The following is a 114347-nucleotide window of genomic DNA, read 5'->3' as shown; positions in this document are numbered from 1 at the left end:
GACGCCCAGGCCGACATCGTCCAGCCAGCGCTCGGGGTCGTGGGGTGGCTGCGGTGGGGGTGGCGTCAGCTGACCTCGATGCGCACGGCGCTCGTCCTCCTGCTGCTGCTGGCGATCGCCGCGGTGCCCGGCTCGCTCGTGCCGCAGCGCAGCGCCGACCCCAACGGCGTCACGCAGTACTACGCCGACAACCCCGACCTCGCCCCGGTGCTCGACGGGATGAGCCTGTTCGACGTGTACACGTCCCCGTGGTTCTCGGCCATCTACATCCTGCTGTTCATCTCGCTCATCGGCTGCGTGATCCCGCGCACCACCCACCACTACAAGGCGCTGCGCGCGCGGCCGCCCCGCACGCCCGCACGTCTGGAGCGCCTGTCGGCCTACCGGACGACGACCGTGGTGGCGGCATCCGATGACGACGCGACGGATGCCGCAGCCGCCGCCGTGGATCGGGCGCAGGCGCAGCTGCGCAGAGCCGGCTACCGCGTGGAGCGCTACGACGGCCGCGGCGCCTTCTCGGTGTCGGCCGAGCGGGGCTACCTGCGCGAGACCGGGAACCTCGTCTTCCACGGCGCGCTCGTCGGCGTGCTGCTGGCGGTCGGCATCGGCGGGGGACTCACCTACACCGGCCAGAGCGTGATCATCGAGGGGCGCACGTTCGTCAACGCGATGCTCGACTACTCCTCGTTCAATCCCGGCCGCTTCGTCGACGAGGAAGAGCTCGAGCCCTATGCGCTCACCCTCGACGAGTTCTCGGTCAGCTACGTGCCGCTGGGGCAGCAGGGGGCCGGTCAAGCCGGCGACTTCGTCGCGCACCTCACCACGCAGCGTGCGGGTGAGCAGCCGCAGCAGGGAGAGGTGCGGGTCAACCACCCGCTCGAGCTCGCCGGCGATCGGATCTACCTCATGGGCAACGGCTACGCGCCGACCATCACCATCCGCGACCCCGAGGGCGAGGTCGTGTTCTCGGAGTCGGTGCCCTTCCTGCCGCAGGACAGCAACATGACCTCGCTCGGTGTGGTCAAGGTGCCCGACGGGCTCGCGGACCAGCTCGGGATCGTCGGGTTCTTCTATCCGACGCAGGCGCAGCTGACCACCGGCGCCTTCACCTCGTCCTACCCCGATCTGATCCTGCCGGTGCTCTCGCTCGACGTGTACTCCGGCGATCTCGGCATCGACGACGGCACCCCCCGGTCGGTGTACACGCTCGACCCCACGGGGATGACGCGACTGAGCGGAGGTGACACCGACGTCGACTCCCTGCAGCTCGCCCCGGGGGACACGCTCGACCTGCCGGGCGGTTTCGGCACCATCACCTTCGAGGACGAGTCGCCCGAGGGCGCGCAGGGCTACGAGGATGCCGTCAAGCGCTATGTGTCGCTGTCGATCCACCGCGACGCGGCCGCCGTCTGGGTGCTCGTGTTCGCGATGCTGGCGACGGCGGGGCTGCTCGCGGCCCTTTTCGTGCCGCGCCGTCGCATGTGGGTCAAGGCCACCGCACACGGGAACGCCGTGCGGATCGAGTACGCGGGGCTCGCCCGCGGCGAGGACCCGACGCTGGATGACGCCGTCGAGCAGTTCGCGCGTCGCCACCGCGAGGGCGGCGGAGACGGTCATGCGGGCGTCGGCATCGAGGGCCGGCCGCAGAGCCGCGACGTAAACTGAACCCATGCCCGAAACCGCTCCGATGACCCTCGACACCGTGTCGGTGCTGCTCGTGTGGACGGCGATCGCGATCTACGCGCTCGCGTTCGTCGCGTACGCCGTCGACCTCGCCCGTCGGGGGGCTGTCGCAGCCGATCAGCGGGTGGTCCGCGAGCGCGAGCTCGTCGGCGCGACGGTGGGCTCATCCGCTGCGGCGGGCGGGCGCGACGCCGGCGTCGAGACCGCGCCGCCGCGCGACGACCGCCCGCGACTGCTGTGGGCGCGGATCGGGACGTCGCTGACGGTCCTCGCGTTCCTGTTCCACCTGGCCGGCACCATCCTGCGCGGGATCGCCGCGGAGCGGGTGCCGTGGGCGAACATGTACGAGTTCGCGCTGACCGGCACGGTCCTGATCGTGGCCGTCTACCTGCTGGTGCTGCGCCGCTACGACGTCCGCTTCCTCGGTGCGTTCCTGATCGGCATGGTGGTGCTGCTGCTGGGTGGCGCGACGATCTCGTTCTACGTCGAGGTCGTTCCGCTGATGGATCCGCTCAAGAGCGTGTGGCTGGTCATCCACGTCTTCGTCGCCTCCCTGGCCACCGCCCTGTTCGCGCTGGCGTTCGGGCTTTCCGTACTTCAGTTGATGCAGGCGCGCCGTGAGCGCCGGATGCTCGCCGTAGCGGCATCCGACCCCACGCCGACCGGGCGCACCTCGACCGGGCCCAGCTCGACCGGGCCGCGCTTCCTGCGCACCCTGCCGAACGCCGACGCCCTCGAGTCGCTGGCGTACCGCTTCGCGATCATCGGCTTCATCTTCTGGACCTTCACCCTCATCGCCGGATCCATCTGGGCCAACGACGCCTGGGGCCGCTACTGGGGCTTCGACACGAAGGAAGTCTGGACCTTCGTCATCTGGGTGCTGTACGCCGGGTACATCCACGCGCGCGCGACACGCGGCTGGCGCGGCGCGCGTTCGGCGTGGCTGTCGATCATCGGGTTCACCGCGGTCCTGTTCAACTTCACGATCGTGAACATGTTCTTCAAGGGCCTGCACGCGTACTCCGGGCTCAGCTGACGCGCTGTCAACCCCGTTGGCGGGAGGGCCGGGCGCCGGAAGAGTGGCGGTGTCGAAAGGAGCTCCCATGAGCGACACCACACCCCACTCCCGTCACTCCGACGACGCGCGCCCCGACGACGGCCCGCCCACCGACGCGCTCACCGACGAGGTCCGCGAGGACGCCGCCGAGGCCGGGACGAATCCGGAGCCCGGAACGGACGCCGAGCCCGATCCCCGGTGACCTCGGCCTCCCGTCCAGATCACGTGCTGTGACCGAGTGCACCCGTTACGCCCGCGCGTGACGTGTGCACTCGGCGAGATCACGTGATCTGGACGATGCGTGGACGATGCGTGGCCGATGCGGGGAAGGGGCGAGGAGGTCAGGCGGCGAGGAGCGACCGGGCGGTGACGGTGCGGCGGCGGGTGACGGCCACGACGGTCGCGGCGAACGCGAGCAGCGCCCACACGGTGAGTCCGACGAGTCCGGCCGCGACGCCGTCCGCAGACGTCAGCGCGGCGACCATGCCGTTGTACGCGGGCGAGGTCGGCGCGAGCGCGGCCACCGCGGACAGGGCGCCCGGCACGGTCGACACCACGCCCGTGGCGACCGCCAGCACGCCGATCATCGCCGACACCCAGCGGCCCGCGCCGCCGAAGACCGCCACCAGCGCCTGGTTCACCGCCGCGAAGGCCACTCCTGCCACCACGCACACCAGCGCGAACACCGTCCACGCTCCCGGATCGTAGGATGCCGCGAGCTGCACGACACCGGCGACGAGCAGGCCCTGCACCGCGCCCAGGCCGGCGGCCGGCGCGAGCGCCCGCAGTGCGAGCACCGGCGACGACGCCCGCGCCGAGAGCGAACGTCGCGTGACAGCCTGCAGGGCGACGAAGCTGCCGAGTCCGCCGAACCACAGCGCGAGCGTCGTCAGCAGCGGAACGGCCGAGGCGCCGAACAGCTCCGAGCCGACACCCTGCGCCGTCACCGGGTCGGCGACGACCCCGGCGAGTTCGGCGGCTTCGGCATCGCTGTACGAGGGGATCTCGTCGGTCGCGGTCTGCAGCCCGGTGGCCAGCTCGCCCGTGCCGTCGGCGATGAGTCCGAGGCCGTCGGCGAGGTCGTCGGCGCCGGCTGCGGCATCCGTCGCTCCGGTCGCCCACGTCGAGGCGCCGCCGGCCCACGTGCTCGCACCGCTCGCGGCCTGATCGGCGCCCGCAGCCCACGTGCGCGCACCCGACGCCCACGTCGAGGCGCCGTCGGCGAGTTCATCGGCACCGCTCGCGAGCGAGGACATGCCGCCCGAGAGCTCGTCCAGGCCTCCCGCGGCGTCGGCGGCACCGTCGGCGAGTTCGTCCATCCCGCCCGCCAGCGCCGACGCGCCACCGGCGGCTTCGCGCAGCGCGGCCACCAGCCGAGGCTCGAATTCGGCCAGGTCGGCGACGCCGGCGGCGATCGTGTCGGCGTCGCCGAGGGTGGCGGTGACGGTCGGGAGGGCGTCGTCGACCCGCGCCGAGATGTCGGTGAGCGTCGCGCACAGCTCGGCCGAGCCGCCCTGGGCGAGGCAGTCCGCCGACAATGCCGCGAGCTCGGCCGCGGCATCCGTCACCGCGGTCCTGATCTGCTCGCTGTCGGCGGCGAGTGCGCCGGCGGCGTCGACGACCTCGACGGGCACGTCGGGCAGCTGCGAGACCTCGTCGGCCATGAGCGTCAGGCCGCCGGCCAGTTCGCTGCCACCGGCGGCGATGTCGCGGGCCCCGCCCGCCCACGTGTCGAGTCCGTCCGCAGCAGCCGCGGTGCCGGCGGCGAGCTGCCCGGCACCCCCGGCGATCTCGGCGGTGCCGCCGGCGATGCCGTCCGCGCCCGCGGCGAGCTCCCGTGCGCCGCCGGCGAGTTCGCCGACGCCCGACGCGATGCCTCCGGCACCGCCGGCGAGCTGGTCGGCGCCTCCCGAGAGCTGCGCGACGCCGTCGGCGAGGCTCACCGTGCCGCCGGCGGCCTCGCTCGTCCCGTCGGCGAGCTCACCCGCTCCGTCGGCGGCGTCGCCGAGCTGGTCGCCGAGCGTGGTGAAGCCCAGCAGGACGTTCTCGAGATAGAGGCTCGACAGCTCGTCGCCCATGAGGGATGCCGCAGCCTGCGCGACCTGGGCGGTGATGGCGTCGTCGACGATCAGGCTGTCGGGGGGTGTGGTGACGTCGATGACGGCCTTCTCGGGGGTCGCCCCGGGCTGGGTCGACGTCGCGGCGGCCGAGAAGTCCGCCGGAATCGTGATGACGGCGTTGTAGGTGCCCTCGGCGAGGCCGTCCGCAGCGTCGTCGGCGTTCGAGATCGTCCATGTGAGGTTGCTGTCGAGCTCGTCCGAGCCCTCGACGAGCCCTGCGGTCAGCTGACGCCCGAGGGGCACGAGCTGGTCGCCGATCGTGACGGGCTCGTCCTCGTTCACGATCGCGGCGTTGATGTTCTCGAGGCGCTCGGTGGGGTTGTAGAGCGCGGCGATGAGGATGCCGCCGATGATGACGGGCAGCAGCACGATCCCGACCAGGGTGAGCCACGTGACGGGTCGGCGCGGGCGCGAGCGTTCGATGGGAAGGGTCATGCGTTCACCTCGGGGGCGGGGGAGGAAGCGGAGTGCACCCGCAGGGCGAGTGCGTCGATGCGGGGGCGGTGCGCCTCGGCGAGGAGGGCGAGGGCCGCGCCCTCGCTGCGGGCGGTCGCGACGATCGTGAGCGTGTCGTCGGTGGCGGCCAGACGCGCCGAGGCGTCGCGCAGGAGCGCGGCCGCCTGATCCCGGCGGGGAGCGTCCAGCGCGTCGACGCCGTCGATCACGATGAGCGACGGGCGGCCGTCCAGCGCGCTGCGGATCTCGCGGACGGGGTCGTCGGCGTCGCCGAGCAGAGCCAGGCCGACGTGGCCACGCACCCACGCGGCACGACCCGGCAGCAGGTGCCCTGCCACACGGATCCGGCCCTCGTCGGGAGCGAGCCGGCCGGCCACGACGAGCGCGAAGGCGCGCGTCGCGCGCGCGTCGCCGGTCACCACCAGCGTGCCGCCGGGCTCCACGCTCGTGCGGGCGCCGTCGAAGATCGTCACCGCCCCGCCGCGGCCGGTGTCGGCGGTGACAGCGAGGTCCTCGACGACGATGGCCGACCTCGAGCCCGGCGCGGGCCAGTCCCGCAGGGCGATCTCGCGTTCGACGGCTTCGCCCTCGATGTCGAAGTGAGGGAGGATCCGGTCGAGCCAGCGCGGCATCCACCACGCCTTCTCGCCCAGCAGGGCCATCACGGCCGGCACGAGGGTCATCCGCACGACGAAGGCGTCGACGGCGATGCCGACGGCGAGCCCCAGGGCGATCGGCTTGATCGACGAGTCGCCTTCGGGGACGAACGCGGCGAAGACGGCGAACATGATCACGGCGGCGGCGGTGACGACCCGGGCCGAGGCGGTGAAGCCCGACCGCACGGCGGCGATCGCGGTGGCGCGGTCGGCGCGGCCGCCCCGGGCCCGCCGGGCGTGAACGTAGTCCTCGCGCATCCGCGAGACCAGGAACACCTCGTAGTCCATCGCCAGCCCGAACAGGACGCCCATGAGGATGATGGGCATGAAGCTGATGACCGGGCCGGTGCGGGTGACGTGCAGGGCGTCGGCGAACCAGCCCCACTCGAACACCGCCGCGACCACGCCGAACGATGCGGCGACCGAGAGCAGATAGCCGGCGGCGGCTTTCAGGGGCACCCAGATGGAGCGGAAGACGATCGTCAGCAGGATGAGCGAGAGCCCGACGACGAAGATGCCGAAGGGGATGAGGGCCGCGCCGAGCCGGTCGGAGATGTCGATCCCGACTGCGGTGAAGCCGGTGACCTTCAGGTCGACGCCGTACTCCTCGAGCAGCCGGTCGTGCTGTGCGCGGAGGTCGCGCACGAGCTCGGCGGTGGCCGGATCGTCGGGCGCGGTCTCGGGGACGACCTGGATGAGGCCGGTGTCGGCGGTCTCATTGGGGGTGGACAGCGCCACCTCCTTCACACCGGGGATCTGCTCGATCTCTTCGGCGAGGTCGGCCATGAGGCCGAGCGGGTCGGTCGAGGTGACGATCGTCCCGGCCAGGATGAGCGGTCCGTTGGAGCCCGGACCGAAGCGCTCCGCGGTGAGGTCGTAGGCCTGACGCGCCTGACTCGACGGGGGCTGCACGCCCGCGTTCGGCAGGGCGAGGGTGAGGCTGGCGGCCGGGATGGCCGCGATTCCGAGGCCGACGACGACGGCGACGGTCGTGATGAGCGGATGCCGCGTCACGAGCATCACCCAGCGGTTGGGCCGGGGGGTCCGCACCGGCCGGTCGCGTCGTGCGCGGGGCTGCCAGCCCGCGACGCGGCCCTTCGCGAAGCCGAGGAGGGCGGGGGTGAGCGTGAGGGCGACGACGACCGCGATCGCCACGGCCACCGCGGCGGCGATCCCCATCGTGGTGAGGAAGGGGATGTTCGCGAACGACAGTCCGATGAGGGCGATGAGCACGGTGACGCCGGCGAACACGACGGCCGAACCCGCCGTTCCCGTCGCGCGCGCGGCGGATTCGTCGGGAGCCATGCCCGCGCGGACCTGATCCTGGTGGCGGGCGACGATGAAGAGGGCGTAGTCGATCCCGACCGCCAGGCCCAGCATGATCGCGAGCATCGGGGTGGTCGACGAGATCGAGGCGAAGGCCGTCGAGACGTAGATGAGCGCGATCGCCAGGCCGACGCCGATGATGGCGCTGATGAGCGGGAACCACGCCACGGCGATCGAGCGGAAGGTCACGATGAGCACGAACAGCGCGATGAGCACGCCGACCGCTTCGATCAGCGACAGCGCGGGGACGGACGTCGAGAACAGGTCTCCGCCCATGGCCGCCTGCGATCCCGCGGGGAGGGTCGTGAGGAGGTCGTCGGCCACGCCCTCGAGGGTGGCCTTGGTCTCGTCCGAGATGTCGGTGGCCTGACCGTCGAACTGCAGCCGGATGATCGCGGCGGTGTCGTCCTCGGAGACCAGGCCGCTCACCATCTCGTCGAAGGGATCGGTCACGGCCAGGACGCCGTCGAGGTCTTCGAGGTCCTGCAGCGTGTCGCCGATCGCGCCGGCGTACGGCTCGTCCGCCACCCGGTCGCCGTCGGCGGCCACCACGACCAGCTGCGCGCTCGTGCCGCTGGCCTGGGGGAAGGTGCGGTCGAGCATCTGGATGCCCTCCTGCGCCTCGGTGCCGGGGATCGAGAAGGAGTTGTCGGTGCCCTTCATGAACACCGCCGCGCCGCCGCCGGCGAGTGCCAACAGCAGCAGCCAGGCGAGAAGGACGCGCCACGGACGGTGATACGCCCAGCGTCCGAGTGAGTACAGCAGGGTGGACAACAGCGCCTCCGGGATCCGCGGCTACGAGAAATCGATACAGCGCTGTATCGGATACACCTGTGTATCGTAGGCCGGATCGCGCATCGAAGACTGAGTGCTGCGTGTGAAGATGAGCCCGGAGGTGATTGCATGGCGGATCCGTCGGCGACCCCGTCGAGACGACGCGAGGCGACGCGGCAGAAGCTCTTGGACGCCGCCGCCCTCGTCTTCGCCGAGGTCGGCCTGGCCGCCGCGTCGGTCGAGGCGGTGTGCGAGCGCGCGGGGTTCACGCGCGGTGCCTTCTACTCCAACTTCGAGACGAAGGAGGAGCTGTTCCTCGAGCTCGCCGCCCAGGTCGCCCGCTCCCGCGTGGCGACGGTGCGGGAGCGGGTCGCCGATCTCGAGCGCGACGGCGCGTTCAGCCGTGTTCCCCCGCATCCGCTCGAGATCATCCAGCAGGCGATCGACGTCTCCGCGGACGATCGGCTGGGCGTCCTGCTCATGAGCGAGATCCGCATCCACGCGCTGCGCACCCCCGCGGTCGCCGCGGCCTTCCTCGCCCAGGATGACGAGATGCGGCACAGCGTCGCGCAGATCATCGACGACATCGCCCGTGCGAAGGTCATCTCGTTCCGCCTGCCGGCCGCCGAGGCCGCCGCCCTCATGCTCACCGTGTGGGAGGGGGCGTCCGTGCGCGGCGTGATGGCGGGACTCGACGACGCCGAGCTGCGTCAGCGCACCGATGAGGAGCTGGCGCGCGTCGCCGAGCTCCTCATCGATGCCCCGTCTGCGTGAGTCCTCAGCCGACGCGGCCGTCGCCCGGGCGCCGCACCCGCAGCCACAGGTGGCCGTAGGCGGGCACGTCGAACGAGACCCGGCCCTTGCCGTCAAGGTCGAAGCTGCCGGTGCTGAGCAGGTCGGAGAGCACCGCCCCCTCGGGCTCGTCGCCGAGCGTGAGCGTGATGGTCGTGGGGACGTCGGTGAAGTTGTGCACCGCGACGAACCGCCCCACATCGGCGCTCAGGGAGTGGGCGAGGACCCCGGGTGCCTCGTGCTCGAGCAGCGAGAACCGGCCCCATCCGATCTCGGGCGAGATCCGGTAGCGCGCGGTGAGGGTCCGGATGAACTGCAGCAGCGACTCGTCGTCCTCGAGCTGCGAGGCGACATTGACGTGCTGGGGGGCGTATCCGTCGCCGGGCGGGGCCGCGGCCAGGCGCGAGGGGGCGGCATCCGAGAATCCGCCGTTGCGCTCGTCGCTCCACTGCATGGGCGTGCGGACCGCCATCCGTGCGTGGAGGTCGCCGTTCTCGCCCATGCCGATCTCTTCGCCGTAGAACAGCACGGGCACCCCGGGGAGCGAGAACAGCAGGCTGTAGACCATGCGGATGCGCCGGGGATCTCCGCCGAGCATCGGGGGGAGCCTGCGGACGATCCCGCGGCCGTAGACGCGCTGGCTCTCTTCGGGAGCGAAGGCCTCGAAGACCTCATCGCGCTCGGCATCGCTCAGCTTGTCGAGCGTGAGCTCGTCGTGGTTGCGCACGAAGTTGGCCCACTGCGCCTCGTCGGGGATCGCCGGACGCGCGGTGAGCGCCTTCGCCAGGGGCGCCGGATCGGAGCGGGCGAGCGAGAGGTAGAGCGACTGCATGCCGACGAAGTCGAACTGCATGGTCAGCTCGTAGCCCGCCCCGGTCCCGAAGTACTCCAGCTGCTCTCGGTAGGGAAGATTCACCTCGCCCAGGAGGACGGCCTCGCTGGAGCGGCGCTGGAGGAACCTGCGGAGGTCTCGAAGGAACTCGTGCGGATCACCGATGTCCTCCCCTTCCTGCACCTCGAGCAGGAAGGGGACCGCATCCACCCGGAAGCCCGAGATGCCCAGCTGAAGCCAGAACCCGATCGTCTTGGCGATCTCGTCCCGCACGCGCGGGTTGACGATGTTGAGGTCGGGCTGGTGCGAGTAGAAGCTGTGCAGGTAGTACTGCCCGCTCTTCTCGTCCTTCTCCCAGAGCGTCGCCTCTTCGCCGGGGAAGACGGCGTTGACGTTGTTCGCCGGCGGCTCGTCCCGCCAGACGTAGAAGTCCCGGTAGGGCGAGGTGCGGGAACGGGTCGCCGAGACGAACCACGGATGCTTGTCGGAGGTGTGGTTCACCACGAGGTCGACGATCACGCGCATACCGCGGTCCTTCGCGGTGCGGATCACCTCCACCAGATCGCCGTGGGTGCCCAGGCGCGGGTCCACACCGTAGAAGTCCGTGACGTCGTACCCGTCGTCGCGGTCCATGGTCGGGTAGAACGGCATGAGCCACAGGCAGGTCACGCCGAGGTCGGCGAGGTAGTCGATGCGCTTTCCGAGCCCGGCCAGATCGCCGGTGCCGTCGCCGTTCGAGTCGAGGTACGTCTCGACGTCGAGGCAGTAGACGACGGCGGTCTTCCACCACAGGTCGCTGGTGTCGGTGATCTTCACAGCGCGGCCCTCAATGCGGGCAGCAGCGCGGATCCGGCGGCATCCAGGAAGGGCTGCTGCTCCTTGCCGACGTGGTGCAGGAACACGCGGTCGAACCCGAGCGCGACCCGCTCGGCGATCCGCTCCGCGAGCGCCGTCGGGTCGTGGTCGACCAGCACCGCCTCGCGCAGCTGCTTCTCGTCGGGGTCGGCGGTGGCGGCGTCGAAGTCCTCGGGCTGCTCGAAGTCCCACGCGCGCGGCGGGCCGATGAGGCCGTTGCGCCACTGATCGCGTGTGACGGCGAAGGCCTCGGCGTCCGTCTCGCCGAGGCTGACGTGCACCTGCAGGACGCAGGGTCCGGTGCCGCCGGCGTCGCGGTAGGCGCCGACCACCTTGCGCAGCGCCTCGACCGGCTGGGCGACCGTGGCCAGGCCGTCGACCTTGCCGGCGAGCCATCCCGCGGTCTCGGAGCTGACCGCCGTGCCCAGCAGGGGCGGCGGCGTCTCGGGGCGCGACCACACGCGGGCGCGGTGGACCCGCACGGTCCCGTCGAAGTCGACCTCCTCACCGGCCAGGAGCCGGCGGATGATCGTCAGGGAGTCCTCGAGTCGGGCGTTGCGCTCGCTCTTGGGCGGCCAGGGGTCGCCGGTGATGTGCTCGTTCATCGCCTCGCCGCTGCCGAGCGCCGCCCAGAACCGTCCCGGGAACATCTCCTCGAGCGTCGCGATCGCCTGCGCGATGATCACGGGGTGATATCGCTGCCCGGGCGCGTTGACGACGCCGATCGGGAACGAGGTGCGGGCGAGGGCGGCGCCGAGCCACGACCAGGCGAACCCGGACTCGCCCTGTCGCACCCCCCACGGGGCCAGGTGGTCGGAGCACATCGCGCCGTCGAAGCCGGCGCGCTCTGCGCCGGTGACGCAGCGCAGCAGCGTGCTGGGCGGAAGTTGCTCGTGCGAGGCGTGGTATCCGATGAAGACCATGCCCCGAGTGTGGTTCGCGCGCGCGTCCGCGGCAAGCACTTGCGCGCCGCTGGGGGGTGGCCTATGTACGCGTGTGCTCGAGGTGCGCCAGGCATCGCCGGATGCGCGCCAGCCACCAGTCCCGGCGCTCCGCGCCGGCCGCATGCGCGTGCAGCAGCGAGGGATCGGCGTCCACGCGCCCGACGGTGAGCGTGCCGCCGCGAGGGGCGAGGGGGGATGCCGCGACGTCGGCCGTGAAGAGGGCGGCCGTGCCCAGCCCGCAGTCGTAGTCGAGATCGGGCAGCGCCGCGGCGAGCGCGACACCCATCGCGAGGCCGACCGAGGTGTCGAGGGCGCTCGAGACGACGGCGGGCAGGCCGCTGGCCGCGACGATCTCGAGTGCGCGGCGCACGCCGCCGAGCGGCTGGACCTTGACGACGATGAGGTCCGCCGCGCCCGCGCGCGCCACCGCGAGCGGGTCGGCGGCCTTGCGGATGCTCTCGTCGGCGGCGATGGGGATGCCCAGGTGCGCGATCCGCGATCGCAGCTGGGCCATCTCGTCGATGTCGGCGCAGGGCTGCTCCACGTACTCGAGGTCGTACTCCTCCATCGCGCGGACGGCGTGCTCGGCCTCATCGAGGTTCCACGCGCCGTTGGCGTCGATGCGCACCCGACCTTCGGCGCCCATGGCCTCCCGCACCGCCCGGACGCGCGCGACGTCGTCCGCGAGCGTCTGCCCGGGCTCGGCGACCTTCACCTTCGCCGTGCGGCAGCCGTCGAACCGGGCGAGGACGTCGGCGACCGCCGAGGCGGGCACCGCGGGCACCGTCGCGTTGACCCCCACCGTGTCGCGCAGCGGCGCCGGCTGCGGCATCCACCCGTAGTCGAGGGCTGCGGCCAGCCACGTGGCCGCCTCGGGGTCGTCGTACTCGAGGAAGGGTGAGAACTCCGTCCAGCCGGCCGGACCCTCGATGATCGCGGCCTCTCGCACCTCGATCCCGCGGAACCGGGTCGCCAGCGGGAGCGAGACCACGTGGACGCGGTCGCGCAGGTCGTCGAAGGAGGGGAGCGGGACGGACGTGTCGGTGTGCACGGCTCCATCCTGTCGCGTGGAGTGTGACGGCACCATCGATGTGTGGTTGCCAATAGTGTGTGACGCACAGTACAGTGTTACGCATGAGCGAGACGGAAGCGCTGGACACGCACCTCCAGGAGCTGAGGCGGGGGACCGTCGTCCTGGCCTGCCTGCGCCTGCTGGAGGCGCCCGGCTACGGGTACGGGCTGCTGGAAGACCTGCAGTCCCGCGGCTTCGACACCGACGCCAACACGCTGTATCCCCTGCTGCGGCGCCTCGAGAAGCAGGGACACCTCACGAGCGAGTGGAACACCGACGAGGCGCGACCTCGCAAGTTCTACCGCACGAGTGCCGCCGGACGACGGCTGGCGGCCGCCCTCACCATCGACTTCCAGGCGATCGCGGCAGCGGTCGCCGACCTTCCCGACGGGAGCTGACATGACCTCCACCACCCTCACCGATCGCTACGTCGACGCCGCCATGCGGACCGTGCCCGAGTCCCAGCGGCCCGATCTCGCCGCCGAGCTGCGGGGTTCCATCGACGATCAGATCGACGCACGCGTCGCCGCCGGGGAGGACCGCTCCGCGGCGGAGCGCGCGGTGCTCACCGAGCTGGGCGACCCCGACGCCCTGGCGGCGCAGTACACCGGGCGCCCCCTCTACCTCGTCGGCCCGCAGCACTACCTGGACTGGTGGCGGCTGGTGACGCTGCTGCTCGGAATCGTCGTGCCGCTGGCCGCCTTCGCGATCGCGCTCGGCCAGGCGCTGTCGGGAGCCGACCTCGGCGGCATCATCGGATCCGCCGTCGCCGGCGCCTTCGGCGTCGCGGTGAACATCGTCTTCTGGGTCACGCTCGTCTTCGCGATCGTCGAGCGCGCCGGCGCCGCGACGGCGGACGGGAAGACCCGCGGGCTGAAGCTGCGCTCCGGGTGGACCCCCGATCAGCTGCCCGAGCCCCGCCAGCAGGGCACGGGGGTCTCTGAGGTCGTCGGCGGTGTCCTCGCCGTCTTCGCCGCGGCCGCCGTGCTGCTGTGGGATCGTTTCGTCGGGTTCGCTCCCGGGATCCCCGTCTCGTTCTTCGACCCCGGCATCTGGCCGGCGGGGGTGGCCTACGCCCTCATCGTGCTCGCGATCGACGCCGTCCTGCTCGTGATCGTCCACGTGATGCGTCGATGGACGGTGGCGCTGGCCGTGACGGACGTCATCCTCACGGTTGCTCTCGTGGTACCGGTGCTGGTGCTGCTGTCGCAGGGCCGCCTGATCAACACCGCGTTCTTCCCCGCCGTGCTCCCCTCCGGGGGTGAGGACATCACCCAGATCGTCACCGTGGCGTTCGGGTTCGTCTTCGCCGCGATCGCGGTGTGGGAGATCGTCGACGCGATCCGCAGGGCGCGACACGGGGCCCGGCGGTGACGACCCTCGCCCCTCCGGCTCCTCCCTAGGCTGGGTGCCATGCTTCTCGACACTCCCGTACGCCTCGGCGTGCAGATCCAGCCCCAGCACGTGACCTACCCCCAGATCCGCGACGCGGTGCTCACCCTCGAAGACCTCGGTGTGGACATCCTCTTGAACTGGGACCACTTCTTCCCCCTCACCGGCGACCCCGAGGGTCTGCACTTCGAGTCGTGGACGATGCTCGGGGCCTGGGCGGAGCAGACCGAGCGGGTGGAGTTCGGCGCTCTGGTGAACTGCAACAGCTACCGCAACGCCGACCTGCAGGCCGACATGGCCCGCACCATCGACCACATCTCGGCGCGCGGCGGCGACACGGGCCGGTTCATCTTCGGCACCGGCTCGGGCTGGTTCGAGCGCGACTACGACGCGTACGGCTACGAGTTCGGCACCGCCGGCTCGCGGCTCGACGACCTGGCCGAGGGCCTCAAGCGCATCGAGGCGCGATGGGAGGCGCTCAACCCGGCGCCGACCCGGCGCATCCCCGTCATGATCGGCGGCAAGGGCGAGAAGAAGACGCTCCGCCTGGTCGCCCGGCACGCCGACATCTGGCACAGCTTCGTCATGCCCGACGAGCTGCCCGCCAAGCTCGAGGTCATCCAGCGCTGGGCCGAGACCGAGCAGCGCGACACCGCGAACCTCGTGATCTCGAACGAGCTGCACCGCCGGGACGAGGAGATCGCCGATGGTCTCTACGCCGGCGGGACGCGGATGTTCACCCTCGGCTTCCCGGGGCCCGACTTCGACTACGACCTCGTGCGCCGCTGGCTGGCCTGGCGGGACGCCAAGAACGGATCGTGAACCGCGTCGCCGCATGACGACGCCCGACAGGGCCGGACACCCGCGCGACTAGAATCGCGCAGGTGCCCGGCCCTGTCTCCGCCCCCCGGTTCGCCCTCGACATCGAGGGCGTTCCGCGCCCTGCGCGCTCGCAGGCGCTGCTGGACGCCGTCAACACGCGCGTCGTCATCGCCGACGGTGCCATGGGCACGATGCTGCAGCGCCACGAGCCGACGCTGGAGGACTACCAGCAGCTCGAGGGCTGCAACGAGATCCTCAACGTCAGCCGCCCCGACATGATCGCGGCGATCCACGACGCCTACCTCGAGGTGGGGATCGACGCCGTCGAGACGAACACGTTCGGCGCCAACTGGTCGAACCTGTCGGACTACGACATCGACGATCGGATCCACGAGCTCGCCGCCGCCGGTGCCCGCATCGCCCGCGAGCGGGTCGAGGCGGCCGAAGCCGCCGACGGGCGCATGCGGTGGGTGCTCGGCTCGATGGGCCCCGGCACGAAACTCCCGAGCCTCGGCCACACCACCTACGACCACCTCAAGCAGACCTTCGCGCTGCAGGCCGAAGGCCTCATCGACGGGGGCGCCGATGCGTTCCTCGTCGAGACCTCGCAGGATCTGCTGCAGACCAAGGCCGCCGTCAACGGCTGCAAGCAGGCGATCGTGGCCCGCGGCATCCGGCTGCCCATCTTCGTCGAGGTCACCGTCGAGACCACCGGCACGATGCTCATGGGAAGCGAGATCGGCGCCGCCCTCACGACGCTCGAGCCCCTCGGCGTCGATGCGATCGGGCTCAACTGCGCGACCGGACCGGCCGAGATGAGCGAGCACCTGCGGCACCTCTCCAAGCACTCCTCGGTGGCGATCGCCTGCATGCCCAACGCGGGGCTGCCCGTTCTGACCGCCGACGGCGCCCACTATCCGCTGTCGCCGGCCGAGCTCGCCACGGCGCACGAGCAGTTCGTCCGCGAGTTCGGGCTGGGACTCATCGGCGGATGCTGCGGCACCACGCCCGAGCACCTGGCGGCCGTGGTCGAGCGACTGGGCGGCAGCGGCCGGACGGGCACGCCCCGGCATCCGGTCACCGAGCCGGGCGTCGCGAGCCTCTACCAGCACGTGCCGTTCGACCAGGACACCGCTTACCTCGCGATCGGGGAGCGCACCAACGCCAACGGGTCGAAGGCGTTCCGCGAGGCCATGCTCGAGGGGCGCTGGGACGACTGCGTCGAGATCGCCCGGGGCCAGATCCGCGTCGGCGCGCACCTGCTCGACGTGTGCGTCGACTACGTCGGGCGGGACGGCGTGGCCGACATCCGCGAGGTCGTCTCGCGTTTCGCGAGCGCGTCGACACTGCCGCTGGTGATCGACTCCACCGAGCCGGCCGTCATCCAGGCCGGGCTCGAGCTCATCGGCGGGCGCCCGGTGGTCAACTCCGTCAACTTCGAGGACGGCGACGGCCCCGACAGCCGGTACGGCCGCATCATGCCCCTGGTGAAGGAGCACGGTGCCGCCGTCATCGCCCTGACGATCGACGAGCAGGGGCAGGCCCGCACCGGTGACGACAAGGTGCGGATCGCCTCGCGGCTCGTGGATGCGCTCGTGGGGGACTGGGGCATGCGGGTCGAGGACATCATCGTCGACGCGCTCACCTTCCCCATCGCGACCGGCCAGGAGGAGACCCGCCGCGACGCCATCGAGACGATCGATGCGATCCGGCGTCTCAACGAGAAGTACCCGGGCATCCACACCACCCTCGGCGTCTCGAACGTCTCGTTCGGGCTCAACCCCGCAGCCCGGAGCGTGCTGAACTCGGTCTTCCTGCACGAGGCGACCCAGGCGGGACTGGATTCCGGCATCATCGACGCGGCCAAGATCGTGCCGCTGGCCTCGATCCCCGACGAACAGCGTCAGGTCGCCCTCGATCTCGTGTGGGATCGACGCGCCTACGACGATGAAGGCAACCTCACCTACGACCCGCTGGCCCGGATGCTGGACATCTTCGCCGGCGTCGACACCGCGGCCCTGCGCGACCAGCGCGCCGCCGAGCTCGCGGCCCTTCCTGTCGGCGAGCGACTCGAGCGGCGCATCATCGACGGCGAGTCCAAAGGTCTCGAGGCCGATCTCGACCTCGCCCGCGAGGGCGGTCTCACGGCGCTCGCGATCATCAACGACCATCTGCTCGAGGGCATGAAGGTCGTCGGCGAGCGGTTCGGATCGGGGCAGATGCAGCTGCCGTTCGTGCTGCAGTCCGCCGAGGTCATGAAGACCGCCGTCGCCCTGCTCGAGCCGTACATGGAGAAGACGAGCGCGTCGGGCAAGGGCACGATCGTGCTGGCCACCGTGCGCGGCGACGTGCACGACATCGGCAAGAACCTGGTCGACATCATCCTCACCAACAACGGCTACGACGTGATCAACCTCGGGATCAAGCAGCCGATCACCGACATCATCGCCGCCGCGGAGGAGCACGATGCCGACGTGATCGGCATGTCGGGGCTGCTGGTGAAGTCGACCGTCGTGATGAAGGAGAATCTGCAGGAGCTCACCTCACGGGGCCTCGGCACGCGCTGGCCGGTGATCCTCGGAGGCGCGGCCCTCACCCGCGCCTACGTCGAGGACGACCTCGCGAGCCTGTTCGACGGCGAGGTGCGCTACGCCCGCGACGCCTTCGAGGGACTCGCGCTCATGGAGCCGCTGGTCAAGATCGCCCGCGGCGCCGATCCGGTCTCGGTGGGACTGCCCGAACTGAAGAAGCGTCGGCACGCGACGGGCTCCAAGCTCACCCTCACCGAACCCGAGGCGATGCCCGCACGCTCGGACGCGGCATCCGACAACCCGATTCCGGCGCCCCCGTTCTGGGGCACCCGGATCGTGAGGGGGATCGCCCTGGCGGACTACGCCGCCTTCCTCGACGAGCGCGCGACGTTCATGGGGCAGTGGGGTCTCAAGCCCGGACGCGGCGAGGACGGCGCCACCTACGAGCAGCTCGTCGAGCGCGAGGGTCGGCCGCGGCTGCGGTACTGGCTCGACCGCATCCTGTCCGAGGGGATGCTGGACGCATCCGTCGCGTACGGCTACTTCCCGGTGGTGAGCGAGGGCGACGACGTCGTGGTGCTGCACCACGGCGACGACCCGGCCGGTGCGCTGGGCACGACGGGCCTCCTCGCCCCCGACGGCGGATCCGGCGGAGCCGTCGGATCGGACCGGCTGCGCTTCCACTTCCCGCGGCAGCGACGCGACCGTCACCTGTGCCTGGCGGACTTCGTACGCTCCCGCGAGTCCGGACAGGTCGATGTGATGCCGGTGCAGCTGGTCACCGCGGGTGCCCGTATCGACGGCGTCACCGCGAAGCTCTTCGCGGAGGACCGCTACCGCGACTACTACGAGCTCAACGGGCTCGTGATGCAGCTGACCGAGGCTCTCGCGGAGTTCTGGCACGCCCGCATCCGCGCCGAGCTCGGCTTCGCCGACGAGGACCCGCGCGATGTCGCCGGGCTGTTCAAGCTCGAGTACCGGGGCGCGAGGTTCTCCCTCGGCTACCCGGCATGCCCCGACATGGAGGACCGTCGCAAGGTCGTCGAACTGCTGCGCCCGGAGCGGATGGGCGTCGAGCTCAGCGACGAGCTGCAGCTGCACCCGGAGCAGTCCACCGACGCGTTCGTCTTCCACCACCCCGAGGCGAAGTACTTCTCGGTCTGAGACGGGAGCGTCAGCCGACGCGCTCGCCGCACATGCCGCAGATGCCGGTGGAGGGCACCTCGACGAAGCACGTCGGGCACACCGCCCGGGGGCGGTCTGCGGAGGGAGTCGGCCGGGGCGTCCGGGTCGTGGCGGCGCGCGCCGTCGGAGACCGTCGAGCGCGGGGTGCGTCACCGGGGCGTACGACGGACTCGGGCTCGCGGGCGGGCGCGGGCCGATGCTCCAGGCAGTAGAACCGCACGAAACCCGCGGGATTCTTCGGGTGCGGATGCTTGACCGCCCACAGGTCGGTGCGCTCCAGCACGGGTGCGTCGGACGGGCACGAGGCGCAGCGCGTCGGCTCACCCGGCATCACCTCGGACACCAGCACCGGGGTGCCGAAGGGCAGTCCGTCGCGCCAGTCCGAGGACGTGGTGATCTTCATCCCCTCAAGCTTGTCACGTCCTGGTCGCGTGCGGCACCGCACCGTGGGCGGAGGCGGCGGTGGCGGCATCCGCTCCCGGGGGCGCGGGGAGGACGGGCTTCGCACGGCGCAGGGCGGCGAGCACGGCGCGACCGACCAGAGCGAGCCCGATGATCGTCGTGAGCGCCCGCAAGGCGTCCCACGACGCCGTCGATGTGACGAGGGAGTAGATCAGGAAGCTCGCGAGGTTCTGCCCGAGCGGAGCGCCCGGCTCGTACGAGATGGCGGTTCCGCTCCCGACCGCGAACGGCCAGAACCAGAGGTTCATCACCAGGCCGAAGGCGAACGCGGCGACCAGGCCGTACCCGGCGAGCATCGCGACCTCGCCGCGGCCCGTCACCCGTCGGGGGAGGAGTCCGGCGCCGGCGCCCACCCACGCGCACGCGAACATCTGGAAGGGCGTCCAGGGGCCGATTCCGCCCCACACCATCGACGACAGGGCGATCGTCAGGAGCCCGAGCAGCAGGCCGAAACGGGCGCCGAAGGCCCGGCCGGCGAGGATCAGCAGGATGAACACGGCCTCCACCCCGCCGACCCCCGTGCCGACGATGCGGACGGCGGCGCCGATCGCGGCGAGGGTGCCCAGCAGCGCGAGGGTGTGGGCGGACCGGACGCTGCCGTCGAGGGCGGCGAGCACGACCAGCGCCGCGAGCGGTGCGAGCGCGAGCGAGGCGGCGGGGACGGCGGCCTGCGCCTGATCCGGGACTGCGGTGGCCACCAGTGGCCACGCGAACGCCGCCAGCGCCACGAGGTTGGCTGCGGCGAGCGCAAGGAGGGTCGTGCGACCGAGCTGGGTTGCCCCTGCCCGGGTGAGCGGATGCCCGCGCCGCAGTCGTTCGTGATGCGGAGCCGCGGTCGCGGGCCGGGAAGGGATCGCGGGCCGGCGGGCGGTCGCGGCGGGTGCGGCCTCTGGCCGTGGCCCGGGGGCCTCCTGTGCCAGCACGCCCGCGACCATCGTCAGCACGCGGGCGCCGAGACCGGCGGCGAAATCCCGGTCGTGAGTGGCGAGCACCACCGCCACCCCCTCCGCCGCGAGCCCGCGGAGGGTGTCCGCCACGAGCGCCCGTGCGGCGGGGTCGAGACCGCGCGTGGGCTCGTCGATCATCAGCACGCGGGGCCCGCCCGCCAGCTGCAGGGCGATCGCGAGGCACCGTCGCTCGCCGACCGAGAGGTCGCGCGGATGCCGCTCCGTGGCCGTCGCCGGGTGCTCGCCCGATCCGCCGAGGAACTCCCGCCAGCGGCGCGCGGTCGTTCCGCGGACGAGTCCGTGCCGACGGTCGGCGCGGGCGCACTCGGCCGCAACGGTGTCGCACACGAACAGGTCGTCCGACGCGTCGGGAACGAGGGCGATGCGTCGAGCCTTACGCCGCGGCGACCCGCCGACCACGACCGCTGCCCCCTTCGCCGGGAGCGCCATCGCCGTCAGCAGGCTCGACTTGCCCGCTCCGTTCGGCCCGACGACCGCCACGACCTCGCCGCGAGCGACCGAGAGCGAGGCCCCGCGGACGGCGGGGCGCGACCCGTGCGAAACCGAGAGGGCGGTGACGTGCAGGGCGGGCGGGTCTGCGACCGGCCGCACCTCGGGCTCCGGCTCGACGGCCTGCCCGGGGTCGGCGGGCCCGGTGTCGGAGGCGTGCGTGAGCGTGCCGTCACGGAGCACCCCGTCGCCGATCTCGACGACGCGGTCGGCGACCGCCGCCAGCTCGGCGACGCGGTGCTCGGCCGCGACCACGCACACGCCGGCGTCATGGGCGAGCGCGTCCAGCAGGCCCACGATGCGCGCCCGCATGTCGGGATCGAGGTCGGCCAGCGGCTCGTCGACCAGCAGCAGGATCGGATGGTCCACGACCGCCGCGGCGACGGCCACGAGGAGCGCCTCGCCCGCCGACAGCGTCGCGGTGCCGCGCTCCAGCAGATGTCGGATGCCCACGCGCTCCGCGACCTCCGCCACGCGCGCGGCGACGATCACCGGGGCGACGCCCCGCAGCTCGAGCGTCAGCCCGATCTCGTCGCCGACGCGTGCGGCGGCGAACCCGTCCCGCGGATGCTGCAGCACCACCCCCACCAGCCGAGCGGTGTCGCGCGGCGGGACCGCGCCCCGGTCGTGGCCCACCACGCGGAGCGTGCCGGTCGCCGTTCCGCCGTCGAGGTGCTGGTGGAGGCCCGCGAGCGCGCGCAGCAGCGTCGACTTGCCCGAGCCGGTCGCGCCGGCGACGACCGTGAGCGTGCCGGGAGCCAGAACGAGGTCCGCCACGCGCAGCGTGGGCGGCGCCCGGTGGGCGTGCTGCAGCGCGACGCCCCGCAGCTCGACCGGCGACAGGCACGCCCCGTCCACGGGGCGGCCGCCCATGCCCCGCAGCTCGAGCGCCGCGGCGAGGGCGGTCGCCTTCTCGAGCGTGCGCTCCAGCACGGGCGACAGCAGCCGTGCCGAGCCGCGCTCGCCGCGCAGCCGCTGCGCTCGCCGCACCGCGCGCACCGCATCGGCGAGGGCGGGCAGCGCCGCCCACGCGACGGCGAGCGTCCGCGCCGCTCCGCGAAGCGGTCCGCGCCTGCCGCCGCGAGCCAACAGCCTGGGCAGGTCGACGACGACGTTCAGCAGTCCGAACACGAGGATGGTCGCGGCGATCGGCACAGCGCTCGTCGCGGCATCCGCAAGACCGTCGGCGGTGACCCGACCGAAGAGCACGACATGCGCGAACGGCGCGGGCAGGCGCAGCTCCGGCAGCGTCCACAGGGGGGTCCCCGAGCCGTCTGCGCCGTGGAAGACCACCCGGTAGACGACGCGGACCGCCACGAACCCGGCGGCCAGAGCCACCGCGGCGCGAAGCGGTCCGAGCCGGGAGGTCATCGGATCACGAGGTGGGCGCGGCGGGTTCGCCGTTCAGGGTGAACAGCAGCTCCACCGCGTCGCCCGGCTCGAGCTGCAGCGTCGACAGGCCCTCCTGCGCGTAGTCCCACTCGCCCTCGGCGGGCTTGACCCACAGCGACCAGTACGCGAACGCCGCGGGCATCGATTCGCACGTCTCGAAGTAGTCCGATCCGTCTTCGGCCTCGATGGCCTCGTCCTCGGCGGGGACGCCGTTCACCCGGCAGACGACCTGGTCGCCGTACTCGTCGGTTCCCTCGGTGGTGATGCCGGCGGCCTCGAACGCGTCGGCGGCGGCGATGGGGGAGGAGGTCTCGATGCAGGACTGACCGGCGGGCGAGTCGTCGACGGCGAGGTCGCCGGTCTCGACGATCACGGTCACACCGGTGCACTCGGCGGGCGCCGTCGCCGAGGCGGAGGGAGTCGGAGACGCGGTCGTGGGCGCCGCGGTGGTCGAGGTCGAACAGGCGGTCAGAGCGAGCAGGGCGGCGGCGGCCGAGGCGGCCGCGAAGATGCGCAGAGTCGAAGTCACCGATCCAGGGTAAGGCGAGCGCCCCTGGGGCCCCGTCCGCATGACGCTCCGCGTCAGTGTCCTCGAACGCTCCGCGTCAGTGTCCTCGAACGCTCCGCGGGCGGGGCACGCGCCGTAGGCTGAGCGGGTGAGCGTCTCCGAGCTGTTCGACCCCGAGATGTGGATGCCGGCGCCCGGCGCCGAGGGCTACACCGACATCACGGCCCACTACTCCCGGGACGGGCGCATCGCCCGCATCGCGTTCGACCGACCCGAGGTGCGCAACGCCTTCCGTCCGCACACCGTGGACGAGCTGTACCGCGCCCTCGACGACGCTCGGCAGAACCCCCGCATCGGCGTCGTGCTGCTCACCGGCAACGGCCCGAGCCCGAAGGACGGCGGCTGGGCGTTCTGCTCCGGCGGCGACCAGCGCATCCGCGGACGGGATGGCTACAAGTACTCCGACAGCGACGTCGTGACGGATCCGGCGCGTGCCGGCCGGCTCCACATCCTCGAGGTGCAGCGGCTCATCCGGTTCATGCCCAAGGTGGTCATCGCCGTCATCCCCGGATGGGCGGCGGGGGGCGGGCACTCGCTGCACGTGGTGTGCGACCTGTCGATCGCGAGCGCCGAGCACGGGCGGTTCAAGCAGACCGACGCCGACGTCGGGTCGTTCGACGCCGGGTACGGCTCCGCCTACATGGCCAGGCAGGTGGGCCAGAAGCTCGCCCGCGAGGTGTTCTTCCTCGCCGAGGAGTACTCCGCCGAGCGCGCCCGCGAGATGGGCGCGGTCAACCGCGTCGTGCCGCACGCCGACCTCGAGCGCGAGGCCGTCGCGATGGCCCGCACCATCCTGACGAAGTCGCCGACCGCGATCCGCATGCTGAAGTTCGCCTTCAACGCCGTCGACGACGGGCTCGTCGGGCAGCAGGTCTTCGCCGGCGAGGCCACGCGCCTGGCCTACGGGACCGACGAGGCCGTCGAGGGTCGCGACGCGTTCCTCGGCAAACGCGACCCGGACTGGTCGCCCTACCCCTGGCACTACTGACCGGGAGGCGCGCATGAGAGTTCGGCCCGTCACCGGCGACGACCCCCGCGAGATCCTGCGCGGCCTGCGCCGGGCGCTGGACGGCGCGGGCCCGTCGCTGGGTCTCGGCGTCGTCCCGGGTGTCGCCGGGGACGTGCCCGAGGGCACCGCGGTCGTCGTCACGACGTCCGGCTCCACCGGCGTGCCCAAGAGCGTCATCCTCGGCGGCGACGCCCTCGCCGCCAGCGCCCGCGCCACGGCCGACCGCATCGGGTCGGGCGCGTGGCTGCTCGCCCTCCCCGCCGCCTACGTCGCGGGACTGCAGGTGCTGGTCCGGTCGGTGGTCGCCGGCCACGAGCCCGGCTTCATCGACGGGTCGTTCACCCCCCGAGGGTTCGCCGAGGCGGCATCCGCCCTGTCGTCCGATGCCGGGGCGGGAACGCCCACGTTCACCTCTCTCGTGCCCGCTCAGCTGACACGGCTGCTGGATGCCGCAGAGCGCGACGAGGCCGTGGCCGACGCGCTCCGCTCGTTCGCCCGCATCCTGGTGGGCGGGCAGGCCCTCGCACCGGCCGTGCTCGAGCGGGCGGAGGCGGCGGGCGCGCGGATCGTCCGCACCTACGGCTCCACCGAGACCAGCGGCGGCTGCGTCTACGACGGCATCCCCCTGGACCCCGTGTCGGTGCGCATCCACCGCGGAGAGGTGCAGGTGGCCGGGCCCACGCTGGCGACGGGGTACCTCGGCGCCCCCGAACTCACCGCCCACGCCTTCGTGCGCGATCGCGACGGGACGCGCTGGTACCGCACCGGCGACGCCGGCATCCTCGACGAGGACGGCGTGCTGCGGGTGCGCGGCCGGCTCGACAACGTCATCGTCTCGGGTGGGGTGAACATCTCGCTCGATCGCGTCGAGCGGATCGTCCGCGATGTGCCCGGTCTGGGTGAGGCGGTCGTGATCGGCGTTCCCGACGACCGCTGGGGCGAGGCCTCGGTCGTCGTCGCGGCGCGCGGCGAGGCGCTGCGGCGCAGTGAAGCGGTGCAGCTCGAGGAGGCCCGGGGGGCGGTCGCGGCCGAGATCGGCCCGCACGCGCGTCCGGCGCGGCTCATCCTCGTCGACCACCTCGACACCCTGCCGTCGGGAAAGCCCGACCGCGAGGCGATCCGCCGGACGGTGCTCGCCCTGCACTGATTAGGATGGCGACTCGTGGCAGGCACCTCCAGCAAGAAGCGCAAACGTCCGGCATCCGGCTCCCGCGGCTCCCGCGGCAACCCGCAGCGCAAGGATCAGCCCGCGCCCCGGCGCGTGGAGCCGGCGACGGCCCGCGACTGGATCGGCGCCGCGCGGCTGCGGACCCTGCCGCTGGCGGTCACCCCGATCCTCATCGGAACGGGCGCCGCCATCCTCGTCTCGGACGTCTTCCACTGGGTGATCGCTCTGGCATGTCTCGTGGTGGCGGTCTCGCTGCAGGTCGGCGTCAACTACGCCAACGACTACAGCGACGGCATCCGGGGCACCGATGACCACCGCGTCGGGCCCGCCCGCCTCACCGGCGCCGGCAAGGCGCGGCCGCGCACGGTCCTCATCGTCGCGCTCGTCTTCTTCGGCATCGCGGCGGTCGCGGGACTGGCGATCACGATCCGGACGCAGCAGTGGTGGCTGATCGCCGTCGGCGCGGTGTGCATCATCGCGGCGTGGTTCTACACCGGGGGCAAGCGGCCCTACGGGTACGCGGGACTCGGCGAGGTCGTCGTCTTCGTCTTCTTCGGTCTCGTGGCCACGCTCGGCACCACGTGGGTGCAGGCCTTCGCACTGCCGCAGGAGGCATGGTTCGGCGGGGTCGGGGCCGGACTGCTGGCCTGCGCGGTGCTGCTGGCCAACAACCTGCGCGACATCGACCAGGACCGCGCCGCGGGCAAGCGCACACTCACGGTCGTCATCGGCAAGACCGCGACCCGATGGCTGTTCACCGCGTTCGTGCTGCTGCCGTTCGCGATCGCGGCCTACCTGGCGCTGTTCTACCCGATCGCCTGGCTGTCGCTGCTGGCCCTGCTGGCGGCGCTGCCCGCCATCCTCATCGTGTGGACGTACCGACTTCCGCGCGAACTCGTGGTCGCCCTGGCGCTCACGTCGCTGACCTCGGTCGCGTACGGCGCGTTCCTGTGCTGGGCGTTCGTGGGCTGATCAGGCCCGACGGTCGTCCTGCGGCGATCCCGTCCCGGCTTCGCCCGGGCCGGGCAGGGCGTCGGCTGCGGCATCCTCGGCGGCTTCGTCGCTCGCGGCGGCCCTCGCCGCCGCCCGGCGCTCGGCGATGCCCATCGACACCTCGTCTAGCGGGCGGCGCAGGAACAGCAGCGACAGGCTGAGGCCGATGAGGGCCGCGAAGATCGCGGACAGCCAGTAGAACTGACGGCCGATCTCGAACAGCATCATGATGCCGAACGGCACGAGGAACGCCAGCAGCCGCAGCGCCGAATAGAGCAGGACGGGGCGGGCTTTCACCCGTCCATCGTAAACGGCGTCCCGGCGACGGTTCGGTCACGACCGGACCGAAGCGGCGCCCACGCGCCTAGGATGGTGCTGTGCCTCGGGTGCTGTTGATACTGGCCTTGGTGGCGACCGCGTTCTGGGTCTTCACCATCGTCGACTGCGCCGTCCAGCCCGCCACCCGTCACCGCGGCGTCAGCAAGCCCATCTGGCTGCTGATCGTCATCCTGCTCCCCGTGCTCGGCGGCATCCTGTGGTTCCTCGTCGGGCGCACCCGCGCGTCGGTGCAGGCGCGACGTCGTGCCCCCGACGACGACCCGGAGTTCCTGGGTCAGATCGGGACGATCAGCGACCAGGACGAGCGCATCCGCCGCCTCGAAGAAGAACTCGCGCAGCTCGACGCCGAGGACGACGACCCGAAGTGGACCACCCCGGGCACGACGGCGTCCGCCTCGGGAACCGGCACGACCGAGCCGCCCACGCGCTCGACCGATCCCGACGACGACACCCGCGGTCAGCGCGGCGCTCTCGGCTGACCGTGCCCGATCGCTCGCCGGCGACCGACGCCGCCGCGGCTCTGCTCTGCCGCCTGGTCGAGCTCGGTGTCGAGCACATCGTGCTCAGCCCCGGATCCCGCTCGCAGGCGCCGGCGCTCGTGGCGGCCGAACTGGAGCAGCGCGGCGTCGTGACGCTTCACGTCCGCATCGACGAGCGGGTCGCCGGGTTCACCGCACTCGGGATCGGCCGTGAGGCCCGCGTTCCCGCCGTGGTGATCTGCACATCGGGCACCGCGGTGGCCAACCTGCTGCCGTCGGCGCTGGAAGCCCACCACGCCGGTGTGCCGCTGATCCTCCTGACAGCGGACCGGCCGCCCGAGCTGCGCGGCGTCGGGGCCAACCAGACCACCCGGCAACCCGGGATGTTCACCGCGGCGACGCGGTGGGAGACCGATCTGCCGGTGCCCGAGCTGACGGACGACACCGGCGACGGCGAGCAGAGCGTGATGCTCCGCGACGTCGCCGACCAGGCTTTCGCCGCCGCGCTCGGGGCGGGCCTTCGCTCGCCCGGACCGGTCCATCTGAACCTGCCGTACCGCGAACCCCTGGCGGGCCCGCTCCCGGACTGGCTGTGCGTGCCCACCGCCGAGCTGTCCGCCGCGCCGGGGCAGGACCCCGACGAACCGCCGGGCGAGGACGGCCCCGCGGAGGACGACGGCTCGGGCGCCCTGTACCAGGGCGGCGGCGGCATCGGCGAGTCGGACGTGCCCCGAGACCCCGAGGACGATCCGTTCGTCATCGAGCGCGGACCCCGCACCGTCGTGATCGCCGGCGCGGACGCCGGTCCGGATGCCGAGGTTCTGGCCCACGCCGGCGGGTGGCCGCTCGTGGCCGAGATCGTCAGCGGCGCCCGCTACGGCCGGCTCCTCGTCCACGGGTACCGGCGCGTCCTCGCCGATCCCGCGCTCGGCGGGCGCGTCGAGCGCGCGCTCGTGCTCGGGCATCCGACCCTCAGTCGCGAGGTCGCCGCGCTCCTGGCCCGGTCCGACGTCGAGGTGGTCGCCGTGCGCGGACCCGGCGAGCCCCTGAACCTCAACGGCTCCACCGTCGCCGTCGACGCCGTGACCGTCGCCACCGGCGAGCCCGATCGCGAGTGGCTGCGAGCCTGGCTCGAGGCGTCGCGCGCGGCATCCGTGGATCTGTCGCCGCCGGCACCCGATGCCGACGCCCTGGCGTCGGCCGTGCCCGGGGAGAGGCTGGGCGCGATCGCCGACGAGCTCGCCGTCATCCGCGCGCCCCTCGATCGCGCCGCACTCGTCGACGCGGTGTGGCGGGCGACGTGGCCGCACGACCGGCTCGTGTTCGGCTCGTCGCGTCTCGTCCGGGTGGCCGATGCGGTGCTCGGCGGCAAGAAGGTGCCGGTGCACGCCAACCGCGGCCTCGCCGGCATCGACGGCACGGTCGCCACCGCCACCGGCATCGCCCTCGCGAGTCAGGGGAATGCCGGGCCGGGCGTGACCCGCGTGCTGCTGGGCGACCTGGCGATGCTGCACGATGTCGGCGCGCTCCTGCTGCCGCCTTCCGAGACCGAGCCGCGCCTGCAGGTCATCGTCGGCAATGACCGCGGCGGCACGATCTTCGACGGCCTCGAGGTCGCCGGGGTCGCGGGTGACGACGCGATGGATCGCGTGCTGTTCACACCCCAGGACGTGCGCTTGGAGCAGCTGGCTCTGGCCTACGGGTGGGAGTACCGGCGGGTGACGACGCGGGCCGCTCTGGATCAGGCCCTTACCGCTCCGGTGGGCGGACGTCAACTGGTCGAGGTACCCCTCGACCGCTGACCCGCGGGGGGGCCATGATGGCCCGATGGGCACCAAAGAGCAGAAGCGCTGGACAGCGGACGTCTCGAGACTCCTCCGGGTGGGTGAGGACTTCATCCTGTCGGGTGTGGATCCGAGCGGCAGTCCCGGGTACGAGGGGGCGAAAGCGGATGCCGTCGCCGACCTCGAGCGCGTCGCGGGCGAGCTGGAGGAGTACCAGGACCGCCTCTACGCCGCGAGTCAGGCCGAGACCACCCACGCCGCGGTGCTCCTCGTGCTCCAGGCGATGGACGGTGCCGGCAAGAGCGGCATCATCCGGCACGTCGTGGGTGCGGTCGACCCGCAGGGCATCCAGATCTCGGCCTTCAAGAAGCCGACGGAGGAGGAGCTCGAGCACGACTTCCTGTGGCGCATCAAGAAGCGCATCCCCGAGCCCGGGGTCATCGGGGTGTTCGACCGCTCCCACTACGAGGACGTGCTCGTGGGCAAGGTGCGCGAGTTCGCCACCCCGAAGGAGATCGAGCGCCGCTACGACGCCATCAACGACTTCGAGAAGAAGCTCGTCGAATCGGGCACCCGCATCGTGAAGGTCATGCTGCACATCTCGTACGAAGAGCAGCGCGAACGCCTCCTGAAGCGGCTGGACCGCCCCGACAAGCACTGGAAGTACAACCCCGGCGACACCGAGGAGCGCAAGCTCTGGCCCCACTACATGTCGGCGTTCCAGACCGTCTTCGACCGCACATCGACCGACGCGGCGCCGTGGTACGTCGTGCCGGCCAATCACAAGTGGTACGCACGGCTGGCGGTGCAGGGGCTGCTTCTCGAGGCGCTGGAGGACATCGATCCGCGCTGGCCGGCCGCCGACTACGACGTCGCCGAGGAGAAGCGCAAGCTCGCGGCCACGTGACGAGGTGACACCTCAGGCGAGGGCGTCGACGATCGGGCGGAACTTCACGCGCGTCTCGACGAGCTCGGACTCGGGGTCGCTTCCCGCGACGATCCCCGCTCCCGCGAACGCGGTCACCCGGATCGTGTCGCGGTGGGCGGCGACGCCGCGCACCGGGTCGAGGTCGACCTGCGCGCACCGCAGCGCGATCGCCCACTCTCCGTCGCCCTTGGCGTTCACCCAGCCGACCGGGCCGGCGAACCGACCGCGGTCGAACGGCTCGAGGCGGCGGATGACGTCCAGGGCGGCGTCGGTCGGCGTGCCCGCAACCGCGGCCGTCGGGTGCAGCACGCGGATGAGGTCGAGGGCCGATGCGGCTCCCGCGATGTCGCCCTCGACGTCGGTGGCCAGGTGCCAGACGTTCGGAAGCTTCAGGGCGAACGGCTGCTCGCTCGCGCACAGCGCCGTGGTGTGCGGGCGCAGGGCGGCAAGGACGCTCTGCACCGCGTACTGATGCTCGTCCAGATCCTTCGCCGATGTCGACAGGGCGAGGGATGCCGCGACGTCGGCGTCGGCATCGGCGCCGCGCGGGGTGGTTCCGGCGAGGACTCGTGCGGTCGCGACGCCGCGCGAGACCGTCACGAGCGTCTCGGGGCTCGCGCCGATCAGCCCGTCGACCGCGTACGCCCACGTGTCGGGGTACCCGGATGCCAGCGCGCGGGCGAGGCGGCGGAGGTCGGAACCGGCGGGAATCGTGCCGGCGAGGTCGCGGGCGAGCACCACCTTGCTGACGGTGCCGTCGTCGATGGCGTCGAGTCCGCCGCGAACCGCCTCCTGATATGCCGCCGGATCGAGGGCGCCCGGACCGAGCGTGGCCGACCAGTACGGTCCGTACGGCACGGCGGTGGGGGGCTCGTCGTCGGAAGACGTGCCGTCATCACCGGCGAGGCTGATGCGGGTCGTCCAGAAGCGCGAGCCGTGACGGCCCACGACGGTGGTCGGGACGATGAGTCGGCTCGACATCGACGAACGCCGGTCGAACGCGAAGGATCCGAACGCGACAAGGCCCGTGCCGGGCAGGTCCAGCGGATCGTCGACGTCGGCGACGGCGGCGAGCGTCCGCCACAGTTCGGCCACCGCAGGCTGACCGGGGGGCGGCGCCGAGTACGCGTCCTCGCCGCCGAAGCCGAGGCGGAGCGTCTCGCCTGATCCGACGATGCCGTCACCGCGCCGCAGCCACACCATCGGCGCGTCGGGGGAGGTGTACTCCAGCAGGTCTTCGACCGGGTCGATCTCGCGAGTCCTGGCGATCAGCCGGGGTGCGGGCGGAAGAGCCGGGTCGGTCACCCTCCCAGCCTAGAGCCGTGCCGAGAGACCCGGCCGGCCCTAGGCTGGCGGGGATGAGCGAGACCGCGACCTCCCCGCGCCCCGAGCCGGGCACCCGACTGCTGTTCCGCTGGCGCAAGTGGGACGGGGGCCCGCACTGGGTCCACGAGTGCGTCTACCTCGGGACCGACCGGTGGGGCGACTGGTTCGGCCAGCTCCCCGGATGGCACAGCTCGCGACCGGGCCGCGAGTTCGTGCCGCAGCATCCCAACGTCACGCTGGTCCCGCCGACCGGCGACTACGCGTACACCCACAACGCGGCCCCGCACCGGACGCGGGTCTACATCGACATCGCGTGGGACGTCACGTGGCGCGACGGAGAGCCCACCGGCATCGACATGGACCTCGACGTCGTGGACCGCGAGGGTCAGGGCGTCTACATCGACGACCGCGACGAGTGGGACGAGCACCGGGTCGCCTACGGCTACCCGGCCGACGTGGTGGCGACCCTCGACGCGCTCGCGACCGATCTGGAGCGACGGGTGACCGCTCAGGAGGCGCCGTTCGATCCGGTGACCGCCGACCTGTGGCTCGACCGCCTCGCAGCGCTGGGCCTCGGGCCGTCCCACCGCTGAGCGCCCGCCGCTCCTCAGATCCAGGCCCGGCCTGCGCGGCCTAGACTCGGGGGGTGGACTCCCCGGACGACAAGCAGCCGCACCGCGCCGACCTGCAGAAGGATCCGGCCCGCGTGAGCGGCATGTTCGATGAGGTCGCCAAGGGCTACGACCGCACCAACACCGTGCTGAGCATGGGCAACGACCGCCTGTGGCGGGTCGCCACGACGCGGGCGGTAGAGCCGCGTCCCGGCCAGCGGATCCTGGACCTCGCCGCCGGCACGGGCGCGTCCGGCGTCGCCCTCGCACGCAGCGGCGCCGAGGTCGTCGCCGCGGACTTCTCGCCCGGGATGATCGCCGAGGGCAGACGCCGGCACAGCGGCATCCCGAATCTGTCCTTCGTCGAAGCCGACGCGACGGCGCTGCCGTTCGACGACGACTCCTTCGACACCGTGACGATGTCGTTCGGCCTGCGCAACGTTAATGAGCCGCGGACCGCGCTGGCAGAGCTGCTGCGCGTCACGCGTCCGGGCGGACGCCTGGTGATCTGCGAGTTCTCGCACCCGCCGTCGGCTTCGTTCAACGGCCTCTACCGCTTCTACAACGACCGCATCCTGCCGGTGGTGGCCAAGGCCGTGAGCTCGAACGCCGCGGCGTACGACTACCTCAACGAGTCGATCAAGGACTGGCCGGATCAGGAGCGTCTGGCGCAGTGGATCCGCGAGGCGGGGTGGGTCGGCGTGGCCCATCGCAACCTGTCCATGGGGATCGTCGCGCTGCACCGTGCGATGAAGCCTCCGGCGTCCCCGCACCCCTGACCGGGCGGGGACCGAGGGTGTCCCGCGCCGGTAGGCTGGTCGCGTGACTCCTCCCGCGTCGGGCCCGCGCATCGCAGGCAAACTCGGACTCGGCGACCGCATCTTCGCCGGTCCGCGTTCTCGACGCCTCCTCTCGACGGTCGAAGCGGGACTCGAGCGGGTGGACCGTCGCATCGAGGCCGAGCTGCGCATGACCGACGCGATCGCGGACTCGGCCAGTCGCTACCTCTTCGACGCGGGTGGCAAGCGCGTGCGCCCCATGCTCGCGCTCCTGACCGCCCAGCTGGGCGACGGCACCACCGACGAGGTCATCGAGGCCGCCGCCGCTCTCGAGCTCACCCACCTCGGCTCGCTGTACCACGACGACGTGATGGACGACGCCGACAAGCGCCGCGGGGTCCCGAGCGCCCACGAGGTGTGGGGCAACAGCGTCGCGATCCTCACCGGCGACCTGCTGTTCTCGCGCGCCAGCCAGATCATGGCGCGCCACGGCGATCGCGCCATCCGGCTGCAGGCGGACACCTTCGAACGTCTCGTGCTCGGGCAGTTCCACGAGACCGTCGGCCCGCAGGAGGGCCAGGACCGCGTCGCGTTCTCGCTCGACGTCCTGTCGGACAAGACCGGATCGCTCATCGCCGCGGCCGCTCAGGCCGGAATCATCTTCTCGAACGGCCCCGCCGAGTACGAAGAGGCCATGGTCGTCTTCGGCGAGAAGGCGGGCGTCGCCTTCCAGCTGCTCGACGACGTCATCGACCTGTCCGCCGATCCGGGAGAGACCGGCAAGGTGCCCGGCACCGACCTGCGCGCCGGCGTGCCCACCATGCCCTACCTCGTCTTGAGCGAGCGAGCGGATGCCGCATCCCGCGCGCTGCGGGACCGCATCGACGAGGGGGTCGCCCTCATCGCCGACGGCGCCGATCCCGCGGTCCTCGACGACGCCCTGAACGAGCTGCGCACCCACGAGGCCACGGACGCCACGCTCGCCCTCGCCCACTCGTGGTCGCGCGAAGCGGTCGACGCCCTCGCGCCGCTGCCCGACGGACCGGTCCGCGAGGCGCTGACCCGCTTCGCCGAAGCCGTCGCGGACCGCTCGAGCTGAGGACACGGCGAGCCGGGTGCACCCCGTGGTGCACCATAGAGCGGTAGAGACCCCGGCATCCCTCGAAAGGACCCCCATGACCAAGCTGCGCCTGGCGATCGTCGGAGCGGGACCCGCGGGCATCTACGCCGCCGACATCCTGCTGAAGGCGGAGCGCAAGTTCGACGTGTCGATCGACCTGTTCGAGCAGCTCCCCGCACCGTACGGCCTCGTCCGCTACGGCGTCGCGCCCGACCATCCGCGCATCAAGGGCATCATCACGGCCCTGCGGGAAGTCCTCGACCGCGGCGACATCCGCATCTTCGGAAACGTCCGCTTCGGTGAGGACGTCACCCTCGAGGACCTCAAGCGCCACTACCACGCCGTCATCTTCGCCACCGGCGCGATCCGCGACACGAACCTGGCGATCCCCGGCATCGAGGCCGAGGGATCGTACGGCGCCGCCGACTTCGTCAGCTGGTTCGACGGTCACCCCGACGTGCCGCGGGAGTGGCCGCTCGAGGCGGAGTCGGTCGCGGTCATCGGCAACGGCAACGTCGCGCTCGACGTCTCGCGCATGCTCGCCAAGCACGCCGACGACCTGCTGCCCACCGAGGTGCCCGACAACGTCTACCGGGGGCTCAAGGCTTCCCCCGTCACCGACGTCCACGTGTTCGGGCGCCGCGGTCCCGCGCAGGTGAAGTTCACGCCGCTCGAGCTGCGGGAGCTCGGCGAGCTCCACGACGTCGACATGGTGGTCTACGACGAGGACTTCGACTACGACGACGCCTCCAAGGCGGCGATCGCGTCCAACAAGCAGGTCATGGTCATCGACCGCGTGCTGCAGTCGTGGCGCAAGCGGGACTCGGTGAACAACGCCGGCGGCACGGCGTCGCGCCGGCTGCACCTGCACTTCTATGCCAAGCCGCTCGAGGTCCTCACCGACGACGCCGGGCGGGTCTCGGGCTTCCGGTGGGAGCGCACGCGTCCCGACGGCGAGGGCGGCGTGGTCGGCACCGGTGAGATCCGCGAGGTCGCCGTTCAGGCGATCTACCGGGCTGTCGGCTACTTCGGCTCGCCCCTCCCCGGCGTCCCCTTCGACAAGCGGCACGGCGTGATCCCCAACCACGAGGGCCAGGTGCTGCGCAAGGACTCCAACGAGCGCGTCCCCGGCGTCTACGCGACGGGATGGATCAAGCGCGGACCCGTCGGGCTCATCGGTCACACCAAGTCCGACGCCATGGAGACGGTGCGTCACATCATCAACGACCAGGGCTCGTGGTGGCAGCCTGTCGACCCGTCCGAAGAGGCGATCCCCGAGCTGCTGGCTTCGCGCGGCGTGCGCTGGACCGACCTCGAGGGCTGGCACCGGTTGGACCAGCACGAAGTCGCTCTCGGCGCACCGCACGAGCGTGCGCGCGTCAAGGTCGTCCCCCGCGACGAGATGGTCGCGATCTCACGCGGCGAGTGAGGTCGCGCGCGGGCTCAGCGCGCTGACGTCCGCGACCCGACCGCGGTGCGCGGCCCCACGACGATCCGCGACACCTCGTCGATGCGCGGATGCCGCTCCTCGCCGTCCTCGACGACGCCCGTGTGCCATGTCAGCTGCAGGCCGCCCGGGGTGTCCTGCAGCACCGAGAGGTTGTTGTCGAACCACGGGCCCTTCACCGTCGACCACTCGAAGGGAGGGTCGGGCACTTTCGCCGACCGTGCGACCAGGGCGCCGATCGGGCGCGCGACGCCGTACGACATCACCACCGAGAACCACCGCATCACGCGGGGGAGCGGGTTGCGAACCGGCGAGCACACCGCCTGCACGATGCGCGAGCCCCGGGACCTGTCGACCTCGGCGATGTACGAGAAGTGCACGTCGCCGGACAGGAACAGGAGCGTATCGGGCGCGGTGCCCCGCCCCCCGTCGGCGATCTCGGTGATGACCCGCGCGAGAGCTTGGAAGCTGTTCTGCCACGCCGCCCAATGCTCGAGGTCGACCATCTGACGCAGGCGCTCGCCGACCCGCGCGGCGCGGCGACCCCACGCGCCCTGCGAGATCGCTTCGTCCCACGACTCGACGTGGTGGAGTCCGATCGGGAGGAGGTACGGCAGCGAGGTGGCAACCAGCAGGTGTCGCACGCCGCCCTGCAGCTGCGCGTCGAGCCAGGCCCACTCGGTCGCGTCGACCAGGGCGCGCGCGGTGGGGGTGAGATCGCGGGCGGCGCGGGAGTCGACGACGACCAGGCGGATGTCGCCGAAGTCACGACGGTAGCTGAAACGGTAGGTGGTGGGCTCTCGATCGACACGATCGGCGAAGTCGTCGAGGACCGTGCTCAGGTCCAGCTCGTCCGGGCCGGTGTGGGCCAGCACCCGCTGCCAGATCTCGTCTTCTGCGCGTTCCGCGGGTGAGAGGTTCCCCAGGTGCTGGTACACCCAGTAGGACGCCAGGCCCGCGACGATGCGGCCGTGCCACCACGAGGTGGCCTCCATCTGCTTCTTCCAGTCCAGCGACGCGTTCCAGTCGTCGCGCACGTCGTGATCGTCGAAGATCATGGCGCTCGGGACGGTCGAGAGCAGCCAGCGGTTGGCGTCGTCCGACCAGGCCAGACGGTAGAGGTGGGCGTATTCCTCGTAGTCCTTGAGCTCCTCGCCCGGCGGCTGCTCGATGTCGCGGCGCTGCGCGATGAAGTCCTGCATGGGCTGCGTCGTGACGTCGGCGTACACCTGGTCGCCGAGGAGCAGGATGAGGTCGGGGCGCAGTGAGGAGTCCTCACCGAGGGCGAGGGCGAAGGTGCGCATCGCATCCACGCCGTGCCTGCGGTTGCCCGCCGCGTCGTGGTCGACGCTGGTGCGACACGATCCCCAGGCCATCCGCAGCCGTCGCTCCGGCGCGGGTGTGGCGATGACCGGTGCGGGGAGGGGGGCGTCGGCCTCGGGCCAGACGAGGGTTCCGCCCACGCGGACCTCGTAGGGCAGGACCGCGCCGGGGGTGAGCTCGTCGAGTTCGACCAGGGCGTAGTGGTGGCCGTGCACCGCGAAGGTCCGCGTCCGCCAGACGCGTCCGTCGGCGTGCACGCTCACCTGGGCATCCGTCGCGGTCTCGACCCACACCGCCGCGCTCGTCTCATCGGTGTAGCGCAGCATCGGTCCGAGGACGAGGGGAGAGGATGCCATGGGCCCATTGTCCCCCTCGGGCGGTGGTGCGCGCACGGCTTGCGCCGGCCGCCGGAATCGGCTCGCCACCTGGATAGGCTGGGCGCCATGTCCGACGAATGGACACCCGATCTGCTCGGCGAGCCGTTCGAGCAGCTCGAGCTCGCCCTTGGCGAAGACGAGCGCGGCCCGCTCACCGCGACGCTCGTGCGCAGCATCCCGTCGTGGATCGCCGCCCTCGGGCGACCGCTCTCGGACGTCGACGTCTTGTACGTGCACGGCTGGAGCGACTACTTCTTCCAGGTCGAGCTGGCCCGCTTCTGGAATCGGCTGGGCGCGCGGTTCTATGCGCTGGACCTGCGTCGCTACGGGCGGAGCCTGCGCGACGGTCAGGAACCGGGCTACGTGTCGTCGCTCGATGAGTACGACGACGACATCGGGGCGGCGATCGAAGCGATGGGGCCGGGGTCGCGCCGGCTCGTGCTGCTGGGCCACTCGACGGGTGGGCTCACCCTGACGCTGTGGGCGGCGAGGCATCCGGGGCGGGCGGATGCCGTGGTGCTGAACAGTCCCTGGCTGGAGCTGCAGCTCGGCGCGGTCGCGCGTCAGGCCATCGCTCCGCTCGTCGGCGTGCGTGCGCGCTTCGACCCGCTCGGTCCGCATCCCGCGGTCGACCTCGGCTTCTACTCACGCGCGCAGCGCGAACTCGAGGTGCTGCCGGTGGGGGAGGAGCGAGTGCGCTGGCGCCCCGACATGGGGTTCCCGACCCACCCCGGCTGGCTCGCGGCGATCTTCGAGGGACACCGTCGCGTCGCCGGCGGCGTCGAGGTCGGCTGCCCCGCGCTCGTGCTCCTGTCGGCGCGTTCGACACCGCCGCTGAACTGGTCCGAGTCGATGACGGCGAGCGATTCGGTGCTCGCCGTCGACGAGATCGCCCGCAGCGCCGTGCGCATCGGAGCGATGGTCACCGTCGCCCGCATCGACGGGGCGATCCACGATGTGTTCCTGTCGCGCACGGTGCCGCGCGCGAACGCCTATGCGGTGACCGAGCGCTGGGTGCGGTACGCACTGGCGTGATCCGCCCGACGCGTCGGTCGCGGCATCCGCTCAGCGTCGCGCGCGCCAGAACACGGGCCGTTCGGTGCTGCGGCGCCGGGGGCGGTAGTTGCGCCAGGCGGTGCGGAAGGTCCAGTACCCGTAGGTGATGCTCGCGGCGAAGACGAGGAGGGCGACGAGCACGCCGACGGCGATGGCCAGCGGCATGACGCCCGAGGGGGCGTAGACCAGCGACCCGCAGAAGAGGCCGGTCACGGTGGCGTTGACGAAGACGATCAGCATCGCCGAGCTGCCGAACAGGTGGCTGAAGGAGCGTGTGCGCAGGAACGAATAGGTGCGCTCGAGCCCCGTCTGGTCGTCCGTGATCGACGACAGGAAGACATCCTGCACGGCCGGGTCGAGGTCGACGTACGCTCCCCGCAGGCGATTCATCGCGACGACGTACATCATGTCCTCTTCGGCGACGTTGGCGACGCGGGTCTGCGTCATGAAGCCCACGATCACGAGGAACGCCAGGATGCCGAGGGCGGACGGCGCGAACCATTCGCCGAACCGCGAGGCCTGGCCCAGGATGCTGATCGTCACGAGGCCGGCCGAGACGAGCGTCAGGTAGATCGTGATGCGGGTGAGCACCTCGCTCTGCGCGGTGCCGCGGGCGGCCAGGAGCCCCCAGTGCTCCGTGGCGAGGATCTGCGCGCGGCGGCCGAGGGCGGCGTCGCTCGGGCGGCGGTCTTCGTCACCGCTGGTCGGGTCCAGGGTCATGGGGCACATTCTGGCCCGGAGTCCGCCGCGCCACCAGGCCCGGCCTCTACCAGTACCTGGTGTTCGTTCAGAAGGGCGGGGGGTCGTGTTCGGGGTCGGTGGTGAAGTGGGTGCGGCTCGTCGGGTGGGACGGGTAGCGGCGTCCGGTCGGGCTCGTCCAGTGGAGGATGCCGCCGGGATGTTGTTCCACGGTCCAGGGGGTGTGGTGCTTGAGGGTGTGGTGGCGGCGGCAGAGGTGGGCGAGGTTGCCGATGGTGGTGGGGCCGCCTTCGGCCCAGTCGACGGTGTGGTCGATGTCGGTGCGCGCGGTGGGTTGGCGGCATCCGGGGAATCGGCAGTGCTGATCTCGGATGTTGAGGTGTCGGCGCATCGCGGCGGTGGGGTCGTGGCGGTCGACGCTCAGGACGGAGCCGGTGATGGGGTGGGTGAGGATGCGGTTCCAGGCGGGGGCGCCGGCGGTGAGGTGTCGCGCGGTGTCGGCATCGATGGGGCCGTGTCCGGTGAGAGCGGCGGTGTCGAAAGGGTCGTCGAGGGGGGAATCGAGGAGGGTCAGGACGGGGACGGTGATGTTCACCGTCGCGTGGATCGCGCGCAGGCCGGTGTCGCGGGTGCCGGTGTGTGCGGTGGGGTCGGTGGTGAGGATCATGTCGGCGATGAGGTCGGCGCGCAGCTGGTCCATGGTGCGGTGGGCGGCGGAGAGGGCGTCCGCGCGGGTGCGGAGGGTGGCGGCGTGTTCCCATGCCGTGTCCGCACGGTGACGCGCGGCAGCGGCCTCGTCATCTGTGGCTGTGGTCCCCGCTGCACGCTGGATGGCGCGGGCTTCTCGTTCCGCGGCTTTCGCGGCGCGTTCGGCGTGGGCGGCGGCGGTCTTCGCGTCGCGTTGCGCGAGAGTGTCGGCGTCGGTGACGTCGCGGGCCATGCGGGAGACACGGTCGTAGATGCCGTGGACGATCACCGCGGGGCCGGTCAGCTGCAGCATCGCCATTTCGTCGTCGAGGTCGTGCAGCTGCAGGGCGCGACTCGCAGCTGCGGACGTGTGGCGTTGGTGCGTGGTCTCGTTCAGGAACCATTGCGCGCGGCGTTTCGCGACCGGCCGCAGTCGTGACGCGGATTCCGCTTCGGCGTAGGGCAGCACGCTCGCCTCATAGTCCGCGCGCAGCTCGGGTTCGGTGATCCGCTCGCCCGCGTCGGCGATGACCCGGGCGTGGGTCAGCGAGATCCGTCCGGCGCGTAACGCGCGGACGGTCTCGGGGAAACAGGTCACCATGCGGTCGGCGTCGCCGATCTGACGCTGCACGGTCCGGTCCGACACCCGCAGCGCCGCGGCGATGTCGGCCGCGACCGACCGGTGCGCGAGTTCGGCGTCGGAGCGCGTGTATGCCGTCGCCGCCCAGTCCTGCGCGATCACCGCGGCCTGCGCGAACAGCTGCGCCTCGCGCGCCTGCAACGAGGCGATCTGCGCCCGCACGTCCACGACTTCATCCACGATCGGCCGCAACCGCACTGCGGCCACCGCTGCCGGAGTCGCAACCGTCGTCGTCATGCGAACATCATCACACCAACCTCGGACATCCGTTCGAAGGTGTGGAGGTGGTCCCGCCTATCGCACAGGTCGATCCCCGGCGCGGGGCCCGCGCTACCGGTAGTTGATGAACTGAAGGTCGACGTCGAGGTCGGCGGCCTTCAGCAGACGCTGCACCTCTTGCAGGTCGTCGCGCGACTTCGACTGCACGCGCAGTTCGTCGCCCTGGATCTGCGACTTGACGGACTTGGGGCCCTCGTCGCGGATGATCTTCGAGATCTTCTTCGCGTTCTCGGAGGAGATGCCGTCCTTGATCGTGGAGACGATCCGGAACTCCTTGCCGCTGGCGGCCGGCTCGCCGGACTCGAGGCTCTTGAGCGAGATCCCGCGCTTGATGAGCTTGGTCTGGAAGACGTCCAGCACCGCCTTGGCCCGCTCCTCGGAGTTCGCCTTGATCAGCACGGCCTCGCCGGACCACTCGATCGAGGCCCCGGTCCCCTTGAAGTCGTAGCGCTGCTCGACCTCTTTGCGCGCCTGGTTCAGCGCGTTGTCGGCCTCCTGGTGGTCAACCTTGCTCACGATGTCGAACGACGAATCAGCCATGGCGGGAAGTCTAGCGAGGTGGATGCCGTCGCACCCGTCGCCGGAAAGAGCCGGGCTGCAAGCGGTTTCAGCATCCGTCAAAAGTCACGGCCTGATATCGAACACCAGAGAGTGTTTGCGAGATCGGGCTCGGTGACGTAGAAATGTAAGCGCTTGCAGAATCTGCTGCAGGTCAGAAGGACGGACTTCTACGTGCCGCGGGGCCGAGAGTCCGCAACCAGGTACTCAAGAGAGGCACACACCAATGAAGGTGAACAAGAGGAGCATCGTCGGCTTCGCCGCGATCGCCGCGGTTTCCGCGCTCGCTCTTACCGGTTGCGCCGGTGGCGGCGACAACGGCGGCGGCAGCACCGACGGCGGCGACAACGGCGGCGGGGACACCACGCCCATCACCGTCTGGGTCGACATCGAGCGCAAGCCCGCTCTCGAAGAGGTCGCGGCGTCCTTCACCGAGGACACCGGCATCGACGTCGAGCTGGTCACCAAGGACTTCGCGACGGTCGACCAGGACTTCATCAGCCAGGTCCCGACCGGCGAGGGCCCCGACATCATCGTCAGCCCCCACGACAAGCTCGGCGCGTACGTCGCGGCCGGCGTGGTCGCGCCGCTCGAGATCGGTGACATCGCCGACCAGTTCGCCGAGTCCGCCATCCAGGCCATGACCTACGACGGCCAGGTCTACGGCGTGCCGTACTCGATCGAGAACGTCGCGCTCGTCCGCAACGCCGACCTGGTCTCGGAGCCCGTCGAGACGTTCGACGAGGTCATCGCGGCGGGCCGCGAAGCCGGCACCAAGTACCCCTTCCTCGTGGGCCTCTCGCCCGAGCAGGGTGACCCGTACCACCTGTACCCGCTGCAGACCTCGTTCGGCTCGCAGGTGTTCGCACAGGCCGAGGACGGCTCGTACGACGCCACCCAGCTGGTGCTGGGCGACGAGGCCGGCATCGAGTTCGCCACCGCCCTCAAGCAGTGGGGCGCCGACGGCATCCTCAACGCCAACATCGACGGCGACAAGGCTCGCGAGTTCTTCCTCGCCGGCGACTCGCCGTACTACCTCACCGGTCCGTGGAACATCCCCGCGATCAGCGAAGGCGGCATCAACTACGCCATCGACCCGCTCCCCAGCGCCGGTGGCGAAGAGGCTCGTCCGTTCGTGGGCGTCAACGGCTTCTTCCTCTCGAGCGAGTCGACCAACGCTCTGGCCGCGACGAACTTCATCGTCAACTACCTGAGCACCGAAGATGCCCAGCTGGCCCTCTACGAGGTCGGCGGGCGCCCGCCGGCACTGACCGCGGCCTACGAGACCGCTGCGGCAGAGGACCCCGACGTCGAGGCCTTCGGCGCCATCGGTGCCACCGGTGACCCCATGCCCGCCATCCCCGAGATGGGTGCCGTGTGGTCCGACTGGGGCAACGCCGAGCTGCAGCTCATCAAGGGCGACGGCGACCCGGCCCAGGTCTGGACGACCGCTGCCGAGAACATCCAGTCCAAGATCGGCGGCTGACACGCGAAAGCGAGGCGGGCGGGGTCTGTTCCAGACCTCGCCCGCCTCACTATCCTGATCCCACGGAATGCGAAGGAGCGTCCCACCGATGGCTGACGTCAAGACCGCGGCTTCTCGCCGAACCGCACCCGCCCCCCCCGGTGGCAACCTCTTCCGGCCGAATCGCAAACTCACCTCCGGCGGGCTCGTCGCCCTGCTGGTGAAGGTGATCCTGCTCGGCATCATCGACGCCCTGGCCGTCTTCGGCATCTGGGTGCTCATCGCCGACGAGAACTGGATCGCCGCGGCAGTCTTCCTGCTCGTCATCATCGGGGTCAACTACATCTACCTGCGCCCGGGCCTGCTGCCGGGCAAATACCTCACACCGGGACTGGCGTTCCTCGCCGTGTTCCAGATCTTCGTGATCATCTACACCGGCTACATCGCCTTCACGAACGCCGGTGACCAGCACAACACCACGAAGGATGCCGCGATCGAGCAGATCGTGCGCACCTCCCAGGTGCGCGTACCGGACTCCCCGACCTACCGCGTCCAGGTCCTCGAGCAGCTCGGGCAGTACGGCTTGCTGGTCACAGACCCCGACGGCCAGACCCTGTTCGGCACGAACGACCAGCCGCTGGACGAGGTCTCGGGCGTGCCGGCCGGCTGGAACGAGCTCAACCTCAGCCAGATCGTCAGCAACCAGGACGCCATCCTCGCGCTGAGCGTGCCTGTCTCGGACGACATCAACGACGGCGCGCTGCGAACGCCCGACGGGCAGAGCGCCTACATCTTCACCTCGAACCTCGAGTACGACGAGGCCGCCGACACCTTCACCAACCGCGACACCGGCGTCGTCTACGCCGACGACGGCAGAGGCGACTTCCGCGCCGAGGACGGGTCCAAGCTGACTCCGGGCTGGCGCGTGGTGATCGGCTGGGACAACTTCGCGTTCGCCTTCACCAACGACCAGATCCGCGACCCGCTGCTGCGCGTGACCATCTGGACGTTCGTCTTCGCAGCCGGGTCCACCCTCGTCTGCTTCGCGCTCGGGCTGTTCCTGGCGATCGTCCTGAACCACCCGACGCTGCGCGGCAAGAAGATCTACCGGATCCTCGTGATCCTGCCCTACGCCTTCCCCGCGTACCTGACGGGCCTGGTGTGGGCGGGCATGCTCAACCAGGAGTTCGGCTTCATCAACCAGGTCATCTTCGGCGGCGCCCAGATACCCTGGCTCTCCGATCCATGGCTGGCGAGGCTCTCGGTGATCCTCGTCAACATGTGGCTCGGCTACGGGTACATGTTCCTGGTGTGCACCGGCGCCCTGCAGTCGCTGCCGGACGACATCGTCGAGGCGGCCAAGATGGACGGCGCCGGCGCGTGGAAGACGTTCACCGCCGTGAAGCTGCCGCTGCTGTTCGTCGCCGTGGCGCCGCTGCTGATCGCCACCTTCGCGTACAACTTCAACAACTTCGGCGTGATCTACATGCTGACGCGAGGCAACCCGCGCTTCACCGACACGACGCTGGACATCGGCGCCACCGACATCATGATCACGATGGTCTACAAGGTGGCGTTCGGCGGCGGCGGCGGGCGCGACCTGGGCCTGGCATCGGCTCTGTCGATCCTGATCTTCATCATCGTGACGGTGGTGGCGATCGTCAGCTTCCGGCAGACCAAGGCACTGGAGGACCTGAACTGATGAGCGAGAAGATCGCACCGGGCGCCGGGTTCTCGGACGCCGTGGTCAAGGGAGCGGCCGTCGTCACCGACGACCGCGTCGAGCCGCCGCAGAACAGGCGGAGCGCCAAGAGCTGGTTCGTCGACACCGGGTGGCGTCACCTGGTGGCGTGGGCGGCGATCGTCTACGCGCTGTTCCCGCTGCTGTACATCCTGTCGGTGTCGGTGAACCCCATCGGCACCCTGACCGGATCCAACGTGCTGTTCCAGCGCTTCGACCCGCAGAATTACATCCGCCTGTTCACCGATCCGAGCGTCCCCTACGGCCGCTGGTACGTGAACTCGCTGTTCATCGCCGTCATCACCAGCGTCCTCACGGTGCTGCTGTGCGCGCTCGGTGCGTACGCGTTCTCGCGCATGCGGTTCAAGGGCCGTCGCTTCGGCCTGGTGACGCTGCTGGTGATGCAGATGTTCCCGCAGCTGCTGGCCATCACCGCCATCTTCCTGCTCATGATCCAGATCGGCGACGTCTTCCCGGCCATCGGCCTGGGCACGCACGCGGGCCTGATCATGATCTACCTCGGCGGCGCGCTGGGCGTGAACACGTTCCTCATGTACGGCTTCTTCAACACCGTCCCGTCGGCCATCGACGAGGCGGCGAAGATCGACGGCGCCGGTCACGCCCGCGTGTTCTTCACGATCATGCTGCCGCTGGTCACGCCGATCCTGGTGGTCGTGGGCCTGCTGAGCTTCATCGGCACGATCGGCGAGTTCGCGATCGCGAGCGTCGTGCTCACCAATCCCAGCCAGCAGACCGTCGCCATCGGGCTGTTCCAGCTCGTGTCGGGATTCCAGTCGCAGAACTGGGGCATCTTCTGCGCCGGCGCCGTCCTGGCCGCCCTGCCGGTGATGGTGTTCTTCCTCATGTCGCAGCGCTACATCGCCGGTGGGCTCGTCAGCGGCTCGGTCAAGTAACAACCGGGCCGCCGCGTGACGCTCCTGCCGCACCACGACGGCTCGCCCCTCTACGTCTCGACGCAGACGCCGGTGCTCGGCGAGACGGTCACGGTGCGCCTGCGGGTGCCCGCCTCGTACGGTCCGATCGTCGAGGTGGGCACCCGCTCCAACCCCGACCACGAACCCGAGTGGACCCGCGCGGTCCGCGCCGGCACCGCCGACGGGTGGGAGTGGTGGGACGCGCCGGTGACGGTGCGCAACCCCCGGCACGGGTACCGGTGGGTGCTTCGGCACGCGGACGGCCGCGTCGAATGGCTGAACCAGACCGGCATCCATTCGATCGAAACGCTGGATGCCGAGGACTTCGCCCTCGTGGCAGACCCGCCGCCCCCGGCGTGGATGGCCGATGCGGTGATGTACCAGGTGTTCCCCGACCGGTTCGCGCGGTCGGCCGCCGCCGCCGGGCGCGAGACGCCGGAGTGGGCGATCCCGGCTGAGTGGACCGACCCCGTCGACCCGCTGTTCCCCGGGCGGTCGCAGCAGTTCTACGGCGGCGACCTCGACGGCATCACCGGCAAGCTCGACCATCTGGCCGGGCTCGGGGTCAACCTGCTGTACCTGACCCCCGTCTTCCCGGCGGCGTCGAACCACCGCTACGACGCCTCGAGCTTCGATCACGTCGACCCGCTGCTCGGCGGCGACGAGGCGCTGATCCGCCTGGTGTCCGCGGCCCACGCCCGCGGCATCCGGGTGATCGGGGATCTGACGAGCAACCATTCCGGCGACCGGCACGAGTGGTTCCAGTCGGCACTCGGGCACCCGGGCGCCCCCGAAGAGGACTTCTACTACTTCACCGACGACGCCAACACCGAGTACCACTCGTGGCTCGGCACGCCGACGCTGCCGAAGTTCAACTGGGCGTCGCAGGAGCTGCGGAACCGCTTCATCGAGGGCGACCAGTCGGTCGTGGCGAAGTGGCTGAAGGCGCCGTTCCACCTGGACGGCTGGCGCATCGACGTCGCCAACATGACCGGACGCCTGGGCGACATCGACCTCAACGCCGAGGTGCGGCAGCTGCTGCGGCGGACGATGATCCAGATCAACCCCGACACGATGCTCGTCGCCGAGTCCACCAATGACGCCACGAGCGACCTGCAGGGCGACGGCTGGCACGGTGCGATGACGTACCCGGCGTTCACGCGGCCGCTGTGGGCGTGGCTGAGCGAGCCGACCGGAGCCCCGTACCTCACCGCCGACGGCGAAGAGCGCACGGAGCCCTGGTACTTCGGCCTGCCGATCGGCGGCATCCCGCGCTACACCGCCCGCCAGTTCGCCGACGCCGTCGTGCGGTTCGCCGGCGGCATCCCGTGGCGGGTGCGCCTGGGCAACATGCAGCCGCTCGACAGCCACGACACCGGCCGCTTCGCCACCCACGCCGCCCCGGGCACGATCCCCGTCGCCGTGGGCCTGTCGATGACGATGCCCGGGATGCCGGTGGTCTTCGCCGGCGACGAGTTCGGCCTGCCCGGGGTCGACGGCGAGATGAGCCGCACCCCGATGCCGTGGGGGACCGAGTCCGAGCCCGAGGTCGCCGAGCGGCTGGCGCTGTACCGGGATCTCATCCGGCTGCGGCGGGAGCACCCCGCGCTCGCCGTCGGAGGGATGCGGTGGCTGCACGTCGACGACGACGCCGTCGCGTTCGTCCGCGAGACGCAGGACGAGACGATCCTCGTCCTCGCCGCGCGTGGCCACGTCGACGCCGAGCTGCCCGCCGGCGCGGTCGAGGCGTCGAGTGCCGAGGTCCTCTACGGCGACGCGACCCTCGCGGTCGCCGAGGACGGCGGCGTGCTGCTGTCGGCCGACGGCCCCGTCTTCGCGGTGTGGCGGCTGGCGGGCGTGGACGCTCCCGCCGCAGCCGCGGTGCCGCAGCTCGACGAGCCGGACCTCGCGACGGCCGACGACGCGACCCCGGCGGGCGACGTCGAGGCACGGTGACGGCGCGGCTGAGGCTGCGGCATCCGCGGATCTTCCGCCGCATGGCGCCCCCGCTCGTACACTGAGGGTCGAGGTGATGCCATGCGTTCGCTGACCGAGGAGCAGATCCGCGCGTCGTTCGTCAACGGCTCGGCCGACGAGCTGAGACTGCTGACGGTGCCGCACGACTTCCCGCTGGTGGAGTGGGACCACCAGGACTTCTACGCGTGGCGCGATCCGCGCACCCGCGGACGCGGGTACCTGGTGACCGAGGTCGACGGGGAACCCCGCGGGATCGTGCTGCGGGCCTCGGAGGGCTCGTCGCAGGCCCGCGCCGCGATGTGCAACCTGTGCCACACGATGCAGCCGGCGGATCAGGTCTCGCTCTTCAGCGCCCGCAAGGCCGGTCGCGCGGGTGAGCACGGCGACAGCATCGGCACGTACATCTGCGCCGACCTGTCGTGCCACGAGAACGTCCGCCTCGCGGCGCCCCTCGCGCCCAACGAGGTGCGGGCGAGCGTCGACATGCGCATCGACGGCACCCGCCGCCGCACCGAGGCCTTCGTCGGCCGCGTACTCGAAACAGCAGGGAGCAGGACATGACCGGACCGGTGGTGGTGATCGGCGACGCACTCATCGATGAGCTGCGCGACGACAGCGGCGTCCGCGAGTTCGTCGGCGGAGCCGCCCTCAACGTCGCGGTCGGACTGTCGCGGCTGGGAGTCTCGACCGCGCTCATCGCGATGGTCGGCGACGACGAGGCGGGCGATCACATCCGCAGCTTCCTCGCCGACTTCGGTGTGCGGCTGATCCCGACCGCATCGCCGCTGGGCACCGCGCGCGCCGTGAGCACGCGCAGCGGCGGCGGCGAGCCCGAGTACGTCTTCAACGAGGCGTCGCAGCGGCGCCGCATCCGCTACGGCGACGCCGAGCGCGCAGCCATCGCCGAGGCGCCGCTCGTGGCCATCAGCTGCATCGCCCTCGACGACCTCGCACAGACGCGTGAGCTCGGCGAGGTGCTCAGCGCCACGGGCGTCCGATTCGCGATCGACCCGAACCCGCGCAGCGGCATGCTCTCGGACCGCGCGGAGTTCGTACGCGGCTTCGAGGGGCTCGCCGCCTCGGCGACCCTCGTCAAGGTCGGCGAGGACGACGCGACGCTGCTGTACGGCGAACCGCTCGACGCGCTGCGGGCGCGGCTGGTCGATCTCGGGGCGGGAGCGGTCCTGGCGACGTACGGCTCGGCGGGCGCGGCGATCGAGGCCGGGGGCGCGGTCGTGAATCGACCGATCTCGGCTCTGCCCGGGCGCATCGTCGACACCATGGGAGCGGGCGATGCCGCGTTCGCAGCCACCCTCGCCGCACTGCTCGACCGCTCGCCCGGCAACCAGGACGAATGGGGGGACGTGCTGCAGTACGCCATGGACGTCGCCGCCGCGACGTGCCGCTTCGAGGGCGCTCTGCTGCGCCTGCCTCGCGTGCTCGGGGACGACGACATCGACCGCATCGGCACCTGACGCCGCCGGGCCGCCTCGATTTCGGAGCACGGGCCGGGACAGAGTAGGATTGTTGATCGCGCCTCTGGTCGACTGAGAAAGCCGGGCGGGTGCGCACCTGGCGAGTTACCCAAGCGGCCAAAGGGATCTGACTGTAAATCAGCCGGCGTAGCCTTCGGGGGTTCGAATCCCTCACTCGCCACCGATTTCGAGGGGCTCCGCATCAGCGGAGCCCCTCGGTCGTTCCCGGGGTTCCGTCGGCGGCATCCCGTCGCGGGGTGGCCGCGTGCCAGGATGGTCGGGCGGGTGACGGCACCCGCGGAAGAGGGAACGCCATGAACGCGCCAGACCACACGACGCCGGTGACCGAACGCTCCGACGCGTCCACGTCGCCGTTGCTGCGCGCCGCGATCTGGGTCGCCATCGGCGCGCTCATCGCCGCCGCGATCGTCTGCGTGGTGTGGGTGCTGATCGGCTCGCAGAACGGGATCGTCGGGCGCGCGTTCCTCACGATCCTGCTGCTCGTCGGCTTCGCCGGCGTGGCGATCCTCGACGCACACCTGGCGCCTCGGCGTCCCGCATGGTTCGCTCTGGCGAGCATGGCGTCATGGGTGGCGGCCCTGCTCATCGGGGCCGTGCTCATCTGGATGCCGGAGCGCTACTCGTGGGGCGGCTTCACCCGCTTCGTGCAGTTCCTGCTGATCGTGCTCATCCTGCAGCTCGCGCTCCTGCACGTGCGGCTGTACGCCAAGGCGTTCCAGCGCTACGTCACCCCGTTCACGCAGACCGTCGCGATCGTCACGATCTCGCTCGTCGTCGCCCTGGCCGCCCTGCTCATCGTGCCGCTCGTGGTGAACGAGTGGGTCGACTTCCCCGAGCTGTACTGGCGCATCGTCGTGGCCGCGGCGATCCTCGCGGCGGTGGGCACCGCCCTCATCCCGCTGGTCAATGTGCTCTTCGCACCGAAGAAGCAGCAGGCGTTCCCGGGGCCGGCCTACGGTCATGCCCCCGCGGTCCCCGCCACCGCGCACGCGAATCAGCCCGCGGCAGCCGTCCCGGCCGCGGCACCGTCCCCGACGGCGGCGAACCCCGACGACACCGGCGAGCTGCTGCCGTGGCCGACCTTCGTCGACGGCGCCACGCCCCTGCCGATGATGCCCGACGGGTCGCCCGACTGGGGTGCCTACTACACCGGCTACCCGTCCGAGGGCGCTCAGGTCTTCGGATACCCGCAGCCCGCGCCCTACGGATCCCAGCCGGATGCCGCGCCGCCGGTTCCGGCCAGCCCCGCACCGCCCGTCCCGCCCGCCCCCGCGGTCCCGCCGGCGCCGTCGACCGCGGAAGAGCCGGCACCCCGCCCCGCCGCTCCGCCGGCTCCCGCACCCGAGGGCTTCCCGCCGCCCCCGCCCCTGCCGCCGCGCCCGTAACCCCGATCAGCGGTCGAGGATCTCGAGCGCTGCCATCGCGGCGTTGTGTCCGCCGATGCCGCTGACCGCGCCGCCGCGCCGAGCGCCCGATCCGCACAGCAGCACCGCCGCGTGTTCCGTCTGCACGCCCCACCGCCGGGCCGGGGAATCCAGCACGTCCGCGTCGTCGGCCCAGGGCCACGACAGAGGCCCATGGAAGATGTCGCCGGAGGTCATACCCAGGTCGTCCTCGAGGTCCGCCGTCGTGCGCACCTCGATGCAGGGGCTTCCGTCGGGGGCCACGAGGACGCAGTCGTCGATCGGTTCGGCCAGCACGGAGTCGAGCGAGCCACGAGCCGCAGCCAGCAGCTCGCTGCGCGCGGCATCCCTGTCGGCGCGAGCCACCAGGCGGTGCGGCACCTGCAGCCCGAACAGGGTCAGCGTCTGCGCGCCCTGCCCACGCAGGTCGGGGCCGAGGATCGTCGGGTCGGTGAGGGAATGGCAGTAGATCTCGGCCGGCAGCGGGTCGGGGACCCGCCCCGCGGTCGCGGCTGCGTGGGCGGCATCGAGCTGGGTGAGCGTCTCGTTGATGTGGAAGGTGCCGGCGAAAGCCGCCTCGGCGGCGACGCGCTCGTCGCGGAGGCGGGGGAGTCGACGCAGCAGCATGTTGACCTTCACCTGCGCGCCCTCGGGCTGCGCCCCTCCGGCCGGCGCGGTCTCGGCTGAGCCGGCCGATGCGGCATCCGAGCCCCCCAGCAGACGGGCCAGCACCGCCGGACCGACACCGCTCAGCACCAGCCGCGCGTGCACGTGCTCCCCGCCCGCGAGGGTCACCTCGCCGTCGGGCGTCACCGACTCGACCTCGACCCGGGTCCTCAGCTCTGCGCCGGCCTCGCGCGCGGCCCGGGCGAGCTCGCCGCTGACGGCGCCCATGCCGCCCACGGGCACATCCCAGTCGCCGGTGCTGCCGCCGATCACGTGATACAGGAAGCAGCGGTTCTGGCGCAGGTCCGCCTCGTCCGCGGCGGCGAACGTGCCGATGAGGCCGTCGGTGAGGGCGATGCCACGCGCGAGATCCGTAGCCAGGGCTCCGCGGACCATGCCGCCGAGCGGGTGCTCGACGAGTTCGCTCCAGAGCCGGTCGTCGCCGAGCCGTTCCCGGATGCTGCGCGCTGACGTCAGCGGCTCGGTCACCGTCGGGAACAGCAGTCGGGCCAGCGGTGCCAGTCGGTCGTAGAACGCCGCGAACCGCCCGGCCTCGGCCTCGTCGCCGGTCGTGCGCACGAAGGACGCGGCTGTGGCTGCGGCATCCCGCGTGTCGACGAGGACACCGCGCGTGGTGTCGGCCGGATCGGGGGTGTACGAGGAGTAGCGGCGCCGCAGCAGGGTGAGGCGCAGGCCGAGATCGTCGATGATCTGCCGGGGGAGGAGGCTCACGAGGTAGGAGTAGCGCGAGAGGCGCGCGTCCACGCCCGGCCACGGCCGTTCCGAAACGGCAGCGCCGCCGACATGGTCCAGACGCTCGAGCACGACCACGGAGCGACCGGCGCGCGCGAGGTAGGCCGCGGCGACGAGGGCGTTGTGGCCGCCGCCGACGATCGCGACGTCGTAGGTGCGGCGAGCGGGGGCGGAGGCCTCGGGCATGGTCACACGGTAACAACCGGCGGGCGTAGCGTGGGGGTGTGACCTCACCCGCCGACCTGCAGCAGCTCGCCGTCGAGATCGCCCGCGAGGCCGGTGACCTCGCACGTCGCCGCCGATCCGAGGGCGTCTCGATCGCGGCGACCAAGTCCGCCGTCGCCGACATCGTCACCGAGGCCGACCGCGAGGTCGAGCAGCTGATCCGGGAGCGTCTCGCTCGCGCGCGGCCCGAGGACGGCTTCCTCGGCGAGGAGTCCGGCGCCGAACGAGGCACGAGCGGCATCACCTGGGTGGTGGATCCAATCGACGGCACGGTCAACTACGCCTACGGCATCCCCTCGTACGCCGTCAGCATCGCCGCCGTTTCGGGGGAGCCCGACCCCGCGACGTGGGATGCCGTCGCGGGCGCCGTCTTCAATCCGGCCAGTGGCGAGCTCTTCCGAGCGGCGCGGGGCGAGGGTGCCTGGCTCGGCGATGAGCGACTCGCGGTCAACGCCGAGCCCACCGCTGCCGGCGCGCTGCTGGCTACCGGATTCGGCTACGACCCCACGACCCACGCCGGCGACCTCGCGCGCGTCGCGCGGGTGATGCCGCTCGCACGCGACCTGAGACGCATCGGCGCGGCATCCCTCGACTTCGCCTTCGTTGCGGCCGGACGACTGGACGGATACTTCGAGCCCGGGCTGCAGCCGTGGGACCACGCCGCCGGTGCGCTCCTGGTCGAAGAAGCCGGGGGCCGCGTGTGGCGCGAAGGGGGAACCGCCGTCCGCCGGCTGTTCGTCGCCGCGGGGCCGGGCCTTTTCGACAGGCTGTGGCGTGCGGCATCCGGAGCCGCGTGAGGGCGTCCGGCCGGGGCCGAAGCTGAAAACCCTGTTACCGTTCGGTTTCGTACATGGCATTCCCAGTCGGCCTTGGGTAGTGTTTACCCGATCGTTACTTTCGTCGCCCGCACGGCGTGAGTGATTTCCTCCCTCCGAGTACGCCCCTCGCTCGCCCGAGCGACACGACCCGAGAGTCCCACCCCGCTTTGCCTCTTGATACCCCTCTGGCTGCCCTTGCGCCTACGCGCCGTTCCAGCCGAACCGCCGCCACGCCTGTCCAGGTGACCGTGGAGCGCGTCGAGGTATCGCGAGCCGAACTGCGCCGTCGCGTGGCGGACACCGGCTCCACGGCCTCCCTGCCCGACCGCATCGACCTCCCGCAGGACGTCGAGCCGGCTCCCGCGCCTGCTGCCGAGGCCGCTCCCGCGATCGTCGTGCCCACGTCGCGTCGTGCGCGCCGCGCCGCCGGACCCGCGGTGACAGCGGGCCAACCGGCGCCCCCCGTCGTCGATGAGGTCGACGCCACCGGGCCCGACACGGCCGAAGTACAGGCCGTCCGCCTGGACGTTCCCGTCGTCGACGCCGACACCGGCGCGATGACCGCACTTCCCGAGCCGCCGCTCGGTCGCCGAGCCCGCCGGGTGCGTCCTCAGGCTCAGCCCGCGGCCGCGCGTCCCGACGCCGTCCTGGTTCCCGCCGAGCCGTTCGAGCTTCTCGAGCCCTCGGGCCCGGACGCGCCCGCAGACGAGGCCGCCGCTGATGACCAGGACGCGGCAGCCCCGGCATCCGATGTCGACGCCTTCGCCGCCGCGGTGGCCCTCTTCTCGTTCACCGGTGAGACCCCGGTACAGGCTCCGGCCTCGGTTCCGGCGGCCCCCGTGTCGGCCCAGACCGTCGTCGCGCACACCGCGCCGCGCACGTTCCGCGGACGCAAGGTGCTCAAGAACGTCGCCACGGCGTCGTTCTCGGTGGGGGTCATGGGCATCGTCGGGCTGCTGACCGTCGGCATGACGACGCCCGCTGAGGCCGTCGCGGCCGCCAACGGCGCTGAATCGGCTGTCACAGTCGTCGCCCCCGGTGACACCGAGGCCGGCATCGCCGCCGACGAGATCCAGGCGTACGTCACCCCTTCGGGTACCGAGAGCGTCGACCTCACCCGTACCGAGAAGTACGACACGCTCACGATGGCCGAGATCGCGTCGGAGTCAGGCATCCAGAACTTCTCCAACTTCTTCGTCAACGACCCCAACGCCGAGATCCAGTGGCCGTTCGCGGTCGGCGTGCCGATCAGCTACGGCTTCGGCATGCGCTCCGGTCGCATGCACGAGGGCGTCGACTTCACCCCCGGCGCGGGTTCGCCCATCCAGGCGATCGCCGACGGCGTGGTGCGCGAGGCGACGACCGCGGGCGGCGCCTACGGCGTGCACGTGATCATCGACCACGAGATCGACGGCCAGCTCGTCTCGAGCCACTATGCGCACATGGAGTACGGCTCGCTCAAGGTCGAGCCCGGCCAGAAGGTCACGGTCGGCACGATGCTCGGAACGACGGGCAACACCGGGCGCTCGTTCGGCGCCCACACGCACTTCGAGATCCTGATCAACGGAACCACGGCGATCGACCCGATTCCGTGGCTTCGGCAGTACGCCGGAGGCTGACCCGCGATTCAGCAGGATGCCGCGGCTCTGGTATTCTCTTCTAGTTGCCTGCTCGCAGGCAGCACGCCCCGATAGCTCAGTGGCAGAGCACTTCCATGGTAAGGAAGGGGTCGTCAGTTCAATCCTGACTCGGGGCTCGCAGCATCCATCGACGCGACGCGGATGCCGTGCGGCGGGGTAGCTCAGTTGGTGAGAGCGCACGACTCATAATCGTGAGGTCGCGGGTTCAAGCCCCGCTCCCGCTACAGACTCAAACCCCCGGTTAGCCGGGGGTTTTGTCGTTCGGGCGTAGTGGTCGTTCCCGAGCGCGGACTGTCAGCGCGGCGCCGGGTCGGCCGCGCAGGCCGGTGGGTCGTCTGCCGGGGCCGGGTCTGCGGCGCACCCGTCGGCCGTCACGGCGAGGCGCCGGTCGGGGTCGAGCTTGTCGAGGATCGCATAGGAGATCTCTGACAGCCGTTCGGCTCCACCGTCACCGAGTCCGTCGAAGATCATGCGGCGCACGGCCTCGTCGTGTCGGGGGCGGCTGGCTTCATAGGCACGCTCGCCGGCGGGCGTCAGCAGCGCGTTGGTGGCGCGGCCGTCCTCCTCGCATGCCGCGCGGAGGACGAGCCCCTTCCGCTCAAGACTCGTCACCACGCGTGAGAGGCGGGGGAGTGTGGCGTTGGTCCGCGCCGCGAGTGCGCTCAGGCGCAGACGACCCGCGTCGGCCTCGTGGAGGGCTTCCAGGAGGGTGAACTCGAAAGACGTGATGCCCTCGGCGGCCAGTTCCCGGTCGAGGGCGGTCGGCAGCAGTTCGAGGAGGGCGCGAAGGCGCGCGATCGCGACGCGTTCGTCCTGCTGAAGCTCCGGCATTCCTCGATCATAGCAAAGGTTGCATGTACAAGCATCTTGTGTTAGTTTCATGTACAACCAACCCGTATCCCGCGGATGAACGAGAAAGAGGACAGCATGACCAGCTTCACCATCATCGGAACCGGCAGCATGGGCGGCGCCATCGGCGGCGTGCTGGCAGCCGGCGGCAACGACGTCACCCACATCGCGCGCGAAGAGATCGGAACGGCCGCACTGGCCGGCGACATCGTCGTCCTCGCTGTGCCGTACCACGCGGTGGACGGCATCGTCGCGGCGTACGGCGATCAGCTTCGCGGCAAGACGATCGTCGACATCACCAACCCGCTCAACTTCGAGACCTTCGACTCGCTCGTCGTGCCCGTCGGAAGCTCGGCGGCCGCCGAGATCCAGGCCACGCTGCCCGGCAGTTCCGTGTTGAAGGCCTTCAACACCAACTTCGCCGCGACCCTCGGCAGCAAGCAGGTAGGCGGTCTTCCCACGACCGTCGCCGTCGCCGGGGACGACGCGGACGCCAAGCAGGCACTCATTTCGGCGATTACCGCCGGCGGAGTGGCGGCCATCGATGCCGGGTCGCTCGCCCGGGCCCACGAGCTCGAGGCCCTCGGGTTCCTGCAGCTCACACTCGCCGTGGGCGAGAAGATCGGCTGGACCGGCGGTTTCGCCGTCGCAGCCTGACGCACAATTACCGGTGGGGCCGCTTGCGGCCCCACCCCGGACAGGGAAGACGCCATGACCGCCGAGACAGACGACCGCATCCTCCACCCCGAGACCTCGATGGGCGCCGTCACCCTGCGCGTGGGGGACCTCGAGGGGATGTCGGAGTACTACTCCCGCGCCTTCGCGATGGAGCCCCTCGAGGAGCGCGCCCGAGCCCGCGAAGTGCATCGCGTTCTCGGGCGCGGCGACACTCCGCTGCTCCGGCTGATCCACACGCCCGCCCTGCCCGCCGTGGACCCGCGCCAACCCGGCCTGTTCCACACCGCCTTCCTCTTCGGCGACGCCGAGAGTCTGGCAGCGACGGTGTACCGCGCTGCGCAGCATCCGAGAAGCCGCTTCGCCGGATCGAGCGATCACCTCGTGAGCGAGGCGTTCTACTTCACCGATCCGGAAGGCAACGGCGTCGAGCTGTACACAGACCGCCCGCGTGAGCAGTGGGTGCGGCGTGGAAATCAGATCGAGATCACGACCGGCTATCTCGATCCCAACGAGTACCTGAAGCGGCACCTCACCGAGACCGCGGTGGATGCCGGACCCGCCCTCGCGGGACGTGTCGGCCACGTGCACCTCCAAGTGGGAGATCTCCCCACCGCCCGGAAGTTCTATGTGGACGCGCTCGGCTTCGAGACCACGCAGAGCCAGTACCCGGGCGCCCTGTTCGCGTCGGCCGGTGGCTACCACCACCACATCGCGATGAACATCTGGAACAGCGCGGGCTCCGGTCCTCGCGCTGCCGGGCTGGGGCTGGGAGATGTCGCGGTGACCGTGCCGACGGCATCCGAGCTCGATGCCGTCGCCGCGCGGCTCGCGGCTCACGGAATCGCCTTCCGCCGGGACGGGCGCTCGGTGATCGCGACCGATCCGTGGGGGACGCAGGTGACCCTGGCGCTTCCGGATCTGTCGACGGAGGAGCTGCTGAGCCGCTGACCCTGCGTGATCGCCTGTGGATAGCGGCGGCCGGCCGATATACCGCCCCCTAGGCTGTGGGAATGGACTTCCTCGCCACCGTCGGTCTCATCGTCCCCATCGTGATCATCGCCATCGTGGCGCTGGTCCTCTTCTTCATCGGTCTGCTGGTCTTCCGCGCGTGGTATCGCGTGGCCAAGGCCGACGAGGCCCTCGTCATCGTCGGAAAGACCCAGAAGGGCGCGGACGGCGTATCGTCCCGCATCTCGGTGATCACCGGCGGCGGCGCGATCGTCAATCCGATCACCCAGCGCGCCGAGCTCGTCTCGCTGCGCGCGCGGCAGATCAAGATGGAGCCGGTCGCGCAGTCCTCGAACGGCGTCACGGTGACCGTGAGCGGTGTCGCGCTGGTGAAGATCGGGTCGGACCCCGAAGCGGTGCGCCGTGCCGCGGAGCGCTTCGCGTCGCAGGACAAGGCCATCGAGCAGTTCACGACCGAGCAGCTCGAGGGCGCGCTCCGCGGCGTGGTGGCCACGCTCACCGTCGAAGAGCTCATGCGCGATCGTCAGCGACTGTCGGACCAGATCGCCGAGGGCATCAAGAACGACCTCTCGAGCCAGGGCCTCATCCTGGACTCGTTCCAGATCCAGGGCATCACCGACTCGAACGGGTACATCTCCGCGCTGGGAGCGACGGAGGTGCAGCGCGTCAAGCGCGAGGCCGAGGTCGCTGAGATCGACGCCCGCCGCGAGATCAAGCGTCGCGAGCTGTCGACGAGCGAGGCGACCCTCGTCGAACAGACCGCCTACGACAAGAACACCGCCGCATCGCAGGCCGAGGTCGGTCGCGCGAACGCCGAGGCCGAGCAGGCCGAGGCGCTGGCCAAGGCGCAGGCGGAGCAGGGCGTCCTGCAGCAGCGCGCCGAGAACCGGCAGGCCGAGCTGGACGCCGAGGTCAAGCGCGTCGCCGATGCCCGACTGTACGAGCGTCAGCGGGCAGCCGACGCCGAGGCCTACGAGCAGGTGAAGGCCGCCGAGGCCCGCGCCCAGATCGCCGAGGAGGAGGCCAAGGCCACGCGCCTGCGCGCGGAAGCCGACGCCGAGGCCGTGCGGCTGGCCGGACAGGCGAAGGCCGACGCGCTCGAGGCCGAGGCCGCGGCCCTCGCCCGCAACCAGGAGGCGCTGCTGGCGCAGCGCGCCCTCGACGCCCTGCCGCAGGTCATGGCCGAGTACGCCAAGGGCTTCGACAAGGTCGGCTCGATCACCGTCCTCGGCGGCGACGGGGCGTCCTCGCACCTGGCGGGCGAGTCGGCCACGGGTCTGCGTTCGGTGTTCGACTCGGTGAAGGCGGCGACCGGTCTCGACATCGCCGCGATCATCCAGGGCCGCACCGTCGGCGAGGGGATCGGCGCCGGCATGGCGGCCGAGCGCGCGACCGTCAGTGCCGGCGCCGGTGCGGCCGCGCCGGCGAACCCGGCGTCCTCGGAGTGACGCACATCACCTCGAACGGGGCGCCGCACCCCGCACGCGCGGTCACGGTGATCGGCGCGGGAATCTCGGGCCTCGCGTGCGCGCGGGCGCTGCAGGCGACGGGCACGCCTGTCCGCGTGCTCGATCGCGGGCGACGGGTCGGCGGGCGGATGGCCACCCGCACCGTCGGCGGCCGTCCGGTCGACATCGGCGCGGCTTACCTGACGGCCCCGGACGGCGACGGCTTCGCCGATGTCGTGAGCGACTGGACCGAGCGCGGTCTCGCCCGGGAGTGGACGGACACCTTCGCCGTGGCGACGGCATCCGGTGTCTCCGGAACGACCACCGGGCCGATGAGGTACGCGGCGCCCGCGGGCCTGCGCTCGCTCGTCGCGGACCTCGCCGCGGGGCTGGAGGTCGTCAGCGACCGCGTCGTCTCAGCGGTGGCTCCCGGATCGGTGGACGGCGCGTCGGTCGCCGGCGTGGTGCTCGCCATGCCCGCCCCCCAGGCGCGCCGGCTCCTCCCTGACGACTCCCCGCTCGCGCCCGTGCTCGACGCGCGCGCGTTCGAGCCGGTCATCGCGGTGGTGCTTTGCTGGGACGAGCGACGGTGGGCCGCCGACCTGCACGGCACGTTCGTCGACGGCGATCCTGACGTGTCCTTCATCGCCGACGACGGCGATCGCCGTGGGGACGGGGCAGCGGTGCTGGTGGTCCACACGACGGCCGAGCGCGCGCGGCGACACCTCGCCGCCCCGGACGACGCCATCGCTCCGGCGGTCGCGGCAACCCGCCGCATCCTCGGGATCGACCGCGACCCCGACGCCGTGTTCGCCCACCGCTGGACCTTCGCCCGTCCGGCGGACAACGGCGACGAGCCGTACCTGTGGCACGGCGGCATCGGGGTGTGCGGCGACGCGTGGGGCGGCCCCACCGCGGTGCGCACCGCCTGGTCGTCGGGCGACGCCCTCTGCCGGGCCATCGGGGCAGGGTCCGCGATGCCCGGGCGATAGGGTTGCGCTCATGACTACGACGCCTCCCGGGTGGTACGACGACGGACACGGCGCTCTGCGCTGGTGGGACGGCGCGCAGTGGACCGAGCACGTCGCCCAGCCCGACGCGCCCGAGGCATCCGGGACGCACGAGGATGCCGGGACGCAGACCGACACCGCCGGCGACACCCAGGTGCTTCCGCCCGAGGCTGCCGGACCGCTCGACCCCGCCGCCGCGATGGCGACCGGGATGCCGTCGCCCGCCGAGACGCCGGCGTACGGGCCCTACACCGGCGCCGACGGCGGAGCGGACCCGGGGGCGCAGCTGTTCACCGGCGCCTACCCGGGGTACCCCGCCGCCCCGTCCGGCGCGTTCGTCGCCGCGACCGAGCCGAAGAAGTCCAAGCTCTGGATCCTCTGGGTCGTCCTCGGCGTCGTGCTCCTGGGGATCGTGATCGCCGCGGCCGTGGTCATCCCCCTGCTGTTCTTCGGTCTCGCTGCCGGGCAGAGCCAGAGCGGAGGCTCGTCGCAGGCGCCTGCTCCCATCGAGATCGAAGAAGGCGCTGAGGCCGCCGGCGCCGACGAGGAGGCCGCGATCGCGGCGGTGGAACTCTACGACGAGGCCTGGCAGACGGTCGACTGCGACAAGTTCTTCACCGCGACCACCGAGGCCTTCCGCGAGGGTGTCCTCGACCTGACCGACTGCGAGTCGTTCGAGACCGATGCGAGCCTGTTCGCCACCACCGTGCAGGACTACGCCGTGACGATCACGGCGCTCGAAAGCGACGGAGACAGCATCCGCGTGTCGACGTCCGAGACGTACGCGAGCATGTACGACGAGAACGGCCAGCAGACCGAGAGCCTCGAAGAGTACGAGGACCGCCTCGAGTACGTCCTCGTGCCGGCGGACGGCGGCTGGGCCATCGACGACGCCTCGTTCTTCTGATGACCGGGACGGCTGACGAGAGGGTCCTGCCTGCCCGCAACGCGCGCTTCTTCTTGACCTGCGTCGGAGTGGGCCTGCTCGCAGGTCTTCTGTCTGGGCTGTTCGGCGTCGGGGGCGGCACGGTCATCGTGCCCCTGCTCGTCCTCATCCTCGGCTTCGATCAGCGACTCGCCGCCGGGACCTCGCTGGCCGCCATCGTCCCGACGGCCGCGGTCGGCGTCGTCTCGTACGCGCTCACCGGATCGGTGGCCTGGGTCGCTGCGCTCATCCTGGCGGCCGGCGCCGTCGTGGGAGCCCAGTTCGGCACGTGGCTGCTCGCCCGGCTCAGCCAGACCCTGCTGCGCTGGTGCTTCATCGGCTTCCTCGCGGTCGTCATCGTCACCCTGTTCTATGTGATCCCCTCGCGCGAGGTCGGGCTCGAGCTCACCTGGATCACCGGGATCGGCCTGGTCGTGCTCGGTGTGATCACCGGCGTCCTCTCGGGGCTCCTCGGTGTGGGGGGCGGCATCGTCGTCGTGCCGGCGCTCATGATCCTGTTCGGCACGAGCGACCTCGTGGCCAAGGGCACATCGCTGCTGATGATGATCCCGACGGCGATCTCGGGAACCGTGGGAAACATCCGTCGCCGGAACGTCGACCTCGTCGCCGCAGCGGTCGTCGGCCTCTCGGCGTGCACCACGACCGCGCTCGGAGCTTTCATCGCCACGCGCGTCGACCCCTTCGTCGGCAACGTGCTCTTCGCCGCCTTCCTCACCTTCATCGCGGGACAGATGGCATGGAAGGCCGTGCGCGCGCGGCGCCGATGAGGATGACCGAGCCGGAGCGCGGCACCCACGTCGCCGACGCGGGGCAGACGATGAGGTCGGGGTGTCCCGTCAACGCGGCGGCGGAAGCGCTCGGGGACGCCTGGTCGCTCGTCATCCTGCGCGATCTCATGCTCGGTCGGCCGCTGAGGTTCAGCGAGCTGGCGGGCAACTCGCTCGAAGGGATCCCCCGCGGCATCCTCGCCGCTCGGCTCCGGCGGCTCGAGGCGGGCGGCCTCGTGACGAGGACCCGGGTGGCCGGGTCTCGCGGTGAGCACTATGCGCTGACGGATGCCGGGATCGACGTCCTGCCGATCCTGGTGCAGCTGGGCAACTGGGGCATCAAGCACCGGCCGACCTCCCCGCTGCTGCGCGTGCGCACAGAGGTCCTCGCACGCGGCGGGGCCCCGTTCGTCGCGGCGATGATGGCGGAGCTGCGCGAGGCCTACCTCGGTGTTCCCCGGCCCGACCCCACCGAACCCCGCCCGATCGGCCGGATCGCCGAGGCCTACCTGGATGCGAGCATGCGGCTCGCCGACGAGCCGGGGCTGATCGACCGGGCCGCGGATGCCGCTTCGGAGGGCACCGGGGCGCCCGGAGCCCGCTACCTCGTCGTGCCGTACGCGCTGCCGGCGGAGCCGGCCCTGGCCGAGGTGGCGGAGTGGGCCATCGCGCACCTGTCCAGCGGCATCGGCGTCCGGGATCTCGCCGCGGCCGCCCACCTGAGCGAACGTCAGCTGCGTCGTCGTTTCATCGCGGTCTACGGGCGCAGTCCCGGCGATTGGCTGACGGGTGAGCGGGTGCGCATCGCCCGCCACCTGCTGACCTCGACCGGGCTCCCGGTCGACGAGATCGCCGCGCGCGTGGGGTTCGCGACCACCGCGGGCCTGCGGACCGCCTTCGCGCGCGCCGGGCTTCCGTCGCCGCGGGCCTACCGGCGCGCGGCCGAGAGCGAGACGACCGCGGATCGCTCCTGAGCGACCGCCCGACCGCAACGGATCGGACGACCCGCTACGCCGAGCGGGCGCGGTGACGGCGGCATCGGCCACCGTGGAGACGACGGGGCACCACGCCCCCGGAGAGAAGGTTCCCGCATGACCGACCTGACCCTGTACGTCTGGTTCCCCGGCAACGCCGCCGAAGCGCTGACGTTCTATCGCGACGTGTTCGACGGACGGCTCGAACTCCACACGTACGAGGAGTTCGGCCGCACCGACGGTCCGGCCGAGGCCATCGCCCACGGGATCCTGGGCGGTCCCGTGCGGCTGTACGGCACCGACGCCGCAGGCGACGAGCCTTCGGTGTCGCAGACCGGCGTCAGCATGGCGCTTCTGGGCACCGCCGACCCCGAGACGCTGACACGGTGGTTCGACGGGCTGTCGGACGGGGGCACGGTTCTGGACCCGATGCAGAAGCGGCCGTGGGGCTCGACCGACGGCCAGGTCGTCGATCGATTCGGCATCCGCTGGCTCATCGGCTACGAGGACTGATCTGCTCCCGGGGGCGGCGCGGAGCCGCTGGGTAGGATGGCACGGTGCCAGTGAACCCCGAGCTCGTCGGACGCGTCTTCCCCGCGACCGCGCCGTACCTCGTCGGCCGTGAGAAGGTGCGGGAGTTCGCCCGCGCCGTCTTCGCCGACGACCCTCAGCACACCGATCCGGCTGCGGCCCGGGCGCTCGGCTACGCCGACGTCGTCGCGCCGCCGACCTTCGCGATGGTCGTGCAGGACCTCACGCTGCAGCAGCTGCTGGCCGAGCCCGACTCGGGCATCGAGCTCTCGCGGGTGCTCCACGCCGAGCAGCGGTTCCGCTACTCCCGCCCGATCGTCGCGGGCGACGAGCTCACGGCGCAGCTGACCGTCACCGGCATCCGCACGCTCGGCGGCAACGCGATGGTCACCAGCGACGCCGAGGTCCTCGATGCCGCGGGAGCGCATGTCGTGACCGCGACGTCGGTGCTGCTGGTGGGAGAGGGCGAGAAGTGACCGACCTGAACGTGGGCGACGTCGTCGCCGAACGCACCGTCCACCTCACCCGCGAGTCGCTCGTGCGCTACGCGGGCGCGTCGGGGGACTTCAACCCCATCCACTACCGCGACGACGTCGCCGCCGCCGTCGGTCTGCCCGGCGTCCTCGCGCACGGAATGCTGACCATGGGACTCGCCGTCGAGACGATCGTGCCGTGGCTCGGCGACGCCGGCCGCATCCTCGAGTACGGGGTGCGGTTCACGCGCCCGGTGGTCGTCGATCCCGAGACCGGCGCCGATGTCACGGTGGTCGCCAAGGTCGGGGCGATCGAGGACGAGGCGGTGCGCGTGGACCTCACCGTCACTCACGCCGGCACGACCGTGCTCGGCAAGGCGCAGGTGCGCGTCCGGCCCGCAGCCTGATGACGGAGATCTCGCCGGTCGAGCTGAAGACCCTCACGACCCTTCGCACCGGAGCCGCCCCGGCGCGCATGTTCGAGGCGACCTTCCGCGACGAGCTCGTGGCCACGCTGCGACAGCTGTGGGACGAGCGGGAGCCGTGGCTCGTCCTCGGCGGAGGATCCAACCTGTTCGTCGGGGACGAACCCTTCGACGGTGCCGTCGTCCGCGTTCGCACGTCCGGCATCGAGCGGATGCCGTCTCCTCGCCCCGGCTTCGTCCGGCTGAAGGTCGAGGCGGGACACGACTGGGACGCGCTGGTCGCGTACGCGGTCGGCGAAGGGCTCGCCGGCATCGAGGCGATGGCGGGGATCCCCGGCACCGTCGGTGCGGCGCCGGTGCAGAACATCGGCGCCTACGGGCAGGAGATCGTGCAGACCCTGGTCGAGGTGGAGCTGATCGACGAGGCCACCGGCGAGGTCTCGACGGTTCCGGCGGCAGAGCTCGGGCTCGGCTTTCGCACGTCGGTGCTCAAGCATCACTACGGTCAGGCTCCCGCCCGCCAGGCGGTCATCCTCACGGTGACCCTGGAGCTGGCCGACGTGGGGCGCACCGAGCGGCCGATCGAGGGGCAGCAGCTGCGGACGGCGCTGGGACTGGCGGAGGGCGACGCCGTCTCGGTGGCATGGATCCGCGATCACGTGCTGGCCACACGCCGCCTCAAGGGCATGGTGCTCGATGACGGCGATCCCGACACCTACAGTGCCGGCTCGTTCTTCCAGAACGCGATCGTCTCGGCATCCTTCGCGCGCACCCTGCCGGATGCCTGCCCGCGCTGGCCGGTCGCACCCGACCTCGACCCGGTCCTCGTGATCCCGCTCGCCGCGTTCGACGGGTACGTACCGCCGCCGTCCGCGGTCGCGTCCGACGTGAAGGTGAGCGCGGCGTGGCTCATCGAGCACTCGGGTCTGCGCAAGGGCTTCAAGCTGCCGCGTTCGCGCGCCGCGCTGTCCAGCAAGCACGCCCTGGCGCTGACCAACCGGGGCAACGCCACCGCGGGAGAGCTCGCCGAACTCGCCCGTTTCATCCAAGGGCGCGTGCAGTCCGAGTTCGGTCTCATCCTGCAGCCCGAGCCCGTGCTGGTGGGCGTCGAGCTGTAGCGCCGAACCGTCTTCAGCCGCGCTTCAGGCGCGCTACAGGTTTCGTCGGCCACGATGGACCCATGCGCGTGCTGGTGGTCGACGACGAAGTGCGCCTCGCCGAGGGCTTGAAGCGCGGGCTCGAGGCTGAGGGCTTCGCCGTCGACGTCGCCCACGACGGCGTCGAGGGTCTTTGGTACGCGCGCGAGAACACGTACGCGGCGATTCTGCTCGACCTCATGCTGCCGCGCCTGAGCGGGTACGCGGTGTGCCGGACGCTGCGCGACGAGCAGAACTGGACGCCGGTGCTGATGCTCACCGCCAAGGACGGCGAATGGGACCAGATCGAGGGTCTCGACACCGGAGCCGACGACTACCTGACCAAGCCGTTCTCGTTCGCGGTGCTGCTCGCCCGGCTGCGGGCGCTCACCCGCAGGGGGTCGACGCCGCGCCCCGTGCAGCTTGCCGTCGACGACCTCGTCCTCGATCCCGCCGCGCGGACGGTGGCGCGAGGGCGCACCCCGATCGAGCTGACCAGCCGCGAGTTCGCCGTGCTGCACTTCCTCATGCGCCGGGCCGGAGAGGTCGTGTCGAAGTCCGACATCCTCGACGGCGTATGGGACTTCTCGTTCGAAGGCGACCCGAACATCGTCGAGGTCTACATCGGACACCTGCGCGCCAAGGTCGACCGGCCCTTCGGTCGCTCGTCGATCCGCACCATCCGCGGCGCGGGCTACCGCATCGGCTCCGAAGATGAGTGAGCCGGCGGAGCGACCCGCCCGCCGACGCGGCGGCATCCGCCTGCGCATCACCGTCGTCGCGGTGGCCGCGGTGACGATCGCGCTGATCGCCGGCGCGGTCGGGTTCTGGCTCGTGCTGCGGGCGTCGCTGCTCGGCCAGCTCGACACCGCCGCGAACCAGGATGCCGCCGCCTTCGCCGAGCAGCTCGACGAGGGCGACGTCGACGCGCTCCCCGATGTCGACGACGACCGCCTGTGGCAGGTCATCGACGACGAGAGCGGCGCGGTTCGGGGCGCCAGCGATGTCGCCGAGGATCTCGGTGCGCTCGCCGCGGCGGACGGCAGCGTGCCGGACCTCATGCGCGTCGACGACGGCACCGTCTACGCGATGGCGGCCGAGCGCGACGGTGACGTGGTCGTCGTGGCCGGCCGCTCGACCGAGGAGGTCGACACCACCCTCGGCGCCGTCGGGGTGCTGTTGGCGGTGGCGGTGCCGATCGTCGCGGGAATCGTCGGGGTGACCACCTGGGTCGCGGTGGGCGGAGCGCTCCGGCCCGTGGAGCGCATGAGGCGCCAGGTGGACGCCGTGAGCGCGACCGATCTGTCGCGACGTGTGGACGAGCCCGGGACCGGCGACGAGCTCGCGGGCCTGGCCACCACCATGAACGGGATGCTGTCGCGGCTGGACGACGCGCAGCGGGCGCAGCGGCGCTTCATCTCGGACGCCTCGCACGAGCTGAAGTCGCCGCTGGCCGTGCTGCGGCAATTCGCCGAGGTGGCGCGGGACCACCCCGAACGCGTCACCCCCCGGGAACTGACCGACACCGTCCTCGACGAGGGCGCGCGATTGGAGCGCCTGGTCCAGGGGATGCTGGTGCTCGCCCGCGCCGACGAACGCGCGCTCACGATCACTCCGCAGGAGGTCGACCTCGACGACGTCCTGCTGGCCGAGGCGCAGCGACTGCGCCCCGCGGCTGTGTCGGTGGACGGCTCGGCGATCGCCCCCGTGCGCGCCCGCGTCGATCCGGGACTGCTGCGCCAGGCGGTCCGGAACCTCGTCGACAACGCCGCCCGCCATGCGCAGGGGCGGATCGCGCTGGCGTGCTCCGAGCGGGACGGGTGGGCGGTCATCACCGTCGACGACGACGGACCGGGGGTCGCCGAAGCCGAGCGGGAGCGCGTGTTCGGCCGCTTCGTCCGGCTGGACGACGCCCGCTCCCGGGATGCCGGGGGAAGCGGCCTGGGGCTTGCCATCGTCCGCGAGATCGCGCTGCGACACGGCGGCTGGGCGCGCATCACCGGGTCGCCCTGGGGCGGCGCCCGCGCCGAACTGCGCCTGCCGCTCTGATCTCGAGGCGCTTCAGGCTGGCTTCAGCATCGGATCGGCACAGTGGAGTCGTACCCGAGGAGGACACCATGAACAAGCGCACCATCACCATCACCGCTCTCGCCGCCGCCGGCGCCGTCGCTCTGGCAGGCGGGGCCGCGGTGGCCCTGACCCCGGCGACCGCGCCCACCGCGACCGCGACGCCGACGGCCACCCCGACGTCGCCCGCGAGCGACGACCCGTCGAACGACCCCGCCGTGTCGGATGCGGACCTGGATCGCGCGATCGCCGCCGCGCTCGAGGCCGCCGGTTCGGGAACCGTCGTCGACGCGGATGCGGACGACGACGCCTCGCACGCCTACGAGATCGACATCCGCCTCGATGCGGGCAGCTATGCGGAGGTCAAGCTCGACGCCGCCTTCGACGTCGTCTCGATCGAGAACGACGACCGCGGGGGAGACTCGAGTGACGACGACTCGAGTGACGACGCCGACGACCGCGACGCGGACGACCTCGCGGCCGACTCCGAGGACTACAGGGCCGCCGCCGCTGCCGCGCTCGAAGAGGTCGGCGAAGGAACCGTCACGAGCGTCGAGCGCGAGGACGACGACGCCGACGACCACGCATACGAGGTCGAGGTCGAGCTGGCGAACGGCGACGACGTCGACGTCGAGCTCGCGGCGGACTTCACCGTCGTCCGCACCGACTGATCCGCACGACCGGGCCGCACGTGGCGGCCCGGTCCGCCGGACGAGCGGCGTCTGTCAGGAGAAGAGCTCCTGCAGGCGCCGCACCCCTTCGAGCAGGGCGTCGTCGCCGAGAGCGTACGACAGGCGCAGGTAGCCGCTGGGGCCGAAGGCCTCACCCGGTACGACCGCGACCTCGGCCGCTTCGAGGATGAGGTCGGCCAGCTCGAGCGTCGTGGTCGGCGTGGTGCCCCGCCACTCGCGGCCGAGCAGCCCCTGGACGTCGGGGTAGACGTAGAACGCACCGAGGGGGTTCGGCACCGTGACGCCGTCGATCTTCGCCAGTTCCGACACGATGAGCTTGCGGCGTCGGTCGAAGGCGACGCGCATCTGCTCGGCTTCGGTCTGCGGGCCCGTCAGCGCGGCGAGGGCTGCCCGCTGGGCGATGTTGTTGACGTTGCTGGACAGGTGCGACTGCAGGTTCGCGGCCACCTTGATCGCGTCCTTGGGGCCGACCATCCAGCCCACGCGCCAGCCGGTCATGGCGTAGGTCTTGGCGACGCCGTTGACCAGGATCGTCTGCGCCGCGGCCTCGGGCACCGCTTCGACGATCGAGACCGCGCGCACGCCCTCGTAGACGAGGTTCTGATAGATCTCGTCGGTGATGATCCAGATGCCGTGCTCGAGTGCCCACTCGCCGATCGCCTTGGTCTCTTCGGGCGTGTAGACCGAGCCGGTCGGGTTCGACGGCGACACGAAGACCAGCGTGGTGGTGCGCTCGGTGCGCGCGGCTTCGAGCTGTTCGACGGTGACCTTGTACTCCTGGTCGGCGCCGGCGAACACCTCGACGGGAGTGCCGTCCGCCAGCGCGATCGCCTCGGGGTACGTCGTCCAGTACGGGGCGGGCAGGAGGACCTCGTCGCCGGGGTTCACCACCGCCTGGAACGCCTGGTAGACCGCCTGCTTGCCGCCGTTGGTGACGATGACCTGCGACGGATCGACTTCGAGACCCGAGTCGCGGAGGGTCTTCGCGGCGATCGCCTCGCGGAGCACGGGAAGGCCCACCGCGGGGGTGTAGCGGTAGTTCGCGGGATCGTGCAGCGCCTCGGCGGCGGCGTCCACGATGAACTGCGGCGTGGGGAAGTCGGGCTCGCCCGCGGCGTAGCTGATCACGGGACGACCCGCCGCCTGCAGGGCCTTGGCCTTGGCGTCCACCTTCAGTGTGGCGGACTCGGCGATGGCGGACAGCTTGCGGGACAGGGGAGCGCGTTCGGTCACACACCGAATCGTAGTCGCGACCGCCGGCGGGTGTCGGCCCGCCGTGGACGTCGACCCGCCCGCGGGCGGGGGTGCGGCATCCACCGAATGGGGGAGGCGGCATCGGACCAATGGCCCTGCCGCGGTGCGGTGCGCAGCGCGAGGCTGGAGTCATGGCAGACAACGTGGTGCAGGTGCGGAACCTGCGCAAAGAGTACGGCGGCCGGGCCGTCGTCGACGATGTGTCGTTCGACATCGCCCGCGGCGAGACCTTCGCCCTCCTCGGTCCGAACGGGGCGGGCAAGTCGACGACGGTCGAGATCCTCGAGGGGTTCCGGCGGCGCACCGCGGGCGAGATCAGCGTGCTCGGGGCCGATCCCGGCCACGCCGCCCTGTCGTGGAGGGCGCGCCTCGGCGTCGTCCTGCAGAGCTCCGGCGAACTGGGCGCACTGACCGTGCGCGAGAACGTGCAGCAGTTCGCGGGGTTCTTCCCGCGGCCGCGCGACGTGGACGAGGTGATCGAGGCGGTCGGCCTCACCCCTCAGGCGACCACCCGGGTCAACAGGCTCTCCGGTGGGCAGCAGCGACGGGTGGACGTGGCCCTGGGCATCATCGGCGGCCCCGAGCTGCTCTTCCTGGACGAGCCGACCACGGGCTTCGACCCGCAGGCCCGACGGGAGTTCTGGACGATGATCCAGGGGCTCTCGGACGGCGGCACGACCATCCTGCTCACCACCCACTACCTCGAAGAGGCCGCCCAGCTGGCCGACCGTGTGGGCATCATCGTCGGCGGGCGCCTGCAGGCGATCGGCCCGGTCGACACCATCGGCGGCGCGGATGCCCGCATCCCGCTCGTTCGGTGGAACGAGGGCGGTCGGGCTCACGAGGAGCGCACCGCGGAGCCGGGCCGCTTCGTCGCCGCCCTCGTGGCCCGCCTGGGCGCCGAGCCGGCCGGCATCGAGATCGTCCGGCCCTCGCTCGAAGACGTCTACCTCGAGATGGTCGGCTACGACGCCGAGCCCGCGCCCGACGCATCGACGGATGCCGCGACGACCGCCGCGGCCCCCACCGGAAAGGTTCCCCGCTCATGAGCGTGCTCACTCCCCGGGTCACGACCCGCCCGTCTGCCGGTCGCGGCATCCTGCGCATGGGTCTGTGGCGTGCGCGGTTCGAGCTCAAGCAGTACTTCCGCAGCGGCGACAGCGTCGTCTTCACCTTCCTGTTCCCCATCCTGCTGCTGGGACTGTTCACCGTCGCGTTCGGTTCGGACGGCGACTTCCAGCCGGCGCCGGGCCTGCCCGCCGTGAGCCTCGGGCAGATGTACCTGCCGTCGATGCTCGCCGCCGGTCTGCTGCTCTCGGGACTGCAGAACATGGCCCTCGACATCGCGGTGGAGCGATCGGAGGGCATGCTCAAGCGGCTCGGGGCGACGCCGGTGTCGCCGGTCAGCTACTTCATCGGCAAGATCGTGCAGGTCCTCGTCACAGGCGTCCTGCAGGCGGCCCTGCTGCTCGCGTTCGCGGCGTTCGTGCTGCGGGTGGAGCTGCCGTCCGAGCCCGAGAAGTGGGGGACGTTCGCGTGGGTGTTCGTCCTCGGCATCACGACCTCGGCACTGCTGGGCGTCGCCCTCTCCACCGTGCCCCGCACCTCTCGCAGCGCCTCGGCGGTCGTCATCCCCCTCGTGCTCATCCTGCAGTTCATCTCGGGCGTGTACCTCTTCTTCTTCCAGCTGCCCGAGTGGCTGCAGAACGTGGCAGGGATCTTCCCCGTGAAGTGGATGGCGCAGGGGATGCGCGCGGTGTTCCTGCCCGAGGAGTACGCCGTGCTCGAGCAGAACGGCGAGTGGAACCTCACCGGCGTCGCCCTCGCCCTCGGCATCTGGCTGGTGGTGGGGCTCGTGCTCGGGCGGCTGACGTTCCGCTGGAACCGCCGCGACGCGTAGCCTGACTGGCGGCGGGACGACTCCGCGGACGACTGAGGGGGCCGGATGCTGCTGAAGCCGAGATGGTGGGACATCACCGTCGCCGCCGGGGCACTCGTGATCGCCGTCGGAACCGTCTTCGGCTTCGGACCCACCTCACCCGCACGGCAGGCGGTCGCGCTCGCCGCGACCGCGGGGTTCGTCCTCGCCTACGCCCTCATCGCCCGCGGCGGCATCGAGCGCCCCGTGCCGTGGCGCTCCCACGCCTTCCTCGTCGCGGCATTCGCGGTGATCACGGTCGGATGCGCGGCGGCGGGGTTCATGGCGATGCTGCAGACTCTCGCCTACCCGCTGGTGTGGGTGCTCGGAGACACCCGGCGGCGCGGCATCCTGGGCTCGGTCGTCGTCGCCGCCGCGACGTTCACCGGGTTCGCGATCAACGGCGCCCCGGGCGCCTCCGGGCTGGCCTCGGGCGCGGCGACGGCGGGGTTCTCGCTTGTGTTCGCGATCGCGCTCGGCATGTGGATAGCGAGCATCGCCGAGTACGGCGAGGAGCGTGCGCGGCTGCTCGCCGACCTCACCGCCGCCCAGGCGCAGGTCGAGGCGCTCAGCCGCGATCGCGGGGCGGCGGAGGAACGCGAGCGCCTGGCCCGCGACATCCACGACACGCTCGCCCAGACTCTCGCCGGTCTCGTCCTGTTGGCCGAGCGCGCGGGGCGCCGATCGCGCGAGGGACGAGCGGATGCCGCAGCCGACGCGATCGGCGAGGTCGAGCAGGTCGCCCGCGAAGCGCTCGGCGAGGCGCGCGCACTCGTGGCCCGCACGGCCGCGGTGCCCTCCGACCAGGCCCTCGACGCCGCGCTCGGCCGCCTCTCCGACCGGTTCCGGGCCGAGACCGGCCTCGACATCGACCTGCGCGTCGACACGGCGGGGGCCGAGATCGATCGCGAGCGCCAGGTGGTGATGCTGCGCTGCGTGCAGGAGCTCCTCGCCAACGTCCGCAAGCACTCCGGCGCCTCGCGCGTGGCGGTGCAGGTGACCGGCGCGGCCGACGGCGGGCTCCGGCTCGAGGTCGCCGACGACGGGGCCGGCTTCGATCCGGCCGCACCGCGCACCGGATTCGGTCTCGACGGCATGCGCGAGCGCGTCGCGCTGGCCGGTGGCACTCTCGTGATGGCGACCGCCCCGGGAGCCGGCGCCCGCGTCGTGATCGAACTGCCGGCCGCGCCGGTTGCGGCATCCGCCATCCGGGGTGCGGAGGCCGCGTCGTGATCCGGCTGCTGATCGCCGACGACCACCCCGTGGTGCGCGCGGGGCTGGCGGGGCTGCTCTCGGACGAGGACGGGCTCGAGGTGGTCGCCGAGGCCGCGAACGGCGACGAGGCGGTGCGGCTGGCCGCGGCCACGCGTCCCGACGTCGTGCTCATGGACCTGCGGATGCCCGGGGTCGACGGCGTGGCCGCCACGGCGCGCATCGCCGGGGGAGAGGCCGGCGATCCGCCGCCGCGGGTGCTGATCCTCACCACGTACGAGACCGACGACCAGATCCTCGCCGCGATCGAGGCGGGGGCGGCGGGCTACCTGCTGAAGGCCGCCCCGCAGGCCGAGATCGTCGCCGGCATCCGCTCGGTCGCCGCGGGGCAGTCGGCGCTGTCGCCGCAGGTCGCGGTGCGGCTCGTCGAGCGGATGCGGCGCCCGGCGCCGGAGTCCCCGCTGACCCCGCGAGAGCTCGACGTGCTGCGGCTGGTGGCCTCGGGTCGCAGCAACAAGCAGATCGCCGTCGCGCTGGGCATCGGCGAGTCCACCGTGAAGACCCACCTGCTCAAGGTCTTCGAGAAGCTGGCGGTCACCGACCGCACGCGCGCGGTCACCCTCGCTCTGGAGCGCGGCATCCTGCCCTGACCCTGACCCTGACCCTGACCCTGACCCCTTGTCCGCGAAAGTACAACTGGCGGACGAGGGGCCGGGGTTTCCCCCACCTCTCGTCCGCCAGAAGTACTCTCGCGGTCAGTGTCGGCCGGGCCGGGCCGCGCGGGTGTCAGGAGAACTGGTTCATGGTGTTCTGCTGGCCGCCGGCCTTCAGGGCCGCGGCACCGGCGAAGTACTCCTTGTGGTTGTCGCCGATGTCGCTGCCGGCCATGTTCTGATGCTTGACCGTGGCGATCCCCTCGCGGATCTCGCGACGCTGCACACCCGTCACGTAGGCGAGCATGCCCTCGTCCCCGAAGTAGCCCTTCGCCAGGTCATCGGTCGACAGCGCCGCCGTGTGGTATGTCGGCAGCGTGATGAGGTGGTGGAAGATCCCGGCACGCGCGGAGCCGTCTCGCTGGAAGGTGCGGATCCTCTCGTCGGCCAGGCGGGCGAGCTCGGTGTCGTCGTAGGCGACGTTCATCAGGTCGCCGCGGTCGTACGCCGAGACGTCCGCGCCCTGCTCCGCGAGGGCGTCGTACACCTGCTGGCGGAAGTTCAGCGTCCAGTTGAACGACGGGCTGTTGTTGTACACGAGCTTCGCGTCCGGGATCACCTCGCGGATCCGGTCGACCATGCCGGCGATCTGCTCGATGTGCGGCTTCTCGGTCTCGATCCACAGCAGGTCGGCACCGTTCTGGAGCGACGTGATGCAATCGAGCACCACGCGATCCTCACCCGTGCCGGGTCGGAACTGGTAGAGGTTGCTCGCCAGCCGCTTCGGCCGCAGCAGCGTGTCGCCCCGCTTGATCACGACGTCGCCGTTGCCGAGGTCGGCGTCCGAGACCTCCTCCGCGTCGAGGAAGGAGTTGTAGCGGTCGCCCAGATCGCCGGGTTCCCTCGTCACGGCGAGCTTCTGGGTGAGACCGGCGCCGAGCGAGTCGGTGCGCGCCACGATGATGCCGTTGTCGATGCCGAGCTCGAGGAACGCGTACCGCACCGCGTTGATCTTGGCCAGGAAGTCCTCGTGCGGGACGGTGACCTTCCCGTCCTGGTGGCCGCACTGCTTCTCGTCCGACACCTGGTTCTCGATCTGGATCGCGCAGGCGCCCGCCTCGATCATCTTCTTGGCGAGCAGGTACGTCGCCTCGGGGTTGCCGAAGCCCGCGTCGATGTCGGCGATGATCGGCACCACATGGGTCTCATAGGAGTCGATCTGGGACTGGACGAACTCGGCGGCGGTGTCGTCGCCCGCCGCGCGCGCGGCGTCCAGCTGCGTGAAGAGCAGATCGAGTTCGCGCGCATCGGCCTGGCGGAGGAACGTGTAGAGCTCCTCGATCAGCGCCGGTACCGCGGTCTTCTCGTGCATCGACTGGTCGGGAAGCGGGCCGAACTCCGAACGGAGCGCGGCGATCATCCAGCCCGACAGGTACAGGTAGCGCTTGTTCGTGGTCTTGAGGTGCTTCTTGATCGAGATGAGCTTCTGCTGCCCGATGAAGCCGTGCCAGACGCCGAGCGACTGGGTGTAGACCGACGAGTCGGCGTCGTACTCCGCCATGTCGCGACGCATGATGTCGGCGGTGTACTGGGCGATCTCGAGTCCCGTGCGGAAACGGTTCTGCGCCCGCAGGCGAGCGGCGGACTCGGGATCGATGGCGTCCCACCCGGCGCCGTGCTGCTCTTTGAGGGCTCGGATGCCGTCGATGTCGTCCTGGTATGCAGTCATGTCAGTTCCTCTGTACGTCTGGGTGGGTCAGTCGGTTTCGACGAGATGCCGGGCGTAGGCCGGCAGGGTCAGGAAGGCCGGGAAGTCCGGGCCGAGCGCGACCTCGCGGAAGATCTCCGCCGCATCATCGAAGCGATCGCCGTCACGGCGGTCCGCCTCGGCGAGCACCTGCGCGATCAGGCCCTCGATGTAGTCCCGCGTGATCGGCGTGCCGTCCTCGGTGGACTGGTCCTGATGGATCCACTGCCACACCTGACCGCGGCTGATCTCGGCGGTCGCGGCGTCCTCCATGAGGTTGTCGATCGCCACGGCGCCCAGGCCCCGCAGCCACGCTTCGATGTAGCGGACCGCGACCGACACGTTGCCGTGCACGCCCGCCGCCGTGATCGGCCGTCCGATGTGGACGTCGATCAGGTCGGATGCCGAGACCTCGACCTCGGGCCGCTGACGGTCGAGCTGGTTCGGCCGCTCGCCCAGCACCGCATCGAACTCGGCCCGCGCCACCGGGATCAGGTCGGGGTGCGCCACCCAGGTGCCGTCGAAGCCGTCGCCGGCTTCGCGCTTCTTGTCTGCGGCGACCTTCTCGAACGCGCGCGCGGTCACCTCGGGATCGCGCCGGTTCGGGATGAAGGCGCTCATCCCGCCGATCGCGAACGCGCCGCGCTTGTGGCACGTCTGCACGAGCAGCTCGGTGTACGCCCGCATGAACGGCACTGTCATCGTGACCTCGCTGCGGTCGGGCAGGACGAACCGCGCCCCGCGCCCCCGGTACGTCTTGATGATCGAGAAGATGTAGTCCCAGCGGCCCGCGTTCAGACCCGCGGCGTGGTCGCGCAGCTCGAACAGGATCTCCTCCATCTCGAGCGCCGCCGGCAGCGTCTCGATGAGGATCGTCGCGCGGACGGTGCCGTGCGGGATGCCGATGTACCGCTCGCTGAAGGTGAACACGTCGTTCCACAGTCGCGCTTCCTCGCTGGACTCGAGCTTGGCGATGTAGAAGTACGGTCCGCGCCCGTTCTCGATCAGCCGCTGCGCGTTGTGGAAGAAGTACAGCCCGAAGTCCACCAGCGAGCCCGACGCGGGCATGCTGCGGCCGTAGCGGTCGGTGAAGCGGATGTGCTGCTCGGGCAGGTGCCACCCGCGCGGGCGCATCACGATCGTCGGGGTCTCGGTGGCTGTGACCTCGTAGCGCTTGCCCTCGGAACTCGTGAACGACAGCTCGCCGCGGATCGCGTCGCGCAGGCTCAGCTGACCCCCGATGACGTTGCCCCACGTCGGGCTGGTGGCGTCCTCCTGGTCGGCGAGCCACACCTTCGCGCCGGAGTTCAGGGCGTTGATGGTCATCTTCGGATCGGTCGGTCCCGTGATCTCGACGCGACGATCCTCGAGACCGGGGCCCGCCCCGGCGACCTTCCACGACGCATCCTCGCGGATGTGCCGCGTGTCGTCGCGGAACTGCGGGTCGTGACCGTTGCCGATCTCGAACCGGCGACGCAGACGGTCGGAGAGCCGGTCCTGCCGCCGGGCGCCGAAGCGGTGGTGCAGCTCGGTCAGGAACGCGAGGGCTGCGGGCGTGAGGATCTCGTCGTAGCGGGCCCCCATGGGCCCGGCGATCTCGATCGAGGGTTCGTGCGTCTGGGTGGGGATCGGCCCCGTGCGAATGCGCATCGGGGTGGCGGTTGCAGGTGTCATATCCCTGTCTTCCTGTGAGCGAGTACGTGAGTGGATGCCGGGGTCCGGGGTGTGTGCCGGGTCGCGGCGTCCTGTGATCTGCGTTCTGGGCCGATCGGGGTGGGGCGTACCCCCACTCTGAGTGAAGTTCAAGGGGTGAACCCGACGAATCCGGGTGTGAACTTGTGGCGTAATTCACGTTTCGTGACAGAATCCCCTCATGACGACACCGTTCACCCGTGATGCGCGGTCGGATGCGGCCGACGATGGAGACGTGGACTCCCTCACCATCGGCCGCCGTATCCGCCAGCTGCGCACCGAGCGCGGCATGACACTCGATGACCTGGCCGGTGCCATCGGGCGTGTGCCGAGTCAGCTGTCGATGATCGAGAACGGGCGTCGCGAGCCGAAGCTCACTCTCCTGCAGACCATCGCGCGCGCGCTCGGCACCTCGCTGGATGCGCTCCTGGAGTCCGAGCCGCTCGACGAGCGGGCGACGCTCGAGATCGCGCTCGAGCGGGCCATGCGCGGTCAGACCTTCCAGGCGCTCGGGATCGAGCCGTTCCGCATCGGCAAATCGGTTCCCACCGAGGCGCTCAAGGCGATGCTCGCCCTCCAGGGCGAGATCGGGCGCCTCAACGACGAGCGGGCGGCGACGCCCGAAGAGGCCCGACGGGCGAATCTGGCGCTTCGCCGCCTCATGCGCACGCAGAGCAACTACTTCGCCGAGCTCGAAGCGCAGGCGCGCGGCATCCTGGAGGCCGTCGACCACCCCGGTGGACCGCTGACGCAGCGGACGGCGTCCGACATCGCCGCACACCTCGGCTTCACCCTGCACTACGTGCCGGATCTGCCCCAGACCACCCGCAGCGTCGCCGACATCAAGAACGGCCGGCTGTATCTGTCCAGCCGGCTGACCTCGAAGGGCGATCCGCGCACCGCCGTGCTGCAGGCGCTGTCGAGCCGCATCCTCGGGCACGCCGAGCCGACCTCGTACGCGGAGTTCCTGCGCCAGCGGGTCGAGACGAACTACCTCACCGGCGCGCTGCTGATCCCCGAGTCGCACGCCGTGCCGTTCCTGCAGGACGCCAAGAAGGACCGTGCGATCTCGATCGAGGACCTGCGGGACGCCTACTCGGTGTCGTACGAGACCGCCGCGCACCGGTTCACGAACCTCGCCACGGAGCATCTGGGGCTGCCCGTGCACTTCTTGAAGGTGCACGAGTCCGGCACCATCACGAAGGCGTACGAGAACGACGACGTCAACTTCCCCACCGACCGGCTCGGGTCGATCGAGGGCCAGATGTGCTGCCGCAAGTGGACCTCACGCGTGGTCTTCGACGTCGACGACCACTTCAACCCGTACTACCAGTACACCGACACCGGCAACGGCACGTACTGGTGCACGGCGCGCGTGGAGCTGTCGAGCGAGGGGGCGCACTCGGTGTCGGTGGGCGTGCGCTTCGACGACACGAAGTGGTTCCTGGGGCGCGACACCTCGAATCGCGGGGTGTCGAAGCATTCGGTCGAGGTGTGCTGCCGCCGGGCGCCGGCCGACCTCGAGGCGGCGTGGCGGCAGAACGCGTGGCCGAACGTGCGGACGCCGCGGACCCTGCTGGCCACTCTGCCCACCGGGGCCTTCCCCGGGGTCGACACGACGGACGTGTACGAGTTCCTCGAGGCGCACGCCCCGCGCTGAACCGTCAGCGGCCGGCGACGAGGTCGGCGACCGACGCCGGCCACGCGGTGCGCTCGGACGTGCCGAGCTCCTCCAGACGATCGGCGGTGCGATACGCGGCGTAGATGCCCTGCACCGCGAGCCAGCGCAGCGGCTCGGGCTCCCAGCGGCGCGCCCGATGCCCCACCCACGGCAGGCGCACCAGGTCGGTGTCGCGGCCCAGAACGAGGTCGGCGAGGGTCCGCCCTGCGAGGTTGGTCGCGGTCACCCCGGTCCCGACGTAACCGCCCGCCCAGCCCAGACCGGTGGCGCGATCGTGGCCCACCGTGGCCGCCCAGTCCCGCGGGACGCCGAGCACCCCCGACCAGGCGTGCGCGACGGGTGTGGTCGCGGCATCCGGGAAGAAGTCCCGCAGAAGGGCGGTCAGCGACGCGATCGTGCGCTCCTGCGTCGCGCCGTCGGTGTCGACGCGAGAGGCGTAGCGGTAGGGGATGCCGCGACCGCCGAACGCGATGCGATCGTCCGCGGTGCGCTGGGCGTACATGTACACGTGCGCGAAGTCGCCGAGGGTCTCACGGCCCGACCAGCCCACAGCGTCCCAGAACGACGCGGGGAGCGGTTCGGTGACGATCATGGACGAGTTCATCGGCAGCCACGTGCGGTGCTCGCCCCGCAGGTCGGCCGTGAAGCCCTCGGTCGCGCGGATGACATGGCGCGCGCGCACGGTGCCGTGTTCGGTCACGGCGCGGCCCGGAGCGATCTCGGTCACCCGCGTGCCCTCGTGGATCGTGACGCCCCGGCGCTCGACGACGGCGGTGAGACCCGCGACGAGCTTGGCCGGATGCACGCGCGCGCAGTGCGGGTGCCAGATGCCGCCGAGGATCCCGTCGACGGCGATGCGGGACGCCGCGGCCCGGCCGTCCAGTTCCTCGATGTCGGTGCCGGGCCAGGATCGCTCGTTCGCGGCCGCGGCGCGAAGGCGCGCCAGCTGGGACGGCGTGCGGGCGATCTCGAACTCGCCGCCCTTGACGATGTCGGCGTCGATGCCTTCGCGCGAGGCGACGGAGATCACCTCGTCGACGGTGTGGTCGAGGGCGCGCTGCTGCGCGATCGCCGCCGTGCGGCCGTGGCTCACGGCGAGCTTCTCGCGCCCGCCGGTGACCGAGTTCGTCAGCCAGCCGCCGTTGCGGCCCGACGCGCCGAACCCGGCGAAGCGCTGCTCCAGCACGGTGATGCGCAGGTCCGGCTGCAGCTGCGACAGGTAGTACGCCGTCCACAGCCCGGTGTAGCCCGCCCCGACGATGACGACGTCCGCGTCGCGATCGCCCTCGAGCCCGGGGCGCTCGGGCGGGCGTCCGCCGAGGTCCCGCCACCACCACGACACGTCGCCGTTCCTCACGGGGTCCGCCCCGCCCACTCAGCAGTCACGAGCTCATCCTGCCCGCGGGCGGCGGTCGCGGCATCCGTCGATCCGTCCCGAATCCCGCCGGTCCCGCACGATCGAGCCACCCGGGAGGCGGGAGTCCACGTGCGCCGTCACCCCAGCACGCGCAGCGCCGCCCACAGCTCGGCGCGGGTGGCGAACGAGCCGAGGTCGCGACCGAGGAGGCGCTCGGCGAGCGCGAGTCGCGTGCGCACGGTGTGACGATGGATGCCGAGGGCGCGCGCCGACGCCTCGTGCGAGCAGTCGTGATCCAGCCACGTCCGCAGTGTCGCGACGAGGTGCGTGCCCGCCGCCGCATCGTGATCGCTGAGCGGTCTGACCTCGGCCGCCGCCACGGCGCGGGCCTGGTCCGACAGCGCCGACAGCACGCCGCCGCCGGCGACCTCGGCGAACGCGGCGACACCGCCGCGCCCGCGGTCGCGGGCCACGCGGGCCTGGTCCATCGCCGTGTCGAAGCCGTCGTACCCGGTCGGCTCCGACACCCCGATCGCGACGTCGAAGCGGGCGGCGACCTCGTCGAGCGTGCCGCGCTCGCCGGCCGCGGTGACGATGACGAGCCCGTCGTCGGAGCGGCCGAAGAACAGCGTCCCGCGGGCGTCGTGCGCACGCCCCTCGAGGAGCTCGGTCATCGCCTCGAGGCGGCTCGCCCGCGCCGGTGTGCCCGCGCTCGCGAGGGCGACCTGGACCGGCGGCGCCGGAAGGGGGCCCCACACCTCGCGTGCGACGCGTCGCGCCAGGGCGGGGTCGCCGCCCCGCAGCGACTGCACCAGCCCCGCCCGCAGGTCCGCCCACGCCCGCGAGAGCCCCTGTTGCTGTTCGAGCGCGAGGCCGGCCATCGCGATCACCGCGGTCAGCACGGCGCGGCCTTCCTGGTCGAGCTCGCCGGCGGCGATCGCGATCACGCCGCGCAGGCGCCCTCCGCGGCCGAGCGTCTGCAGCGTGAAGGCGCGCTCGCCGACGTGGAAGGACGATCCGGCGCGGGCGCCGCGGCGGAGGACCGCCTGGACCTCCGCGCGGACGGCGTCCGCCGTGACGGCATCGAGGGAGCCGGTCGGATGCTCGCGGGACAGTTCGCCGGTCGCGTCGAACATGCCGACCCACGCGTCGAGCTGCTTCGCCAGCTCGCCGAGGGTCGCCCCCAGTCCGTCCGGGCGGAGCGCCGCGAGCGAGATGGCGCGCTGGGCGGCGAGCGCCCAGCTGCGGCGCGCGTACGCCTGGGCGGCGATCGCCTCGGCGTTGGCCCGCGCCACCGCGAGGAACGGCGTACGGTACGGAACCTCGAACAGGGCGAGCCCCTCGGCATGGCACGCGGCCGACAGAGCCGGGGGGATGCCGTCGCGGACGACCTCGGTGCCGAAGCCCAGACCGGCGATGCCCCGCCGTGACAGGCGCTCGACGTACGCGCGGTAGGGCCCGGGATCCTCGCCGGCCTCGTGGAACTGCGTGCCCGTGGTCAGCAGCACCAGACCGTCCGAGAGGAACGGGGTGGGGTCGGCGAGGTCCGAGCTGTGCACCCAGCGCACGGGGCGATCCAGGGCGTCGTCCGCGGCATCCCCTTCGAGCCTCAGGCGCAGGTCGGGGCGGTTCAGCAGCGACCGCAGGGTGGGGGCGTCGGCATCGGCGGGCATGACACTCCTCGGTGTACGGCCTGTACAGGGCGCTGATGAGAATGTACTTCACGGCGGGTGCCGGCCGCGCGAGCCGCCGCTTACGCTCGCCGCATGACCTCGACCGACACGCTCGACACCCACCCGCTGGGCGGGCCGGCGCTGCCCCAGGAGCGGCGTCTGGTCACGGCCATCCCCGGTCCCCGCTCGCAGCAGCTGCTCGAGCGCAAGGCCGCGGCGGTTCCCGCCGGCGTCGGGCACACCGTCCCGATCGAGGCGGTCGCCGCCGGCGGGGGAGTCGTGGTGGACGCCGACGGCAACTCCCTCATCGACCTCGGCTCGGGCATCGCCGTCACCGGCGTGGGCAACGCCCACCCGGCGGTCGTCGCGGCGGTGCAGGCGCAGGCGGCGCAGTTCACGCACACATGCTTCATGATCTCGCCCTACGAGTCGTACGTCGCCGTCGCCGAGGCGCTCAACCGCGTGACTCCGGGCTCCCACGCCAAGAAGAGCGCCCTGTTCAACTCCGGCGCCGAGGCCGTCGAGAACGCCGTCAAGATCGCCCGCAAGTTCACCAAGCGCCAGGCGGTCGTCGCCTTCGACCACGGCTATCACGGCCGCACCAACCTGACGATGGCGCTGACGGCGAAGGCGATGCCGTACAAGAGCGGCTTCGGGCCCTTCGCGAGCGAGATCTACCGTGCGCCGCTGTCGTACCCCTACCGCGACGGTCTGACCGGCGCCGAGGCGGCCAAGCGCGCGATCTCGCTCATCGAGAAGCAGGTCGGCGCGGACAACCTCGCCGCCATGATCATCGAGCCCATCCAGGGCGAGGGCGGCTTCATCGTGCCGGCCGACGGCTTCCTGCCCGCCCTCGTGGAGTGGTGCCGCGACAACGGCGTCGTCTTCATCGCCGACGAGGTGCAGACCGGCTTCGCTCGCACGGGTGCGATGTTCGCCAGCGAGCACTTCGGCATCGTGCCCGACCTCATCACGACAGCCAAGGGCATCGCCGGCGGGCTGCCGCTGGCCGCCGTCACCGGGCGGGCCGAGATCATGGACGCCTCGCACACCGGCGGCCTCGGCGGAACATACGGCGGCAACCCCATCGCGTGCGCCGCCGCCCTCGCCTCGATCGACGCGTTCGAGAACGACGGCCTGCTCGAGCGCGCGCGGCGGATCGGCGAGCTCCTGACCGACCGCCTGCGCGCGCTGCAGGCCACCGACGCCCGCGTCGGAGACGTCCGAGGTCACGGCGCGATGATCGCGGCCGAGTTCATCGACCCGGTGACCGGTGAGCCGGATGCCGCGCTCACCGCCGCGGTCGCCAAGGCGTGCATCGCCGAGGGTGTCATCGTGCTCACATGCGGCACCTACGGGAACGTGATCCGTTTCCTCCCGCCGCTGTCCATCCCCGACGACCTGCTCCACGAGGGCCTGGACGTCGTCGCCGCCGCGCTCGCCGCGCAGCCGTAGTCGGCCCGTCCCAACCCCGGCATCCGCTCGCTCGCTTCACCCACCCGCCCCGTCCAGATCACGTGATCTCGCCGAGATCACACCTCGCGCTACGCACGCACCGTGTGCGCTCGCTCGCATCACGTGATCCGGACGACGAGAAAGGCACCCTCATGGATGAGATCACCCGAGACGTCGTCATCGTCGGCGCCGGCGCCGCCGGTCTGACGGCCGCGAACGAGCTGCGCCGCGCCGGACTCTCGGTCGCGGTGCTTGAGGCGCGCGACCGCGTCGGCGGGCGGCTGTGGACGGACGTCGTGGACGGCGCGATGCTCGAAGTCGGCGGTCAGTGGGTCTCGCCCGACCAGGACGCCCTCAAGGAGACCCTCGCCGACCTGGGGCTCGAGACCTATTCGCGCTACCGCGAGGGCGACTCGGTGTACATCGGCCGGGACGGCGAGCGCACGCGGTTCACCGGCGAGATCTTCCCCGTGGCACCCGAGACCGAGAAGGAGATCGTCCGCCTCATCGCCGTGCTCGACGAGCTCGTCGCGCAGGTCGATCCCGACCGGCCCTGGGAGCACCCCGATGCGGAGGAGCTCGACCGCGTCTCGTTCGAGGCCTGGCTCGAGCAGCAGACCGAGGACCAGGAGGCGCGTGACAACATCGCCCTCTTCATCGCGGGCGCCATGCTCACCAAGCCGGCCTACGCGTTCTCGGCCCTCCAGGCGCTGCTCATGGCCGCCAGCGCGGGCAGCTTCAGCCACCTGGTCGACGCGGACTTCATCCTCGACGAGCGTGTCGTCGGCGGACTCCAGCAGGTCCCCCTGCTGCTCGCCGAGCGGCTCGGGGACGACGTGTTCCTCGAGCAGCCGGTCAACACCGTGCAGCGGGGCGAGGGCGGCGTGACGGTGGTGACCGACGGGGGCCTCACCGTCCGCGCGCGCTTCGTCATCCTCGCCCACGCCCCGGTCCTCTACCCATGGATCGACTTCCAGCCGCCGCTGCCCCGCCTCAAGCAGCAGATGCACCAGCACATCTCGATGGGCTTCGTCATCAAGGTCCACGCCGTCTACGACCGCCCGTTCTGGCGCGAGCAGGGGCTGTCGGGAACCGCGTTCAGCCCGTACGAGATCTCGCACGAGGCCTACGACAACACCAACCACGGCGATGAGCGCGGCACCCTCGTCGGCTTCGTCTCGGACCGCAATGCCGACGACCTGTTCCGCGTCTCGGCCGAGGAGCGCAAGGCGCGCATCCTCGAGTCGCTCTCGCACTACTTCGGTCCCGAGGCGAAGGAGCCGCTCGTGTACTTCGAGAGCGACTGGGGAGCAGAGGAGTGGACGCGCGGCGCCTACGCCGCCAGCTTCGACCTCGGCGGTCTCGCCCGCTACGGCGCCGATCTGCGGACCCCCGTCGGTCCCATCCACTTCGCCTGCTCCGACATGGCCGGCGCCGGATACCAGCACGTGGACGGCGCGATCCGCATGGGTCGCCTGGCCGCGGCCAACATCGTCAGCGAGGTGCGCGCATGACCGCTCCGATCGTCGTCGGCTACCAGGCGACCAAGGCGGGGAAGGATGCCGTCGCCTTCGGCGCGCGACTCGCGCGGTCCTCGGGCGGCGCCCTGCACCTGGTGCTCGTCCTCCCCGCCGACACCCGCAGCGTCATCACGCCGCCCAAGGCGGGCTACGACCGCTATCTGCGGACGCAGGCCGAGGCGTGGCTCTCGGATGCCGCGGCGACGGTCCCCGGCGATGTGACGCACGCGGAGCACGTGCGCTTCGCCGACTCGTTCGGCGAGGGCCTGCTCGCGACGGCGGCGGAGCTGGGCGCCGGGCACATCGTCGTCGGAGGTGCCGACGGCGCCCACCGCGGTCGGCACCGCCTCGGCACCACCGCGTCGGAGCTCCTGCACACCGCCGACGTCCCGGTGGCCCTGGTGCCGCGCGGTGCGCGGAAGACGGCCGTGGACACCGGCATCCCCCGTCTCACCGTCGCCCTCGGCACCCGACCGGGCGCGCAGGCGCTCCTGGACGAGGCGGTGTCGCTCGCCCAGACCACCGGCGCGCGCATCCGCCTGCTCTCCTTGGTCACGGTCGACCTTCCCGCCACCCTCGACACCGGCGTCATCCGCATCGCCGGTGCCGCCCACGCCGAGGACGTCCTCGCCAAGGCGCAGGCCGCGCTGCCGGAGGGCGTGGACAGCGAGGTCGTCATCGGCGGCGGCGAGAGCATCGAGCAGGCCGTCGCGGAGCTGTCATGGGAGCCCGGTGAGGTGGTGCTGGTCGGCTCGAGCCGCCTGGCGCAGCCGCGTCGGCTCTTCCTCGGCTCGACGGCGGCCAAGATGCTCCACGAGCTGACCGTCCCGATGATCGTCGTCCCGCGCGAGCGGGCACTCACAGAAGGGGGCGTCCGATGAGCGAACGCACCAGCGTCGTGACCGGAGAACCGGTCGACGGCGGCCTGTCGAAGAAGGGGCTGAGCGCCGGCACGGTCGGGCTCATCGGCGCCGTCGTGATCGGCATCTCGTGCATCGCGCCGGCGTACACCCTGACCGCCGCGCTCGGGCCCACGGTGTCGGAGGTGGGATTCCAGGTGCCGGCGATCATCCTGCTCGGGTTCATCCCCATGCTCCTGGTCGCCTTCGGCTACCGCGAGCTGAACCGGACGATGCCGGACTCCGGGACGTCCTTCACGTGGGCGGCGCGGGCCTTCGGCCCGTGGGTGGGGTGGATGGCCGGATGGGGCCTCATCGCGGCGACCATCCTGGTGCTCTCGAACCTCGCCGGCATCGCCGTGGAGTTCCTCTTCCTCCTCATCGACCAGCTCGCCGGCAGCCCCGGCACGATCGCGGAGCTGGCGTTCAACCCGTTCATCAACGTCGCGGTGTGTCTGCTGTTCATGCTGGGGGCGACCTTCGTGTCGTACCGCGACATGCAGACGACGCAGAAGCTGCAGTACGTGCTGGTGAGCTTCCAGGTGCTGGTGCTCGTGATCTTCTCGGTCGCCGCGTTCGTGCACGTCGCGAACGGCTCCGCCTTCGACGCCAGTCCCGTGGAGGCGTCGTGGTTCAATCCGTTCTCCGTCGCCACGCCGCTGGCGGTCGTCGCCGGGCTGTCGCTGTCGATCTTCATCTTCTGGGGATGGGACGTCACCCTGACGATGAACGAGGAGACGAAGAACCCCGAGAAGACCCCGGGGCGCGCTGCCACGCTCACCGTCGTGACCATCGTCGTGCTCTACCTCCTCATCTCGCTCTCTCTCCTGGCCTTCGCGGGCACCGGCGAGGACGGGCTCGGCCTGGGCAACCCCGACATCCAGGCCAACGTGTTCTTCTACCTCTCGGGTCCGATCCTCGGACCCCTCGCGTTCCTGGTCTCGCTCGCGGTGCTCACCAGTTCGGCGTCGTCGCTGCAGTCCACGTTCGTCTCGCCCGCGCGCACGCTCCTGGCGATGGGGCACTACGGCGCCCTGCCCCGGAAGTTCGCGCAGGTGACACCGCGCTTCTTCACCCCCGGCTACGCGACCATCGTCTCCGCCGTCGTGGCTTCGGTGTTCTACGCGGTGATGCGCTTCGTGAACGAGAACGTGCTGTGGGACACCATCACCACGCTCGGCATGATGATCTGCTTCTACTACGGCATCACCGCGTTCGCGTGCGTGTGGTACTTCCGCAAGCAGTGGACCGACTCGGTGCGCAGCTTCTTCTTCACCCTGCTGTTCCCCCTCGTGGGAGGCATCATCCTCGTCGCGCTGTTCGTCATCACCCTCGTCGAGAGCCTCGACCCCGACTACGGCAGCGGCACGGAGTGGTTCGGTCTCGGCAGCGTCTTCGTGCTGGGCGTCGGCATCATCGGACTGGGCCTGGTGATCATGTTCTGGCAAGCCGTGAAGCGTCCTGCATTCTTCCGCGGCGAGACACTTTCGCTGGATGCGCCCGAGAGTCTTCGCCGCACGCGCCGCTGACGGCAGACTTGACCCACAACCGACCGGAGAGAGAACGCAATGAGTGACTACGCCGTCGTCAACCCCGCCACCGGTGAGACCCTGGCCACCTACCCCGTCGTGAGCGACGCAGCTCTCGACGAGGCCATCGCGAACGCGGATGCCGCCTACCGCACCTGGCGGGACGTGCCGGTCGCCGAGCGCGCCGCCAAGATCCGCCGCGTCGCGGAACTCCACCGCGAGCGACGCGACGAGCTGGCGGCCATCATCGTCCGCGAGATGGGCAAGCCGCTCGCGGCCGCCGAGGGAGAGGTGGACTTCGCCGCCGACATCACGGAGTTCTACGCCGACAACATCGACAAGATCACCGGCGATCAGCCGCTGGAGATCCTGGGCGAGGGCACGGCCGTCATCCGCCGCTCTCCGATCGGCGTGCTCCTGGGCATCATGCCGTGGAACTTCCCCTATTACCAGGTCGCTCGCTTCGCGGCGCCCAACATCGCCGTCGGCAACACCATCCTCCTCAAGCACGCGCCGCAGTGCCCGGAGTCGGCGGCGGCGATCGAGGACATCTACCGCGAGGCCGGACTCGAGGGCGTCTACACGAACATCTTCGCCACGAACGAGCAGGCGGCGACGGTGATCGCCGATCGCCGGGTCCAGGGCGTGTCGGTGACGGGCTCCGAGCGCGCCGGATCGGCCGTCGCGGCTCTGGCCGGACAGCACCTCAAGAAGGTCGCGCTCGAGCTGGGCGGCTCGGACCCGTTCATCGTGCTGTCGACCGACGACCTCGATGCCACCGTGGCCGCGGCCGTAGAGGCGCGCATGGACAACAACGGGCAGTCGTGCAATGCGCCCAAGCGCTTCATCGTCGCCGACGACCTCTACGACGCCTTCGTCGAGAAGTTCGTCGAGGGTATGAAGGCGCAGAAGATGGGCGACCCGTTCGCCGAGGACACGCTGCTCGGCCCGCTGTCGTCGACTGCGGCCGCCGAGCGTCTGGAGGCCCAGATCCGCACGGCCGTCGAGCAGGGGGCCACGCTGGTGACCGGCGGCACGCGTGACGGCGCCTTCTACGAGCCGACCGTCCTCACCGGCGTCACGCCCGACATGGATGTGTACCGCGAGGAGCTCTTCGGCCCGGCCGGCGTCGTGTACCGCGTCCGCGACGAGGACGAGGCGGTCCGCATCGCCAACGACACAAGCTACGGTCTCGGCTCGTACGTCTACACGACCGATCCCGCGCAGGCCGAGCGGGTCGCGGACCGGATCGAGGCCGGCATGGTCTACGTCAACTGCGTCCTGGCGGACTCTCCCGAGCTCCCCTTCGGCGGCGTGAAGCGTTCCGGCACCTCGCGTGAGATGGGTCTGCTCGCGGCGGACGAGTTCGTCAACAAGAAGCTCATCCGCGTCGCGGGCTGACAGCGGGCGGGCCGAAGGTCCCTGGCGTGCGCCGATGCGCCGGGGCAGGATGAGGTCATGAGCGACATCAGCGAAACGGTGGCCCGCCTCACCGACGAGGAGTGCTGGCAGCGGCTCGGAACCCAGCAGCTCGGCAGGCTCGTCACGCGCGTGGGTGAGGTCCTCGACATCTTCCCCGTCAACTACGTCGTCGACGACGGCGGCGTGGTGTTCCGCACCGCCGAGGGCTCGAAGCTGTTCGAGCTGACCGTCAACGACGAGGTGCTCTTCGAGGTCGACGATCACACCGATGCGGATGCCTGGAGCGTGGTCCTTCGCGGGCACGCGCATCGACTCGATACCTCCGCCGAGGTCGAACACGCCGACTCGCTGCCCTTGAAACCGTGGATCCCGACGCTGAAGTACCACTACGTCCGCGTGGTGCCCACGAGTCTCAGCGGCCGCGCCTTCCAGCGCGGCGAAGAGCCCGACCGTTACGGCATCCAGCAGTACTGACCGCGTGCGGCGGTGCCGGCGACCTCGGTTCGTCCCCCGCCGGGGGCATGCCGTACACTGGGATGAGCAGGACAAATCTGCATTCTTTCGCTGTGCCCGCCGGTCGGGTGACACCCTTCTCACAGGTCATGGCAGAAGACTGCGGAGGTACGGGACCCGCCAACGGGTCTTAGGGCGGTAGCTCAATTGGCAGAGCAGCGGTCTCCAAAACCGCAGGTTGCAGGTTCGATTCCTGTCCGCCCTGCGCGTCAGCGGAAGCTGACACACGGAAGGTAATCAGGTGGCATCGATGGTCCAGGACGAGCCGAAGGGCGAAGTCGTCGCGAACGGCGGCGGCGCCCCCCGCGAGAAGAAGCTCAACGTCTTCGCGCGGATCGCTCTGTTCATCCGTCAGGTGTTCGCAGAGCTCCGCAAGGTGGTCACCCCCACCCGTCAGGAGCTGGTGAAGTTCACCGCGGTGGTCCTGGGCTTCGTGGTCGTCATGATGGCGATCGTGTACGGACTCGATCTGCTGTTCGTCTGGCTCGCGGCCAACGTCTTCGGAGTGTCCGGGGCCTGACGCCTCTGATCTCGCCGTGCCGGCCGTGTCCGGCTGTGCCGGCGTGAGAAACGGAAGAGAACGCAAAGTGTCTGAAAGATACATCGACGACGCCGACTGGGCGACCGCCGCGGAGCAGTCCTCGGAGGAGGACGAGGCCCAGGAGGGCAACGTCCTCGAGGCCGAGCAGCGGTCGGTCGAGTCCGCCGAGCACGCCGCCCTGCACATCGAGGGCGACGGTGACGACGACGGCGACGCCGGCGAGGACGAAGAACTGGACGACATCGACGACCCGGAGGCAGACGCGATCGTGAACGACGCGCTCAACATCGACGAGACCGCCGAGGCGGAGGCCGCGGCCGAGGTCCTCAACGACTCCATCGCCGAGGAGGAGGCCGAGCGCGCTGCCGAGGCGGCCGACGACGTCACGCCCTACGACGGCCCCGAGCTCGGTGACGACGAGGACGATGCCGCCGACGATGCCGCCGACGACGAGGACCCGTACGAGGCGTTCCGCACCGAGCTGCGGATGCAGCCCGGCAAGTGGTACGTCATCCACTCGTACGCCGGCTTCGAGCGCAAGGTGAAGGCGAACATCGAGCAGCGCAAGTCCACGCTCGAGGTCGAGGACGACATCTACCAGGTCGAGGTCCCCATGGAGGACGTCGTCGAGATCAAGAACGGTCAGCGCAAGATGGTCACGCGCGTCCGGATCCCCGGCTACGTGCTCGTCCGCATGGAACTCAACGAGGACACCTGGTCGGTCGTCCGTCACACGCCCGGAGTCACGGGATTCGTGGGCAACGCCCACAACCCGACGCCTCTCCGCTTCGAAGAGGCCTTCACCATGCTGAAGTCCCTCGTCGAGGTCAAGGACGTCGCGCCCGCCAAGGCCGGCGCAGCCAAGGGCGGCGCCGCGGTGGCCCGCTCGATCCCCGCCGAGATCGACTTCGAGGTCGGCGAGACGATCACCATCAAGGAGGGCTCGTTCGCGGGTCTTCCCGGCTCGATCAGCGAGATCAAGCCCGAGAGCGGCAAGCTCACCGTCCTGGTCTCGCTCTTCGAGCGAGAGACCCCCGTCGAGCTGTCGTTCGACCAGGTCACCAAGCTCTAAGACTTCCCGGGCTCGCCCCGGGGGAACCGCGGCTCGGAGACGCCGAGTGTGCGGGAGAAGCGGATGCCACGGCATCCGGTTCGAGGAAAGGAAGAGGAAATGGCACCCAAGAAGAAGGTGACCGGCCTGATCAAGCTCCAGATCAACGCCGGCGCCGCCAACCCGGCGCCGCCGATCGGGCCTGCGCTCGGTCAGCACGGCGTCAACATCATGGAGTTCTGCAAGGCGTACAACGCCGCGACCGAGTCGCAGCGCGGCAACGTCATCCCCGTGGAGATCACGGTCTACGAAGACCGGAGCTTCACGTTCGTCCTGAAGACCCCGCCCGCCGCAGAGCTCATCAAGAAGGCAGCCGGCGTCGGCAAGGGATCGTCGACCCCGCACACGGTCAAGGTGGCGAAGATCACCAAGGAGCAGGTGCGCCAGATCGCAGAGACGAAGCAGCCCGACCTGAACGCGAACGACATCGAGGCCGCCTCGAAGATCATCGCCGGCACCGCCCGTTCCATGGGCATCACGGTCGAGGACTGAGGGGGATAAGGAAAATGGCTACGAAGTCCAAGGCCTACCAGGCCGCCGCCGCGAAGATCGCGGCTGACAAGTTCTACACGCCCACCGAGGCCGTCGCCCTGGCGAAGGAGACCGGTTCGGCGAAGTTCGACTCGACCGTCGAGGTCGCGCTGAAGCTCGCGGTCGACCCCCGCAAGGCGGACCAGATGGTGCGCGGCACCGTCATCCTGCCCCACGGCACCGGCAAGACCGCTCGCGTCATCGTGTTCGCGACCGGCCCGGCCGCCGAGGCCGCGATCGCCGCGGGCGCAGATGAGGTCGGCGGCGCCGAGCTCATCCAGAAGGTCGCCGACGGCTACACGTCGTTCGACGCCGCCGTGGCAACGCCCGAGCTGATGGGCCAGGTCGGTCGACTCGGCAAGGTGCTCGGCCCCCGCGGCCTGATGCCGAACCCGAAGACCGGCACCGTCACCCCGAACCCGGCCAAGGCCGTCGAGGAGATCAAGGGCGGAAAGATCGAGTTCCGCGTCGACAAGCACGCCAACGTGCACTTCGTCGTCGGCAAGGCCTCGTTCTCGGCCGAGCAGCTGGACGAGAACCTGAAGACCGCGCTCGAAGAGATCGTGCGTCTGAAGCCGTCGAGCTCGAAGGGTCGTTACATCCAGAAGGGTGCCGTGTCGACCACGTTCGGCCCCGGCATCCCGCTGGACGTCAACTCGCTGGTCTGACCAGACATCGAAAGAAGAGGCTCCGCCGTCAGGGCGGGGCCTCTTCTTCGTCTACGCCGTCGGGGCCACGTCGAAACCCGCGGCTCCGGTCGGATCGGCCTCGATGACATCCGCGGCGGCGACGACGGCTCCCGGGGGCCCCGCCGCCATCCAGGCGAGCACGTCGTCGACGGAGTCCGCATCTCCTTCGAGATGCGCTTCCACGGAGCCGTCGCGCCGGTTGCGCACCCAGCCGTGGACGCCCGCGTCTCGGGCCACGATCCTCAGCGTGTAGCGGTAGCCCACGCCTTGCACGTCACCGCGGACGACCACTCGCACGCTCCTCATGCCTCCATGGTGCCCGGCCGTCGGGGTCGAGTCGAGGGTGCGGGCTTCCGAGCGGGGTCAGGCCGGGATGACCAGGCTGACGCCGAGCACGATCATCACCACCGCGACCACCGCGTCGAGCACGCGCCAGGCGCGCGGTGTGGCGAGCCATCGGCTGAGGTAGCGCGCGCCGAATCCCAGTGAGGTGAACCACGCCAGGCTCGCCGTCACCGCACCCGCGGCGAACACCCATCGCAGGTCGCCGTGCGTGCTGGCGACACCGCCGAGGAGGAAGACCGTGTCGAGATACACGTGAGGGTTGAGCCAGGTGAGCGCCAGGCAGGTCAGCACCGTGCTCGTCAGGCGGCTCCGCGCCGCGACGGCGGTTCCGGCAACGGTGCCGCTGCCGCCGACGCGGGACGGGCCGGGCTCGTCCACGCGCAGGCTCTCCTGACGCGGCCGCCACGCGCGGCGCGCGGCGAGAAGCCCGTAGGCGACCAGGAACACCGCACCCGCCCACCGGATCGCCACGATCAGCCACGGCACGCTCTCGACGACGAGCCCGAGACCCGAGACACCCAGCGCGATGAGGGCGGCATCCGAGAGGGCGCACAAGGCGACCACCGGCCACACGTGCTCGCGACGAAGGCCCTGGCGGAGGACGAAGAGGTTCTGCGCGCCGATCGCGATGATGAGCGAGAGGCCGAGGCCGAAGCCGGCGAGGAGGACGGGGATCACATGGCCACGGTAGGGGACCGCTCGAGGATGGTCCAGCTCATGATTCTTCAGTAGCATTAGCGGTGCTGATGATGAGGATCCCGTTCGACCTGGCCGAGACGGTCGCCGTCGTCGTGGACGAGGGCACGCTCGACGCGGCCGCGCGCCGGCTGCACGTGACTCCCAGCGCGGTCAGTCAGCGCGTGAAGGCGCTGGAGGAGACGCTCGGTCGTGTTCTCCTCGTGCGCTCCAAGCCCGTCCGTCCCACCGAGGCAGGACAGGCGGTGGTGCGGCTGGCCCGGCAGGCTCGCCTGCTGGAGCACGACGCGAGCGTCGAGCTCGGCGACGCCGGCGGCGAGGGTGTCCGCGTCGCCGTGCCGCTGGCGGTCAACGCCGACTCTCTGGCCACCTGGTTCCTGCCGCCGCTGGCGCGACTGGGGGAGCAGCATCCGATCGTCTTCGACCTGCATCGCGACGACCAGGACTTCACCGCGGGGCTGCTCGAGAGCGGCACCGTCATGGGGGCGGTCACCTCGCGGGCCGAGCCTGTCGCCGGCTGCCGGACCACGCCGCTCGGGGCGATGCGCTACGAAGCCGTCGCCTCGCCGGCCTTCATCGAGAGGTGGATGCCGCACGGTGCGGAGTCTTCTGCGCTGGCCGTCGCCCCGGTCGTCGACTTCGATCGTCGGGACGATCTGCAGACCGCGTGGCTGCGAGACCGGGCGGTGGATCCCGGGGCGCCGCCGCGTCACCGCGTGCCCGCCTCCAACGACTTCGCGACGGCCGTGCGGCTCGGCCTCGGGTGGGCGATGCTGCCACGGCTCCAGTCCGCGGAGGATCTCGACGCCGGCAGTCTCGTCCCACTCGGCGGCGCTCCGGTGGATGTGCCGCTGTACTGGCAGCAGTGGAACCTGCGATCGCCGCTGCTCGCGGCGATCGCCGACGAGGTCGTCGCCGAGGGACGCCGCGCGCTCGCCTCGGGATCACGAAGCTAGCCGCGTCACTCCGGTCGGGTCCGGGCATACTCCTCGACGATGACGCCGGATGCGAACTCGCGGCGGGAATCCGGCGCGAAGCGGCGTGCGTCGAACGCAACCCCGTCGAACAGCGGGATCCCGGCGCCGAAGACGAGCGGGTGTCGTTTCAGGACGAGCCGGTCGATCTCAGGCAGCAGTGAACCGGCGAGGGCGCCGCCGCCGCAGAGCCAGATGTCGAGACCGTCCTCCTGCTTCAGCTCTCGCACGAGATCGAGTGGCTCGGATGTGACGGCGAGGTCGGGCGAGACCGTGCGCGCACGTCTGCTGGCGACGATCTGCCGAAGGTGCGGATAGGGGCTCCCGATACCGGCGTCGAGCGCGGGCGTCAACGTGTTCCATCCCATCAGGACGGTGTCGAATCGGCTTCGCGGCGGGGTGATGCCGAGTGCGTCGAGGACGTGTCCGGGCAGTGCGTCCGCGTACTCGTCGAAGACGACCCGGCTGTGGTCTCCGCCGATCAGGAAGGGGTCGTAGCCTCCACGCGGGTCGGCGATGTAGCCGTCGAGGCTGACGGCGACGTAGTAGACGAGTTCTCGCATGGGCGTCTCCGATCACAACAGGTGTCATGATCCAACCTACGTTCACCGACGCGGGGCGCCGCGCTCAGTCGTCGCTGACGCGGAGGACGATCTTGCCGCGCGTGTGACCGGCCTCGAGTTCGGCGTGCGCGGCGGCGGCATCGCCGAGGTCGAACACCTTGTCGATGTACACCTGCACCGAGCCCGAGTCGAGAAGCCGGCCGATCGTGGCCAGCGCTGAGCCGTCGGGGACGACCTTGTACGAGGTCGCCCGCACGCCGGCGGCGTCGGCCGCGGCGGCGTAGCCGGGCCAGGATCCCGTCGGCACCAGGATGTAGAGGCCTCCCGGCCGGAGCACCTTCACCGAGCGCGAGCCGGTGTCGGCTGCGACGTTTCCCACGAGGTCGATGACGACGTCCATGTCGGTGACGACCTCGTCGAAGCGGGTGGTCGTGTAGTCGATGACGACTGACGCGCCGAGTTCGCGCAGCCACGGGGCGTTCCTTCCCGAAGCCGTCACCGTGACGTGCGCTCCGAAGTAGGCCGCGAACTGCACCGCGAAGTGCCCGACGCCGCCGCTTCCGGCGTGGATGAGCACCCGCTGCCCCTCATGCGCGTGGGCGGTCTCGACGACGAGCCCCCACGCGGTGAGCGCGGCCAAGGGGACACCGGCGGCTTCGACGTGCGAGAGCGAGGCGGGCTTGCGCGCCACCGAGAGGGTGGGGACGACGGCGTATTCCGCATAGGACCCGCCGGAGCGAGGGTAGGGGAGCATCCCGTACACCTCGGTGCCGGCGGGGAAGGCGTGCGCCTCGTACGGCGACGAGACGACGATGCCGCTGAAGTCGAAGCCCGGCACCGTGGGGTACTGCGAGATGGCCTGCGCAACACCTCTGCCCGCTCGCGTCTTGGCGTCGATCGGGTTGACGCCGGCGGCCACCACGCGCACGAGGAGCTCGCTGATGACGGGAGACGGCACCGGAACCGACGAGGAGTGGAGGACGTCGGGAGCGCCGGTCTCGTCGAAGACGACGGCCCGCATCCGGGCGGGGGGATCGGCGACCGTGACGGTCGGGGTCTCTTTGGTGGATGATCGCAGCGGCCGGAATCTCATGGGTCGCTCCTTCCGCGTGCGTGTCGGCGTCGGCAGCACTGGTTGCTTGCTCTGCGGACAGTCAACCCTGCGATTATCTCGGTCGTGTTACACCGGTGCTACCGCGTGGAGAAGGTCGGTCGCCGTCGTCGGCGTGCGCGGGCGTGGAGGTGTGGGGGTTTCAGTCGGCGAGGGCGAGGGCGCGGAAGGGCTGTCGGGATGCCGGCGTGCGCGGCATCCGCTCACCGGCGGCCGTGGGAACCGGCCGACCCGTCGTGCGCCGGTACAGCTCGTCGATGAGCGACGTCGCCAGGCGGACGAGTCCGGCGATCTCGGCGTCGTCGCGATCGACCCAGGCGCAGCGGGGCTCGTCGTCGACGGGCACGAAGGCGTCGTGCTGCTCCCATGCGACCAGGGTGCGCTCCGCCCCCAGCACGTGCTGCTGCCACCAGACCTGCCGCAGGTAGGAGCGGGGGATGGAGCGCCAGGACTTGTTGGTCGTCTTGATCTCGGCGAGCACGACGCGTCCGCCGCTGTCGATGCCGATCCCGTCGGGAGTCGCCAGGTGGCGATTCTCGACCACCGCGTGGAACAGTGCCGAGGAGGGCTGGATGCCGTGCGTCGCGGCCACCCAGGCGGCGATCTCGGGTTCGCGCGCGCGACCGTGCGCGGTGTAGGCGTTACCGGAGAAGCCCGACCCCATCAGCTTGGCGTCGGCCGCGCGAGTTATTGCGCGCTCGCTGGTGAGGGTGGCGACGTCGGTCGCCGTGATGCCGCGGGAGCGCGCCCGCACCCACGCCACCCGATCGCGGGAATCCGCGACGATGCGGGCGGCGAGCTCGGGGGTCACCTGACGAGCCTACGTCGGGCGTCGGACGACACGGGACGCGACACCCTGCGCCCCGGCATCCGCGTTCGCGGGAGGCGGGGCGCGTTCAGGGAGAGAGGAGGTCGACGAGCGCGCGCAGGTGCTCTGCCATGTCGACGCGCTCGTCGAGGAGCCACTGCACCTGCAGGCCGTCCATCGTCGCGATGAGGAGCGACGCGGCCACGTGCGGATCGATGTCGGCGCGGATGGTGCCCGCCTGCTGCTCCTGAGCCAACCGCCGCGCGAAGGCCTCGCGATTGCGCTCGTAGCGGGCGATGAAGTACTCGCGCCGGTCGGTGTCGGAGGTATCGGATGCCGCCAGGGCGGACACCACCGCGAACAGGGCGACCAGTCCCGGCACGGTGGCATTGTGGGCGACGAGGTCCTCCGATGCGCCGAAGCCGCCGTCGGGATCGGCGGGGAAGCGCGCGCGGTTGACGTCGTCCCGGTGACGCACGATCTCGAGCATGAGGTTCTCGCGTGAGCCGAAGTGGTGGAGCAGGCCCGCCTTCGACCGGCCCACCTCGTCGGCGATCAGCTGCAGCGTTGTCGCGTCGAATCCTCGCTCGGCGAGGATGCGCAGGGCGGTGTCGAGCACTGCCCGACGGAACCCCGCGCTCTTGGCGTAGGAGCCGCGGGCACCGGATGTCTGCGGATCGCTCACCATCAAACCCTACCTTCGGTCCGGTTTTGCGTGTAACGTGGAGCAAAACCTACCCGTGGTCGGTCTTTGCGGACCGCGACAACGCAGACGAGGTCGTCGATGTCATCCCCCCAGTCTTCTGTTCAGCTCTATTCGGTGCGTGAGCCGCTCGAGACCGATCTCGGCGGCACACTCGAGCGCCTGGCCGAGATGGGCCTTCGCAACGTCGAGGCGTTCGGCTTCGTCGGCCGGGCCGCCGAGCTGCGTGCGGCTTTCGACGCGGCGGGCCTGCGGGCGCCGAGCGGCCACGCCGCGTTCCTGTCGGACCAGTTGCGGTTCGGCGACAAGGCGATCGAGGTCCCTCCGCTGGAGTCCGTGCTCGACGATGCCGAGGCCCTCGGGGTGGAGCTCCTCATCGACCCGATGGTCGGCCCTGACCGCTGGGCGAGTCGCGACGAGGTCCTGCGTACGGCCGAGCGCCTGAACGCCGCCGCCGAAGCTGCTGCGGGACGCGGCATCCGGGTCGGCTATCACAATCACTCCCAGGAGTTCCATCACTCGTTCGACGGTGTCACCGCGTACGAGCTCTTCGTCTCGCAGCTGCGGGACGACGTCGCCCTCGAGCTCGACGCCTACTGGGCGCAGGTCGGCGGGCAGGACGTGCCCGCACTCGTCGGCCGGCTCGGAAGCCGGCTGAAGGCTCTTCACGTGAAGGACGGCCCCGTGGGCGCCGACCCCTTCCGCACGGGTGCGTTCGACGCCGCCGACCTCGGCCAGGTCCCCGCCGGGGCCGGTCAGGTCGCGCTCGACGAGGCGCTGGCGGCAGCGAAGTCGCTCGAGCTGGCCGTCGTGGAATTCGACCACTACGCCGGGGACATCTTCGAAGGCATCGAGGCGGGCGTCCGCTACCTGGCGGAGCGGGGCATCCGCTGATGGCGGGCACGGGACCCGTCGGCGTCGGCTTCATCGGCGCGGGGATGATCAGCAACACGTACCTCGAGAACCTCACGTCCTTCCCCGACGTCCGCGTCGTGATCGTCGGCGATCTCGACACCCAGCGTGCCGCGGACCAGGCGCGCAAGCACGGGATCGCCGAGAGCGGCTCGCCCGACGACGTGCTCGCGCACCCCGAGGTCGAGCTCGTCGTCAACCTGACCATCCCGGCCGCCCACGTTCCGGTGAGCTCGGCCGCGATCGCCGCCGGCAAGCACGTCTGGAGTGAGAAGCCGATCGGCATCGACCGTGCCGAGGCGCTCCGGCTGCTCGAGCAGGCGGATGCCGCCGGTCTGCGTGTGGGAATCGCGCCCGACACCGTGCTCGGACCCGGGCTGCAGACCGCCCGGCGGGCGATCGCCCGCGGTGACATCGGCACGCCCCTGTCGGCGCAGACCTCGATGCAGTACATCGGTCCGGATGTGTTCCACCCGAGCCCGGAGTTCCTCTTCGCGCGTGGCGGGGGGCCGCTGCTCGACATGGGGCCGTACTACGTCACCGCACTGGTTCACCTCTTCGGCCCGGTCGCCGATGTCGCGGCGGTCGGTGTGCGGGGCCGGGCGACGCGCACCATCCAGGTCGGCGATCGTGTCGGCACGTCCTTCCCGGTCGAGGTCCCCACGCTCGTGCAGGCGATCGCCCGGTTCGAGAAGGGCGCCACCAGCCAGAGCGTCTTCAGCTTCGACTCGCCACTGACGCGCATGGGTCTGGTCGAGATCACCGGCACCGAGGGAACCCTCGTCGTGCCCGACCCGAACACCTTCGGCGGCCAGGTGCGGATCACCCGCGGGGCCGTGCCGGACTCTCCCACGCGCGAGCCGCTGTGGCACGACGTCCCGGCGATCGGCGTGGAGGCCGGCCGCGGGCTGGGCGTTCTCGACATGGCCCGTGCGATCCGCAGCGGCGACCGGCACATCGCGACCGGCGAGCTGGGGTACCACGTGCTCGACACCCTCACCGCGATCGAGGAGTCCGTCGTGGCGGGCGCCTTCGTCACCGTGGAGAGCACCGTGGACGAGGTTCCGATGGTGCCCGAGGGTCGCGACCCGTTCGCGGCGACGCTGTGAGCACCGCGGCCGGGATCCGCGCCGGCTTCGTGGGCGGTGGCTTCATGGCCACCGTCCACAGCCGCGCGGCTCGGGCCGCGGGCGCCCGGCTGACGGCGGTCGCCGGCTCGTCGCCGGAGCGCGCCGGGGTCGCCGCCGAAGAGCTCGGGATCGAGCGGGCCGTAGCCGATGTCGCGGCCGTCGCCGCGGCATCCGACGTCGTCCACATCTGCACGCCCAACAGCCGGCACGCCGAGCAGGCGCTCGAGGCCATCGCGGCCGGAGCGCACGTGGTGTGCGAGAAGCCGCTCGCCACGACGGTGGAGGACGCCCGGACGGTCGTCGACGCGGCGGCCGCGGCAGGCGTCGTGGGTGCCGTGCCGTTCGTCTACCGCTACCACCCGGCCGTGCGCCACGCGCGCGAGCTGGTGGCGACCGGCGAGCTCGGGGATGTGCTGACGATCGACGGCGCCTACCTGCAGGACTGGCTCCTCGCCCAGTCCGACACGAACTGGCGCGCCGACGCCACCGCAGGGGGCGCCTCGCGCGCGTTCGCCGACATCGGCTCGCACCTGTGCGACCTGCTCGAGTTCGTCGTCGGCGACCGCATCCGCTCGATCGCCGCCCGCACCAGGACGGTGTACGCGGAGCGGGACGGCGCCCGCGTTGCGAACGAGGACATCGCCGCACTCGTGGTGGAGCTCGACGGCGGTGCTCTGGCGACGCTGCTCATCTCGCAGCTCGCGCCGGGCCGCAAGAACGCGCTCACGCTTGAGGTGCACGGCACACGTCAGAGCGTGCGCTTCGCCCAGGAGCGACCCGAGGAGCTGTGGATCGGTGCGCAGGAGGGCTCGCGACTGGTCCTGCGGGACCCCGAGACGCCGGGCGACCGCGGGCTCTCGCTCGTGCCGGCCGGGCACCCCATGGGCTATCAGGACGCCTTCAACGCCTTCGTCGCCGACGCCTACGCCGCGGCGAAGGGCGAGCACCCGGACGGACTGCCGACCTTCGCGGACGGCCTGCGTGCCGCCCAGCTCACCGAAGCCGTCCTGGAATCGGCCCGCACCTCTCGCTGGGTCGACGTCCCCGGCGCTTGAGTCCGGCGTCGAGCAGACCGGCGCCGTCACAATCACGAGAACCGCACGTTCCGGCATCCCGTCACCTCGCTCACCGGCCCGCGGGCACGGTCGGCCAGATCACGTGATGTCGCCGAGAACACGTGTCGCGCGCGCTCGCTGCGGGTCATCTCGGCGAGGTCACGTTATCGGTGCGCGGGGGTCGTATCTCCGGCATCCGGATCACGTGATCGCAGCAGCGACGCCCGGGCTGAGGGCACCAGATCACGTGATCGGCGCGAGTGGCTTGCGTGTCCGGCATCCGGATCACGTGATCGCACCGAGCGCGTGTCCGCTTCCGGCGAATCCTCCCCAGGCGCCCGACCGGTCGTGTTGTCCACGACAGTGCCGGCGGCACGAGTGAGGCGGTGTGGATGCCGCAAGCGTGGCGTCCATGACACGTCACATCACCTTTGCGCAGGCGCTGGAGTCCGTGCGTTCGCGCTCACAGCTGCTCGCGGCGGGATATCGGCCGCGCGACGTCCGACGCGGTCTCGAGAGCGGCAGCATCCGACGACTGCAGCGCAACCGCTATGTCGAAGGGGAGGTCTGGCGCGGCCTATGGCCGGAGTCCCAGCATCGGCTCGAGGCGGCGGCGGCCGTCGCCGAGATGGGGGGTGGCGCCGGGGTGCTCTCCCACGTGTCCGCCGCGGTTGCGTGGGGTCTGCCCCTCTACCGGTTAAGGCCGGCAGCCGTGCATATGACGATGCCGACCGGATCCCGCGCATCGGGTCGCACCCGCCTCGTCCGGCACGCCGATGCCCTCGCCGACCATGACGTCACGGACATCGCAGGTGTGCGGTGCACCACTCTGGAGCGGACCGTGTTCGACGTCTGCCGAACCGTCGGTCTGGAGGCTGCGATCTCCGCTGCGGACGCTGCGCTTCGTCACGTCGCCGTCGCGGGTCGTTCCTACGACGCGGACGTCGTGGCGAAGTGGCGAGAGCGGATGCTGGACCGCGTCGCTGCCGCACCCGGACGACGCGGGGTGAGACAGGCCGGTGAGGCGGCCCGGCTGGCGGACGGGCGAGCAGAGCTTCCGGGCGAGAGCGTCACGCGGCTGCGGCTCGTGCAGCTCGGCTTCGTCGACATCCATCCGCAGGTGCGGGTCGCGGGCCCGGGGACGTCGCAGTACTTCGTCGACCTCGGAGTGGACGACGTGCGGAGCTTCGTCGAGTTCGACGGAGCGTCCAAGTATCAGGACGAAGCCCTGCGAGCCGGAAAGACGCTCGAGGAAGTGCTCCTCGCAGAGAAGAGGCGCGAAGATTGGATTCTAGGCACGACCCAGCGCCGGTTCGTCCGTGTCGAAGACGCCCACATCGGTGATCTGAGCACCTTCGCCGCCCGCCTCGCCGCCTTCGGGATCCAGCCGCCACATGGGTGATCACCGGTGCGACGGTCGGTGCGGCGCACCGCGGTTCACGCATCCTCATCACGCGTTCTGGCGCGCAGCGCATCCGTGCGTGTGGTCAGATCACGTGTTCTGGCGCGCGGCGCTCCGGGCAGGTGGTCAGAGCACGTGTTCTCGCCGAGACGACGGGTTCCGAGCGCGCGGGACGCGTCGTCTCGGCGACGTCACGTGTTCTGGGCGCAATGGGGGTGGACGCAGGAGGGGGGGGGCAAGCGGGGCGCGAAGTGAGGGGGCCTTCGTGACGTCACGTGGTCTGGGCCGGGCACGCAGGGACCGGGCCAGCCCGCCGGATTTGGTGCGGGGGGATGCTGTCGCTTAGACTTCCGGGAGCCGAAGACCGCCGGTCATCGACGTGCGCGAGAGCGTACCGAGATCGAAGCTCTGCAGTGCAGGGGCCCGCGCAGGTGTCACGAACGATTCTCCCTCACAGGATTTCCGCTCCGTGCGCTTGCGCCGGAGCTTTTTTCATTGCAGCGCCGGTGTTCCAGGTCGACGCCCCGCCTCCGCGGAGCGTCTCGTACACACAAGGAGTGGCCATGGCGCAGAAGGAAGCATCGGTCGCCGAGCTCACGAAGCACTTCGAGGACTCGACCGCCGTACTGCTGACCGAGTACCGCGGCCTGACGGTTGCCGAGCTCAAAGAGCTCCGCAACACGATCCGTCAGGACGCGGAGTACGCCGTGGTGAAGAACACGCTGACCAAGATCGCCGCGAACAACGCGGGGATCTCGTCGCTGGACGACGACCTCAAGGGTCCGTCGGCCGTGGCGTTCGTGCACGGTGACCCGGTCGCCGTCGCGAAGGGCCTGCGCGCCTTCGCCAAGGCACATCCTCATCTCGTGATCAAGGGCGGTTTCTTCGACGGGAACACCCTGAGCGCGGACGAGGTCAACAAGCTCGCCGACCTCGAGAGCCGTGAAGTCCTGCTGGCGAAGCTCGCCGGCGCGATGAAGGCATCGATGACGAAGGCGGCATACGTCTTCAACGCACTGCCGTCGAAGGCCGTTCGCACGGTCGACGCGCTGCGTGAGAAGCAGGAGTCCGCGGCCTGACATCGGGCCCCGGCGTAGTACAACCCCAATCAAGGAGAATCATCATGGCAAAGCTCAGCACTGAGGAGCTGCTCGACGCGTTCAAGGAGCTCACGCTCATCGAGCTCAGCGAGTTCGTCAAGGCGTTCGAGGAGACCTTCGACGTCACCGCCGCCGCTCCCGTGGCCGTGGCCGCTGCCGGCGCCCCCGCCGGTGGTGCCCCCGCCGAGGAGGCCGAGGAGAAGGACGCGTTCGACGTCATCCTCGAGGCCGCCGGCGACAAGAAGATCCAGGTCATCAAGGTCGTCCGCGAGCTCACCTCGCTCGGCCTCGGCGAGGCCAAGGCCGTCGTCGACGGTGCGCCCAAGCCCGTGCTCGAGGGCGCGAACAAGGACGACGCCGAGAAGGCCAAGGCCAAGCTCGAAGAGGCCGGCGCGACGGTTACCCTCAAGTAATCACGCTCAGCCGTACGAAGGCTCCGGATGCTTCGGCATCCGGAGCCTTCGTCGTTCCACGACGCCGCGCTCTCACTCGTCCCAGAACCGCCGTCGCGCGTGGTCGCGCATGTCGACGGCCACCGTCGACTCGTGAGTGTCGGGGGGAGCGGTGGATGCGCGCATGACGAGCCGCGCCTTCAGCCGGATGTCGACCGGGGGACGCCCCGGGTGGTCGAGCTGCTCCACCAGCAGATCGACCGCGGCGGCGCCCTGCTCGCGCGGTACCTGCTCGAGGGTGGTGAGGGCGAACATCTCGGCGTACTCGTGGTCGTCGATGCCCACCACGCTGAGGTCGGTCGGCACGCGGATGCCGAGGCGGCGCGACGCGATGATCGCACCGATCGCGACTTCGTCGCAGACCCCGACGATGGCCGTGGGCCGACGCGTGTCGCCGAGGAGGTCCACCGCGGCCGCGTAGCCGCCGGGAAGGCTCACGTCGGAGCGGACGTGCACCGCATGATCGTCCAGGCCCGCCTGCGACATGGCGAGCCGGTAGCCGCTGAGCCGACGCCGGTCCACCTCGGCCCAGTTCGTCCCGCCGCCACCGCCGAGGAACGCGATCTCGCGATGGCCGAGACTGATGAGGTGCTCGGTGGCGCGACGCACCGCATGGTCGTCGTCGATCGCGACGGTGCTGGTCGAGCCGCGCTCGCCGACGACGATCACGACCGGCCTGTCGATCTCCAGCATCCGCTGCACCTCGTCGTGCGCAGGCTCCAGCCCCACGGCGATCAGGCCGTCGAACCTCTTGCGCGCCAGGAAGTCCTGGAAGATCCGCCGACGTCCCTCCGTTCCCGGCTTCGCGTCGTACAGCGTCAGATCAAGTCCGCGGGCCAGGAGCGAGGCCTGGATCCCTTCGAGGACCTCGGCGAAGAACCAGCGGTTGACGTAGGGCATGATCACACCGATGTTGCGCGTGCGACCGGTCGCCAGGCTCACCGCGCTCGTCGAGGCGACGTAGCCCAGAGCCCTCGCCGCACCCACGACGCGGTCGCGCGTCGCGTCCGAGACGTACCCCGATCCGGTGAGCGCACGGCTCGCCGTGGACTTCGACACGCCCGCAAGCCGGGCGACGTCCGCGATACCGCTCACGTGTGCTGCCTCCCGCGTCGCCCGCCTTCGCCGCGACGTTGTGGGAAAGCGTAGGCGAATCACGCCCGGAAGGGAACCGGTTCCATGCACATCCCACAATTCGGCCTGGCGGGTTTCCGCTGTTTACCGAGTTGTGACCTTCCGGGCCGTTGTGCGCCCGGGGGAAGTCGAATAGCGTGGCCTGGAATCGGTTCCCTACTTTCCTGCAGGCCGGTTCCCGGGGTGGAAGCCCCTACTCGAAGAGGAGGACTCATGAAGACTCACAGGCGAGGACGCATCCTCGGCTCGGTCGCCGCGATCAGCGTCGCCGGTATCGCACTGGCCGGCTGCACCGGAGGCCCGGGCACCGGCGGCAACGGCGGCGGCGACGGTGGCGGCGGCGGGGGAGAGGACGACAACGTCGTCACCATCTACGGCACCATCTCGGGCACCGAGGCAGAGCTGCTCGAAGAGTCGTGGGCCGAATGGGAGGAAGAGAACGGCATCGACATCGAGTACGAGGCCTCTCAGGAGTTCGAGGCGCAGATCGCCGTGCGCGCGCAGGGTGGCAGCGCCCCCGATCTCGCGATCTTCCCGCAGCCCGGTCTGCTCGCCGACATGGCCACCCGCGGCTTCCTGGTCGAGGCGCCCGAGGCGGTCAAGGCGAACGCCGAGGAGTACTGGACCGACCTGTGGCAGGGCTTCGGCACCGTCGACGACACCTTCTACGGCGCGCCGCTGATGGCGAGCGTCAAGGGCTGGATCTGGTACTCGCCCGCGACCTTCGAAGAGAACGGCTGGGAGATCCCGACCACGTGGCAGGGCCTCAAGGACCTCACCGCGCAGATCGCCGAAGAGACCGACGGCCCGCCGTGGTGCGTCGGGTTCGGATCGGACGCGGCGACGGGCTGGCCGGGGACCGACTGGATCGAGGACGTCGTGCTCCGCCAGTCGGGTACCGACGTCTACGACCAGTGGGTGGCGAACGAGATCCCCTTCACCGACCCGCAGATCAAGTCGGCCTTCGACGAGGTGGGGAGCATCATCCTCAACCCCGAGTACGTCAACGCCGGCTACGGCGACGTGCAGTCGATCGGCACCACCCCGTTCGGCGACCCGGCCACGGCGCTCGCCAGCGGTGACTGCCTGCTGCACCACCAGGCCTCGTTCTACGACGGCTTCATCGTGGATGCCGGCGCGACGGTCGCCGAAGACGGCGACATCTGGGCCTTCATCACTCCTCCGTTCGAGGAGTCCGACGGCGGTGCCGCGACGGTCACCGGCGGTGGCGAGATCGTGGGCGCGTTCGACGACTCGGAGAGCACCCAGGCGGTGCAGGAGTACCTGTCCAGCCCCGAGTGGGCGAACAGCCGCGTGTCGCTCGGCGGCGTGATCAGCGCGAACAAGGGGCTCGACCCCGCCAACGCGTCCAGCGCCATCCTGTCGGAAGCCATCGAGCTGCTGCAGGACGACGCGACCACGTTCCGCTTCGACGGATCGGACCTGATGCCCTCGAGCGTCGGTGCCGGCACGTTCTGGCAGGGCATGCGCGACTGGGTCAACGGCACGGACACCGACACGGTGCTCGAGCAGATCGAGTCGGGCTGGCCCTCCAGCTGATCGGTCGCAACGGGGCCGTCCCGAAGGGGCGGCCCCGTTCCCTCGCCGCGGGTGATCCCGCGAAACCCCGAGTTCGTCGTCGCACTCGAAAGGACGCCCCATGACCGCCCGTGATTTCTTCCAGTGGCTGAGCACCCTCTCGCCCTGGCTCGAGATCCCCATCATCGTCGGCGCGTTCGTGCTGGTGGTGGGGATCATCCTCTTCTTCGTCGAGATCGCACCGCGCGCCGGCCGCAAGTACACGATCATCCGCCTCGCGGTGTGCGTGCTCTTCCCCGTCGCCCTGCTGTTCTTCCTGCAGTCCTACTGGTGGGCGATCCTCGCGGCCGGCGCGCTCGGGCTCCTCTTCTTCTGGCTCGACATGCGGTCCCGCGAAGGGTCCGGTTCTCTCTTCACGATCGTGGCCTTCCTGGCACCGGCGCTCCTGCTGGTGCTCATCGGGCTGGTGGTCCCCACCATCCAGACGTTCTTCCAGTCCTTCCTCAACTCCAGCGGCACCGCGTTCGTCGGGCTGGACAACTTCCTGTGGGTCTTCACGCAGCCCCAGGGCGTGCGCACGATCATCAACACGATCATCTGGGTGCTCATCGCCCCGGCGGTCTCGACCGTGGCCGGGCTCGCCTACGCCTACTTCATCGACAAGACCCGAGGCGAGAAGTACTACAAGATCCTGGTGTTCCTGCCCTTCGCGATCTCGTTCGTGGGTGCGTCTATCATCTGGCGCTTCATGTACACCTCGCGCCCGGCCGAAGCGGCGCAGATCGGCCTGCTGAACCAGATCATCGTGTGGTTCGGCGGACAGCCCATCAACTTCCTCGCCGCCGACCCGTGGAACACCCTGTTCCTCATCGTGGTGCTCATCTGGTCGCAGACCGGCTTCGCCATGGTGGTGCTCTCGGCCGCCATCAAGGGCGTGCCCACCGAGCAGCTCGAGGCCGCAGAGCTCGACGGCACGAACGCCTGGCAGCGATTCTTCAACGTCGTCGTTCCCGGCATCCGCTCGTCGCTCATCGTGGTGCTGACGACGATCTCGATCGTCTCGCTGAAGGTGTTCGACATCGTCCGCACGATGACGGCGGGTGCGAACAACACCTCGGTCATCGCCAACGAGATGTACACCCAGTTCCGCAGCTTCGAGTCCGGGAGGTCGGCCGCATTCGCGGTGATCCTGTTCGTGCTCGTCCTGCCGATCGTCATCTACAACGCCAGACAGCTCAAGAAGCAGCGGGAGGTGCGCTGACATGGCCATGCCTGTGGAACTGCCGGTCGACGACCAGACCAAGCGCCGGGTCACGCGCGGCGAGAAGAAGGCCGAGGCGCCGCTGGCCCGCACCAAGCGGCGGCTGACGTCGCGCTGGGCGACGCTCGCCGCGCTCATCATCGCGATCCTGTGGTCGATCCCCACGCTGGGGCTGCTGATCACGTCCTTCCGCCCGCGCGAGGAGATCCAGACCTCGGGCTGGTGGACGATCTTCTCGAACTGGGGGTGGACGCTCGACAACTACACGACGGCGCTTCAGGCCGGCAACAGCCAGCTGACCCTGGCCGGATCGTTCGTCAACTCGTTCGCGATCACGATCCCCGCCACCGTCATCCCGATCGTCATCGCGATGCTGGCCGCCTATGCGTTCGCGTGGATGGACTTCAAGGGCAAGAACATCCTGTTCATCTTCGTGTTCGCCCTGCAGATCGTCCCGATCCAGATGGCCCTCATCCCGCTGCTGCAGCTGTTCTCGCAGGGAACGATCTTCGGCGTCCCGGTGATCGTGCCGCTCGGCTCTGCCGGCTATACGCAGGTGTGGATCGCGCACACGATCTTCGCCATGCCGCTGGCCATCTTCCTCCTCCACAACTTCGTCTCGGAGATCCCGCGCGAAGTGATCGAAGCGGCGAAGGTGGATGGGGCGGGCCACGGGCAGACGTTCTTCCGCATCGTGATCCCGCTGACCATGCCGGCCATCGCGTCGATCGCGATCTTCCAGTTCCTGTGGGTGTGGAACGACCTGCTGGTCGCCCTCATCTTCGCTGACGGCAACGTGGCTCCGATCACCAAGATGGTGGCCGAACTCGCCGGAAGCCGCGGACAGGACTGGTATCTGCTCACGGCGGGCGCCTTCATCGCGGTGATCGTGCCGCTGATCGTGTTCCTCGCGCTGCAGCGCTACTTCGTTCGCGGGCTCCTCGCGGGGTCGACGAAGGGCTGAGGCCCCGTCGGCTGGCGGCGGCGCGCGCTGTCGTCAGCCGGCGCAGCCCAGTCGGGCCGAGATCGCCCGCATCGCTTCGATCTCGGCGGATTGCCCGGCCACGATGCTGCCCGCCACGTCGAGCACGCGCGGCTCGGAACCGAGGTCGATCACGGCCTCGGCCATCGGGATCGCGCCTTCGTGGTGGCGGATCATGAGGTCGAGGAAGAGGCAGTCCGCTTCGGTGCCGGTCGCGTTCTGCAGGGCGCCGAGCTCGGCATCCGTCGCCATCCCCATCGCCGCGTGCGCTTCGGCGTCGGTGAGGTCGTCACCGGATGCCGCGCCGTGGCCGTGCTCGTCGCCTGAAGCGTCCATCCACGCCATCATCGGACCGCCCGACTGCGAAAGCCCCCACTGCACCAGCCAGTCGTACATCTCACCGCGCTGGCCGGCCTGACCCGTGGCGATGTCGTAGCTGAGCACGCGAAGCTCTTCGTCCTCGGTCTTCCGGTAGATCTCCATGGCCATCTGGATGGCCTGGGCGTGGTGGGCCTGCATGTCTCGCGAGAACCCTGCCTCAGCCGAGGCGTCGCCCGGCGTCAGCGGTCCCGCAGAGGAGAAGGTGGAGAACCGCCCGACGGCGAAGGCGACGCCGGCGATGGCGAGGACCGCGAGGGCCACCATCCACCAGCGGATGCCGGTGCGTCCCGTCTCGGCGATCTCGTCGTCGACGGCCGGTCGACTCACGGCCGATCAGCTCTGCTTGCCGGGCGCGTCGAGCGCGCCGCTGCAGACGGCGTTGGGCTCGGGCACGTTCTGGCTGCGCCAGTACTCCTCGAAGAACGCGGGGATGCGCTCGTCATCGGCCGAGTCGAGCTGGAGCTGGGTGTTCCAGCCACTCAGCACGATGGGGGAGTCCAGGCCCTCGTACGGCGAGAGGATGACGTAGCTCGAGGGCAGGTGCGACCGGAGCGTGTCGAGTTCGTCGCCCGACACCCGTTCGGCGTCGTAGGTGACCCAGATCGCGCCGTGCTCCATCGAGTGGACGGCGTTCTCGTTCGGAACCGGCTGGTCGTACACGCCGCAGTTGAGCCAGACGGCGTTGTGCGGGCCGCCCGCGGGCGGGCTCTGCTCGTACTCGACGGTGCCCTCGACGTGATCGGTGGCGTTCTCGAAGGTCTCGACACCCTCGATCTCGGCGCCGGTGCTGTCGCCGGCGGTGTACGAGGGCGGTGCCGGCGGCGCGAAGACGATGGAGGCCACGATGAGCGCCACGACCGCGACGGCGGCCGTCGACCCGACGACCCACCAGACGAGCTTGCTGCGCCGGCGCTTGGCGAGCTGCTTCTGGTATTCGGCCAGCTTCTCCTGGCGGCGCTGCTCGCGCTGCTGCTTGACGGTCAGATTGATCTCGGCCTGCTTGGCGGGGTTGCCGCTGCGCTGCCTGTCGGTCGGGCTCACGCAGACGAGTTTATGCGGCCGCATGGGGTGGAGGCTGGACAATGCCTCCGATGACGCCGACAGTGCGGCGGGCGGCATCCGCTATCCTGGACTCGAATCGATTCGACCGCGACATCCTTCGCCCTCACGATTCCTCCTCGCACCGCCAGACGCACGTGCGCCTCGCTCGCCCTCGACTCAGAGATCCCCGCCTTGCTCGACACCGCCTCCCTTCCCGTCGTCCGGCCCGACGCATCGCGCTCCCAGCCGCCGCGCCAGCGCCCCCAGCCCCCGCACACCGGAGCCATCCGCGCGATCGGGTCGAACCCGGCCACGGCGCCGATCGTGCTGCACCCGGGCGACTCGATCTCGAGCCGCCGCCGGGTGCTGTACATCATCCTGCTGGGCGCGCTCACCGCTCTCGGGCCGTTCACGATCGACCTCTATCTGCCGGCCTTCCCGGTGCTCGAGGCGGACTTCGAAACGACGTCCGCGGCCATCCAGCTGACGCTGACCGGCACGATGCTCGGATTCGCCCTGGGGCAGCTCATCGTCGGCCCGCTCAGCGACAAGGTCGGACGGCGGCTCCCGCTCCTCATCGTCACCGCGCTCCACGTGGTCGCGAGCGCGGCGGCGGCCCTCGCCCCCACGCTCGAGCTGCTGTCGCTGTCGCGCGTGTTCATGGGCGCGGGTGCAGCGGCGGGCGGCGTCGTCGCCGCGGCGATCGTGCGCGACCTGTTCGGCGGCCGTCGCCTCGTGGTCATGCTCTCTCGCCTGGCCCTGGTCTCGGGTGCCGCGCCCGTCCTGGCTCCGCTCGTGGGTTCGGCTCTTCTGCTCGTGATGCCGTGGCGGGGGATCTTCGTCGTCCTCGCCGTCTACGGCGCGGTGATGCTCGTGTCGGCGATCCTGTTCATTCCCGAGACCCTTCCGCCGGCCCGTCGGCACGAGCGCGGCGCGACCACGGTGTGGCAGCGGTATCGCAGCGTCTTCACCGACCGCGTCTTCATCGGCGTTCTCTTCATCGGCGCCATGACCTTCAGCGGGCTGTTCTCCTACCTGTCCGCCTCGCCGTTCCTGGTGCAGGAGAGCTTCGGCTTCGACGCGCAGCAGTACGGCGTGCTGTTCGCGGTGAACTCGATCGGCCTGGTGGTCGGCGTGCAGATCGCCTCGCGTCTGGCCGCTCGCTACGGACCGCAGTGGGTTCTGGCGTTCTCGACCGCGTCGCTGCTCCTGTGGGCGACGGTCATCGTCGTCAACGACCAGCTGGGGCTGGGTGTGTGGGGAACGCTCATCCCGCTGTTCCTGTTCATGACCTCGTGCGGCTTCACCTTCCCGTGCGTGCAGGTGCTGGCCCTCGATCGGCATGGCCGTGCCGCCGGCACGGCGCAGTCGATCATCGGCGCCACCAACTTCGGGGTGGCGGGGCTGATCTCGCCCGTCGTCGGCTGGATCGCGCAGGGCTCGGGCATCACGGCGACGACGATGGCCTCGGTGATGGCCGGATGCGCCGTTGTCGGTGTCGCGGCCCTCTGGCTGCTGGTGCGTCCGCGCACGGTGGAGCGTCTCGCGCCCTGACGCGGAGCACTCACCCGGCGCCCCGTGCAGCAACCTGCGCGGCGGGATGATCTCACGGATCGCCGGTTCTGCGCGAGCCGTGTTCACTTCCCGTTCACCCTGGCAGGATGACCCCATGAAGGATCACCCTGAGTCCGACGTCCGCGTAGCGTATCGCCGCCCGCTCTGGATCGGCACGGCCGCGGTGGTCGCCGGTGTGATCCTCGGCGTCGGCATCCTCGTCGGTCTCGGCAATGCCACCTTCGGCTTCGACGCGGCGTGGCAGGATCTGCTCTCGGCCAGCCGTGGGCCGGCGATGCTGGCCTTCTCGTACGCCCTGGACTGGATCGGCGGCGGATGGTTCGGTGTCTTCGCCGTGCCGATCGGCGTCGCGATCATCCTGCTCATCATGCGACGCCCGTGGGGTGCGGGGTTCTTCCTCGCCGCCGAGATCGTCAGCGTCCTCGTGGTGCAGCTCCTCAAGCAGACCATCGGTCGCGCGCGACCCGAGGACATCCTGGTCCACGCCGACGTCGGCTCCTTCCCGTCCGGCCACGTCGGCAACGCGGCCACGATCGCTGTCGCACTGTTCGTGCTGTTCCCGAAGGTGTGGGTCGCCGTCGGCGGTGCGGTGTGGACGCTCGCGATGGCCTTCTCGCGCACGTACCTCGGGGCGCACTGGATCAGCGACACCATCGGCGGAGCTCTCGTGGGCGCAGGCGCGGCGCTGCTGGTCGCCGCCGCCTTCGCCAAGCCCCTCGCCCGCGAGGAGGTCCGTCACGGCGCGAAGCGAGCCCCCGAAGCCGCCCCGGGCAACCCCGGCCCTAGCTAGGCTGAGCCCATGACTGCGTCGTCCGAGCCCGATCCCGCCGTCGCTGCCGCCGAAGCCGAGCTGGCGCGCCTGCGCGCCGAAGCCGAAGCAGCCGAAGCCCAGCTCAAGGCCGCCCAGGCGCGAGCCGCGCTCGCCGCCGCCGAAGCCGAGGCCGCGAAGTCGCGTGCGGCGGGACCCCCGGCGTCGACGACTGCCCCCTCGAGCACCGAACCCGCGAGCACCAAACTTGCGAGCGCCGAGCCCTCGAGGCCCGAGTCCTCGAGCGCCGAGCCCGAGCCCGAGCCCGAGCCCGAGCCCGAGCCCGCGGCCGCGGCCGCGGCAGCGGAGGCTGCACCGACGGCCGAGCCCGCCGCCGCGGAGCCCGCCGCCGGGCCACTGGATGCCGCCGAGGTCGACGCCGTGCGGCAGGGTTACGCCTTCGACGCCGAGACGCTCGACCTGGGCGCCCTGGTCAACACCGACCCGCTCCCGAACGTGCAGGTGCGCATTCCGCTCGCCATGATGAACCGGCACGGACTCGTCGCCGGGGCGACGGGCACGGGCAAGACCCGGACGCTGCAGGGTCTGGCGGAGCAGCTCGCCGCCAAGGGCGTTCCGGTGTTCGCCGCCGACATCAAGGGCGACCTCTCGGGTGTCGCCACGCCCGGTGTGGCGAGTGACAAGCTCCTGGCCCGCACGGTCGGCATCGGCCAGGACTGGCAGCCCGCAGCATCCGCCACCGAGTACTTCGCCCTCGGCGGTGTCGGCAAGGGCGTGCCCGTCCGCGCGACCGTGAGCGGGTTCGGGCCGCTGCTGCTGAGCAAGGTCCTGGGGCTCAACGCCACGCAGGAGTCGAGCCTCGGTCTGGTGTTCCACTACGCCGACGAGAACGGCCTCGCGCTCGTCGACCTGTCCGACCTCCGCGCCGTGCTCACCTACCTCACGAGCGACGAGGGCAAGGGCGAGCTGAAGGAGCTCGGCGGCCTGTCGGCGGCCACGGCGGGGGTCATCCTCCGCGAACTGATCACGTTCGCGGACGAGGGCGCCGACGTCTTCTTCGGGGAGCCGGAGTTCGACGTCGCAGAGTTCCTGCGCACCGCCCCCGACGGCCGCGGCATCATCAGCCTGCTCGAGGTGCCGGGGGTGGCGGACAAGCCCGCGCTCTTCTCGACGTTCCTCATGTACCTGCTCGCCGAGCTGTTCGAGACCCTCCCCGAAGTGGGCGACGTCGACAAGCCCAAGCTGGTGTTCTTCTTCGACGAGGCCCACCTGCTCTTCACCGGAGCCTCGAAGGACTTCACCGCGGCGATCGTGCAGACCGTGCGCCTCATCCGCTCCAAAGGCGTCGGCGTCTTCTTCGTCACGCAGACCCCCAAGGACGTGCCCGGCGACGTGCTCGCCCAGCTCGGATCCCGCGTGCAGCACGCCCTCCGCGCGTTCACCCCCGACGACGCCAAAGCGCTCCGTGCCACGGTCGGCACATACCCGCGATCGGGCTACGACCTCGAGCGCGTGCTGCAGGAGCTCGGCACGGGCGAGGCGATCGTCACCGTCATGAGCGAGAAGGGCGCACCCACCCCCGTCGCGTGGACGCGCCTGCGGGCTCCTCAGGGGTTGATGACGCCCACCCCGGATGCCGCGATCGACGCCGCCGTGGCGGCATCCCCGCTGCTGGCGAAATACGGGACCCCCATCGACCGGGAGTCGGCCCGAGAGCTGCTCACGGCGAAGATGAAGGCGGCCGAAGAGGCCGAAGCGGCCGAGCAGGCCGCCCTCGAGAAGGCGAAGATCGACGCGGAGTTCGCGCGTCAGCAGGCGGCGATCGACAAGGCGAAGGCGGATGCCGAGCGCAAGGCGCAGCAGGAGTACGAGCGGCTGCTGAAGAAGACGTCGGGCTCGTCCCGCACCACGCGATCGTCCCGCACGACGAAGAGCCCGCTCGAGCAGGTCCTGAACTCGAAATCCACGCAGACGATCCTCGGCGCCGTCATCCGGGGCGTATTCGGCACCGGCAGGCGCTGACCGATGGTGTCGAAGCCTCCCCGCACCGACATCGACGAGTCCCGACTGCGGGTGACCGACCCCGCACGGGTGGCGGTGGGCGTGCCGGCCGTCGCGCACGCCCTGCAGATGTCGATCGAGCAGATGGGGGTCGCGCGCAGCATCCGGACGCTCGCCCGCGTGAATCAGAAGGACGGCTTCGACTGCCCCGGATGCGCGTGGCCCGAGGAGGACAAGCGCCACGTCGCGGAGTTCTGCGAGAACGGCGCCAAGGCGGTGGCCGAAGAGGCGACGCTGCGACGGGTCGGCCCCGAGTTCTTCGCCGCGCACTCCGTGGCCGAGCTCGCCGAGCACGACGACTGGTGGCTGGGGCAGCAGGGACGGCTGACCCAGCCGATGGTGCTCGACGAGGGCGCGACCCACTACCGTCCGATCTCGTGGGACGACGCGCTGCGCGAGATCGCGACGCACCTGCGGGACCTCGCCGACCCCGGCGACGCGGTGTTCTACACCTCGGGGCGCACCTCCAACGAGGCGGCGTTCCTGTACCAGCTGCTGGTGCGCGGTCTCGGCACCAACAATCTGCCCGACTGCTCGAACATGTGTCACGAGTCCAGCGGATCGGCCCTGACCGAGACGATCGGCATCGGCAAGGGAACGGTGTCGATCGACGACATCCATCGCGCCGACCTGCTCATCGTGGCGGGGCAGAACCCCGGCACCAACCATCCACGGATGCTGAGCGCCCTCGAGAAGGCCAAGGCGGGCGGCGCCCGGATCATCGCGGTCAACCCGCTGCCCGAGGCCGGGCTCGTGAAGTTCCAGAATCCGCAGACCGTCCGCGGGGTGCTCCTGGGCGGCACCGAGCTGGCGGATCGGTTCCTGCAGATCCGGCTGGGCGGTGACCAGGCGCTCTTCCAGGCCATCGGAAAGCACCTGCTCGAGCGTGAGGCCGCGGTGGGCGGCATCCTGGATCGGGAGTTCATCGACGCGCACACGAGCGGCTTCGACGCCTACCGCGAGACGGTGACGGCCGTGCCGTGGCGAGAGCTCGAAGCGGCGACAGGACTCGCCGAAGACGTGCTGCGAGCCGTGGGCGACGACGTGGCCGCATCGTCGGCGACCATCGTGTGCTGGGCTATGGGGCTCACCCAGCACAAGCACTCGGTGGCGACTCTCCGCGATGTCGTGAACGTGCTGCTGCTGCGCGGCGACATCGGCCGTCCCGGCGCCGGGGTGTGCCCGGTGCGCGGCCACTCGAACGTGCAGGGCGATCGCACGATGGGCATCTACGAGAAGCCCGCCGAGGCGTTCCTCGAGGCGCTCGACCGCGAGTTCTCGTTCACCGCTCCGCGCGCCCATGGCTACGACACGGTGGCGGCCATCCGTGCGATGCGCGACGGCGCGGTGAGCTTCTTCATGGGGATGGGCGGCAACTTCGTCAGCGCCACCCCCGACACCGCCGTCGTGGAATCCGCAATGCGCCGGGTCGCGCTCACCGTGCAGGTGTCGACGAAGCTGAACCGCTCGCACGTCGTCACCGGTCGCCGCGCTCTCATCCTCCCGACGCTCGGTCGCACCGACCGCGACCGGCGCGGCGGACGCGAGCAGCGCGTCACGGTCGAGGACTCCATGGGGGCGGTCCACTCCTCACGCGGACGCCTGGCGCCGCCCTCCGACGAGCTGCTGAGCGAGGTGGCGATCGTCGCGCGGCTGTGCGGGATGCTGTTCCCCGGCGCCGCGCCGGGGGACGCGGACGGCTCGGCGACAGACCCGAGCCACGAAGGCGATCCCGACCGGGGCCTGCCGGAGCGGCCCGCGGCCGATCAGCCGCATCGGGCACCGGGCGACGCCGACGAGCGGGCCGGGTCGCGGCATCCGGCGGACGCGCCGCGCGCGGACTGGGCGGCCCTCGAGACCGACTACGCGATGATCCGCGCGCACATCCAGAGCGTCATTCCCGGGTTCGACGACTTCGAGGAGCGCATCGACAAGGGCCGGACGCTGCATCTGCCGAACGGTCCCCGTGACGCGCGCAGGTTCGCGACGCCCGACGGTACGGCGCGGTTCACCGCCAACCCGCTGGAGTACCCGCGCATCCCGCCGGGGCGGCTGCTGCTGCAGACGCTGCGCTCTCACGACCAGTACAACACCACGATCTACGGCAAGGACGACCGGTACCGCGGCATCCACCAGGGTCGCCGCGTCGTCATGGTCCACCCCGACGACATCGCCGAGCTGGGATGGCGTGATGGGGACGTCGTCGACCTGGTGTCGGAGTGGACCGGCGACGACGGGACGCAGCAGGAGCGCCGAGCGCCGGCGTTCCGCATCGTGCCCTACCCGACGCCCCGTGGGAACGCCGCCGCGTACTATCCCGAGACCAACGTGCTCGTGCCGCTGGAGTCCGTCGCCGACGTGAGCGGGACGCCGACGTCGAAGTCGATCATCGTGCGGCTGGAGCCGGCGACCGCGCCTGTCTAGGTCGCCGGCGTCGGGTCCAGGCGCTCCGCGACGGCCCGCTCGACCAGCACCGGAACGAAGTCGCGCACATGCGCATCGTCGAACGATGCGAACTCCTCGACGGTCAGCGCGCGGATCCGCTCCTCGGGGGTGTGGGGAAAACGCTCCGCAAGACGCTGCACGACGTGCATGAGGGCCTCATACTCGGAATCCGGGTCGGTGTTGCTCACCCCTTGATCATGAGCCCGCCGCGCCGCCGTGTCCATAGCCGGTCGGCACGCACGCGAGCGGATCGGTGTCAAGTCGTTGTCGGCGGCGCGGGGTGGACGTACCGTCGATCCCGTGACCGACCTGAGCTCGCCCACAGGAAGGGAAGAGGCGCTGCGCGCCCGCCCGCGACCTGACGGATCCGCCCCGCGCGCCCTGGTGCTCGGGGCCACCGGCTACATCGGCGGGCGCCTGGTTCCCCGGCTGCTCAACGCCGGCTACGA

The 114347-nt window shown here is 70.9% G+C and carries 103 protein-coding genes and 4 tRNA genes (2 of these 107 cut by a window edge); 76 read left to right on the top strand and 31 right to left on the bottom strand.

Features of this window, described 5'->3' with window-relative positions; genetic code table 11:
- The 3 genes from Q9S36_RS09930 to Q9S36_RS09920 all read left to right on the top strand — a co-directional run.
- Positions 1–1665: the 3' portion of a cytochrome c biogenesis protein ResB gene (locus Q9S36_RS09930; RefSeq protein WP_396653739.1), read on the top strand. The gene continues 96 nt to the left of window position 1, outside the view; only the last 1665 of its 1761 coding nucleotides appear in the window; its start codon lies off the left edge, out of view; it ends in the stop codon at positions 1663–1665.
- Positions 1666–1669: 4 nt separating this feature from the next.
- Positions 1670–2719, top strand: coding sequence for a c-type cytochrome biogenesis protein CcsB (gene ccsB, locus Q9S36_RS09925; protein ID WP_311284971.1), 1050 nt, complete (start codon positions 1670–1672; stop codon positions 2717–2719).
- Between the two features lie 67 nt (positions 2720–2786).
- Entirely contained in the window at positions 2787–2942 is a 156-nt protein-coding gene (locus Q9S36_RS09920; protein WP_311284970.1) for a hypothetical protein, read from the top strand.
- 139 nt (positions 2943–3081) lie between these two features.
- Here the strand turns inward: Q9S36_RS09920 and Q9S36_RS09915 are convergent, their stop codons facing one another.
- On the bottom strand, positions 3082–5295 hold the full coding sequence (locus Q9S36_RS09915; protein ID WP_311284969.1) for a YhgE/Pip family protein: 2214 nt from the start codon (positions 5293–5295) through the stop codon (positions 3082–3084).
- The gene (locus Q9S36_RS09910; protein WP_311284968.1) at positions 5292–8072 is read right to left on the bottom strand and encodes an MMPL family transporter; all 2781 of its coding nucleotides are present in this window, start codon (positions 8070–8072) and stop codon (positions 5292–5294) included. Before Q9S36_RS09910 ends, Q9S36_RS09915 begins: the two co-directional genes overlap by 4 nt.
- 129 nt (positions 8073–8201) lie before the next feature.
- Between Q9S36_RS09910 and Q9S36_RS09905 the strand changes: the two genes are divergently transcribed.
- Entirely contained in the window at positions 8202–8846 is a 645-nt protein-coding gene (locus Q9S36_RS09905; protein WP_311284967.1) for a helix-turn-helix domain-containing protein, read from the top strand.
- A 4-nt stretch (positions 8847–8850) separates the two neighbouring features.
- Here the strand turns inward: Q9S36_RS09905 and Q9S36_RS09900 are convergent, their stop codons facing one another.
- From Q9S36_RS09900 to Q9S36_RS09890, 3 genes are all read right to left on the bottom strand, one after another.
- A complete protein-coding gene (locus Q9S36_RS09900) occupies positions 8851–10512 on the bottom strand; it encodes an alpha-amylase family protein (RefSeq protein ID WP_311284966.1) in 1662 nt (553 codons plus the stop codon).
- Complete coding sequence (locus Q9S36_RS09895) at positions 10509–11474, bottom strand: TIGR03885 family FMN-dependent LLM class oxidoreductase (protein WP_311284965.1); 966 nt, start codon at positions 11472–11474, stop codon at positions 10509–10511. Before Q9S36_RS09895 ends, Q9S36_RS09900 begins: the two co-directional genes overlap by 4 nt.
- Positions 11475–11535: 61 nt before the next feature.
- Complete coding sequence (locus tag Q9S36_RS09890) at positions 11536–12582, bottom strand: o-succinylbenzoate synthase (RefSeq protein ID WP_396653738.1); 1047 nt, start codon at positions 12580–12582, stop codon at positions 11536–11538.
- A 47-nt stretch (positions 12583–12629) separates the two neighbouring features.
- Here Q9S36_RS09890 and Q9S36_RS09885 point away from each other — a divergent pair, with 47 nt between their 5' ends.
- The 4 genes from Q9S36_RS09885 to metH all read left to right on the top strand — a co-directional run bounded on the left by Q9S36_RS09885 (position 12630) and on the right by metH (position 18476).
- Complete coding sequence (locus Q9S36_RS09885; RefSeq protein ID WP_311284963.1) at positions 12630–12965, top strand: helix-turn-helix transcriptional regulator; 336 nt, start codon at positions 12630–12632, stop codon at positions 12963–12965.
- 1 nt (position 12966) lies between these two features.
- Positions 12967–13941 carry a permease prefix domain 1-containing protein gene (locus tag Q9S36_RS09880; RefSeq protein WP_311284962.1) on the top strand — a complete coding sequence of 325 codons (975 nt, stop codon included), beginning with the start codon at positions 12967–12969 and terminating at the stop codon, positions 13939–13941.
- Between the two features lie 39 nt (positions 13942–13980).
- Positions 13981–14781 carry an LLM class F420-dependent oxidoreductase gene (locus Q9S36_RS09875; RefSeq protein ID WP_311284961.1) on the top strand — a complete coding sequence of 267 codons (801 nt, stop codon included), beginning with the start codon at positions 13981–13983 and terminating at the stop codon, positions 14779–14781.
- Between the two features lie 62 nt (positions 14782–14843).
- Positions 14844–18476, top strand: coding sequence for a methionine synthase (gene metH, locus Q9S36_RS09870; RefSeq protein WP_311284960.1), 3633 nt, complete (start codon positions 14844–14846; stop codon positions 18474–18476).
- A 10-nt stretch (positions 18477–18486) separates the two neighbouring features.
- On the opposite strand, the gene Q9S36_RS09865 is transcribed toward metH, so the two are convergent.
- From Q9S36_RS09865 to Q9S36_RS09855, 3 genes are read right to left on the bottom strand one after another with little or no spacing between them, the layout of a single operon-like run.
- Complete coding sequence (locus Q9S36_RS09865; protein ID WP_311284959.1) at positions 18487–18900, bottom strand: glucose-6-phosphate dehydrogenase; 414 nt, start codon at positions 18898–18900, stop codon at positions 18487–18489.
- A 13-nt stretch (positions 18901–18913) separates the two neighbouring features.
- The gene (locus Q9S36_RS09860) at positions 18914–21787 is read right to left on the bottom strand and encodes an ATP-binding cassette domain-containing protein (RefSeq protein WP_311284958.1); all 2874 of its coding nucleotides are present in this window, start codon (positions 21785–21787) and stop codon (positions 18914–18916) included.
- A gap of 4 nt (positions 21788–21791) precedes the next feature.
- The gene (locus Q9S36_RS09855) at positions 21792–22337 is read right to left on the bottom strand and encodes a hypothetical protein (RefSeq protein WP_311284957.1); all 546 of its coding nucleotides are present in this window, start codon (positions 22335–22337) and stop codon (positions 21792–21794) included.
- A gap of 127 nt (positions 22338–22464) precedes the next feature.
- Here Q9S36_RS09855 and Q9S36_RS09850 point away from each other — a divergent pair, with 127 nt between their 5' ends.
- Genes Q9S36_RS09850 through Q9S36_RS09840 form a run of 3 tightly spaced genes read left to right on the top strand, consistent with a single transcriptional unit; the run spans position 22465 to position 25525 of the window.
- Positions 22465–23364: a 1,4-dihydroxy-2-naphthoyl-CoA synthase gene (locus tag Q9S36_RS09850; RefSeq protein WP_311284956.1), complete on the top strand. Its 900-nt coding sequence runs from the start codon at positions 22465–22467 to the stop codon at positions 23362–23364.
- A 13-nt stretch (positions 23365–23377) separates the two neighbouring features.
- Positions 23378–24532, top strand: coding sequence for an AMP-binding protein (locus tag Q9S36_RS09845; RefSeq protein WP_311284955.1), 1155 nt, complete (start codon positions 23378–23380; stop codon positions 24530–24532).
- Positions 24533–24547: 15 nt separating this feature from the next.
- The gene (locus tag Q9S36_RS09840) at positions 24548–25525 is read left to right on the top strand and encodes a 1,4-dihydroxy-2-naphthoate polyprenyltransferase (protein WP_251451333.1); all 978 of its coding nucleotides are present in this window, start codon (positions 24548–24550) and stop codon (positions 25523–25525) included.
- Here the strand turns inward: Q9S36_RS09840 and Q9S36_RS09835 are convergent, their stop codons facing one another.
- Positions 25526–25843: a DUF4229 domain-containing protein gene (locus tag Q9S36_RS09835; RefSeq protein ID WP_311284954.1), complete on the bottom strand. Its 318-nt coding sequence runs from the start codon at positions 25841–25843 to the stop codon at positions 25526–25528.
- Positions 25844–25923: 80 nt separating this feature from the next.
- On the opposite strand from Q9S36_RS09835, the gene Q9S36_RS09830 reads away from it, so the two are divergent.
- Genes Q9S36_RS09830 through Q9S36_RS09820 form a run of 3 tightly spaced genes read left to right on the top strand, consistent with a single transcriptional unit; the run spans position 25924 to position 29055 of the window.
- The gene (locus tag Q9S36_RS09830; protein ID WP_251451331.1) at positions 25924–26364 is read left to right on the top strand and encodes a PLDc N-terminal domain-containing protein; all 441 of its coding nucleotides are present in this window, start codon (positions 25924–25926) and stop codon (positions 26362–26364) included.
- Between the two features lie 2 nt (positions 26365–26366).
- Complete coding sequence (menD, locus tag Q9S36_RS09825; protein WP_311284952.1) at positions 26367–28166, top strand: 2-succinyl-5-enolpyruvyl-6-hydroxy-3-cyclohexene-1-carboxylic-acid synthase; 1800 nt, start codon at positions 26367–26369, stop codon at positions 28164–28166.
- Between the two features lie 25 nt (positions 28167–28191).
- Positions 28192–29055, top strand: coding sequence for a PPK2 family polyphosphate kinase (locus Q9S36_RS09820; protein ID WP_311284951.1), 864 nt, complete (start codon positions 28192–28194; stop codon positions 29053–29055).
- Between the two features lie 12 nt (positions 29056–29067).
- Here Q9S36_RS09820 and Q9S36_RS09815 read toward each other — a convergent pair whose 3' ends face one another.
- Positions 29068–30381, bottom strand: a complete 1314-nt coding sequence (locus tag Q9S36_RS09815) for an isochorismate synthase (RefSeq protein WP_311284950.1) — start codon at positions 30379–30381, stop codon at positions 29068–29070.
- 53 nt (positions 30382–30434) lie between these two features.
- On the opposite strand from Q9S36_RS09815, the gene Q9S36_RS09810 reads away from it, so the two are divergent.
- The 4 genes from Q9S36_RS09810 (at position 30435) to Q9S36_RS09795 (ending at position 34341) form a co-directional block, all read left to right on the top strand.
- Entirely contained in the window at positions 30435–30995 is a 561-nt protein-coding gene (locus tag Q9S36_RS09810; protein ID WP_311284949.1) for a DUF402 domain-containing protein, read from the top strand.
- Positions 30996–31048: 53 nt separating this feature from the next.
- Positions 31049–31792, top strand: a complete 744-nt coding sequence (locus tag Q9S36_RS09805; RefSeq protein ID WP_311284947.1) for a demethylmenaquinone methyltransferase — start codon at positions 31049–31051, stop codon at positions 31790–31792.
- A 43-nt stretch (positions 31793–31835) separates the two neighbouring features.
- Positions 31836–32891 (top strand): polyprenyl synthetase family protein, encoded by a 1056-nt coding sequence (locus Q9S36_RS09800; protein ID WP_311284946.1) that lies wholly within the window; start codon positions 31836–31838, stop codon positions 32889–32891.
- A 76-nt stretch (positions 32892–32967) separates the two neighbouring features.
- Positions 32968–34341 carry an FAD-dependent oxidoreductase gene (locus Q9S36_RS09795; protein WP_311284945.1) on the top strand — a complete coding sequence of 458 codons (1374 nt, stop codon included), beginning with the start codon at positions 32968–32970 and terminating at the stop codon, positions 34339–34341.
- Positions 34342–34355: 14 nt separating this feature from the next.
- Here the strand turns inward: Q9S36_RS09795 and Q9S36_RS09790 are convergent, their stop codons facing one another.
- Positions 34356–36038, bottom strand: a complete 1683-nt coding sequence (locus tag Q9S36_RS09790) for an alkaline phosphatase D family protein (RefSeq protein WP_311284944.1) — start codon at positions 36036–36038, stop codon at positions 34356–34358.
- 87 nt (positions 36039–36125) lie between these two features.
- Here Q9S36_RS09790 and Q9S36_RS09785 point away from each other — a divergent pair, with 87 nt between their 5' ends.
- The gene (locus Q9S36_RS09785) at positions 36126–37094 is read left to right on the top strand and encodes an alpha/beta hydrolase (protein ID WP_311284943.1); all 969 of its coding nucleotides are present in this window, start codon (positions 36126–36128) and stop codon (positions 37092–37094) included.
- 30 nt (positions 37095–37124) lie between these two features.
- Here Q9S36_RS09785 and Q9S36_RS09780 read toward each other — a convergent pair whose 3' ends face one another.
- From Q9S36_RS09780 to Q9S36_RS09770, 3 genes are all read right to left on the bottom strand, one after another.
- Positions 37125–37835 carry a hypothetical protein gene (locus Q9S36_RS09780; protein ID WP_311284941.1) on the bottom strand — a complete coding sequence of 237 codons (711 nt, stop codon included), beginning with the start codon at positions 37833–37835 and terminating at the stop codon, positions 37125–37127.
- Positions 37836–37902: 67 nt separating this feature from the next.
- Positions 37903–39378: a DUF222 domain-containing protein gene (locus Q9S36_RS09775; RefSeq protein ID WP_311284939.1), complete on the bottom strand. Its 1476-nt coding sequence runs from the start codon at positions 39376–39378 to the stop codon at positions 37903–37905.
- Between the two features lie 93 nt (positions 39379–39471).
- On the bottom strand, positions 39472–39960 hold the full coding sequence (locus Q9S36_RS09770) for a YajQ family cyclic di-GMP-binding protein (protein WP_311284938.1): 489 nt from the start codon (positions 39958–39960) through the stop codon (positions 39472–39474).
- Between the two features lie 244 nt (positions 39961–40204).
- On the opposite strand from Q9S36_RS09770, the gene Q9S36_RS09765 reads away from it, so the two are divergent.
- The 8 genes from Q9S36_RS09765 (at position 40205) to Q9S36_RS09730 (ending at position 48977) form a co-directional block, all read left to right on the top strand.
- Entirely contained in the window at positions 40205–41464 is a 1260-nt protein-coding gene (locus Q9S36_RS09765; protein WP_311284937.1) for a maltose ABC transporter substrate-binding protein, read from the top strand.
- Between the two features lie 88 nt (positions 41465–41552).
- Positions 41553–43145 (top strand): ABC transporter permease subunit, encoded by a 1593-nt coding sequence (locus Q9S36_RS09760; protein ID WP_311284936.1) that lies wholly within the window; start codon positions 41553–41555, stop codon positions 43143–43145.
- The gene (locus tag Q9S36_RS09755; RefSeq protein WP_311284935.1) at positions 43145–44098 is read left to right on the top strand and encodes a sugar ABC transporter permease; all 954 of its coding nucleotides are present in this window, start codon (positions 43145–43147) and stop codon (positions 44096–44098) included. The genes Q9S36_RS09760 and Q9S36_RS09755 overlap by 1 nt, the downstream gene beginning before the upstream one ends.
- A gap of 15 nt (positions 44099–44113) precedes the next feature.
- Positions 44114–46075 carry a glycoside hydrolase family 13 protein gene (locus Q9S36_RS09750; RefSeq protein WP_311284934.1) on the top strand — a complete coding sequence of 654 codons (1962 nt, stop codon included), beginning with the start codon at positions 44114–44116 and terminating at the stop codon, positions 46073–46075.
- Positions 46076–46156: 81 nt separating this feature from the next.
- Positions 46157–46657: an FBP domain-containing protein gene (locus tag Q9S36_RS09745; protein WP_311284933.1), complete on the top strand. Its 501-nt coding sequence runs from the start codon at positions 46157–46159 to the stop codon at positions 46655–46657.
- Complete coding sequence (locus Q9S36_RS09740; protein ID WP_311284932.1) at positions 46654–47571, top strand: PfkB family carbohydrate kinase; 918 nt, start codon at positions 46654–46656, stop codon at positions 47569–47571. The genes Q9S36_RS09745 and Q9S36_RS09740 overlap by 4 nt, the downstream gene beginning before the upstream one ends.
- 99 nt (positions 47572–47670) lie before the next feature.
- Positions 47671–47752: transfer RNA gene (locus Q9S36_RS09735), tRNA-Tyr, on the top strand.
- Positions 47753–47885: 133 nt separating this feature from the next.
- On the top strand, positions 47886–48977 hold the full coding sequence (locus Q9S36_RS09730; protein ID WP_311284930.1) for a hypothetical protein: 1092 nt from the start codon (positions 47886–47888) through the stop codon (positions 48975–48977).
- Positions 48978–48983: 6 nt separating this feature from the next.
- Here Q9S36_RS09730 and Q9S36_RS09725 read toward each other — a convergent pair whose 3' ends face one another.
- Positions 48984–50600 carry an NAD(P)/FAD-dependent oxidoreductase gene (locus Q9S36_RS09725; protein ID WP_311284929.1) on the bottom strand — a complete coding sequence of 539 codons (1617 nt, stop codon included), beginning with the start codon at positions 50598–50600 and terminating at the stop codon, positions 48984–48986.
- 38 nt (positions 50601–50638) lie between these two features.
- On the opposite strand from Q9S36_RS09725, the gene Q9S36_RS09720 reads away from it, so the two are divergent.
- From Q9S36_RS09720 to Q9S36_RS09705, 4 genes are all read left to right on the top strand, one after another.
- Positions 50639–51436, top strand: coding sequence for an inositol monophosphatase family protein (locus tag Q9S36_RS09720; protein ID WP_311284928.1), 798 nt, complete (start codon positions 50639–50641; stop codon positions 51434–51436).
- A gap of 263 nt (positions 51437–51699) precedes the next feature.
- Positions 51700–53076, top strand: coding sequence for a M23 family metallopeptidase (locus tag Q9S36_RS09715; RefSeq protein WP_311284927.1), 1377 nt, complete (start codon positions 51700–51702; stop codon positions 53074–53076).
- A 65-nt stretch (positions 53077–53141) separates the two neighbouring features.
- Positions 53142–53213, top strand: a tRNA-Thr gene (locus Q9S36_RS09710).
- Between the two features lie 34 nt (positions 53214–53247).
- A tRNA-Met gene (locus Q9S36_RS09705) sits at positions 53248–53321 on the top strand.
- Positions 53322–53391: 70 nt separating this feature from the next.
- Here Q9S36_RS09705 and Q9S36_RS09700 read toward each other — a convergent pair.
- Positions 53392–53928 (bottom strand): MarR family transcriptional regulator, encoded by a 537-nt coding sequence (locus Q9S36_RS09700; protein WP_311284926.1) that lies wholly within the window; start codon positions 53926–53928, stop codon positions 53392–53394.
- Between the two features lie 96 nt (positions 53929–54024).
- Between Q9S36_RS09700 and Q9S36_RS09695 the strand changes: the two genes are divergently transcribed.
- The 14 genes from Q9S36_RS09695 (at position 54025) to Q9S36_RS09630 (ending at position 66041) form a co-directional block, all read left to right on the top strand.
- Entirely contained in the window at positions 54025–54603 is a 579-nt protein-coding gene (locus Q9S36_RS09695; RefSeq protein ID WP_311284925.1) for an NADPH-dependent F420 reductase, read from the top strand.
- 54 nt (positions 54604–54657) lie between these two features.
- A complete protein-coding gene (locus Q9S36_RS09690; protein ID WP_311284924.1) occupies positions 54658–55572 on the top strand; it encodes a VOC family protein in 915 nt (304 codons plus the stop codon).
- A 62-nt stretch (positions 55573–55634) separates the two neighbouring features.
- Complete coding sequence (locus Q9S36_RS09685) at positions 55635–57041, top strand: SPFH domain-containing protein (protein ID WP_311284923.1); 1407 nt, start codon at positions 55635–55637, stop codon at positions 57039–57041.
- Positions 57038–58033: an FAD-dependent oxidoreductase gene (locus Q9S36_RS09680; protein WP_311284922.1), complete on the top strand. Its 996-nt coding sequence runs from the start codon at positions 57038–57040 to the stop codon at positions 58031–58033. The genes Q9S36_RS09685 and Q9S36_RS09680 overlap by 4 nt, the downstream gene beginning before the upstream one ends.
- A 10-nt stretch (positions 58034–58043) precedes the next feature.
- A complete protein-coding gene (locus Q9S36_RS09675) occupies positions 58044–58958 on the top strand; it encodes a DUF2510 domain-containing protein (RefSeq protein WP_311284921.1) in 915 nt (304 codons plus the stop codon).
- Positions 58958–59764 carry a sulfite exporter TauE/SafE family protein gene (locus tag Q9S36_RS09670; RefSeq protein WP_311284920.1) on the top strand — a complete coding sequence of 269 codons (807 nt, stop codon included), beginning with the start codon at positions 58958–58960 and terminating at the stop codon, positions 59762–59764. The genes Q9S36_RS09675 and Q9S36_RS09670 overlap by 1 nt, the downstream gene beginning before the upstream one ends.
- A 2-nt stretch (positions 59765–59766) precedes the next feature.
- Positions 59767–60738 (top strand): helix-turn-helix domain-containing protein, encoded by a 972-nt coding sequence (locus Q9S36_RS09665; RefSeq protein ID WP_311284919.1) that lies wholly within the window; start codon positions 59767–59769, stop codon positions 60736–60738.
- Positions 60739–60855: 117 nt separating this feature from the next.
- Positions 60856–61251 (top strand): VOC family protein, encoded by a 396-nt coding sequence (locus tag Q9S36_RS09660; RefSeq protein ID WP_251451178.1) that lies wholly within the window; start codon positions 60856–60858, stop codon positions 61249–61251.
- 44 nt (positions 61252–61295) lie between these two features.
- Positions 61296–61745 (top strand): MaoC family dehydratase N-terminal domain-containing protein, encoded by a 450-nt coding sequence (locus tag Q9S36_RS09655; protein WP_251451176.1) that lies wholly within the window; start codon positions 61296–61298, stop codon positions 61743–61745.
- Positions 61742–62149 carry a MaoC/PaaZ C-terminal domain-containing protein gene (locus Q9S36_RS09650; protein ID WP_251451174.1) on the top strand — a complete coding sequence of 136 codons (408 nt, stop codon included), beginning with the start codon at positions 61742–61744 and terminating at the stop codon, positions 62147–62149. The genes Q9S36_RS09655 and Q9S36_RS09650 overlap by 4 nt, the downstream gene beginning before the upstream one ends.
- Positions 62149–63285: a UDP-N-acetylmuramate dehydrogenase gene (locus Q9S36_RS09645; protein WP_311284918.1), complete on the top strand. Its 1137-nt coding sequence runs from the start codon at positions 62149–62151 to the stop codon at positions 63283–63285. Before Q9S36_RS09650 ends, Q9S36_RS09645 begins: the two co-directional genes overlap by 1 nt.
- 62 nt (positions 63286–63347) lie before the next feature.
- Positions 63348–64025: a response regulator transcription factor gene (locus tag Q9S36_RS09640; RefSeq protein WP_251451170.1), complete on the top strand. Its 678-nt coding sequence runs from the start codon at positions 63348–63350 to the stop codon at positions 64023–64025.
- Positions 64018–65352, top strand: a complete 1335-nt coding sequence (locus Q9S36_RS09635) for a HAMP domain-containing sensor histidine kinase (protein ID WP_311284917.1) — start codon at positions 64018–64020, stop codon at positions 65350–65352. Before Q9S36_RS09640 ends, Q9S36_RS09635 begins: the two co-directional genes overlap by 8 nt.
- A 68-nt stretch (positions 65353–65420) precedes the next feature.
- Positions 65421–66041, top strand: a complete 621-nt coding sequence (locus Q9S36_RS09630; protein ID WP_311284916.1) for a hypothetical protein — start codon at positions 65421–65423, stop codon at positions 66039–66041.
- A gap of 54 nt (positions 66042–66095) precedes the next feature.
- On the opposite strand, the gene Q9S36_RS09625 is transcribed toward Q9S36_RS09630, so the two are convergent.
- Complete coding sequence (locus Q9S36_RS09625) at positions 66096–67295, bottom strand: pyridoxal phosphate-dependent aminotransferase (protein WP_251451164.1); 1200 nt, start codon at positions 67293–67295, stop codon at positions 66096–66098.
- Positions 67296–67447: 152 nt separating this feature from the next.
- Here Q9S36_RS09625 and Q9S36_RS09620 point away from each other — a divergent pair, with 152 nt between their 5' ends.
- The 4 genes from Q9S36_RS09620 to Q9S36_RS09605 are packed head-to-tail and all read left to right on the top strand — an operon-like array spanning position 67448 to position 71096.
- The gene (locus tag Q9S36_RS09620; protein WP_311284914.1) at positions 67448–68365 is read left to right on the top strand and encodes an ABC transporter ATP-binding protein; all 918 of its coding nucleotides are present in this window, start codon (positions 67448–67450) and stop codon (positions 68363–68365) included.
- Positions 68362–69216 (top strand): ABC transporter permease, encoded by an 855-nt coding sequence (locus tag Q9S36_RS09615; protein ID WP_311284913.1) that lies wholly within the window; start codon positions 68362–68364, stop codon positions 69214–69216. The genes Q9S36_RS09620 and Q9S36_RS09615 overlap by 4 nt, the downstream gene beginning before the upstream one ends.
- A gap of 45 nt (positions 69217–69261) precedes the next feature.
- Complete coding sequence (locus Q9S36_RS09610) at positions 69262–70467, top strand: sensor histidine kinase (protein ID WP_311284912.1); 1206 nt, start codon at positions 69262–69264, stop codon at positions 70465–70467.
- Positions 70464–71096 (top strand): response regulator transcription factor, encoded by a 633-nt coding sequence (locus tag Q9S36_RS09605; protein WP_251451157.1) that lies wholly within the window; start codon positions 70464–70466, stop codon positions 71094–71096. The genes Q9S36_RS09610 and Q9S36_RS09605 overlap by 4 nt, the downstream gene beginning before the upstream one ends.
- 136 nt (positions 71097–71232) lie before the next feature.
- Here the strand turns inward: Q9S36_RS09605 and Q9S36_RS09600 are convergent, their stop codons facing one another.
- On the bottom strand, positions 71233–72828 hold the full coding sequence (locus tag Q9S36_RS09600; RefSeq protein WP_311284911.1) for an isocitrate lyase: 1596 nt from the start codon (positions 72826–72828) through the stop codon (positions 71233–71235).
- Between the two features lie 27 nt (positions 72829–72855).
- A complete protein-coding gene (gene aceB / locus Q9S36_RS09595; RefSeq protein WP_311285078.1) occupies positions 72856–74496 on the bottom strand; it encodes a malate synthase A in 1641 nt (546 codons plus the stop codon).
- A 223-nt stretch (positions 74497–74719) separates the two neighbouring features.
- On the opposite strand from aceB, the gene Q9S36_RS09590 reads away from it, so the two are divergent.
- Positions 74720–76198, top strand: coding sequence for a helix-turn-helix domain-containing protein (locus Q9S36_RS09590; protein ID WP_311284910.1), 1479 nt, complete (start codon positions 74720–74722; stop codon positions 76196–76198).
- Positions 76199–76202: 4 nt separating this feature from the next.
- On the opposite strand, the gene Q9S36_RS09585 is transcribed toward Q9S36_RS09590, so the two are convergent.
- Both Q9S36_RS09585 and Q9S36_RS09580 read right to left on the bottom strand, forming a co-directional pair.
- Positions 76203–77576: an FAD-dependent oxidoreductase gene (locus tag Q9S36_RS09585; RefSeq protein ID WP_311284909.1), complete on the bottom strand. Its 1374-nt coding sequence runs from the start codon at positions 77574–77576 to the stop codon at positions 76203–76205.
- Positions 77577–77713: 137 nt separating this feature from the next.
- Positions 77714–79249: a PucR family transcriptional regulator gene (locus tag Q9S36_RS09580; protein ID WP_311284908.1), complete on the bottom strand. Its 1536-nt coding sequence runs from the start codon at positions 79247–79249 to the stop codon at positions 77714–77716.
- Between the two features lie 93 nt (positions 79250–79342).
- Here Q9S36_RS09580 and gabT point away from each other — a divergent pair, with 93 nt between their 5' ends.
- From gabT to rplA, 11 genes are all read left to right on the top strand, one after another.
- The gene (gene gabT / locus Q9S36_RS09575) at positions 79343–80704 is read left to right on the top strand and encodes a 4-aminobutyrate--2-oxoglutarate transaminase (RefSeq protein ID WP_311284907.1); all 1362 of its coding nucleotides are present in this window, start codon (positions 79343–79345) and stop codon (positions 80702–80704) included.
- A gap of 152 nt (positions 80705–80856) precedes the next feature.
- Positions 80857–82218, top strand: coding sequence for an NAD(P)/FAD-dependent oxidoreductase (locus Q9S36_RS09570; RefSeq protein ID WP_311284906.1), 1362 nt, complete (start codon positions 80857–80859; stop codon positions 82216–82218).
- Positions 82215–83105 (top strand): universal stress protein, encoded by an 891-nt coding sequence (locus Q9S36_RS09565; RefSeq protein ID WP_251451145.1) that lies wholly within the window; start codon positions 82215–82217, stop codon positions 83103–83105. Before Q9S36_RS09570 ends, Q9S36_RS09565 begins: the two co-directional genes overlap by 4 nt.
- The gene (locus Q9S36_RS09560) at positions 83102–84652 is read left to right on the top strand and encodes an APC family permease (RefSeq protein ID WP_311284905.1); all 1551 of its coding nucleotides are present in this window, start codon (positions 83102–83104) and stop codon (positions 84650–84652) included. Before Q9S36_RS09565 ends, Q9S36_RS09560 begins: the two co-directional genes overlap by 4 nt.
- 39 nt (positions 84653–84691) lie before the next feature.
- On the top strand, positions 84692–86053 hold the full coding sequence (locus tag Q9S36_RS09555; RefSeq protein WP_311284904.1) for an NAD-dependent succinate-semialdehyde dehydrogenase: 1362 nt from the start codon (positions 84692–84694) through the stop codon (positions 86051–86053).
- 57 nt (positions 86054–86110) lie between these two features.
- On the top strand, positions 86111–86548 hold the full coding sequence (locus tag Q9S36_RS09550) for a pyridoxamine 5'-phosphate oxidase family protein (protein WP_251451142.1): 438 nt from the start codon (positions 86111–86113) through the stop codon (positions 86546–86548).
- Between the two features lie 171 nt (positions 86549–86719).
- Positions 86720–86792, top strand: a tRNA-Trp gene (locus tag Q9S36_RS09545).
- A 45-nt stretch (positions 86793–86837) separates the two neighbouring features.
- Positions 86838–87107, top strand: coding sequence for a preprotein translocase subunit SecE (gene secE, locus Q9S36_RS09540; protein WP_251451536.1), 270 nt, complete (start codon positions 86838–86840; stop codon positions 87105–87107).
- A 67-nt stretch (positions 87108–87174) separates the two neighbouring features.
- On the top strand, positions 87175–88200 hold the full coding sequence (nusG, locus tag Q9S36_RS09535; protein ID WP_311284903.1) for a transcription termination/antitermination protein NusG: 1026 nt from the start codon (positions 87175–87177) through the stop codon (positions 88198–88200).
- A gap of 99 nt (positions 88201–88299) precedes the next feature.
- Positions 88300–88731 (top strand): 50S ribosomal protein L11, encoded by a 432-nt coding sequence (gene rplK / locus Q9S36_RS09530; RefSeq protein WP_251451140.1) that lies wholly within the window; start codon positions 88300–88302, stop codon positions 88729–88731.
- Positions 88732–88745: 14 nt separating this feature from the next.
- On the top strand, positions 88746–89438 hold the full coding sequence (gene rplA / locus Q9S36_RS09525) for a 50S ribosomal protein L1 (RefSeq protein ID WP_251451138.1): 693 nt from the start codon (positions 88746–88748) through the stop codon (positions 89436–89438).
- Between the two features lie 51 nt (positions 89439–89489).
- Here the strand turns inward: rplA and Q9S36_RS09520 are convergent, their stop codons facing one another.
- On the bottom strand, positions 89490–89765 hold the full coding sequence (locus tag Q9S36_RS09520) for an acylphosphatase (RefSeq protein ID WP_311284902.1): 276 nt from the start codon (positions 89763–89765) through the stop codon (positions 89490–89492).
- Between the two features lie 57 nt (positions 89766–89822).
- A complete protein-coding gene (locus Q9S36_RS09515; RefSeq protein ID WP_311284901.1) occupies positions 89823–90482 on the bottom strand; it encodes a LysE/ArgO family amino acid transporter in 660 nt (219 codons plus the stop codon).
- Positions 90483–90550: 68 nt separating this feature from the next.
- Here Q9S36_RS09515 and Q9S36_RS09510 point away from each other — a divergent pair, with 68 nt between their 5' ends.
- Positions 90551–91456: a LysR family transcriptional regulator ArgP gene (locus Q9S36_RS09510; RefSeq protein WP_311285077.1), complete on the top strand. Its 906-nt coding sequence runs from the start codon at positions 90551–90553 to the stop codon at positions 91454–91456.
- 5 nt (positions 91457–91461) lie between these two features.
- Here Q9S36_RS09510 and Q9S36_RS09505 read toward each other — a convergent pair whose 3' ends face one another.
- From Q9S36_RS09505 to Q9S36_RS09490, 4 genes are all read right to left on the bottom strand, one after another.
- Positions 91462–92037, bottom strand: a complete 576-nt coding sequence (locus tag Q9S36_RS09505; protein ID WP_311284900.1) for a dihydrofolate reductase family protein — start codon at positions 92035–92037, stop codon at positions 91462–91464.
- 64 nt (positions 92038–92101) lie between these two features.
- Positions 92102–93130: an NADP-dependent oxidoreductase gene (locus Q9S36_RS09500; protein ID WP_311284899.1), complete on the bottom strand. Its 1029-nt coding sequence runs from the start codon at positions 93128–93130 to the stop codon at positions 92102–92104.
- A 160-nt stretch (positions 93131–93290) separates the two neighbouring features.
- On the bottom strand, positions 93291–93959 hold the full coding sequence (locus Q9S36_RS09495) for a YqaJ viral recombinase family protein (protein WP_311284898.1): 669 nt from the start codon (positions 93957–93959) through the stop codon (positions 93291–93293).
- An 85-nt stretch (positions 93960–94044) separates the two neighbouring features.
- The gene (locus Q9S36_RS09490) at positions 94045–94641 is read right to left on the bottom strand and encodes a TetR/AcrR family transcriptional regulator (protein ID WP_311284897.1); all 597 of its coding nucleotides are present in this window, start codon (positions 94639–94641) and stop codon (positions 94045–94047) included.
- A gap of 135 nt (positions 94642–94776) precedes the next feature.
- Here Q9S36_RS09490 and Q9S36_RS09485 point away from each other — a divergent pair, with 135 nt between their 5' ends.
- From Q9S36_RS09485 to rplL, 6 genes are all read left to right on the top strand, one after another.
- On the top strand, positions 94777–95553 hold the full coding sequence (locus tag Q9S36_RS09485; RefSeq protein ID WP_311284896.1) for a sugar phosphate isomerase/epimerase: 777 nt from the start codon (positions 94777–94779) through the stop codon (positions 95551–95553).
- Positions 95553–96680 (top strand): Gfo/Idh/MocA family oxidoreductase, encoded by a 1128-nt coding sequence (locus tag Q9S36_RS09480; protein WP_311284895.1) that lies wholly within the window; start codon positions 95553–95555, stop codon positions 96678–96680. Before Q9S36_RS09485 ends, Q9S36_RS09480 begins: the two co-directional genes overlap by 1 nt.
- Entirely contained in the window at positions 96677–97756 is a 1080-nt protein-coding gene (locus Q9S36_RS09475; RefSeq protein ID WP_311284894.1) for a Gfo/Idh/MocA family oxidoreductase, read from the top strand. Before Q9S36_RS09480 ends, Q9S36_RS09475 begins: the two co-directional genes overlap by 4 nt.
- Positions 97757–98168: 412 nt before the next feature.
- A complete protein-coding gene (locus Q9S36_RS09470; RefSeq protein ID WP_311284893.1) occupies positions 98169–99158 on the top strand; it encodes a hypothetical protein in 990 nt (329 codons plus the stop codon).
- A 563-nt stretch (positions 99159–99721) separates the two neighbouring features.
- Positions 99722–100237, top strand: coding sequence for a 50S ribosomal protein L10 (gene rplJ, locus Q9S36_RS09465; protein ID WP_311284892.1), 516 nt, complete (start codon positions 99722–99724; stop codon positions 100235–100237).
- Between the two features lie 44 nt (positions 100238–100281).
- Positions 100282–100671 (top strand): 50S ribosomal protein L7/L12, encoded by a 390-nt coding sequence (rplL, locus tag Q9S36_RS09460; RefSeq protein ID WP_251451116.1) that lies wholly within the window; start codon positions 100282–100284, stop codon positions 100669–100671.
- A gap of 72 nt (positions 100672–100743) precedes the next feature.
- Here the strand turns inward: rplL and Q9S36_RS09455 are convergent, their stop codons facing one another.
- Positions 100744–101805, bottom strand: coding sequence for a LacI family DNA-binding transcriptional regulator (locus tag Q9S36_RS09455; protein ID WP_311284891.1), 1062 nt, complete (start codon positions 101803–101805; stop codon positions 100744–100746).
- Between the two features lie 252 nt (positions 101806–102057).
- Here Q9S36_RS09455 and Q9S36_RS09450 point away from each other — a divergent pair, with 252 nt between their 5' ends.
- The 3 genes from Q9S36_RS09450 (at position 102058) to Q9S36_RS09440 (ending at position 105608) form a co-directional block, all read left to right on the top strand.
- Positions 102058–103404, top strand: a complete 1347-nt coding sequence (locus Q9S36_RS09450; protein ID WP_311284890.1) for an ABC transporter substrate-binding protein — start codon at positions 102058–102060, stop codon at positions 103402–103404.
- A gap of 100 nt (positions 103405–103504) precedes the next feature.
- Positions 103505–104644, top strand: coding sequence for a sugar ABC transporter permease (locus Q9S36_RS09445; RefSeq protein WP_311284888.1), 1140 nt, complete (start codon positions 103505–103507; stop codon positions 104642–104644).
- A 1-nt stretch (position 104645) separates the two neighbouring features.
- Positions 104646–105608 (top strand): carbohydrate ABC transporter permease, encoded by a 963-nt coding sequence (locus tag Q9S36_RS09440; protein WP_251451108.1) that lies wholly within the window; start codon positions 104646–104648, stop codon positions 105606–105608.
- A gap of 33 nt (positions 105609–105641) precedes the next feature.
- On the opposite strand, the gene Q9S36_RS09435 is transcribed toward Q9S36_RS09440, so the two are convergent.
- Together Q9S36_RS09435 and Q9S36_RS09430 are read right to left on the bottom strand one after the other, a co-directional pair.
- On the bottom strand, positions 105642–106334 hold the full coding sequence (locus Q9S36_RS09435) for a DUF305 domain-containing protein (RefSeq protein ID WP_311284887.1): 693 nt from the start codon (positions 106332–106334) through the stop codon (positions 105642–105644).
- Between the two features lie 6 nt (positions 106335–106340).
- Positions 106341–107048, bottom strand: a complete 708-nt coding sequence (locus Q9S36_RS09430; RefSeq protein ID WP_396653737.1) for a DUF3105 domain-containing protein — start codon at positions 107046–107048, stop codon at positions 106341–106343.
- Positions 107049–107240: 192 nt separating this feature from the next.
- Between Q9S36_RS09430 and Q9S36_RS09425 the strand changes: the two genes are divergently transcribed.
- The 4 genes from Q9S36_RS09425 (at position 107241) to Q9S36_RS09410 (ending at position 113877) form a co-directional block, all read left to right on the top strand.
- Positions 107241–108602, top strand: a complete 1362-nt coding sequence (locus Q9S36_RS09425; protein ID WP_311284885.1) for a multidrug effflux MFS transporter — start codon at positions 107241–107243, stop codon at positions 108600–108602.
- 115 nt (positions 108603–108717) lie between these two features.
- Positions 108718–109413 (top strand): phosphatase PAP2 family protein, encoded by a 696-nt coding sequence (locus Q9S36_RS09420; protein WP_311284884.1) that lies wholly within the window; start codon positions 108718–108720, stop codon positions 109411–109413.
- Between the two features lie 9 nt (positions 109414–109422).
- Positions 109423–111414: a helicase HerA-like domain-containing protein gene (locus Q9S36_RS09415; protein WP_311284883.1), complete on the top strand. Its 1992-nt coding sequence runs from the start codon at positions 109423–109425 to the stop codon at positions 111412–111414.
- A gap of 3 nt (positions 111415–111417) precedes the next feature.
- Positions 111418–113877, top strand: a complete 2460-nt coding sequence (locus Q9S36_RS09410) for an FdhF/YdeP family oxidoreductase (RefSeq protein ID WP_311284882.1) — start codon at positions 111418–111420, stop codon at positions 113875–113877.
- On the opposite strand, the gene Q9S36_RS09405 is transcribed toward Q9S36_RS09410, so the two are convergent.
- Positions 113874–114086 carry a three-helix bundle dimerization domain-containing protein gene (locus tag Q9S36_RS09405; protein ID WP_311284881.1) on the bottom strand — a complete coding sequence of 71 codons (213 nt, stop codon included), beginning with the start codon at positions 114084–114086 and terminating at the stop codon, positions 113874–113876. The two genes, Q9S36_RS09410 and Q9S36_RS09405, sit on opposite strands and share 4 nt — an antisense overlap.
- A 112-nt stretch (positions 114087–114198) precedes the next feature.
- On the opposite strand from Q9S36_RS09405, the gene Q9S36_RS09400 reads away from it, so the two are divergent.
- Positions 114199–114347, top strand: partial view of an SDR family oxidoreductase gene (locus Q9S36_RS09400; protein WP_311284880.1) — the 5' end (the start) only. Its footprint extends 1432 nt past the window's final position; the window shows 149 of its 1581 coding nt (coding positions 1–149); it begins with the start codon at positions 114199–114201; its stop codon lies off the right edge, out of view.

The sequence above is a fragment of the Microbacterium sp. ARD31 genome (assembly GCF_031844425.1).
The sequence above is the reverse complement of the archived record's forward strand: the minus strand, read 5'-3'. Positions and strand labels throughout refer to the sequence as shown.

Bases quoted from the DNA above. Each gene is read 5' to 3' on its own strand.
- ccsB (WP_311284971.1), top strand. From the start codon at position 1,670: ATGCCCGAAACCGCTCCGATGACCCTCGACACCGTGTCGGTGCTGCTC.
- Q9S36_RS09920 (WP_311284970.1), top strand. From the start codon at position 2,787: ATGAGCGACACCACACCCCACTCCCGTCACTCCGACGACGCGCGCCCC.
- Q9S36_RS09915 (WP_311284969.1), bottom strand. From the start codon at position 5,295: ATGACCCTTCCCATCGAACGCTCGCGCCCGCGCCGACCCGTCACGTGG.
- Q9S36_RS09905 (WP_311284967.1), top strand. From the start codon at position 8,202: ATGGCGGATCCGTCGGCGACCCCGTCGAGACGACGCGAGGCGACGCGG.
- Q9S36_RS09895 (WP_311284965.1), bottom strand. From the start codon at position 11,474: ATGGTCTTCATCGGATACCACGCCTCGCACGAGCAACTTCCGCCCAGC.
- Q9S36_RS09890 (WP_396653738.1), bottom strand. From the start codon at position 12,582: ATGGTGCCGTCACACTCCACGCGACAGGATGGAGCCGTGCACACCGAC.
- Q9S36_RS09885 (WP_311284963.1), top strand. From the start codon at position 12,630: ATGAGCGAGACGGAAGCGCTGGACACGCACCTCCAGGAGCTGAGGCGG.
- Q9S36_RS09880 (WP_311284962.1), top strand. From the start codon at position 12,967: ATGACCTCCACCACCCTCACCGATCGCTACGTCGACGCCGCCATGCGG.
- Q9S36_RS09875 (WP_311284961.1), top strand. From the start codon at position 13,981: ATGCTTCTCGACACTCCCGTACGCCTCGGCGTGCAGATCCAGCCCCAG.
- Q9S36_RS09865 (WP_311284959.1), bottom strand. From the start codon at position 18,900: ATGAAGATCACCACGTCCTCGGACTGGCGCGACGGACTGCCCTTCGGC.
- Q9S36_RS09860 (WP_311284958.1), bottom strand. From the start codon at position 21,787: ATGACCTCCCGGCTCGGACCGCTTCGCGCCGCGGTGGCTCTGGCCGCC.
- Q9S36_RS09845 (WP_311284955.1), top strand. From the start codon at position 23,378: ATGAGAGTTCGGCCCGTCACCGGCGACGACCCCCGCGAGATCCTGCGC.
- Q9S36_RS09820 (WP_311284951.1), top strand. From the start codon at position 28,192: ATGGGCACCAAAGAGCAGAAGCGCTGGACAGCGGACGTCTCGAGACTC.
- Q9S36_RS09810 (WP_311284949.1), top strand. From the start codon at position 30,435: ATGAGCGAGACCGCGACCTCCCCGCGCCCCGAGCCGGGCACCCGACTG.
- Q9S36_RS09795 (WP_311284945.1), top strand. From the start codon at position 32,968: ATGACCAAGCTGCGCCTGGCGATCGTCGGAGCGGGACCCGCGGGCATC.
- Q9S36_RS09790 (WP_311284944.1), bottom strand. From the start codon at position 36,038: ATGGCATCCTCTCCCCTCGTCCTCGGACCGATGCTGCGCTACACCGAT.
- Q9S36_RS09785 (WP_311284943.1), top strand. From the start codon at position 36,126: ATGTCCGACGAATGGACACCCGATCTGCTCGGCGAGCCGTTCGAGCAG.
- Q9S36_RS09780 (WP_311284941.1), bottom strand. From the start codon at position 37,835: ATGACCCTGGACCCGACCAGCGGTGACGAAGACCGCCGCCCGAGCGAC.
- Q9S36_RS09775 (WP_311284939.1), bottom strand. From the start codon at position 39,378: ATGACGACGACGGTTGCGACTCCGGCAGCGGTGGCCGCAGTGCGGTTG.
- Q9S36_RS09770 (WP_311284938.1), bottom strand. From the start codon at position 39,960: ATGGCTGATTCGTCGTTCGACATCGTGAGCAAGGTTGACCACCAGGAG.
- Q9S36_RS09765 (WP_311284937.1), top strand. From the start codon at position 40,205: ATGAAGGTGAACAAGAGGAGCATCGTCGGCTTCGCCGCGATCGCCGCG.
- Q9S36_RS09760 (WP_311284936.1), top strand. From the start codon at position 41,553: ATGGCTGACGTCAAGACCGCGGCTTCTCGCCGAACCGCACCCGCCCCC.
- Q9S36_RS09755 (WP_311284935.1), top strand. From the start codon at position 43,145: ATGAGCGAGAAGATCGCACCGGGCGCCGGGTTCTCGGACGCCGTGGTC.
- Q9S36_RS09745 (WP_311284933.1), top strand. From the start codon at position 46,157: ATGCGTTCGCTGACCGAGGAGCAGATCCGCGCGTCGTTCGTCAACGGC.
- Q9S36_RS09740 (WP_311284932.1), top strand. From the start codon at position 46,654: ATGACCGGACCGGTGGTGGTGATCGGCGACGCACTCATCGATGAGCTG.
- Q9S36_RS09730 (WP_311284930.1), top strand. From the start codon at position 47,886: ATGAACGCGCCAGACCACACGACGCCGGTGACCGAACGCTCCGACGCG.
- Q9S36_RS09725 (WP_311284929.1), bottom strand. From the start codon at position 50,600: ATGCCCGAGGCCTCCGCCCCCGCTCGCCGCACCTACGACGTCGCGATC.
- Q9S36_RS09700 (WP_311284926.1), bottom strand. From the start codon at position 53,928: ATGCCGGAGCTTCAGCAGGACGAACGCGTCGCGATCGCGCGCCTTCGC.
- Q9S36_RS09695 (WP_311284925.1), top strand. From the start codon at position 54,025: ATGACCAGCTTCACCATCATCGGAACCGGCAGCATGGGCGGCGCCATC.
- Q9S36_RS09690 (WP_311284924.1), top strand. From the start codon at position 54,658: ATGACCGCCGAGACAGACGACCGCATCCTCCACCCCGAGACCTCGATG.
- Q9S36_RS09685 (WP_311284923.1), top strand. From the start codon at position 55,635: ATGGACTTCCTCGCCACCGTCGGTCTCATCGTCCCCATCGTGATCATC.
- Q9S36_RS09675 (WP_311284921.1), top strand. From the start codon at position 58,044: ATGACTACGACGCCTCCCGGGTGGTACGACGACGGACACGGCGCTCTG.
- Q9S36_RS09670 (WP_311284920.1), top strand. From the start codon at position 58,958: ATGACCGGGACGGCTGACGAGAGGGTCCTGCCTGCCCGCAACGCGCGC.
- Q9S36_RS09665 (WP_311284919.1), top strand. From the start codon at position 59,767: ATGACCGAGCCGGAGCGCGGCACCCACGTCGCCGACGCGGGGCAGACG.
- Q9S36_RS09660 (WP_251451178.1), top strand. From the start codon at position 60,856: ATGACCGACCTGACCCTGTACGTCTGGTTCCCCGGCAACGCCGCCGAA.
- Q9S36_RS09645 (WP_311284918.1), top strand. From the start codon at position 62,149: ATGACGGAGATCTCGCCGGTCGAGCTGAAGACCCTCACGACCCTTCGC.
- Q9S36_RS09640 (WP_251451170.1), top strand. From the start codon at position 63,348: ATGCGCGTGCTGGTGGTCGACGACGAAGTGCGCCTCGCCGAGGGCTTG.
- Q9S36_RS09635 (WP_311284917.1), top strand. From the start codon at position 64,018: ATGAGTGAGCCGGCGGAGCGACCCGCCCGCCGACGCGGCGGCATCCGC.
- Q9S36_RS09630 (WP_311284916.1), top strand. From the start codon at position 65,421: ATGAACAAGCGCACCATCACCATCACCGCTCTCGCCGCCGCCGGCGCC.
- Q9S36_RS09620 (WP_311284914.1), top strand. From the start codon at position 67,448: ATGGCAGACAACGTGGTGCAGGTGCGGAACCTGCGCAAAGAGTACGGC.
- Q9S36_RS09615 (WP_311284913.1), top strand. From the start codon at position 68,362: ATGAGCGTGCTCACTCCCCGGGTCACGACCCGCCCGTCTGCCGGTCGC.
- Q9S36_RS09610 (WP_311284912.1), top strand. From the start codon at position 69,262: ATGCTGCTGAAGCCGAGATGGTGGGACATCACCGTCGCCGCCGGGGCA.
- Q9S36_RS09600 (WP_311284911.1), bottom strand. From the start codon at position 72,828: ATGACTGCATACCAGGACGACATCGACGGCATCCGAGCCCTCAAAGAG.
- aceB (WP_311285078.1), bottom strand. From the start codon at position 74,496: ATGCGCATTCGCACGGGGCCGATCCCCACCCAGACGCACGAACCCTCG.
- Q9S36_RS09590 (WP_311284910.1), top strand. From the start codon at position 74,720: ATGACGACACCGTTCACCCGTGATGCGCGGTCGGATGCGGCCGACGAT.
- Q9S36_RS09580 (WP_311284908.1), bottom strand. From the start codon at position 79,249: ATGCCCGCCGATGCCGACGCCCCCACCCTGCGGTCGCTGCTGAACCGC.
- gabT (WP_311284907.1), top strand. From the start codon at position 79,343: ATGACCTCGACCGACACGCTCGACACCCACCCGCTGGGCGGGCCGGCG.
- Q9S36_RS09570 (WP_311284906.1), top strand. From the start codon at position 80,857: ATGGATGAGATCACCCGAGACGTCGTCATCGTCGGCGCCGGCGCCGCC.
- Q9S36_RS09565 (WP_251451145.1), top strand. From the start codon at position 82,215: ATGACCGCTCCGATCGTCGTCGGCTACCAGGCGACCAAGGCGGGGAAG.
- Q9S36_RS09560 (WP_311284905.1), top strand. From the start codon at position 83,102: ATGAGCGAACGCACCAGCGTCGTGACCGGAGAACCGGTCGACGGCGGC.
- Q9S36_RS09555 (WP_311284904.1), top strand. From the start codon at position 84,692: ATGAGTGACTACGCCGTCGTCAACCCCGCCACCGGTGAGACCCTGGCC.
- Q9S36_RS09550 (WP_251451142.1), top strand. From the start codon at position 86,111: ATGAGCGACATCAGCGAAACGGTGGCCCGCCTCACCGACGAGGAGTGC.
- secE (WP_251451536.1), top strand. From the start codon at position 86,838: ATGGTCCAGGACGAGCCGAAGGGCGAAGTCGTCGCGAACGGCGGCGGC.
- rplK (WP_251451140.1), top strand. From the start codon at position 88,300: ATGGCACCCAAGAAGAAGGTGACCGGCCTGATCAAGCTCCAGATCAAC.
- rplA (WP_251451138.1), top strand. From the start codon at position 88,746: ATGGCTACGAAGTCCAAGGCCTACCAGGCCGCCGCCGCGAAGATCGCG.
- Q9S36_RS09520 (WP_311284902.1), bottom strand. From the start codon at position 89,765: ATGAGGAGCGTGCGAGTGGTCGTCCGCGGTGACGTGCAAGGCGTGGGC.
- Q9S36_RS09510 (WP_311285077.1), top strand. From the start codon at position 90,551: ATGATGAGGATCCCGTTCGACCTGGCCGAGACGGTCGCCGTCGTCGTG.
- Q9S36_RS09505 (WP_311284900.1), bottom strand. From the start codon at position 92,037: ATGCGAGAACTCGTCTACTACGTCGCCGTCAGCCTCGACGGCTACATC.
- Q9S36_RS09500 (WP_311284899.1), bottom strand. From the start codon at position 93,130: ATGAGATTCCGGCCGCTGCGATCATCCACCAAAGAGACCCCGACCGTC.
- Q9S36_RS09480 (WP_311284895.1), top strand. From the start codon at position 95,553: ATGGCGGGCACGGGACCCGTCGGCGTCGGCTTCATCGGCGCGGGGATG.
- Q9S36_RS09470 (WP_311284893.1), top strand. From the start codon at position 98,169: ATGACACGTCACATCACCTTTGCGCAGGCGCTGGAGTCCGTGCGTTCG.
- rplJ (WP_311284892.1), top strand. From the start codon at position 99,722: ATGGCGCAGAAGGAAGCATCGGTCGCCGAGCTCACGAAGCACTTCGAG.
- rplL (WP_251451116.1), top strand. From the start codon at position 100,282: ATGGCAAAGCTCAGCACTGAGGAGCTGCTCGACGCGTTCAAGGAGCTC.
- Q9S36_RS09450 (WP_311284890.1), top strand. From the start codon at position 102,058: ATGAAGACTCACAGGCGAGGACGCATCCTCGGCTCGGTCGCCGCGATC.
- Q9S36_RS09445 (WP_311284888.1), top strand. From the start codon at position 103,505: ATGACCGCCCGTGATTTCTTCCAGTGGCTGAGCACCCTCTCGCCCTGG.
- Q9S36_RS09440 (WP_251451108.1), top strand. From the start codon at position 104,646: ATGGCCATGCCTGTGGAACTGCCGGTCGACGACCAGACCAAGCGCCGG.
- Q9S36_RS09420 (WP_311284884.1), top strand. From the start codon at position 108,718: ATGAAGGATCACCCTGAGTCCGACGTCCGCGTAGCGTATCGCCGCCCG.
- Q9S36_RS09415 (WP_311284883.1), top strand. From the start codon at position 109,423: ATGACTGCGTCGTCCGAGCCCGATCCCGCCGTCGCTGCCGCCGAAGCC.
- Q9S36_RS09410 (WP_311284882.1), top strand. From the start codon at position 111,418: ATGGTGTCGAAGCCTCCCCGCACCGACATCGACGAGTCCCGACTGCGG.